Source organism: Curvibacter lanceolatus ATCC 14669 (genome assembly GCF_000381265.1).
Taxonomy (GTDB): domain Bacteria; phylum Pseudomonadota; class Gammaproteobacteria; order Burkholderiales; family Burkholderiaceae_C; genus Curvibacter; species Curvibacter lanceolatus.
This window is the reverse complement of record NZ_KB906264.1, coordinates 56,271-170,152: the sequence shown is the minus strand read 5'-3', so window position 1 is coordinate 170,152 and position 113,882 is coordinate 56,271. Positions and strand designations below refer to the sequence as shown.

The 113,882-nt window shown below is 64.9% G+C and carries 104 protein-coding genes, 2 tRNA genes and 1 pseudogene (2 of these 107 cut by a window edge); 73 read left to right on the top strand and 34 right to left on the bottom strand.

Annotated features, from left to right (window positions below; genetic code table 11):
* Window positions 1-3,356, top strand: partial view of an exodeoxyribonuclease V subunit beta gene (gene recB, locus F624_RS0120310; protein WP_019576186.1) — the 3' portion only. Its footprint begins 277 nt before the window's first position; the window shows 3,356 of its 3,633 coding nt (coding positions 278-3,633); the start codon falls outside the window, past its left edge; it ends in the stop codon at window positions 3,354-3,356.
* On the top strand, window positions 3,353-5,191 hold the full coding sequence (gene recD, locus F624_RS0120305) for an exodeoxyribonuclease V subunit alpha (protein ID WP_019576185.1): 1,839 nt from the start codon (window positions 3,353-3,355) through the stop codon (window positions 5,189-5,191). The genes recB and recD overlap by 4 nt, the downstream gene beginning before the upstream one ends.
* 2 nt (window positions 5,192-5,193) lie before the next feature.
* Here recD and F624_RS0120300 read toward each other — a convergent pair whose 3' ends face one another.
* The gene (locus F624_RS0120300) at window positions 5,194-7,497 is read right to left on the bottom strand and encodes a putative bifunctional diguanylate cyclase/phosphodiesterase (RefSeq protein ID WP_019576184.1); all 2,304 of its coding nucleotides are present in this window, start codon (window positions 7,495-7,497) and stop codon (window positions 5,194-5,196) included.
* 297 nt (window positions 7,498-7,794) lie between these two features.
* Here F624_RS0120300 and lplT point away from each other — a divergent pair, with 297 nt between their 5' ends.
* Window positions 7,795-9,045: a lysophospholipid transporter LplT gene (gene lplT, locus F624_RS0120290; RefSeq protein WP_019576182.1), complete on the top strand. Its 1,251-nt coding sequence runs from the start codon at window positions 7,795-7,797 to the stop codon at window positions 9,043-9,045.
* A gap of 47 nt (window positions 9,046-9,092) precedes the next feature.
* On the opposite strand, the gene F624_RS0120285 is transcribed toward lplT, so the two are convergent.
* Window positions 9,093-10,346, bottom strand: a complete 1,254-nt coding sequence (locus F624_RS0120285) for a glycosyltransferase family 4 protein (RefSeq protein WP_019576181.1) — start codon at window positions 10,344-10,346, stop codon at window positions 9,093-9,095.
* 173 nt (window positions 10,347-10,519) lie between these two features.
* Between F624_RS0120285 and F624_RS0120280 the strand changes: the two genes are divergently transcribed.
* Window positions 10,520-11,131 carry a hypothetical protein gene (locus F624_RS0120280; protein ID WP_027478420.1) on the top strand — a complete coding sequence of 204 codons (612 nt, stop codon included), beginning with the start codon at window positions 10,520-10,522 and terminating at the stop codon, window positions 11,129-11,131.
* 34 nt (window positions 11,132-11,165) lie between these two features.
* Here the strand turns inward: F624_RS0120280 and F624_RS0120275 are convergent, their stop codons facing one another.
* A complete protein-coding gene (locus tag F624_RS0120275; RefSeq protein WP_019576179.1) occupies window positions 11,166-12,818 on the bottom strand; it encodes an aminotransferase class III-fold pyridoxal phosphate-dependent enzyme in 1,653 nt (550 codons plus the stop codon).
* 72 nt (window positions 12,819-12,890) lie between these two features.
* Between F624_RS0120275 and asd the strand changes: the two genes are divergently transcribed.
* The gene (gene asd, locus F624_RS0120270) at window positions 12,891-13,802 is read left to right on the top strand and encodes an archaetidylserine decarboxylase (RefSeq protein WP_019576178.1); all 912 of its coding nucleotides are present in this window, start codon (window positions 12,891-12,893) and stop codon (window positions 13,800-13,802) included.
* Here the strand turns inward: asd and F624_RS0120265 are convergent.
* Entirely contained in the window at window positions 13,778-15,397 is a 1,620-nt protein-coding gene (locus F624_RS0120265; RefSeq protein ID WP_019576177.1) for a glycosyltransferase family 39 protein, read from the bottom strand. The genes asd and F624_RS0120265 overlap by 25 nt on opposite strands.
* Before the next feature lie 758 nt (window positions 15,398-16,155).
* Entirely contained in the window at window positions 16,156-17,337 is a 1,182-nt protein-coding gene (metK, locus tag F624_RS0120260; protein ID WP_019576176.1) for a methionine adenosyltransferase, read from the bottom strand.
* Between the two features lie 138 nt (window positions 17,338-17,475).
* Here metK and F624_RS0120255 point away from each other — a divergent pair, with 138 nt between their 5' ends.
* Together F624_RS0120255 and F624_RS0120250 are read left to right on the top strand one after the other, a co-directional pair.
* Window positions 17,476-18,306 carry a lysophospholipid acyltransferase family protein gene (locus F624_RS0120255; RefSeq protein WP_019576175.1) on the top strand — a complete coding sequence of 277 codons (831 nt, stop codon included), beginning with the start codon at window positions 17,476-17,478 and terminating at the stop codon, window positions 18,304-18,306.
* 2 nt (window positions 18,307-18,308) lie between these two features.
* Window positions 18,309-19,178: an LpxL/LpxP family acyltransferase gene (locus F624_RS0120250; protein ID WP_031255677.1), complete on the top strand. Its 870-nt coding sequence runs from the start codon at window positions 18,309-18,311 to the stop codon at window positions 19,176-19,178.
* On the opposite strand, the gene F624_RS0120245 is transcribed toward F624_RS0120250, so the two are convergent.
* Window positions 19,169-20,086 carry an alpha/beta fold hydrolase gene (locus tag F624_RS0120245; RefSeq protein WP_019576173.1) on the bottom strand — a complete coding sequence of 306 codons (918 nt, stop codon included), beginning with the start codon at window positions 20,084-20,086 and terminating at the stop codon, window positions 19,169-19,171. The two genes, F624_RS0120250 and F624_RS0120245, sit on opposite strands and share 10 nt — an antisense overlap.
* Before the next feature lie 47 nt (window positions 20,087-20,133).
* Window positions 20,134-20,907 (bottom strand): ribosome biogenesis GTP-binding protein YihA/YsxC, encoded by a 774-nt coding sequence (gene yihA / locus F624_RS0120240; RefSeq protein ID WP_019576172.1) that lies wholly within the window; start codon window positions 20,905-20,907, stop codon window positions 20,134-20,136.
* 74 nt (window positions 20,908-20,981) lie between these two features.
* Here yihA and F624_RS0120235 point away from each other — a divergent pair, with 74 nt between their 5' ends.
* From F624_RS0120235 to F624_RS0120215, 5 genes are all read left to right on the top strand, one after another.
* The gene (locus F624_RS0120235; RefSeq protein WP_019576171.1) at window positions 20,982-21,611 is read left to right on the top strand and encodes a c-type cytochrome; all 630 of its coding nucleotides are present in this window, start codon (window positions 20,982-20,984) and stop codon (window positions 21,609-21,611) included.
* 106 nt (window positions 21,612-21,717) lie between these two features.
* The gene (locus F624_RS0120230; RefSeq protein ID WP_019576170.1) at window positions 21,718-23,913 is read left to right on the top strand and encodes a cytochrome c biogenesis protein ResB; all 2,196 of its coding nucleotides are present in this window, start codon (window positions 21,718-21,720) and stop codon (window positions 23,911-23,913) included.
* A 17-nt stretch (window positions 23,914-23,930) separates the two neighbouring features.
* Window positions 23,931-25,277 (top strand): c-type cytochrome biogenesis protein CcsB, encoded by a 1,347-nt coding sequence (ccsB, locus tag F624_RS0120225; protein ID WP_019576169.1) that lies wholly within the window; start codon window positions 23,931-23,933, stop codon window positions 25,275-25,277.
* Between the two features lie 76 nt (window positions 25,278-25,353).
* Entirely contained in the window at window positions 25,354-26,358 is a 1,005-nt protein-coding gene (gene msrP / locus F624_RS0120220; RefSeq protein WP_019576168.1) for a protein-methionine-sulfoxide reductase catalytic subunit MsrP, read from the top strand.
* A gap of 11 nt (window positions 26,359-26,369) precedes the next feature.
* A complete protein-coding gene (locus F624_RS0120215; RefSeq protein WP_019576167.1) occupies window positions 26,370-27,053 on the top strand; it encodes a protein-methionine-sulfoxide reductase heme-binding subunit MsrQ in 684 nt (227 codons plus the stop codon).
* Window positions 27,054-27,066: 13 nt separating this feature from the next.
* Here the strand turns inward: F624_RS0120215 and F624_RS0120210 are convergent, their stop codons facing one another.
* The 3 genes from F624_RS0120210 to lptM form a co-directional block, all read right to left on the bottom strand.
* On the bottom strand, window positions 27,067-27,894 hold the full coding sequence (locus F624_RS0120210; RefSeq protein WP_031255674.1) for an oxygen-binding di-iron domain-containing protein: 828 nt from the start codon (window positions 27,892-27,894) through the stop codon (window positions 27,067-27,069).
* A 98-nt stretch (window positions 27,895-27,992) separates the two neighbouring features.
* The gene (lysA, locus tag F624_RS0120205; protein ID WP_019576165.1) at window positions 27,993-29,279 is read right to left on the bottom strand and encodes a diaminopimelate decarboxylase; all 1,287 of its coding nucleotides are present in this window, start codon (window positions 29,277-29,279) and stop codon (window positions 27,993-27,995) included.
* On the bottom strand, window positions 29,276-29,530 hold the full coding sequence (gene lptM, locus F624_RS0120200) for an LPS translocon maturation chaperone LptM (RefSeq protein WP_031255673.1): 255 nt from the start codon (window positions 29,528-29,530) through the stop codon (window positions 29,276-29,278). The genes lysA and lptM overlap by 4 nt, the downstream gene beginning before the upstream one ends.
* Window positions 29,531-29,542: 12 nt before the next feature.
* Between lptM and cyaY the strand changes: the two genes are divergently transcribed.
* Entirely contained in the window at window positions 29,543-29,875 is a 333-nt protein-coding gene (gene cyaY, locus F624_RS0120195; protein WP_019576163.1) for an iron donor protein CyaY, read from the top strand.
* 659 nt (window positions 29,876-30,534) lie between these two features.
* On the opposite strand, the gene F624_RS0120190 is transcribed toward cyaY, so the two are convergent.
* The gene (locus F624_RS0120190) at window positions 30,535-32,943 is read right to left on the bottom strand and encodes a penicillin-binding protein 1A (protein WP_084679571.1); all 2,409 of its coding nucleotides are present in this window, start codon (window positions 32,941-32,943) and stop codon (window positions 30,535-30,537) included.
* A gap of 241 nt (window positions 32,944-33,184) precedes the next feature.
* On the opposite strand from F624_RS0120190, the gene F624_RS0120185 reads away from it, so the two are divergent.
* The 39 genes and pseudogenes from F624_RS0120185 to tatC all read left to right on the top strand — a co-directional run bounded on the left by F624_RS0120185 (window position 33,185) and on the right by tatC (window position 70,614).
* Complete coding sequence (locus F624_RS0120185) at window positions 33,185-34,264, top strand: pilus assembly protein PilM (protein WP_031255668.1); 1,080 nt, start codon at window positions 33,185-33,187, stop codon at window positions 34,262-34,264.
* Window positions 34,261-34,860, top strand: coding sequence for a PilN domain-containing protein (locus F624_RS0120180; protein WP_019576160.1), 600 nt, complete (start codon window positions 34,261-34,263; stop codon window positions 34,858-34,860). The genes F624_RS0120185 and F624_RS0120180 overlap by 4 nt, the downstream gene beginning before the upstream one ends.
* Window positions 34,861-34,868: 8 nt before the next feature.
* Window positions 34,869-35,531 (top strand): type IV pilus inner membrane component PilO, encoded by a 663-nt coding sequence (locus tag F624_RS0120175; protein WP_019576159.1) that lies wholly within the window; start codon window positions 34,869-34,871, stop codon window positions 35,529-35,531.
* The gene (locus F624_RS0120170; protein WP_031255666.1) at window positions 35,528-36,076 is read left to right on the top strand and encodes a pilus assembly protein PilP; all 549 of its coding nucleotides are present in this window, start codon (window positions 35,528-35,530) and stop codon (window positions 36,074-36,076) included. Before F624_RS0120175 ends, F624_RS0120170 begins: the two co-directional genes overlap by 4 nt.
* Window positions 36,073-38,230 (top strand): annotated as a pseudogene (locus tag F624_RS32690) (type IV pilus secretin PilQ). Before F624_RS0120170 ends, F624_RS32690 begins: the two are co-directional and overlap by 4 nt.
* 15 nt (window positions 38,231-38,245) lie before the next feature.
* Window positions 38,246-40,267 carry an Ig-like domain-containing protein gene (locus tag F624_RS0120160; RefSeq protein WP_019576157.1) on the top strand — a complete coding sequence of 674 codons (2,022 nt, stop codon included), beginning with the start codon at window positions 38,246-38,248 and terminating at the stop codon, window positions 40,265-40,267.
* 114 nt (window positions 40,268-40,381) lie between these two features.
* The gene (locus F624_RS0120155) at window positions 40,382-40,921 is read left to right on the top strand and encodes a shikimate kinase (protein WP_043426333.1); all 540 of its coding nucleotides are present in this window, start codon (window positions 40,382-40,384) and stop codon (window positions 40,919-40,921) included.
* A 121-nt stretch (window positions 40,922-41,042) separates the two neighbouring features.
* Complete coding sequence (aroB, locus tag F624_RS0120150; RefSeq protein ID WP_031255664.1) at window positions 41,043-42,161, top strand: 3-dehydroquinate synthase; 1,119 nt, start codon at window positions 41,043-41,045, stop codon at window positions 42,159-42,161.
* Between the two features lie 3 nt (window positions 42,162-42,164).
* Entirely contained in the window at window positions 42,165-43,364 is a 1,200-nt protein-coding gene (locus tag F624_RS0120145) for a deoxyguanosinetriphosphate triphosphohydrolase (RefSeq protein WP_019576154.1), read from the top strand.
* Window positions 43,361-44,557 carry an MFS transporter gene (locus F624_RS0120140; protein WP_031255659.1) on the top strand — a complete coding sequence of 399 codons (1,197 nt, stop codon included), beginning with the start codon at window positions 43,361-43,363 and terminating at the stop codon, window positions 44,555-44,557. Before F624_RS0120145 ends, F624_RS0120140 begins: the two co-directional genes overlap by 4 nt.
* 70 nt (window positions 44,558-44,627) lie before the next feature.
* Window positions 44,628-45,275, top strand: coding sequence for a hypothetical protein (locus F624_RS0120135; RefSeq protein ID WP_019576152.1), 648 nt, complete (start codon window positions 44,628-44,630; stop codon window positions 45,273-45,275).
* Window positions 45,272-45,844, top strand: a complete 573-nt coding sequence (locus tag F624_RS0120130; RefSeq protein WP_019576151.1) for a DUF1415 domain-containing protein — start codon at window positions 45,272-45,274, stop codon at window positions 45,842-45,844. The genes F624_RS0120135 and F624_RS0120130 overlap by 4 nt, the downstream gene beginning before the upstream one ends.
* Window positions 45,841-46,740, top strand: coding sequence for a class I SAM-dependent methyltransferase (locus F624_RS0120125; protein ID WP_019576150.1), 900 nt, complete (start codon window positions 45,841-45,843; stop codon window positions 46,738-46,740). Before F624_RS0120130 ends, F624_RS0120125 begins: the two co-directional genes overlap by 4 nt.
* Before the next feature lie 18 nt (window positions 46,741-46,758).
* On the top strand, window positions 46,759-47,460 hold the full coding sequence (locus F624_RS0120120) for a transposase (RefSeq protein WP_019576149.1): 702 nt from the start codon (window positions 46,759-46,761) through the stop codon (window positions 47,458-47,460).
* 200 nt (window positions 47,461-47,660) lie between these two features.
* Complete coding sequence (locus F624_RS0120115; RefSeq protein WP_031255657.1) at window positions 47,661-52,436, top strand: glutamate synthase-related protein; 4,776 nt, start codon at window positions 47,661-47,663, stop codon at window positions 52,434-52,436.
* Window positions 52,437-52,471: 35 nt separating this feature from the next.
* Window positions 52,472-53,938, top strand: coding sequence for a glutamate synthase subunit beta (locus F624_RS0120110; protein WP_031255656.1), 1,467 nt, complete (start codon window positions 52,472-52,474; stop codon window positions 53,936-53,938).
* Between the two features lie 158 nt (window positions 53,939-54,096).
* Window positions 54,097-54,921, top strand: coding sequence for an ABC transporter ATP-binding protein (locus F624_RS0120105; protein ID WP_031255654.1), 825 nt, complete (start codon window positions 54,097-54,099; stop codon window positions 54,919-54,921).
* Window positions 54,918-55,700, top strand: a complete 783-nt coding sequence (gene mlaE / locus F624_RS0120100) for a lipid asymmetry maintenance ABC transporter permease subunit MlaE (RefSeq protein WP_019576144.1) — start codon at window positions 54,918-54,920, stop codon at window positions 55,698-55,700. The genes F624_RS0120105 and mlaE overlap by 4 nt, the downstream gene beginning before the upstream one ends.
* A 54-nt stretch (window positions 55,701-55,754) precedes the next feature.
* The gene (gene mlaD / locus F624_RS0120095; protein WP_027478386.1) at window positions 55,755-56,243 is read left to right on the top strand and encodes an outer membrane lipid asymmetry maintenance protein MlaD; all 489 of its coding nucleotides are present in this window, start codon (window positions 55,755-55,757) and stop codon (window positions 56,241-56,243) included.
* Between the two features lie 23 nt (window positions 56,244-56,266).
* Window positions 56,267-57,013: an MlaA family lipoprotein gene (locus tag F624_RS0120090; RefSeq protein ID WP_157443536.1), complete on the top strand. Its 747-nt coding sequence runs from the start codon at window positions 56,267-56,269 to the stop codon at window positions 57,011-57,013.
* 89 nt (window positions 57,014-57,102) lie between these two features.
* Window positions 57,103-57,744, top strand: coding sequence for an MlaC/ttg2D family ABC transporter substrate-binding protein (locus F624_RS0120085; RefSeq protein WP_027478384.1), 642 nt, complete (start codon window positions 57,103-57,105; stop codon window positions 57,742-57,744).
* 2 nt (window positions 57,745-57,746) lie between these two features.
* Window positions 57,747-58,016: an STAS domain-containing protein gene (locus tag F624_RS0120080; protein WP_019576140.1), complete on the top strand. Its 270-nt coding sequence runs from the start codon at window positions 57,747-57,749 to the stop codon at window positions 58,014-58,016.
* A gap of 89 nt (window positions 58,017-58,105) precedes the next feature.
* Entirely contained in the window at window positions 58,106-59,035 is a 930-nt protein-coding gene (locus tag F624_RS0120075; protein ID WP_019576139.1) for an ABC transporter ATP-binding protein, read from the top strand.
* Entirely contained in the window at window positions 59,032-59,787 is a 756-nt protein-coding gene (locus tag F624_RS0120070; protein ID WP_019576138.1) for an ABC transporter permease, read from the top strand. Before F624_RS0120075 ends, F624_RS0120070 begins: the two co-directional genes overlap by 4 nt.
* 68 nt (window positions 59,788-59,855) lie before the next feature.
* Entirely contained in the window at window positions 59,856-60,098 is a 243-nt protein-coding gene (locus F624_RS0120065) for a BolA family protein (protein WP_019576137.1), read from the top strand.
* 64 nt (window positions 60,099-60,162) lie between these two features.
* The gene (murA, locus tag F624_RS0120060) at window positions 60,163-61,440 is read left to right on the top strand and encodes a UDP-N-acetylglucosamine 1-carboxyvinyltransferase (RefSeq protein WP_019576136.1); all 1,278 of its coding nucleotides are present in this window, start codon (window positions 60,163-60,165) and stop codon (window positions 61,438-61,440) included.
* Window positions 61,441-61,460: 20 nt separating this feature from the next.
* Window positions 61,461-62,102 carry an ATP phosphoribosyltransferase gene (gene hisG, locus F624_RS0120055; protein WP_019576135.1) on the top strand — a complete coding sequence of 214 codons (642 nt, stop codon included), beginning with the start codon at window positions 61,461-61,463 and terminating at the stop codon, window positions 62,100-62,102.
* Between the two features lie 39 nt (window positions 62,103-62,141).
* Window positions 62,142-63,470: a histidinol dehydrogenase gene (gene hisD / locus F624_RS0120050; RefSeq protein WP_019576134.1), complete on the top strand. Its 1,329-nt coding sequence runs from the start codon at window positions 62,142-62,144 to the stop codon at window positions 63,468-63,470.
* Between the two features lie 4 nt (window positions 63,471-63,474).
* Window positions 63,475-64,581 (top strand): histidinol-phosphate transaminase, encoded by a 1,107-nt coding sequence (hisC, locus tag F624_RS0120045; RefSeq protein WP_019576133.1) that lies wholly within the window; start codon window positions 63,475-63,477, stop codon window positions 64,579-64,581.
* On the top strand, window positions 64,578-65,201 hold the full coding sequence (gene hisB, locus F624_RS0120040) for an imidazoleglycerol-phosphate dehydratase HisB (protein WP_019576132.1): 624 nt from the start codon (window positions 64,578-64,580) through the stop codon (window positions 65,199-65,201). Before hisC ends, hisB begins: the two co-directional genes overlap by 4 nt.
* A 62-nt stretch (window positions 65,202-65,263) precedes the next feature.
* Entirely contained in the window at window positions 65,264-65,920 is a 657-nt protein-coding gene (gene hisH, locus F624_RS0120035) for an imidazole glycerol phosphate synthase subunit HisH (protein WP_027478377.1), read from the top strand.
* Window positions 65,921-65,954: 34 nt separating this feature from the next.
* Complete coding sequence (hisA, locus tag F624_RS0120030; RefSeq protein WP_019576130.1) at window positions 65,955-66,701, top strand: 1-(5-phosphoribosyl)-5-[(5-phosphoribosylamino)methylideneamino]imidazole-4-carboxamide isomerase; 747 nt, start codon at window positions 65,955-65,957, stop codon at window positions 66,699-66,701.
* Window positions 66,701-67,480: an imidazole glycerol phosphate synthase subunit HisF gene (gene hisF, locus F624_RS0120025; RefSeq protein WP_019576129.1), complete on the top strand. Its 780-nt coding sequence runs from the start codon at window positions 66,701-66,703 to the stop codon at window positions 67,478-67,480. The genes hisA and hisF overlap by 1 nt, the downstream gene beginning before the upstream one ends.
* Before the next feature lie 69 nt (window positions 67,481-67,549).
* Window positions 67,550-67,954 carry a phosphoribosyl-AMP cyclohydrolase gene (gene hisI / locus F624_RS0120020; protein ID WP_019576128.1) on the top strand — a complete coding sequence of 135 codons (405 nt, stop codon included), beginning with the start codon at window positions 67,550-67,552 and terminating at the stop codon, window positions 67,952-67,954.
* An 11-nt stretch (window positions 67,955-67,965) separates the two neighbouring features.
* Complete coding sequence (locus tag F624_RS0120015) at window positions 67,966-68,334, top strand: phosphoribosyl-ATP diphosphatase (protein ID WP_019576127.1); 369 nt, start codon at window positions 67,966-67,968, stop codon at window positions 68,332-68,334.
* A gap of 157 nt (window positions 68,335-68,491) precedes the next feature.
* Entirely contained in the window at window positions 68,492-68,851 is a 360-nt protein-coding gene (locus F624_RS0120010; RefSeq protein ID WP_019576126.1) for a histidine triad nucleotide-binding protein, read from the top strand.
* Window positions 68,852-68,921: 70 nt separating this feature from the next.
* The gene (gene tatA, locus F624_RS0120005; protein ID WP_031255648.1) at window positions 68,922-69,167 is read left to right on the top strand and encodes a Sec-independent protein translocase subunit TatA; all 246 of its coding nucleotides are present in this window, start codon (window positions 68,922-68,924) and stop codon (window positions 69,165-69,167) included.
* A gap of 101 nt (window positions 69,168-69,268) precedes the next feature.
* Window positions 69,269-69,724 (top strand): Sec-independent protein translocase protein TatB, encoded by a 456-nt coding sequence (gene tatB / locus F624_RS0120000; protein WP_019576124.1) that lies wholly within the window; start codon window positions 69,269-69,271, stop codon window positions 69,722-69,724.
* 89 nt (window positions 69,725-69,813) lie between these two features.
* Window positions 69,814-70,614 carry a twin-arginine translocase subunit TatC gene (gene tatC, locus F624_RS0119995; protein ID WP_019576123.1) on the top strand — a complete coding sequence of 267 codons (801 nt, stop codon included), beginning with the start codon at window positions 69,814-69,816 and terminating at the stop codon, window positions 70,612-70,614.
* Window positions 70,615-70,712: 98 nt separating this feature from the next.
* Here the strand turns inward: tatC and F624_RS0119990 are convergent, their stop codons facing one another.
* Complete coding sequence (locus tag F624_RS0119990; RefSeq protein ID WP_031255646.1) at window positions 70,713-71,864, bottom strand: S1C family serine protease; 1,152 nt, start codon at window positions 71,862-71,864, stop codon at window positions 70,713-70,715.
* A 142-nt stretch (window positions 71,865-72,006) separates the two neighbouring features.
* Here F624_RS0119990 and F624_RS0119985 point away from each other — a divergent pair, with 142 nt between their 5' ends.
* Both F624_RS0119985 and pdxA read left to right on the top strand, forming a co-directional pair.
* The gene (locus F624_RS0119985; RefSeq protein ID WP_019576121.1) at window positions 72,007-72,759 is read left to right on the top strand and encodes a Nif3-like dinuclear metal center hexameric protein; all 753 of its coding nucleotides are present in this window, start codon (window positions 72,007-72,009) and stop codon (window positions 72,757-72,759) included.
* A gap of 13 nt (window positions 72,760-72,772) precedes the next feature.
* On the top strand, window positions 72,773-73,846 hold the full coding sequence (pdxA, locus tag F624_RS0119980) for a 4-hydroxythreonine-4-phosphate dehydrogenase PdxA (protein WP_019576120.1): 1,074 nt from the start codon (window positions 72,773-72,775) through the stop codon (window positions 73,844-73,846).
* A gap of 32 nt (window positions 73,847-73,878) precedes the next feature.
* Here pdxA and mscL read toward each other — a convergent pair whose 3' ends face one another.
* Window positions 73,879-74,316, bottom strand: a complete 438-nt coding sequence (gene mscL, locus F624_RS0119975) for a large conductance mechanosensitive channel protein MscL (protein ID WP_019576119.1) — start codon at window positions 74,314-74,316, stop codon at window positions 73,879-73,881.
* 236 nt (window positions 74,317-74,552) lie between these two features.
* Here mscL and petA point away from each other — a divergent pair, with 236 nt between their 5' ends.
* The 6 genes from petA (at window position 74,553) to F624_RS0119945 (ending at window position 78,759) form a co-directional block, all read left to right on the top strand.
* Window positions 74,553-75,167: a ubiquinol-cytochrome c reductase iron-sulfur subunit gene (gene petA, locus F624_RS0119970; RefSeq protein WP_031255642.1), complete on the top strand. Its 615-nt coding sequence runs from the start codon at window positions 74,553-74,555 to the stop codon at window positions 75,165-75,167.
* Between the two features lie 8 nt (window positions 75,168-75,175).
* Entirely contained in the window at window positions 75,176-76,588 is a 1,413-nt protein-coding gene (locus F624_RS0119965) for a cytochrome b (protein ID WP_157443543.1), read from the top strand.
* A 19-nt stretch (window positions 76,589-76,607) separates the two neighbouring features.
* Window positions 76,608-77,390, top strand: coding sequence for a cytochrome c1 (locus F624_RS0119960; protein ID WP_019576116.1), 783 nt, complete (start codon window positions 76,608-76,610; stop codon window positions 77,388-77,390).
* A gap of 94 nt (window positions 77,391-77,484) precedes the next feature.
* The gene (locus F624_RS0119955; protein WP_019576115.1) at window positions 77,485-78,096 is read left to right on the top strand and encodes a glutathione S-transferase N-terminal domain-containing protein; all 612 of its coding nucleotides are present in this window, start codon (window positions 77,485-77,487) and stop codon (window positions 78,094-78,096) included.
* A 24-nt stretch (window positions 78,097-78,120) separates the two neighbouring features.
* A complete protein-coding gene (locus F624_RS0119950; RefSeq protein WP_031255640.1) occupies window positions 78,121-78,621 on the top strand; it encodes a ClpXP protease specificity-enhancing factor in 501 nt (166 codons plus the stop codon).
* Between the two features lie 62 nt (window positions 78,622-78,683).
* Window positions 78,684-78,759: transfer RNA gene (locus tag F624_RS0119945), tRNA-Thr, on the top strand.
* 25 nt (window positions 78,760-78,784) lie between these two features.
* Here the strand turns inward: F624_RS0119945 and F624_RS0119940 are convergent.
* Window positions 78,785-79,093: a hypothetical protein gene (locus F624_RS0119940; RefSeq protein ID WP_019576113.1), complete on the bottom strand. Its 309-nt coding sequence runs from the start codon at window positions 79,091-79,093 to the stop codon at window positions 78,785-78,787.
* A 32-nt stretch (window positions 79,094-79,125) separates the two neighbouring features.
* Here F624_RS0119940 and F624_RS0119935 point away from each other — a divergent pair, with 32 nt between their 5' ends.
* The 5 genes from F624_RS0119935 (at window position 79,126) to F624_RS0119915 (ending at window position 85,655) form a co-directional block, all read left to right on the top strand.
* Complete coding sequence (locus F624_RS0119935; RefSeq protein ID WP_019576112.1) at window positions 79,126-80,076, top strand: M23 family metallopeptidase; 951 nt, start codon at window positions 79,126-79,128, stop codon at window positions 80,074-80,076.
* A 163-nt stretch (window positions 80,077-80,239) separates the two neighbouring features.
* Window positions 80,240-82,993 (top strand): preprotein translocase subunit SecA, encoded by a 2,754-nt coding sequence (gene secA / locus F624_RS0119930; RefSeq protein ID WP_019576111.1) that lies wholly within the window; start codon window positions 80,240-80,242, stop codon window positions 82,991-82,993.
* A 105-nt stretch (window positions 82,994-83,098) separates the two neighbouring features.
* Window positions 83,099-84,328, top strand: coding sequence for a bifunctional glutamate N-acetyltransferase/amino-acid acetyltransferase ArgJ (gene argJ / locus F624_RS0119925; RefSeq protein ID WP_031255639.1), 1,230 nt, complete (start codon window positions 83,099-83,101; stop codon window positions 84,326-84,328).
* 18 nt (window positions 84,329-84,346) lie between these two features.
* A complete protein-coding gene (locus F624_RS0119920) occupies window positions 84,347-85,222 on the top strand; it encodes an ATP-binding protein (RefSeq protein ID WP_031255638.1) in 876 nt (291 codons plus the stop codon).
* The gene (locus F624_RS0119915) at window positions 85,215-85,655 is read left to right on the top strand and encodes an NUDIX domain-containing protein (protein ID WP_019576108.1); all 441 of its coding nucleotides are present in this window, start codon (window positions 85,215-85,217) and stop codon (window positions 85,653-85,655) included. Before F624_RS0119920 ends, F624_RS0119915 begins: the two co-directional genes overlap by 8 nt.
* A 19-nt stretch (window positions 85,656-85,674) precedes the next feature.
* Here F624_RS0119915 and F624_RS0119910 read toward each other — a convergent pair whose 3' ends face one another.
* The 8 genes from F624_RS0119910 to F624_RS0119875 all read right to left on the bottom strand — a co-directional run bounded on the left by F624_RS0119910 (window position 85,675) and on the right by F624_RS0119875 (window position 92,384).
* Window positions 85,675-85,896: a DNA gyrase inhibitor YacG gene (locus F624_RS0119910; protein ID WP_019576107.1), complete on the bottom strand. Its 222-nt coding sequence runs from the start codon at window positions 85,894-85,896 to the stop codon at window positions 85,675-85,677.
* Between the two features lie 59 nt (window positions 85,897-85,955).
* The gene (gene zapD / locus F624_RS0119905) at window positions 85,956-86,711 is read right to left on the bottom strand and encodes a cell division protein ZapD (RefSeq protein ID WP_019576106.1); all 756 of its coding nucleotides are present in this window, start codon (window positions 86,709-86,711) and stop codon (window positions 85,956-85,958) included.
* A gap of 20 nt (window positions 86,712-86,731) precedes the next feature.
* Window positions 86,732-87,352 carry a dephospho-CoA kinase gene (coaE, locus tag F624_RS0119900; RefSeq protein WP_031255637.1) on the bottom strand — a complete coding sequence of 207 codons (621 nt, stop codon included), beginning with the start codon at window positions 87,350-87,352 and terminating at the stop codon, window positions 86,732-86,734.
* Window positions 87,353-87,357: 5 nt separating this feature from the next.
* Entirely contained in the window at window positions 87,358-88,215 is an 858-nt protein-coding gene (locus tag F624_RS0119895; RefSeq protein WP_019576104.1) for a prepilin peptidase, read from the bottom strand.
* Complete coding sequence (locus tag F624_RS0119890; protein WP_019576103.1) at window positions 88,215-89,429, bottom strand: type II secretion system F family protein; 1,215 nt, start codon at window positions 89,427-89,429, stop codon at window positions 88,215-88,217. The genes F624_RS0119895 and F624_RS0119890 overlap by 1 nt, the downstream gene beginning before the upstream one ends.
* A 17-nt stretch (window positions 89,430-89,446) precedes the next feature.
* Entirely contained in the window at window positions 89,447-91,177 is a 1,731-nt protein-coding gene (pilB, locus tag F624_RS0119885; RefSeq protein WP_031255636.1) for a type IV-A pilus assembly ATPase PilB, read from the bottom strand.
* 131 nt (window positions 91,178-91,308) lie between these two features.
* Window positions 91,309-91,385, bottom strand: a tRNA-Pro gene (locus F624_RS0119880).
* 69 nt (window positions 91,386-91,454) lie between these two features.
* Window positions 91,455-92,384, bottom strand: coding sequence for a polyprenyl synthetase family protein (locus tag F624_RS0119875; protein ID WP_084679574.1), 930 nt, complete (start codon window positions 92,382-92,384; stop codon window positions 91,455-91,457).
* 217 nt (window positions 92,385-92,601) lie between these two features.
* Here F624_RS0119875 and rplU point away from each other — a divergent pair, with 217 nt between their 5' ends.
* From rplU to proB, 4 genes are all read left to right on the top strand, one after another.
* Window positions 92,602-92,913: a 50S ribosomal protein L21 gene (gene rplU / locus F624_RS34155; protein WP_084461703.1), complete on the top strand. Its 312-nt coding sequence runs from the start codon at window positions 92,602-92,604 to the stop codon at window positions 92,911-92,913.
* Between the two features lie 12 nt (window positions 92,914-92,925).
* Complete coding sequence (gene rpmA, locus F624_RS0119865) at window positions 92,926-93,186, top strand: 50S ribosomal protein L27 (protein ID WP_019576099.1); 261 nt, start codon at window positions 92,926-92,928, stop codon at window positions 93,184-93,186.
* Between the two features lie 92 nt (window positions 93,187-93,278).
* Complete coding sequence (gene cgtA, locus F624_RS0119860) at window positions 93,279-94,349, top strand: Obg family GTPase CgtA (RefSeq protein WP_019576098.1); 1,071 nt, start codon at window positions 93,279-93,281, stop codon at window positions 94,347-94,349.
* A gap of 43 nt (window positions 94,350-94,392) precedes the next feature.
* Window positions 94,393-95,529 carry a glutamate 5-kinase gene (proB, locus tag F624_RS0119855; RefSeq protein ID WP_031255634.1) on the top strand — a complete coding sequence of 379 codons (1,137 nt, stop codon included), beginning with the start codon at window positions 94,393-94,395 and terminating at the stop codon, window positions 95,527-95,529.
* A gap of 57 nt (window positions 95,530-95,586) precedes the next feature.
* On the opposite strand, the gene F624_RS0119850 is transcribed toward proB, so the two are convergent.
* Complete coding sequence (locus tag F624_RS0119850; protein ID WP_019576096.1) at window positions 95,587-96,252, bottom strand: RNA pyrophosphohydrolase; 666 nt, start codon at window positions 96,250-96,252, stop codon at window positions 95,587-95,589.
* Window positions 96,253-96,344: 92 nt separating this feature from the next.
* Here F624_RS0119850 and F624_RS0119845 point away from each other — a divergent pair, with 92 nt between their 5' ends.
* Complete coding sequence (locus tag F624_RS0119845) at window positions 96,345-98,090, top strand: proline--tRNA ligase (RefSeq protein ID WP_019576095.1); 1,746 nt, start codon at window positions 96,345-96,347, stop codon at window positions 98,088-98,090.
* A gap of 27 nt (window positions 98,091-98,117) precedes the next feature.
* Entirely contained in the window at window positions 98,118-98,762 is a 645-nt protein-coding gene (locus F624_RS0119840) for a lytic transglycosylase domain-containing protein (protein ID WP_019576094.1), read from the top strand.
* A 24-nt stretch (window positions 98,763-98,786) separates the two neighbouring features.
* Here the strand turns inward: F624_RS0119840 and paeA are convergent, their stop codons facing one another.
* The 6 genes from paeA to hemA form a co-directional block, all read right to left on the bottom strand.
* Complete coding sequence (paeA, locus tag F624_RS0119835) at window positions 98,787-100,088, bottom strand: polyamine export protein PaeA (protein WP_019576093.1); 1,302 nt, start codon at window positions 100,086-100,088, stop codon at window positions 98,787-98,789.
* A gap of 73 nt (window positions 100,089-100,161) precedes the next feature.
* On the bottom strand, window positions 100,162-101,157 hold the full coding sequence (locus tag F624_RS0119830; RefSeq protein ID WP_019576092.1) for an AAA family ATPase: 996 nt from the start codon (window positions 101,155-101,157) through the stop codon (window positions 100,162-100,164).
* A 130-nt stretch (window positions 101,158-101,287) separates the two neighbouring features.
* Window positions 101,288-101,614 (bottom strand): Grx4 family monothiol glutaredoxin, encoded by a 327-nt coding sequence (gene grxD, locus F624_RS0119825; protein ID WP_019576091.1) that lies wholly within the window; start codon window positions 101,612-101,614, stop codon window positions 101,288-101,290.
* A 49-nt stretch (window positions 101,615-101,663) separates the two neighbouring features.
* Window positions 101,664-102,509 carry a peptide chain release factor N(5)-glutamine methyltransferase gene (gene prmC / locus F624_RS0119820; protein WP_019576090.1) on the bottom strand — a complete coding sequence of 282 codons (846 nt, stop codon included), beginning with the start codon at window positions 102,507-102,509 and terminating at the stop codon, window positions 101,664-101,666.
* Window positions 102,506-103,591, bottom strand: a complete 1,086-nt coding sequence (gene prfA / locus F624_RS0119815) for a peptide chain release factor 1 (RefSeq protein ID WP_019576089.1) — start codon at window positions 103,589-103,591, stop codon at window positions 102,506-102,508. Before prfA ends, prmC begins: the two co-directional genes overlap by 4 nt.
* 119 nt (window positions 103,592-103,710) lie before the next feature.
* Entirely contained in the window at window positions 103,711-104,985 is a 1,275-nt protein-coding gene (gene hemA, locus F624_RS0119810) for a glutamyl-tRNA reductase (RefSeq protein WP_031255633.1), read from the bottom strand.
* Here hemA and F624_RS0119805 point away from each other — a divergent pair.
* Window positions 104,967-105,374 (top strand): hypothetical protein, encoded by a 408-nt coding sequence (locus tag F624_RS0119805; RefSeq protein WP_157443534.1) that lies wholly within the window; start codon window positions 104,967-104,969, stop codon window positions 105,372-105,374. The two genes, hemA and F624_RS0119805, sit on opposite strands and share 19 nt — an antisense overlap.
* A 69-nt stretch (window positions 105,375-105,443) precedes the next feature.
* On the opposite strand, the gene ugpQ is transcribed toward F624_RS0119805, so the two are convergent.
* The 5 genes from ugpQ to ugpB all read right to left on the bottom strand — a co-directional run bounded on the left by ugpQ (window position 105,444) and on the right by ugpB (window position 110,467).
* Window positions 105,444-106,193: a glycerophosphodiester phosphodiesterase gene (gene ugpQ / locus F624_RS0119800; protein ID WP_019576086.1), complete on the bottom strand. Its 750-nt coding sequence runs from the start codon at window positions 106,191-106,193 to the stop codon at window positions 105,444-105,446.
* A 25-nt stretch (window positions 106,194-106,218) separates the two neighbouring features.
* On the bottom strand, window positions 106,219-107,223 hold the full coding sequence (gene ugpC, locus F624_RS0119795) for a sn-glycerol-3-phosphate ABC transporter ATP-binding protein UgpC (protein WP_019576085.1): 1,005 nt from the start codon (window positions 107,221-107,223) through the stop codon (window positions 106,219-106,221).
* A gap of 12 nt (window positions 107,224-107,235) precedes the next feature.
* Entirely contained in the window at window positions 107,236-108,084 is an 849-nt protein-coding gene (gene ugpE / locus F624_RS0119790) for a sn-glycerol-3-phosphate ABC transporter permease UgpE (protein ID WP_019576084.1), read from the bottom strand.
* 48 nt (window positions 108,085-108,132) lie between these two features.
* Complete coding sequence (gene ugpA, locus F624_RS0119785) at window positions 108,133-109,014, bottom strand: sn-glycerol-3-phosphate ABC transporter permease UgpA (RefSeq protein WP_027478336.1); 882 nt, start codon at window positions 109,012-109,014, stop codon at window positions 108,133-108,135.
* A 145-nt stretch (window positions 109,015-109,159) separates the two neighbouring features.
* The gene (gene ugpB / locus F624_RS0119780) at window positions 109,160-110,467 is read right to left on the bottom strand and encodes a sn-glycerol-3-phosphate ABC transporter substrate-binding protein UgpB (protein ID WP_019576082.1); all 1,308 of its coding nucleotides are present in this window, start codon (window positions 110,465-110,467) and stop codon (window positions 109,160-109,162) included.
* 441 nt (window positions 110,468-110,908) lie between these two features.
* Between ugpB and F624_RS0119775 the strand changes: the two genes are divergently transcribed.
* A protein-coding gene (locus F624_RS0119775; RefSeq protein ID WP_031255629.1) for a DUF3683 domain-containing protein crosses the window boundary here: on the top strand, window positions 110,909-113,882 show its 5' portion. Its footprint extends 911 nt past the window's final position; the window shows 2,974 of its 3,885 coding nt (coding positions 1-2,974); its start codon is at window positions 110,909-110,911; the stop codon falls past the right edge of the window.

The following is a 113,882-nucleotide window of genomic DNA, read 5'->3' as shown; positions in this document are numbered from 1 at the left end:
CGCGCTGCTTTGCCGACACCGAAGCCGGGCGGGCCGAGGCCGACGCCTTTCTGCTCAGCCTGCGCGAGCAGGTGCCCGAGGCCGAGTGGCCGGCCTGCGCGGCCCGGCTGGACATCGCGGCCCAGTGGATGGACGACGCCGCCATCTTCACCATCCACGGCTGGAGCAGCCGCATGCTGCGCCAGCACGCCTTCGACAGCGCCAGCCTGTTCGAGCAACAGCGGGTGGAAGACGGCGATGCCCTGCGCCTGGCCGCCGCGCAAGACTACTGGCGGCGCTGGTGTTACCCGCTGGCGCTGAGCCAGATCGGCGCCATCGCCCCCCTGGGCGGCACGCCTCAGGCCTTGCTGGAGCGCCTGCAGCCGCTGTGGTCGCTGGCCGAACGGGCCCCGGGCCAGGCGCCCTATGCCGGCCCCGAGCCCGATGCCCTGGTGGCCCGCTGGGCCGAGTGGCAGGCCCGGCGCGAACCCCTGGAGGCCCGCGCCCGCGCCGGCTGGACGCCCGAGCTGGTGCAGGCCGTGAGCGATGCCGCCGCAGCCAAGCAGCTCAAGAACTACCGCCCCGATTGGCTGGCCGGCTGGCTGGCCCAGATGGCGGCCTGGGTGCAGGGCGAAAGTATCAAGCTCGAGGTGCTGGAGCGCTTTGCGCTGCCGCGCCTGATGGACAAGGGCTGGGCCCAGGCCGAGGCGCACGCGGCCCTGGCCGACATCGACGCCCTGTGCGGGCACCTGCAGGCCGAGCCCGACATCGGCCCCGACTGGCTGGCCCATGCCGCACGCGAGATCGGTGCCGCCTACCAGGCCGCCAAGGCGCAGCAGGCGCAGTTTGATTTCTCCGACCTGCTGCAGCGCCTGTACCACGCGTTGCAGGCCCCCGACGGCCGCCTGGCCGCCGCCATCCGGCAGCAGTTTCCGGTGGCCCTGGTGGACGAGTTCCAGGACACCGACCCCTGGCAGTACGGCGCGCTGGCGCGCATCTACCAGGGCCCCGAGGCCCGGGCGCTGGGCACCGGCCTGGTCATGATCGGCGACCCCAAGCAGGCCATCTACAGCTTCCGCGGGGCCGACCTGGCCACCTACCTGCAGGCCCGCGCCCAGGCCCAGGCCATCCACACCCTGTCGGGCAACTTCCGCTCCACCCGGGGCGTGGTGGCGGCGGTCAACCACATCTTCTCGCGCCTGCAGGCGCCCTTTGGCGCCGTGCCCTTCGACTGTGTGGAAGCGCGCAACCCCCAGGTGCAGCCCCTGCAATGCGGCGGGCAGGCCCAGCCGGCCCTCACCGTGTGGTGGCAGCAGCGCGCCGAGCCGGCCACCAAGTCGGCCCTGCTGAGCGACATGGCGGCCCTGTTCGCCAGCCAGATGGTGCGCCTGCTGCAGCAGGGCGTGGCCCAGCCGGGCGACATGGCGGTGCTGGTGCGCAGCGGCCACGAGGCGCAGGCCATCCGCGCCGAGCTGGCGCGGCGCGGCGTGCGCAGTGTCTACCTGTCCGACCGCGACAGCGTCTACGCCACCCCCGAGGCGCACGAGCTGTGGCGCATCCTGCGCGCGGTGGCCCAGCCGCGCTCGGTCAGCGCGGTCAAGGCCGCCTTGCTGACGCGGCTCTGGGGCCTGTCTTGGTCGGCCCTGGAGGCCTTGCTGCACGACGAAGACGCCTGGGACGCGCTGATCGACCAGCTGCACGCCTGGCAGAAGGTGTGGCAGCAGCAGGGCGTGCTGCCGCTGCTGCACCGCTGCCTGCACGAGCTGCAGGTGCCGCGCCGCCTCATGGACCCGGCCCTGGCCGAGGCTTCACCGGAAGGCCCGCAGGGCGAGCGCCGCCTGACCAACCTGCTGCACCTGGGCGACCTGCTGCAGCAGGCCAGCCAGGGCCTGCAAGGCGAGGGCGCCCTGATCCGCCACCTGGAGGCCCAGCTGCGCGACCCGCGCGCCAGCGGTGAAGCCGCCCAGACCCGGCTCGAAAGCGATGCCCACCTGGTGCAGGTGGTCACCATGCACAAATCCAAGGGCCTGCAGTACCCGCTGGTGTTCCTGCCCTTTGCGGCGGGTTTCCGCGAAGACAAGCAAGGTGACGACGAGGACGACGCCCTGCGCCTGGCCGAAGACGTGCGCCTGCTCTACGTGGCCCTGACCCGTGCCGAGCAGGCCTTGTGGCTGGGCGTGACCCCGGTGAAGGGCGACCTGGACGGCAAGAGCCCGCGCCTGCGCAGCGCGCTGTCGCGCCTGCTGGGGCGCCAGGGCCCGGACGACCTGGGCCCTGCGCTGCAGGCTTGGGGCCTGTGCCCCGACATCGCGGTGCTGCCGGCCCCGGCGCCCGACGCACAGGCCTACACCCCACCCGCCGCCGAGCCGGCGCGCCAGCCCGCGCTGCAGGCCCGCCGTGCCCTGCGCAGCGGCTGGTGGACGGCCAGCTTCAGCGCCCTGACCCGTGAGCTGGTGCCGCTGAGCGCCGAATCGGCCGTGCCCCCGTCCGAGCGAGAGGCGCGTCTGGAAGACGCCCAGGCCGACAGCCTGCCCCTGCTCAGCCCCGAACTGGCCGCCGCCGACAGTGGCCAGGCGGCCTTGCCCGGGGCCTGGGATGACTTCCCGGCCGGCAGCCGCTACGGCACTTTGCTGCACGACCTGCTGGAGTGGCAGGCCCAGCGCGGCTGGCCCATCGCCCAGGCCGGCGAGGAGGGGGCGCAGGCTGCTGAGGTCGAGCGTGAGTGGGCCGCCCTGCTGGCCCGCCAGGCCCTGGCCCTGAAGCTCGACGACACCCAGGCCGCCGCCCTGGCGCCCTGGGTGCAGCAACTGGCCCGCGCCGAGCTGCACTGGCCGGGCAACGCCAAGCCTCTGGTGCTGGGGGCCCTGGCGCCGGCGCAGTACTGGGCCGAAATGGCCTTCAGCCTGCCGGTGCGCTCGCTGTCGGCGCAGGCGCTCGATGCCTTGATCAGCGCCCAGGTGCTGCCGGGGCAGCCGCGGCCCGCCTTGCAGCCGCGCCAGCTCGAAGGCATGCTCACCGGCTTCATGGACCTGGTGCTCGAGCACCAGGGCCGCTTCCACGTGCTCGACTACAAGTCGAACCGCCTGCCCGACTACGCCCCGGCCACCCTGGCCCAGGCGGTGCTGGCCCACCGCTACGACGTGCAGTACTGCCTGTACCTGTTGGCGCTGCACCGCCTGCTCAAGTGGCGCCTGCCCGGCTACAGCCCGCAGCGCCACCTGGGCGGCGCGCTCTACCTGTTTGCGCGCGGCATCGACCAGCCCGGCCAGGGCGTGTTCTTCGAGCGGCCGCCGCACGAACTCATCGAATCGCTGGACCAGGCCTTTGCGGCGCCCGTGCCCGCGCCTGTGACCCACCCGCCGGAGCAGCCCGCATGACGACCTCTCTCCTGGCCCGCACGGTCGATGCCGCTGAAGCCACGCCGCTGAACCGCCTGGATCGGGCCCTGGCCGCCTTTGTGCAGCAAGCCCAGCCCAGCGATGACCCACGCCATGCCTGGCTGGCTGCCCTGGTCAGCCACCAGTACGGCCGCGGCCACGCCTGCCTGGATCTGGCAGCACTGCAGCGCGAGCCCGGCCCCACCCTGGGCTGGGAGGAGCCCGCCCTGCAAGCCCTGCCGCCCGACCTGGCCGCTGGTGCCGAGCACCTGCCCTGGGTGCACGGCCCCAGCAGCCCCCTGGTGCGCGAGGGTGAGCGCCTGTACCTGCGCCGCAACTGGGAGGCCGAGCAGGCCATCCGCCACAGCATCGAGGCGCGCCTGGCCCTGCCGCCCAAGGCCCCTGAAGGCCTGGCCCAGGCCTTGACCCAGCTGTTTCCGCCCGACCCGGCGGTGCCCGGGCCCGATTGGCAGAAGGTGGCCTGTGCCCTGGCGGCGCGCCAGCGCCTGACCCTGGTCACCGGCGGGCCCGGCACCGGCAAGACCACCACCGTGGTGCGCCTGCTGGCCTTGCTGCAGTCGCATGCGCGGGCCCAGCTGGGCCGGCCCTTGCGCGTGGCGCTGGCCGCGCCCACCGGCAAGGCGGCGGCGCGCCTGGGCGAATCGATCGCCTCGGCCCTGGCCTCGTTGCCCGAGGCCTTGCGCGCCGACATCCCGGCCCATGCCGCCACCCTGCACAAGCTGCTGCAGGTGCGCCCCGGTGGCGGCGCTGCGGCCCCGCTGCCCGCGCTGGCGCTGGACCTGGTGGTGGTGGACGAGGCCTCGATGATCGACCTGGAGATGATGGCCCGCCTGCTGCGCGCCGTGCCCCTGCACGCCAGCGTGATCCTGCTGGGCGACAAAGACCAGCTGGCCTCGGTCGAGGCCGGCGCGGTGATGGGCCAACTGTGCCACGGCGCCCAGGCCGGCCGCTACAGCGCGGCCACCGTGGCCTGGCTGGCCGAGGTGGCCCAGGTGGACCTCCGCCCCTGGCAGGGCGACGGCGGCGTGCTGGCCCAGCAGACGGTGATGCTGCGCCACAGCCGCCGTTTTGCCGGTGACAGCCCCATCGGCCAATGGGCGCGGGCGGTGAATGCGGGCGATGTGGGCTCGGTGCGCCAGCTCTGGCAGCAGGCCCCGGTGGCGGGCCGCAGCACCGCCTCGGTGCAGCGCCTGCAGCCGCGCCCCGGGGGCGACCCGGCCCTGGCCCCGCTGTGGCGCCAGGGCTGGCAACCGGGGCTGGAGGCCCTGGCCCGGATCGGTGCCGGCGGCAGCAGCGACGCCCAGGCCTTGCAGGCCCTGGCCGCGCTGGCGCGCTTTCAGGTGCTGTGTGCGGTGCGCGAGGGGGCCTGGGGGGTGCAGGCGCTGAACCGGCGCATCGCGCTGGCGCTGGGTTTTCCGCCCGAGGGCTGGTACCCGGGGCGGCCGGTGATGGCCACGCGCAATGACTACGCCCTCAAGCTCATGAACGGCGACATCGGCCTGTGCCTGCCGCATGCCAAGGGCTTGCGGGTGGCCTTCCCCGATGGGGCGGGGGGCGTGCACTGGGTGCAGCCCTCGCGCCTGGACGCGGTGGAGAGCGTGTTCGCCATGACCGTGCACAAATCGCAGGGCTCGGAGTTCGAGCATGTCTGCCTGGTGCTGCCCGAGCAGCCCGTGGCCGTGCTCACGCGGGAGTTGCTCTACACCGGCATCACCCGCGCCAAGACCCGGCTGACCCTGGCGGTACCGGCCGTGCCGGTGTTGCTGCGCTCGGTGGAGCGCCAGATCGTGCGCAGCGGTGGCCTGACGATGTAGCGTCAGCTTGGGGGCGCGAAGCGCTGCAGCAGATCGCCCAAGGGCATCGGCCGCGCCAGCAGGTAGCCCTGCACGAACTGGCCGCCACAGGCGCGCACCCGTTGCAGCTGGGCGGCCGTTTCCACGCCCTCCACGATCACGCGCAGGCCCAGGTGCCGGCCCAGGTCGAGAATGGTGCGCACAATGGCCTCGTCGCTAACGTCTTCGCCCAGCCCGCGCACAAAGCAGCGGTCGACTTTCAGGGTGTTCAGCGGCAGTTGCTTGAGCAGCGACAGCGCCGAATGCCCCTGGCCGAAATCGTCCAGGCTGATCTCGAAGCCGGCCGCGCGCAGCCGGCCCATCACGGCAGTGACCTGTGCGGGCTGTTCCATCACCAGGGTTTCGGTCAGCTCCAGCGAGAGCTGGGCCGGTGCCAGGCCGTGCCGGCGCGTGAGGGCCAGCAGCTCTTCGGGCAGGGCATCGCGGTGGAATTCGGGCGAGGCCATGTTCACATGCACCCGCAGCCCTTTGAGCCCGGCGGCCTCCAGGGTGGCCAGGTCGGTACAGGCCTGGGCGGCCACCCATTGGCCGATCTGCACGATCAGGTGCGCCTCTTCGGCCAGCGGGATGAACACATCGGGCGGCACCAGTTGCCCATCCGGCCGGCGCCAGCGCACCAGGGCCTCGGTGCCGTGCAGGCGGCCGCTGGCCTGGTCGAAGATGGGCTGGTGGTGCAGGAACAGCTCCTGGCGCTGCAGGGCCAGGTGCAGGTCCTGCGCCATCTGCAGGCGCTGCATCAGGATGTTCTGTTGTTCGGCCAGGGCGTGCGGGCTGGTCTGCGAGAAGAAGTCGCTGCCGTCGCGCCCGTTTTGCTTGATGCGGTACATGGCCGCATCGGCACTGCGCAGCAGCTCGGGCGGGGTGCGCCCGTTCTCCGGGAACAGGCTGATGCCCACGCTGGCGCTCAGGCTCAGCTCCACGCCTTCGTGCAGCATGGGGCGCCGGGCGGCCTGGCGCACCCGCTCAGCCGTCTCGGCAAAGGCCTGCAGGTCGACCCCGGGCAGCAGCAGGGCAAATTCATCGCCGCCCAGGCGTCCGGCGGTGGCACCGGCGGGTGCCAGGGCCTGCAGGCGTTGTGCGAACTCGCGCAGCACGGTGTTGCCGGCGTCATGGCCGAAGGCGTCGTTGATAGGTTTGAAGCGGTCCAGGTCGATGAACATCAGGCCGAAGTGCTGGCCCAGGGCCTCGGCCTGGCGGCAGGTGGCGCCCAGCACCTCGTAGAAGTGGCGCCGGTTGGCCAGCCCGGTCAGGCCATCGACCTGGGACAGGTGCAGCACCGTGGCCTGTTGCTCCAGCTTCTGCGCGGTCTGGGCCAGCAGGGCGCCGATGGTGCCCGAGAGCAGGGGCAGCTGGGCATCGGGCTGGCGCGCCAGGCTGCTGTAGAACTCCAGCACCCCGGGGCGGTGGTCCGAGCCGTCGCCGCTCTGGAAGGTGACCGGAAAGATGTAGCCCGAGCGCAGGTGGCTGGCGCGGGCGCTGGCGCGGCGCACAAAGCCCGGGTCGGTGGCCATGTCTTCCACCCAGGTGGCTTGGCCGCTTTGCCACACCCGGCCCACCAGGCCCTCGCCGGGGCGCAGGCGCAGTTGCTGGCTGGCCTGGCTGAAGGCGCTCATGTCGTGTTCGCTGGGGTGCCAGAACTGGTGGCAGGCCAGCTGGGGCTGGCCTGCCGGGTCGGTTTCCAGGGCCCAGTAGGCGCCCCAATCCCAGCCCAGGCTGTTGCACACCCCCTGGATCACATTCAGGATGGCGCTGCCCAGCGAGTGCGAGCCGACCAGGAACTCGGTCAGCTCGAAGCCCAGGCGCTCGCGCATCTGGGCGTGCTTGAGTTCGGTCACGTCCTGCACGATGCCTTGCTGCAGGTCGGGCTGGTCGGGGTCGGCCGGCAAGGCCGTCATGCGCAGCCAGCGCAGGCCCTGGGTGCGGCTGATCACGCGCAGGTCCTGTTGCCAGAGCTGGCCGGCGTGGGCCTTGAAGCGCGGCCGCAGGCGCACCAGGTCGTCCATCACCACTTGGGTCAGGGCGTCGTCCAGCGGGCCTTCGAGCTGGCCCTGGGCATCGAAGAATTCGGCCGCCTGGGGCGACAGGCTCAGCCAGCCTTCGGCATGGGCCCACTGGCCAAAGCCCGCAGCGGCTTCCAGGACCTGGGGCGTGCGCGCGAAGGCCCGCGCCGAGGGGCGCGCGGAGGGGTACGCCTGGGTGCGGGAGGGGGCGGGGGGCGGCATCACCGTGCGGGCAAGGTGGCCGCTCTTTTGATTCAGGTCTGACATGGGTCTCAAGCTGCTGCAGCGGCTGTCACAGCAGGATCCGTGCCGCCACGGTCGGCGGCTGCCCCAGGGTTGGGCGTTCTGCTGCCTCAATGTGGTGCATTTTGGTGTTGGCGTGCACCGGAGTGATGCTTTCTTTCCGGGTGGCGCCAAACCGGTGCATCGGGATGCCGCCTCACTGCGGGTTCATGCAGGCGTCATGACCGCGTCATGTTGACGTCATGGCGGCGTCATCGCCTCCGGTCCCAATGGGGGATTCACTCCATCAGGCCGTCTCCACGGCCGCTCAGGCTCACGCGCATGCCCACCGGTTTCTCCTTGTTGATTGCGGCCCAGTTCACCTCTGCCCTGGCCGACAACGCCTTGCTGATCGTCACCATGGCCCTGCTGCAGGAGCAGGGCGTGCCGGGCTGGTGGGCGCCTTTGCTGAAGTTCGCGTTCACGCTGTCGTATGTGGTGCTGGCGCCGGTGGCGGGCCCGCTGGCCGACGCCATGCCCAAGGCCCGCCTGATGGCCTGGATGAACGCCATCAAGGTGCTGGGCGTGTTGGGCCTGCTGGTGGGCGTGCACCCCGTGCTGGCCTATGCGGTGGTGGGCCTCGGCGCAGCGGGCTACGCCCCGGCCAAATACGGGCTGGTGACTGAGATGGTGCCGGCGCGGCAGCTGGTGGTGGCCAACAGCTGGATCGAGATCTCCATCGTCTGCGCCGCCTTGCTGGGGGCGGTCACGGGGGGCTTTTTGGTGAGTGCCCTGGTGTGTGGCTCGGCGCTGGCCAGCCAGGCCCGGCAGGGCTTGCTGGCCTGGGGGCTGCCGCTGGATTCGGCCCTGGCCGGCTCGCTGGGCCTGTTGCTCAGCGTGTATGGCGTGGCCGCGCTGCTGCAACTGGGGGTGCCGGACAGCGGCGCCCGTTACGCCCGACGCGAGATCCACCCCCTGGCCTTGCTGCGCGACTTTGCCGCCAGCAACCGTTTGCTGTGGCGCGATGCCGAGGGCGGCCTGTCGCTGGGGGTGACCACGTTGTTCTGGGGCGTGGGTGCCACGCTGCAGTTTGCGGTGTTGCGCTGGGCCCAGGAGTCGCTGCGCCTGCCGCTGGACCAGGCGGCCTACCTGCAGGCCATGGTGGCGGTGGGCGTGGTGCTGGGCGCCGGCGTGGCCGGCCACCGGGTGGCGCTGCACCAGGCGGTGCGGGTGTTGCCGGCCGGGGTCTTGCTGGGGCTGCTGATCACCGCCGTGTCGCTGACGCAGCGCTTTGCCGTGGCCCTGCCCCTGCTGGCGCTGGTCGGCTTGGTGGGGGGCGTGCTGGTGGTGCCCATGAATGCGCTGTTGCAGCACCGCGGGCACCAGCTGCTGACGGCCGGGCGCTCGATTGCCGTGCAGGGCTACAACGAGAATCTGAGCATCCTGGTGATGCTGGCGGGCTATGCCGGCCTGCTGGCGCTGGAGTTGCCGGTGGTGCCGCTGATGGGGGTGTTCGGCCTGCTGATCGCGGCCAGCATGGCCGTGTTGTGGTGGCGTTGCCGGCACCGCGTGCTGACCCTGCCTGCCGGCTGAAGTTCTTCCGGCCAGAGGGGGCGGCCGCAGGGGGCGGCAAGAGGAGGTCAGACGGCCAGGCGCGGCCTTGCCGGTGCCGATTCCGGCTGGGGCAGGGGGCGCCCTTCGGTCAGGGCGTGGTACAGGCCCTCGATGCGGCTGATGATGCGCTCCCAGCTGGCCTGGCAGGCGGCCTCGCGGGCCTGCCGCCCCATCTCATGCAGGGCGGCCGGGTCGGCGGCCAGCCGGGCGCCCAGTTGCACGAAATCGTTCATGTTGCCAAAGGGGGCCAGGGCGCCGTGGCGCCCGGTCTGCACCAGCTGGCTGGCGGCGGCGTAGTCGTAGGCCAGCACCGGCAGGCCGCTGGCCAGGGCCTCCAGGGTCACGTTGCCAAACGTCTCGGTGACGCTGGGGAACACGAACAGGTCGCCGCTGGCGTAATGGGCGGCCAGGTCTTCGCCATGGCGCATGCCGGCAAAGATCGCATCGGGGCAGCGGGCCTGCAGCTCCTTGCGCGAGGGGCCGTCGCCCACCAGCACCAGGCGTGCGCGGGGTTGCACGCGGCGGATGGCCTCGAAGGCCATGGTCAGGGTGCCCAGGTTCTTCTCGGGTGCGAGGCGCCCCACGTGCAGCACCACCAGGTCGTCGGGGGCCACGCCCCAACTCTGCCGCAGGGCGGCACTGCGCCGCGCCGGGTCGAACAAGCGGGTGTCCACGCCACGCGACACCACCTCGACGTTGTGAAAGCCGTAGTCGGTCAGCTCCTGGCGCAGGCCCTCGTCGGGGGTCATGGTGCAGGCCGTGAGGTTATGGAACTTGCGCAGGTAGGCCATGATGGGCTTGTGCAGCCAGCCCATGCCGTAGTGCTTGCTGTAGGCGTGGAAGTTGGTGCGAAAGTCGGAGCACACCGGCAGCTTGAGCTGCACGGCTGCCTGCAGGGCCGACCAGCCCATGGGGCCTTCGGTGGCGATGTGCACCACATCGGGCCGCCGCCGTGCCCACAGGCTGACCAGCGTCTTTTTGGAGGTCAGGCCCATGCGCAGGTGCGGGTAGCGCGGAATGGGCAGGCCCCGCATCAGCACCTCGTGGAACAGCACGTCGTCGCTGGCCTGCTCGCCCCGGGTCTCGGCTTTCGATTGGTTGGGGCGGATCAGCTGGATCTCGTGGTTGCGCTCGCGCAAGCCCTCGACCACGCAGGCCAGGGTACGGGCCACCCCGTTGACTTCGGGCGGGTAGGTTTCGGTGACGATCGAGACCCGCAGCGAGCGCCGCAGGGCAGGGAATTCGTCCACCACGATGGGGTGTTCAGCCGGGGCGTTCATGCGCTGATGGTGGGGCCCGATTGCAACCGTTGTGTGACAGCCCTGCGTTCAGGAAGTGCGTCACCGGACTTTCATATTCGCTGGTCACCATCCGGTCACGCGCCCGCCTGAGGGCCGTCACAAAAAACCACCCACCGGCCCACCGGGCCTGCTCACACGTCAAAGGATCGAAGGTGAAAGATTTTCTGAGTGCCTTGAAAACGCAGCGCTGGGACGACCACCGCTACTACCACCACAGCCGCATCAACCAGACCCTGCACCTGATCAGCGCTTTGAGTTTTCTGGTGGCCTATGGACTGCTGTTCAGCGACCCGGCGGGCGCCGCCCTGCTGGCCTGGGGCGTGTCCATGGTGTCGCGCCAGTCGGGTCATTTCTTTTTCGAGCCGCGCGGCTATGACGAGGTGAACCAGGCCACGCATGAGCACAAGGAAGAGATCAAGGTGGGCTACAACCTGCGCCGCAAGGTGGTGTTGATGGCCCTGTGGGTGGCTGCCCCCGTGGCGCTGTGGCTGAGCCCCAGCCTGGGCGGCTTGATCGCACCGGCCGAATCGTTCTCGGCCTTCTGGCACCAGGTGGGCTGGGCCTGGCTGGTGGTGGGGGTGGGCGGCCTGCTGTTCCGCACCGTGCACCTGTTCTTCCTGAAGGACGTGCAGACCGGCCTGGTGTGGATGACCAAGATCCTGACCGACCCCTTCCATGACGTGTACCTGTACCACAAGGCACCCCTCTACCTGCTGCGCGGCGAGCTGCTGGACCCGATGGCCCACGCCCGCAAGCAGCACTGAGGCGACTGGCTCAGTACGGCTCTTTGGCCATTGCTCAGCCGCGACGATGCGCCAGCATCTCCTTGAAGATGCTGCGCTTGATCGACTTGTTGGTCTGCGCGGCGTCCTGCCACCACCAGCCACCGGCCTCCATGGCCTGGCAGGCTGCGACAAAGCGGCGGCAGACCTCTTCGAAATCGGCTTCGGTGTAGTTCAGGCTGAAGATCAGCCGGCCGGTGCCGACCCAGCTCAGGGCCAGCCCCTGTTCACGCAGGTAGAACTGCAGCATCCAGTTGTAGCGCGAGGGGCGGGTGTAGCTCACGGTCCACACCGAGGACATGTTGGCCACCTGCACCGGGGCGCCGATGGCCTGCAGCCGCTGGTTGAGCTGCGCGGCGCGGCGGTTCTGGGTGGCGTCCAGCTCCACGTACATGAGTTGGGCCTCGGGGGTTTCCAGGTAATCCAGGAAGGCCGCCATGGCGCCCATCACATAGGGGTGCGAGTTGAAGGTGCCGCGGGCAAAGCACAGGTCGGCCGGCCGATCTTCGCGGTAGCGCTTCATGAGCTCACGCTTGCCGCAGACCACGCCCACCGGCAGGCCGCCGCCCAGGGTCTTGCCGTAGGTGACCATGTCGGCCTTGACGCCGAAGTATTCCTGGGCGCCGCCCGGGGCCAGGCGGAAACCCAGGAACACCTCGTCAAAGATCAGCACGATGCCGCGCTCGGTGCAGACCTCGCGCAGCTGCTGGAGCCACTCGGTGTAGGCGGCGCGGTCGTAGCCGGCGCTGCGCGAGCTGTCCACCAACGACGAGTCGCCCGGCGCCGCCTTGTTGGGGTGCAGGGCCTGCAGCGGGTTGACCAGCACGCAGGCGATGTCGCGGCGTTTGCGCAGCACCTGCAGGCTGTTCTCGTGCATGTCGCGCAGGGTGTAGGTCTCGCGCGGGGGCAGGGGGTTGCCGGGGCCGGGCTGCACGTCTTCCCACCAGCCATGGTAGGCGCCGCAAAAGCGCACCAGGTGGCGCCGGCCGGTGTGGTAGCGGGCCAGGCGCACGGCCTGCATCACGGCTTCGGTGCCCGACATGTGGAAGGACACCTGGTCCAGTCCCGAGATGCGCTGCAGGCGTGCCACGTTGGCGGCCACGCTGGGGTGCAGGCTGCCCAGCACCGGGCCCAGGGCCTGGGCGCGGGCGCTGCCCTCGGCAATGCACTGGCGGTACACGTCGACGCCGAACACATTGACGCCGTAGGAGCCGGTCAGGTCGTAGTAGCTGTTGCCGTCCAGGTCGGTCAGGGTGACGCCTTCGGAGGCTTCCATGAAGGCACCCACCTGCACATGCTGGCGCAGCAGCGGGCTGTACTGGAAAGGCACGCGGTAGGCGCCGGTGAACTGCAGGTCGGGCAGGCCGTCGCGCGCGCTGGCGGTGAGGGCCAGCGTGCGCGGGCAGCGGGCCACCAGCGTGTCGCCCAACTGCTGCAGGGCCAGGCGCCGCTGCGCGGCCACCTCGGCCGGCGCGCCGTCGGAGTTGAAGAAACGCTCCTCGCCGTAGGCGTAGCCGGGCAGCCACGAGGCCACCCGTTTGGCCATGCGCGAATGGCCGGTGAGCGAGGGGTGCTTGGCCCGCGACAGTTCCAGTCGGCGGATCAGCCGGGGCAGGGTGGCGGCAAAGGCCGCGCCGCCCAGGGCCCAGAAAGCCAGTGTTTCGTCCATTTGAAGAGGTCCGGATTTTCCAAATCGCGAAAGCGCGATGCCTCATCTGTAACTTGACTGATTGACATCTTGATGAAACTCCAAAACCTGCGTGATCGCCTGCTGCAGCAGGAAGACCTGAACTTTCTGCTCACCAACCGCGTGCCGCGCATCGCGCTGACGCGCTTCATGGGCTGGTTCAGCCAGATCCGCCAGCCCCTGGTGCGCGACGCCTCGATCGCGGTGTGGCGCCTGTTCACCGAGCTGGACCTGAGCGAGGCGCGCAAGCCGCGCTTTGACAGCCTGCACGACTGCTTCACCCGCGAGCTGAAACCGGGTGCGCGCCCCTTCGACCCTGACCCCGAGGTGCTGGCCAGCCCCTGCGACGGCATCGTGGGCGCCTGTGGCGAGGTGGCCGGGCTGCAGGTGTGGCAGGCCAAGGGCTTTCCGTACCGACTGGAGGATCTGTTCGGCGACCCGGCCCGCGCCGAGGCTTTTCGCGATGGCTGCTATGTGACGCTGCGCCTGACCTCGGCCATGTATCACCGCTTCCATGCGCCGCACGACGCCCGTCTGCAGCACGTGACGCACCTGACGGGGGACACCTGGAACGTGAACCCGATCGCGCTCAAGCGGGTGGAGCGCCTGTTCTGCCGCAACGAGCGCGCGGCCCTGCATCTTCGGCTGGAGCGGGGCGGGCACCCGCTGGCCCTGGTGCCGGTGGCGGCCATCCTGGTGGCCAGCCTGCGCCTGCACGCACTGGACCTGCTGCTGCATGGCCGCTACCCAGGCCCGCACGAACTGCCTTGCGATGCGCCGGTGGAAAAGGGGCAGGAGCTGGGCTGGTTCCAGCACGGCTCGACCATCATCGTGTTCGCCCCGAAGGGCTTCCGCCTGGTCGAGGGCGTGGCCACGGGCCTGCGGGTGCGGGCCGGGCAGCCCTTGATGCACCTGCCGGAAGATCCGTTGCCCGCAGGCGATCAGGGCGTGGGCAGCACGTCGTAGACCACCCAGGCGAACTCCATCGGGTGCGGGAAGCGCCAGCCCGAGCGGGCCGCCGTCACCCACAGCGGCCGGATGGGGCGGCCGGTCTTCTCCAGCCATTCCTGCACTTCGACCTCGCAGTTGCTGGCCTCGTAGACCTGGGCCTTTTTCAAGGGGCCGCGCGGGCAGATCATCAGCCCGCCCTGGTGCTCCCAGCCGGGGTGGGGGGCCAGGGTGGTGGGCCACTCGTCGGGCATGCCGGGCAGGGCGCGCACCTGGTCGGACACAAAGAAGGCCACCATGGCGTTCTCGGCCCATTCGCCGCCGGTCCAGCCCAGGGGCAGGTCGGGGTGGCGTTGCTGCCAGCCCTGCACCATGCGCTCGGCCGCCACTTCATTGGCCTCGTAATAGCTGCGCTTGCCCTGGCTGGCCTGGGACACGGCCAGCACCAAACCGACCAGCAGCACGCCGGCCAGCACGGGCCAGGCCGAGCCCTGCAGGGCCTGCAGGCTGCGTGTGGTGGGGGTGTCCGTGTCCGACCCGGTGGCGGTGGTCGGGGTGGTGGCCTGCTCCAGGTTGCGCAGCCACAGCAGCGGGAAGGCATAGATGATGGGGATGGCCCAGGGGCTGGACAGCTCGGCCATGCCCGCGATGCCGGCCAGCAAGGTCACGGCGCCGGGCAGGGCCGCCAGCCAGAACACGGTGTCCTGCCAGTGCAGGGGCAGCCAGCTGCGCCACGCCAGGCGCGGGATCAGGCGCAGCAGCTTGAGCCAGCGGCCGGGGCCGGCCAGGCTGGCCTGCCAGGCAAACACCAGCACACAGGGCAGCCAGGCCAGCAGCACGAACAGCAGCGGGGTGAGGGCGAAATGCAGCAGGAAGTGCCACTCCACATGGCCGCCGCCCTGGTCGGCGGCATAGCGCAGGGTGGGGTAGTCGTGCTGCCACAACCACCAGGCATGGGGCAGCAGGAACACCGCCAGGCTGAGCAGGGCCACATAGGGGCGCAGGCTGCCGAACCAGCGGCGCATGTCACGCCGCAGCAGGGCCGTGACGAACAGCGAGAACAGGAACACGCCGCTGTAGTATTTGCTGAGCATGCACACCGCGCCCAGAAAGCCCAACCACACCGAGGCGGTCAGGCCGGGGCGCCCGCTCTGGCGCAGGCTGGCCAGCCAGGCCACGGCCGTCCAGGGCCAGACCGACAGCAATATGGCGTTGGCATTGAATTTGGCCGCCAGCGTGGTGTAGGGCAGGGTCCACATCAGCAGCAGCACGGCGCTGGGGGCCATCTTGCGCAAGCCCAGCAGTCGCGCCAGATGCGCCACCCCCCACAGGCCGATGGCCACGTTCACATACGACAGCAGCTTGTACGACAGTGCACTGCGCGGCATGGCGGCAAACCAGAGTTCGACCGCCCAGACAAAGAAGGGCGGGTGCTTGAAAGTGCCCCACTCGAAGGTCTGCCCCCAGGCAAAGTTCTCCAGCATGTCGTTGTAGGGGTCCAGGTTCGGGTAGGCGAACCAGTGCACCAGGGCCCACACCAGGCAATAGGCCACGATGAGCAGGCGCGTGCTGTGCTGGCCGGGGGGCTGGGCTGAAAAGGGGGCGGCAGGCACGGCAGGAAACAGTTTGGAAAGGGCGGGCTGGGGGGGGACACCGTCGGGCGTGGCAGGCGGGGTCAGGCTTGCCTTGGGTTGTCGGGGCGCCCGGCGTGGGCCGGTGGTCCCTGGGCCCGGTCGACTGCAGCCGACCGGCTGCGCCAAAGCGGCGCGAATTGTCTCACGGCTGGCCTGCCGGGGGGTACGTAGGGTTACGAATGTAAAAAGTCGGCCGAGGGCTTTTGGAGCCTTGGCCCAAGAACGGACACCGCGCGTGCGCGCGGCGGGTTGACTGCCTGGCTGCGGCTTGATGGCTCCGGCCCGGCGCGTTGCGCCTTCACATCGGCAGGGCCGATGTGAGCCTGCGCCGCAAGGCTGCAGATTTGCCTGCGGCAAATGCTGGCCTTTACAGGCCAGCCGCTGCACGCAGCGCTGCGGCCTTGTCGGTTCTTTGGTCTGCGTTCACATCGCTGGCGCGATATGAACTTCGCCCAAGAACGGATACCGCGCTTGCGCGCGGCGGGCTTACAGCCCGGCTGCAGCCCGCAGGGCTGCAGCTTTATGGCTCCGGCCCGGCGCGTTGCGCCTTCACATCGGCAGTGCCGATGTGAGCCTGCGCCGCAAGGCTGCAGATTTGCCTGTGGCGAATGCTGGCCTTTACAGGCCAGCCGCTGCACGCAGCGCTGCGGCCTTGTCGGTTCTTTGGTCTGCGTTCACATCGCTGGCGCGATATGAACTTCGCCCAAGAACGGATACCGCGCTTGCGCGCGGCGGGCTTACAGCCCGGCTGCCGCCCGCAGGGCGGCAGCTTTATCCGTTCTTTCCCACGTGAACTCGGGTTCTTCTCGGCCGAAGTGGCCGTAGGCGGCGGTTTTTTCGTAGATGGGGCGCAGCAGGTCGAGCATCTGGATGATGCCCTTGGGGCGCAGGTCGAAGTGCTCTTGCACCAGGCGGGCGATCTGGTCGTCAGGGATGACGCCGGTGCCTTCGGTGTACACGGTCACGTTCATGGGGCGGGCCACGCCGATGGCGTAGGCGACCTGGATCTGGCACTGGCGGGCCAGGCCGGCGGCCACGATGTTCTTGGCCACATAGCGGGCGGCGTAGGCGGCCGAGCGATCGACCTTGGTCGGATCCTTGCCCGAGAAGGCACCACCGCCGTGCGGGCAGGCGCCGCCGTAGGTGTCGACGATGATCTTGCGCCCGGTCAGGCCGCAATCCCCTTGCGGGCCGCCAATCACAAAGCGGCCGGTGGGGTTGATCAGGTACTTGGTGTCCTGCAGCCACTCTTTGGGCAGCACGGGCTTGATGATCTCTTCGATGATGGCCTCGGTGAAACTGGCCTTCATCTTCTTGGCGGTTTCGCTCTGGTCGGGGCTGTGCTGGGTGGACAGCACCACGGTGTCGATGCTGTGCGGCTTGCCGTCCACATAGCGCATCGTGACCTGGCTCTTGGCGTCCGGGCGCAGGAAGGGAAGGCGGCCGTCCTTGCGCAGCTGGGCCTGGCGTTCGACCAGGCGGTGGGCGTAGTAGATGGGGGCGGGCATCAGCTCGGGCGTTTCGTCGCAGGCGTAGCCGAACATCAGGCCCTGGTCGCCGGCACCGGTGTTCAGGTGGTCGTCGCTGGCCTGGTCCACGCCCTGGGCGATGTCGTTGCTCTGCTTGTCGTAGGCCACCAGCACGGCGCAGCCCTTGTAGTCGATGCCGTACTCGGTGTTGTCGTAGCCGATGCGCTTGATGGTGTCGCGGGCGACCTGGATGTAGTCAACGTGCGCGTTGGTGGTGATTTCGCCAGCCAGCACGACCAGACCGGTGTTGGTCAGGGTTTCGGCGGCCACGCGGCTGCGCGGGTCTTGCTTGAAGATGGCATCGAGGATCGCGTCGGAGATCTGGTCGGCCACCTTGTCGGGGTGGCCTTCAGAGACGGATTCTGAGGTGAAAAGAAAATCGTTCGCCATTTGAATAAACTCCACGTTTCAAGTTCTGGGGGCGTTGCCTCGGACTCGGGAGCTTTGGCGAACGCTTTAGCAGTTGTGTTTTACGTCGCCCTGCAAGTTGCTCATTTAACTCAGCGACCCGTTTATTCTACCCACGTCATGCTCTCGTTGTTCCGGGTCTTTGCCCTGTTTCCCCTGGGGTTGCTCCAGGTCATGGGCTGGCTGCTGGGTTGGTTGGCCTTTCTGGCCTCACCATCCTATCGCCGGCGCTTTCTGGCCAATGCCGCCCTGGCAGGGGTGGGCCTGCGCGATCGGATCGCGGCCATCGGGCATGGCGGGCGCATGGTGGCCGAGCTGCCGCGGCTGTGGCTGGGCCGGCCCCTGCCCTCGGTGTGGGCGGACAACGGGTGCATCGAACGGGCCCTGGCCTCCGGGCGCGGGGTGGTTTTTTTGACGCCGCACATGGGCTGCTTCGAGTTGTCGCCGCAGGCCCTGGCGCGCGACTATGCCGAGCGCTTCGGCCCCATGACCATCCTGTACCGGCCGGCCCGCCAGGCCTGGCTGGCGCACACCATGGCCTCGGTGCGTGAGCGACCGGGGCTGCAGGCCGTGCCCACCACCTTGGCCGGCGTGCGGCAACTGATCAAGGCGCTGCGCCAGGGGCGGGCCGTGGGCCTGCTGCCCGACCAGGTGCCGCCGGAGGGCATGGGGGTGTGGTCGCCGTTCTTTGGCCAGCCGGCCTACACCATGACCCTGGCCGTGCGCCTGGTGCAGCAGACCGGGGCCACCGTGCTGCTGGCCTGGAGCGAGCGCCTGTCGTGGGGGCGAGGGGTGCGCATCCATGTGCACGAGATGCAGTCGCCGCTGGCGGCTGACATGACGCAGGCGGTGACCCAGATCAATGCCGAGATGGAGCAGATGATCCGGGCCTGCCCGGCCCAGTACCTTTGGGGTTATGCGCGCTACAAGCAGCCGCGCGGAGAGTTTTGAGCATGTGGAGTCGGTTCGGAATTGCATTCATGCGGCTGATGGCCCACCTGCCCCTGTCCTGGGTGCGGGGCCTGGGCGTGGCTTTGGGCTGGGTGCTCTACGGGCTGGCCGTGCCGCGGCGGCGCGTGGTGGCGGTGAACCTGAAGCTGTGTTTTCCTGACGCGCCGCTGGCCCAGCGCAAGGCCTGGACGCGGCGGGCCTTCATCCACTTTGCCCAGTCGTGGCTGGACCGGGGCTGGCTCTGGCACGCGCCGCGCGAGGTGCTGGCGCGTCGCATCCGCCTGGTGGGGCCGTGGCAGGAGTTCGAGGGCGACACGCCCACGATCATCTTTTCGCCCCATTTCTTCGGCCTGGAAGCCGGCGGCATGGCGCTGTCCATGAATGTGGATCGGGTGTTCACCTCGATCTTCACGCCCCAGCCCAGCCCGGCGGTGGACGCCTGGATGAAGGCCGGGCGCTCACGTTTCGGCGAGGTGACCATGCTGAGTCGCTTCGATGGCGTCAAGCCCATCATCAACACGCTGCGCAAGGGCGGGGCCCTGTACCTGCTGCCCGACATGAATTTCGGCCCCGAAGAGTCGATCTTCGTGCCGTTTTACGGGCACCTGGCGGCCACGGTGCCCAGCCTGTCGCGCTTTGCCCGGCTGGGGCGGGCCAAGGTGGTGCCGGTGGTGTCGCGCATCACGCCCGAGGGCTACGAGGTGGAGGTGATGCCAGCCTGGCAGAACTTCCCGACCGACGATGTGGAGGCCGACACGGCCCTCATGAACCAGCGCCTGCAGGGTTGGATCGACACCATGCCCGACCAGTATTACTGGGTGCACAAGCGCTTCAAGACCCGCCCGCCGGGCGAGCCCCCGGTCTACCGCTGAACCGCCTGGCCCAGAAAATCCTGGATCTGCTGCATGACCCAGATCGGGTCCTCATGCACGATCCAGTGGCTGGCGGTGTCATGCCGGCGCACCTGCAGCTGGGGCACCCAGGCGTCCAGGCCGTCGAGCAGGCCGGGCAGCAGGGCGTGGTCGCCCAGGCCCCACAGCACCTGGGTGGGGCAGCTCACCTGCAGCATGCTCTCAGGCAGCTCCAGGGCGGCGGCCCCGGGGTGGTGGGCATCGCCTGGGCGCAGCGGTGAGGCCCGGTAGTAGTTGCAGCCGCCGCGCAGGCTGGTGCGCCACACCGTGCGGTACTGGTTCTTGACGTCTTCACTGAGCCAGGCCGGTTCGCCCTGGGCGCCAAAGCGCTGGAAGAAACCCCACAGGCGCGCGAAATCATTTTCGGCCAGGCGCTCTTCGGCCCCGGGCTGGATCAGGAAGTTCATGTAGGCGCTGGCCGCCAGCTGGGCCGGGTTGTGGCGCAGTTCGCGCACAAAGGCGCCGGGGTGGGGTGAGTTGATGATCACCAGGCGCTGCATCAGTTCGGGGGCCTGGTTGGCCAGGCTCCAGGCCACGGCGCCGCCCCAGTCGTGGGCCACCAGGGCGCCGAGCGGCGCCTTGGGCGATTCGCGGGCGATCAGCGCCTGCAGATCCTGCACCAGCAGGCGGGCCTTGTAGGCTTCGACTTCGGGCGGTCGGCTGGATTGTTCGTAGCCGCGCAGGTTGGGCGCCACGCAACGCCAGCCGCCGTTCTCGGGGCGGGAGAAGTGCAGCAGCAGCGGGTCCCAGACAAAGGCGGCTTCAGGGAAACCGTGCAGGAACAGCAGCACGGGCGCGCCGACCGGGCCGGCAGCCCGGCAGCTCAGGGTGATGCCATGCGGCAGGGCGTGTTCAAAGGTGTCGATCATGGGCGAAGGCTCCTGGGGCGATGGGGGCCCCTGGCCTGGCCCTGTGCTCAGTCCACTTCGGGCTCGGCGGGCGGGGTGTCGGCTGGGGGCTCGGCGGCAGGTTCGGGCGTGGCATCTGCCAGATCAGTGGCGGCCACCGGGGGGTGGGCCCACTGCCACAGCAGGTGCGCGGTGTCTTCGATGCCGATGCGCTTGAGCGCGGAGAAGAGTTTCACCTCGCCGCCGCCCGCGTTCAGTCGCGCAATCGACAGCGCCTTGGCGCCTTCGGAGCGGGTCAGCTTGTCGGCCTTGGTCAGCAGCACCAGGAATTTCAGGCCCTCTTCGACGCGCGGGCGGATGACTTCGAGCAGGGTTTCGTCCAGCTCGGTCAGGCCCAGGCGTGGGTCGCACATCATCACGATGCCCTTGAGGTTCTCGCGACTGACCAGGTAGTTGGCCATCACGCGTTGCCAGCGGATCTTGTCATCTTTGGGCACGGCGGCGTAGCCGTAGCCGGGCAGGTCGGCCAGCACGGCATCGGTCTCACCCTGGCGCCCGAGGGAGAACAGGTTGATGTGCTGGGTGCGACCCGGTTTCTTGGAGGCGAAGGCCAGTTGCTTTTGCTGCGTCAAGGTGTTGATGCAGGTGGACTTGCCGGCGTTGGAGCGGCCCACGAAAGCGATTTCGGGCACCTCCAGCGGCGGCAGGTGGTGCAATTGGGCAGCGGTGGTCAGAAAGCGGGCCGTGTGCATCCAGCCCAGGGCCGCCTTGGCCTCGGTGGAGGGGGTCGGCGCAGAGGGACGGGCGGCCTTGGCCGGGGCGGATGTGGAGCGGTTTGTCATCAAAATGGAAGTATTCCTGAAGCCTCATTGTAGAATCGAGTGGTTTTGCGCCCCTAACATCATTGAGCCACGATATGAAGTTGATCGCTACCTTGCTCAGCGCCGCCGTGCTGGCCGCCTCCGCTTTTTCGGCCTGTGCTGCTGAAGAAAAACCCGCTGCAGCGGCCAAGCCTGATCTGGTCAAGGGCGAGGCAAGCTTTGCCACCTGCGCCGCCTGCCACGGGGCTGACGGCAACTCGGGCACCCCGGCCTACCCGAAGCTGGCGCAACAGCACCCCGACTACCTGGTCAAGCAACTGCGTGAGTTCAAGTCGGGCCAGCGAGCCAACGCCGTCATGAGCGGCATGGTTGCCGCGCTCAGCGACGACGACATGAAGAACATCTCTGCCTGGGTCTCCAAGAACAAGGCCAAGCCCGGCTTTGCCAAGGAAAAAGACCTGGTCACCCTGGGCGAGCGCATCTACCGCGGTGGCATCGCCGACCGTCAGATCGCTGCCTGCGCAGGCTGCCACAGCCCGAACGGCGCCGGCATCCCGGCCCAGTACCCGCGCCTGGCAGGCCAGCAGTCCGAGTACACCGCAGCCCAGCTGACCGCCTTCCGCGACGGTGTGCGCAAGAACAGCATCCAGATGACGGGTGTGGCTGCCAAGCTCAACGACCGCGAAATCAAGGCCGTGGCCGACTACATCGCCGGCCTGCATTGATACCCGGGCAGAGGTTCACGGAACCTCTGCCCGTTTTCTCTCCCTCAGCAGGGCGGGCCTCATCTGCGGCCCGCCCTTTTTGTTTGCATCAGGCCCTGGCGACACCATGTCTCTTCCCCTTGCTGAAACCGGCCCGCAGGCGCAGCCCCCGCGCAGCAGCCCCGAGCGCCTCAAGGTGCTGGTGGACCTGCTGTCGTCGATGCGCTTTGCCATCTCGCTGCTGACCGTCATCTGCATTGCTTCGGTGATCGGCACCGTGCTGCAGCAGAACCAGCCGGCGGTCAACTATGTGAACCAGTTCGGCCCCTTCTGGGCCCAGTTGTTTGGCGAGCTGCACCTCTACTCGGTGTACAGCGCCTGGTGGTTTCTGCTGATCCTGGGCTTTCTGGTGGTCAGCACCTCGCTGTGCATCGCCCGCAACACCCCCAAGATCCTGGTCGACCTGAAGACCTTCAAGGAAAACATCCGCGAGCAGAGCCTGCGCGCCTTCGGCCAGCATGCCGAGGCCGATTTCTCTGAGGCCCCCGAGGGGCTGGCCCGTCGCCTGGGCGAGGGCTTGGTGCAAGGCGGCTGGAAGGTGCGCCTGCAGCAGCGCGACACCTCGGCCGGCCCCGGCACGGGCTGGATGGTGGCGGCCAAGGCCGGGGCGGCCAACAAGCTGGGCTACATCGCCGCGCACTCGGCCATCGTGCTGATCTGCCTGGGCGGCTTGCTGGACGGCGACCTGATCGTGCGCGCCCAGATGTGGTTCAACGGCAAGGCGCCCTATGCCGGTGCCGGCCTGATAGCCGACGTGCCCGCCCGCCACCGCCTGAGCGAAAACAACCCCACCTTCCGCGGCAACCTGATGGTGGCTGAGGGCACGCAGTCGAGCACTGCCATCCTCAACCAGTCCGATGGCGTGCTGCTGCAGGAGCTGCCGTTTGCGGTGGAGCTCAAGAAATTCATCGTCGAGCACTACTCCACCGGCATGCCCAAGCTGTTTGCCAGCGAGATCGTGATCCATGACAAGGCCACCGGCGCGCTGACCGAGGCGCGGGTGGAGGTGAACCACCCCGTCAACTACCACGGCATCGAGATCTACCAATCAAGCTTTGACGACGGCGGCTCCAAGGTGCGCCTGCAGGCCTTGCCGCTGGACTCGGACGGTGCCCGCTTCGAGGTCGAGGGCGTGATCGGCGGCAGCACCGGCCTGACCCGCAGCCAGACCGGCGAGAAGTTCAACCTCGAGTTCAGCGCGCTGCGCGTGATCAACGTGGAAAATTTTGCCGGCCAGGGCGGGCCCTCCGGTTCGGGCGTGGATGTGCGCAAGGTCGATTTGCGCGACTCGGTGGAGGCTCGCCTGGGTGCGGCCAACAAGGTGATGACCAAGAAGGAGCTGCGCAACGTGGGCCCCAGCATCACCTACAAGCTGCGTGACGCGGCCGGCCAGGCCCGCGAGTTCCACAATTACATGCTGCCGGTCGACATGGGCGACGGTGGTGCGCCGGTGATGCTGCTGGGCATGCGCGAGACGCCAGCCGAACCGTTCCGCTACCTGCGGGTGCCGGTGGATGACCAAGGCGGCATGGACAGCTTTTTGCGCCTGCGCAAGGCCCTGGGCCAGCCCAAGCTGCGCGAGCAGGCCGTGGCCCGCTATGTGGCCCTGGCCATCGACCCCAGCAAGCCGGAGCTGGCGCGCCAGTTGCAGGCCTCGGCCAGCCGGGCCCTCGATCTGTTTGTCGGCAACCCGGCGGCGGCCAAGGGTTCTGATCGACCAGCGGGTGGTTTGCAGGCGGTGGCCGACTTCATCGAGTCCAACGTGCCCGAGGCCGAGCGCCCGCGCGCGGGCGAGGTGCTGATCCGCATCCTCAACGGGGTGCTGTTCCAGCTGGAGCAACTGAGCCGCGAGCAGGCCGGCCTGAAACCCTGGCCCAACGAAGCCAAGACCCAGGCCTTCATGACCCAGGCCGTGCTGTCACTCAGCGACGTGCAGGCCTACCCGGTGCCGCTGACCTTTGTGCTGAAAGATTTCACCCAGGTGCAGGCCAGCGTGTTCCAGGTGGCGCGTGCCCCTGGCAAGACGGTGGTCTATCTGGGCTGCGCCTTGCTGATTCTGGGGGTCTTTGCCATGCTGTACGTGCGCGAACGCCGCGTCTGGATCTGGGTGCGCCCCGAGTCTGACGGCACGCGTGCCACGATGGCCTTGTCCAGCAATCGCAAGACCATGGATGGCGACCGTGAATTCGAACACCTGAAAATCAAGCTGCTGGGCCTGGCACCCGCGTCGCGTGACGCTGCCGAGGGCCCCGCCCCGAACTGACCACCGGAGTCGACCCCATGAACACCGCGACCCGTCCCACGACGAGCATCACCCTGAGCGAAGGGTTTTTTTCACGCCGATCCTGGCTCGACTGGCTGTTTGCTGCCCTGGTGCTGGCCGCCGGGGGCGCCACCCTGTCGATGTACGGGCAGGCCATGGATGTCTATGAAACCGGCATCCTGATCGCCGCCGTGCCGGCCGCGATCTGGCTGGGCTGGTTCTGGCGCCCGTTGGCGGTGCTGATGGTGGGGGTGGCGGGCCTGAGCCTGTTGGCCATCTCGTCCTACCACGCGAGTGGCGAGGCGCCCACGCTGGCGCGGGCGGACACGGTGTTCTGGCTCAAGTATTTCCTGTCGAGCCAGTCGGCCATCCTGTGGATGAGCATGCTGGTCTTCATGAGCACCATCTTCTACTGGCTGGGCCTGGTCGGTGGCCAGCATGGGGCCACCATGGAGCTGACGGGCTCGCGCCTGGCCTGGGCGTCGGTGGTGATGGCCCTGACGGGCACCATGGTGCGCTGGTATGAAAGCTACCTGCTGGGGGCTGACATCGGGCACATCCCGGTCAGCAATCTGTACGAGGTGTTCGTGCTGTTCTGCTGGATCACCACGGTGTTCTACCTCTACTTCGAGGCCCAGTACAAGACCCGGGCCCTGGGCGCTTTTGTGATGCTGGTGGTGAGCGCCGCCGTGGGCTTTTTGCTGTGGTACACGGTGGTGCGCGAGGCGCATGAGATCCAGCCCCTGGTGCCGGCCCTGAAAAGCTGGTGGATGAAACTGCATGTGCCGGCCAATTTCATCGGCTACGGCACCTTTGCCTTGTCGGCGATGGTGGCCTTTGCCTACCTGATCAAGCAGCAGGCGGGCGAGAAGCGCTGGTACAAGCTGACCCCGCTGTGGCTGCTGGGCATTGTGCTGTGCTTCGAGCCCATGGTGTTCCGTCGCAGCACGAATGAGGCCGGCGGCAGCTACTGGGTGGTGTACTTTGCGATCTCGGCGCTGGTGGTGGCGGGCATTCTGTTCGCCCGCGAGCGCATTGCGCGCCGTCTGCCGCCGCTGGAGGTGCTGGACGACGTGATGTACAAGGCGATCGCCGTGGGCTTTGCCTTCTTCACCATCGCCACCGTGCTGGGCGCCTTGTGGGCCGCCGAGGCCTGGGGCGGCTACTGGAGCTGGGACCCGAAGGAAACCTGGGCCCTGATCGTCTGGCTGAACTACGCGGCCTGGCTGCACATGCGGCTCATGAAGGGGCTGCGCGGCACGCTGTCGGCCTGGTGGGCCCTGGGCGGGCTGGTGGTGACCACCTTCGCCTTCCTGGGTGTCAACATGTTCCTCAGTGGCCTTCACAGTTACGGGACATTGTGAACTTTCGGTGAATTTCGCGAATCCTTGAAAGAATGCGGGTCGTACTCCGACCAACGCATAACTTCAAGGAGCTTCCATGCTGATCAAGACGCGCGACGACGGTTTCCAACACCGGGTCGCCAGCGAAATCACCCCCGCTTCCGTCTATGCCGGTCGCCGCCAGTGGCTGCGGCAACTGGCCCTGGCCGGCGCCGGCACCGCGCTGGGCAGTTGGGCCGCACGCGACGCGCTGGCCCAGGCCACGCCCTATGCCCACCCGGGCAAGCTGCCGGCACTGGCGGGCGCCAAGTCGGCCGTGGCCGGTGCCATGACGATGGACAAGGTGACCGATTACAAGGACGCCAGCGGCTACAACAACTACTACGAGTTCGGCACCGACAAGGCCGACCCGGCGCGCAATGCCCACACCCTGGTGACCTCGCCCTGGCGGGTGGAGATCGACGGCCTGGTCAAGAAGCCGGGCCCCATCAACCTGGAAGACCTGATCAAGCTCAGCGCCCAGGAAGAGCGCATCTACCGCCTGCGCTGTGTGGAGGGCTGGTCGATGGTGATCCCCTGGGTGGGTTATTCGCTGGCCGAGCTGATTCGCCGCGTGGAGCCCCTGGGCAGCGCCAAGTACGTGGAGTTCCACACCCTGGCCGACCCCAAGACCATGCCCTTCGTGGGCTCGCGCATCCTGGACTGGCCTTATGTCGAAGGCTTGCGCATGGACGAAGCCATGCACCCGCTGACCCTGCTGTCGTTTGGCATGTATGGCGAGGTGCTGCCCAAGCAGAACGGGGCCCCGGTGCGCCTGGTGGTGCCCTGGAAATACGGTTTCAAGAGCGCCAAGAGCCTGGTGCGCATCCGCTTCACCGACAAAGAGCCGGGCACGGCCTGGAACAAGGCCGCAGCCAACGAGTACGGCTTTTATTCCAATGTGAACCCCGAGGTGGACCACCCGCGCTGGAGCCAGGCCACCGAGCGCCGCATCGGTGAGGACGGCTTGTTTGCCAAGAAGCGCAAAACCCTCAAGTTCAATGGCTACGAGGCCCAGGTGGCGTCTCTGTATGCCGGCATGGACTTGAAGAAGTTCTATTGAGCGCCGCCCCCATGCGTTCTGCCTCCACTGTTTCGACAGGCCGCGCCGCCGGGCCGGGCGGTGTGCGCGCCAGCCTGTCGGCGGCCTTGCTGTCGGCCTGGGCCAAGCCTGTGGCCTGGGTGTTGCTGCTGCTGCCCCTGGCCTGGCTGGTGGCGCTGGCCGCCACCGATGGCCTGGGGGCCAACCCGGCCGAGGCCCTGATCCGCGCCACGGGCGACTGGACCTTGCGCCTGCTGTGTGGGGTGCTGGCGGTGACGCCGCTGCGGGTGATCGGACGTTTGCCGGCGCTGGCCCGCTTTCGTCGCCTGCTGGGTCTGTTCGCCTTTTTCTATGCCCTGGTGCACCTGGCCTGCTACAGCCTGTTCGACATGGGCCTGGAGTGGGGTGATATCGGGCGTGACATCCTCAAACGGCCCTTCATCCTGGTGGGCTTCACGGCCTGTGTGTTGATGCTGCCCCTGGCCCTGAGTTCGTTCAATGCCGCCATCAAAGCCATGGGAGGGCGGCGTTGGCAGGCCTTGCACCGGGGGGTGTACGCCGTGGCCTTGCTGGGCCTGCTGCATTTCTTCTGGATGCGGGCCGGCAAACACAATTTTGCCGAGGTGGCCCTCTATGCGGCGGTGATCGCGGCGCTGCTGGGCTGGCGCCTGCAGCAGGCCTGGCTCAAGCGTCGCCGGGCTGGGCGTGTTGCTTAGCCCGGGCGACTGATCAGTGCCCGCCCACGGCCCGCAGGGCCGGCTGGGCGCCGCGCAGCGGGTCGATCTGCAGCGTCGGCAACTGGTAGGCGCGGTCATCAAACAGGTCGATGCCGCACATCAGGTTCTCCAGCCAGTCAAAGAACTGGTTGATGGCGACCTGGCCCACGATGGGGGCGCCATGCTGGGGCACCAGCATGCTGATGTCGAGCTGGCGCACCATGCGCACCCACAGGCGCAGGATCTTGTTGGAGACCATGTAGCGCCGGTGAAAGCCCTCCATCAAGGGGATGTGGTCCGTCAGGTCGGTGACGAACTTCTGGGCCTGCTGGCCGGTGGTCAGTGACACGCCCAGATCGCCGGTGAACAGGATGCGGCTGACCGGGTCATAGAACTGGAAGTTGCCCTCGGAATGCATGAAGTGCGCGGGCAGCAGCCACATTTCATGGCGCCCGATGCGCAGCTTGCCGCCGCCATCCGGCACGCCGATCACGCGGTCTTCGGTCTTGCCGACCTTGGCAAAGTGGGGTGCAAAACGCTCCCAGATGCGCGAAATCACCAGCTTGGCGCGGGTGGAGGTCATCCAGCGGTCCAGCGAGGCGATGATGTCGGGGTCGGCGTGCGAGGCCAGCAGGTAGCTGAGCTTGCTGGGTGGAAAGTGCTTGGACATGCCCAGGAACAGCTCGTTGAACGCCAGGTTGCCACCTGGGTCGATGATGGCGCCCGTGCCATCGTCCACGATCAGGAACTGGTTGGCCTGCACCGCCTGCCCACCCTCCTCGATGAGGTCGGTGAACATCAGGCAGGCGTGGTCAGCGTCGCGGTAAAGTTCCAAAGGCATGCATATTCCCTGCGGCCATCGACACAGCCGGAACCTGCACTGTACGGAAGTGGCATTTCTGTGACTTGATGCACATCAATGCCTTTGATCCGTATTGATCAGCCGTTAGGCAGCAGGCTTTCCAGCGCAAAGGTGTCGGCAGCGGTCTCGCGGCGGCGGATCAGATGGGCTTGGTCGCCGTCCACCAGCACCTCGGCCAGGCGCCCACGGGTGTTGTAGTTGCTGGACATGCTCATGCAATAGGCCCCGGTGGACAGCACCGCCAGCAGATCGCCCTGGGCCACGGCCAAGGTGCGGTCACGGCCCAACCAATCGCCGCTCTCGCACACCGGGCCCACCACGTCGTAGGAGGTGGCGGTGGCGGTGTCGTCAGCCTGGACGGGCACGATGGCGTGGTAGGCCTCGTACATGGCCGGGCGGGGCAGGTCGTTCATGGCCGCATCGACGATGCAGAAGTTCTTCTGCTCGCCGGGCTTCAGGTAGAGCACTTCGGTCAGGCACAGGCCGGCATTGCCCACCAGGGAGCGGCCGGGCTCGATCATCAGCTGGCGCTGGCCAAAGCCGCGCGCATCGAGCTTGGCCAGCAACTGGGCCCACAAGGCATCGGCCTCGGGCGGCGTGTCGCCGTTGTAGTTGATGCCCAGGCCGCCACCGAAGTCGATGTGGTGGATGGGAATGCCGGCCCGCTCGATCGCTTCGACCAGATCAAGCACACGGTCCATGGCATCGAGGTAGGGGTCGACCTGGGTGATCTGCGAGCCGATGTGGCAGTCGATGCCCACCACCTTCAGGCCGGGCAGGCTGGCGGCGCGCTGGTAGGTGGCGAGAGCCCGGTCGTGTGCCACGCCGAACTTGTTGCCCTTGAGACCCGTAGAGATGTAGGGGTGGGTCTTGGCGTCGACATTGGGGTTGACGCGGATGCTCACCGGCGCGGTGGTGCCCAGTTCAAGGGCCACCGCGTTCAGCACTTCGAGTTCGGCTTCGCTTTCGACGTTGAAGCAGCCGATGCCGGCCTGCAGGGCCAGGCGCATTTCGGCGCGGGTCTTGCCGACGCCCGAGAAGATCACTTTGGACACATCGGCGCCCGCAGCCTGCACCCGGGCCAGCTCGCCGCCCGAGACGATGTCGAAGCCGCAGCCGGCCTGGGCAAAGAGTTGCAGGATGGCCAGCGACGAGTTGGCCTTCATGGCGTAGCAGATCTGCGCCTTGCGACCGGCAAAGCCACGCTGGTAGGCGGCCAGTGCCGCCAGCATGGAGGCCTTGGAGTAGACAAACAGGGGGGTGCCGAAGCGCTGGGCGAGCTCGGGGCTGGCCAGGCCTTCGACGGTCAGGACCTGATCACGGTACGAAATATGGGGCTGGCCGGGCAACTGGGCTTGGGTCATGGTGTGGTTGTGGTGGGCGTGAGGGGGGTGGCCGGGGCGGTTGGCGTGGCATCCGCGGGCTGTTTGCGATCCGTCGTGGCGCGCAGCGAGTCGGGGGTCAGCACCTGGGGCAGGGTGGCCCGTTGGGCTGCGGCCGGGTCTTGCGGCAGGTACAGCGGGCCGCGCTGGCCGCAGCCGCACAAAGCGCTCGACAAGGCACCCGCAGCGACAAGGGCAATCAGCCTGACTAGAATTTGGATTCGACTCAACATCAGCGAATTGTAATGACCGACCTTGAATTCATGGACCGTGCCGAAACCCTGCTCAAGGCGGTGGAACTCCGTTGCGATGCCCTCAACGACAGCACCGATGCCGATATCGACGCCCAGCGCAGCGGCGGCATGATCACGATGGCCTTTCCCAACCGCAGCCAGATCGTGATCAACCTGCAAAAGCCCTTGCATGAGGTCTGGCTGGCCACGCGCAGCGGCGGCTACCACTACCGTTGGGTGGAGGGGGGGTGGCGTGACACCAAGGGCACGGGCTCATTCTTTGAGCAACTGAGCCTCGACGCCACGGCCCAGACCGGCCAGAACTTGGCATTCCCAGCGCCCTGAGGCCTGCGCTGCAGGGTTCCGGCCTCAGATCAGCCCACCGCCGGGTCGCTCCAAGGCGGGCTGGGCCCCTTGGGGGGGCTGAGCCCTGCGGCTCCAGGCCTGCCTGCGCAGAGCTGGACAGGGCAAAGAGCGTCTGCGTCCGCGGCCGCACCAGTCAAAGACACGAAGTGAGGGGGCCATCAGGCCCCCTTCTTGATGCCACAGACCTGCAACGAAGCGGTCAGCCCGGCGCCCGGCCGCCCGAAGGCGGGCTGGCCCCCCCTGGGGGGCAGGGAGTGACACGAAGTGCGCGACCGTGGGGGCCCGAGATCAGCCCGCCGCCCGGCCGCCCGAAGGCGGGCTGGGCCCCCCTGGGGGGCAGGGAGTGACACGAAGTGCGCGACCGTGGGGGCCCGAGATCAGCCCGCCGCCCGGCCGCCCGAAGGCGGGCTGGGCCCCCCCGGGGGGCAGGGAGTGACACGAAGTGCGCGACCGTGGGGGCCCGAGATCAGCCCGCCGCCCGGCCGCCCGAAGGCGGGCTGGGCCCCCCCGGGGGGCAGGGAGTGACACGAAGTGCGCGACCGTGGGGGCCCGAGATCAGCCCGGCGCCCGGCCGCCCGAAGGCGGGCTGGGCCCCCTTGGGGGGCAGCGACCACACGAAGTGAGGGAGCGTGGGGGCCCTAGTTCCTGAAAAGGTCGAGGATGCGTGAGCGCTCGTCTGCCGGTGCAGGCGGGTGGGCGCCCCCGGTGGCTGCCGCAGGCGGGGCCACCCCGGCGCTGCCGCCCTTGTCGTCCAGGCCCAGGCTGCTCACGCTGTTGCCGCGGGCGAACTCTTCAAAATACCATTCACCCCCCACGTTGACCACGCCTTCGGGGGCGCTGGGCTCGCTGACCGGCACGCCCTTGAGCGCGCGTTCCATGAAGGTGATCCACACCGGCAGGCTCAGGCCGCCCCCGGTTTCTCGATCCCCCAGCTTGCGCGGGGTGTCGTAGCCAATCCAGGTCACCGCCGCCAGCGTGGGTTGAAAGCCCGCAAACCAGGCGTCCATGGAGTCGTTGGTGGTGCCGGTCTTGCCGTAGATGTCGGGGCGCTTCAGGGTGGCCTGGGCCTTGGCCGCCGTGCCCGAGCGGGCTACTTCCTGCAGCAGGCTGTCCATCATGAAGGCATTGCGCGGGGAGATGGCGCGCGGGTTTTCGTCCAGCGCGGGCGTCTTGCTCTGCACCAGCAGCTTGCCCTTCTGGTCGGTGATGTGATCGATCACCCAGGGGTTGACCCGGTAGCCCCCGTTGGCGAACACCGAGTACGCCATCACCATCTGCATCGGCGTGACGGAGCCCGCACCCAGCGCCATGGTCAGGTAGGGCGGGTGCTTTTCGGCTTCAAAGCCGAAGTGGGTGATCCAGTCCTGGGCGTAGCGCGCGCCAATCGATTGCAACACCCGGATCGAAATCATGTTCTTGGACTTGGCCAGACCCCGGCGCAGGGTCATCGGGCCTTCGAAGGTGCCGTCGTAGTTCTTCGGTTCCCAAGGCTGCCCGCCGGTGGTGCCGGCATCAAAGAACAGCGGCGCGTCGTTCACCACGGTGGCCGGTCCAAAACCCTTTTCGAGCGCGGCCGAATAGATGAAGGGCTTGAAGCTCGAGCCTGGCTGGCGCCAGGCCTGGGTCACATGGTTGAACTTGTTCTTGTCGAAATCGAAGCCGCCGACCAGGGCCTTGATGGCCCCGCTGCGCGGGTCCACAGCCACAAAAGCGCCTTCCACCTCGGGCAACTGGGTGATCTCCCAGGTGTCCTTGGGCGTCTTCACCACACGGATCACAGCGCCTCGGCGCAGCCGGATGTTGGGAGGGGCTTTGTCAGACAGGCCCGATTGCGCGGGTTTCAAGCCATCACCGGTGATTTCGACGCTGTCGCCGTTGGGGCGTACCGCGGTGATTTTCTTGGGGTTGGCATCCAACACCACGGCGGCCATCACATCGCCGTTGTCAGGGTGGTCGGAGAAGGCGTCGTCGATGGCCTCGTCCAGCTCTTTGGGGTTGCCGGGTAGGTTGATGAAGCGCTCGGGGCCCCGGTACACCTGACGCCGCTCGTAGTCCATGATGCCCTTGCGCAGCGCGCGGTAGGCCGTGTCCTGGTCGGCTGCATTGATCGAGGTGTAGACGTTCAGGCCCCGCGTGTAGGCCTCGGCTCCGTATTGCGTGAGCACCAATTGGCGCACGGTTTCGGCCACGTACTCGGCGTGGATGCGCGAGCTGTCGGGGCCGAACTTGATGCGCAAGGCCTCGTTGCGGGCATCATCGGCCTGCGCTTTGGTGATGAAGCCGTTCTCTTCCATCCGGTCGATGATGTATTGCTGCCGGATGCGAGCCCGTTTGGGGTTGCTGATCGGGTTGTAGGCCGACGGGGCCTTGGGCAGGCCGGCCAGCATGGCGGCCTCGGCCACCGTGATGTCTTTCAGAGGCTTGCCAAAATAGGTGTCGGCCGCGGCCGAGAAGCCGTAGGCGCGGTTGCCCAGAAAAATCTGGTTCATGTAGATCTCGAGGATCTGATCCTTGCTCAGCATGTGCTCAAGCTTGAAGGTGAGCAGGATTTCGTAGATCTTGCGGGTGAAGGTCTTCTCGGAGGAGAGGTAGACGTTGCGCGCCACCTGCATCGTGATGGTCGAGGCCCCCTGGCTCTTGACCCGGCCCAGGTTGGCCAGGCCGGCGCGGAACATGCCGATGTAGTCCACCCCGCCGTGCTGATAGAAGCGTGCATCTTCGACCGCCAGCACGGCGTCCTTCATGATCTTCGGGATGTCCTTGATGGGCGTCAGGTTGCGACGCTCCTCACCGAATTCACCCAGCAGCGCGCCGTCTGCCGAATAGACGCGCAAGGGGAGCTTGGGCTGGTAGTCAGACAGGTCGGTGATGTCGGGCAGGTTGGGGTAGGCCACCGCCAGGGCCACGGCCACCAGCATCAGCACGCTCAGCAAGCCTGCCAGCGCCAACCCGGCCAGCCACAGCAGCACCCGTACCGCCCAGTGAGTTCTCGCTGGCGAGCCGGTGCGAGGGGACTCCTGAGGGTTCTTGGGGGTGGAGCGTGCCATGGTCGATTGCGAAGTGAATTGCGAATTATAGAAATTGAGCACGCGCAGGGTGGCTTGCCCTGACCTGCCACATCAGCGGGTTCCGTAACTTATTGCAAAATAGTCACAAATCGTCTGCTTTTGACAACGAGAGGTGAACGCTGCCGGGTGGAATTCCTTGGTCTGACAACACCCTTGCTGATAGCATTCAAGCAAAGTGTGAAGTAGAAGCGTCCGTCCGGGCGTGTTACGGGGGACCATCTTGATCTCTTTAGGATCATTGTTTGGCCGGCAGGTGGCGCCCCTGCTCGGCATTGATATCAGTTCGTCCAGCGTCAAGCTGGTTGAGCTGGGTCGCGAAAAGTCCGGAGGGTATGTTCTCGAGCGCTGCATGATGGAGCCGCTGGAGAAGGGCTGGATCATCGACGGCAACATCGAGAAGTTCGATGAGGTGGCTGATGCCGTGAAACGCCTGATCAAGCGTTGTGGCAGCCGTACCAAAAACGTGGCCATGGCGCTGCCCGCGTCGGCCGTCATCACCAAGCGCATCGTTCTTCCAGGGGGTCTCTCGGACCAGGAACTGGAAGTTCAGGTCGAATCCGAAGCCAATCAATACATTCCTTTTTCGCTGGATGAAGTCAGCCTGGACTTCTGTGTCATCGGCCCCAGCCTGAGTTCGCAGGGCGATGTGGACGTCCTGATTGCTGCTTCGCGCAAGGAAAAGGTGCAGGATCGCCAGGGCCTGGCCGAGGCCGCCGGCCTCAAGCCGGTGGTGCTCGATGTCGAATCTTTTGCCTCCCGCCTGGCGGCTGGCCGCCTGATCGAGCAGCTGCCAGGGCAGGGCACCGGTCTGATGGTGGCCTTGTTCGAGGTGGGCTCGATGACCACCAGCCTGCAGGTGCTCAAGGACGGTGAGGTTTTGTATGAGCGTGATCAGGCCTTTGGCGGCGCACAACTGACCCAGTTGATCGTGCGCCAATATGGCTTCTCGCCGGAAGAGGCGGAGTCCAAAAAACGCTCTGGCGAGTTGCCTGACGATTACGCCTCGTCGGTGCTGCGGCCCTTTGTGGAAAGCGTGGCGCAGGAAATCGGCCGGGCGCTCCAGTTCTTCTTCACCAGCACGCCGTTCAATCGCGTGGATCACATTCTGCTGGCGGGGGGCTCTGCGGCCCTGCCGGGCCTGGCTGAAGCGGTGACGCAACAGACCTCGTTTGCCTGCAGTGTGGTGAACCCTTTCGAGGGCATGCAGATTCAAGACTCCGTGCGCCTGAAGAAAATGGCCCGTGAGGCGCCCGCCTACCTCACCGCATGTGGACTGGCCATGCGGAGGTTCCTGACATGATCCTGATCAACCTGCTGCCTCATCGCGAAGAGGCCCGCCTCAAGCGCAAGGAAGCCTTCAAAGTGGCTGTGGTGGGGTCGATGATGCTCGGGGCCCTGTTGGTGGCGGTGGTGTACCTGGTGTACCAGTCCAGCCTGACGGACCAGCGTGAGCGCAACGAGACGCTGAAGGCCGAGATCAAGTCGCTTGAAGTGCAGATCAAGGAGATCTCGAACATCGAGGCCGAGATTGCCGCGCTGAAGGCTCGCCAGAAGGCGGTGGAAGACCTGCAGTCCGATCGCAATGCCCAGACCTACCTCATGAATGAGTTGGTCAAACAATTGCCCGATGGGGTTTATGTGACGAGCATGCGGCAGGAGGGCCAGACCATCCTGATTCAGGGAGTGGCCCAGTCCAATCAGCGCGTTTCTGAGGTGCTGAAGAATTTTTCCTCGGGTTCTCCTTGGTTTGCCCGGCCTGAATTGCTTGAAATTCAAGCCGGCACCGTGAATCTGAGCCCCCGGGATCAACGCCGGGTGGCTAATTTCGGTATGAGATTCCAGTTGCTGCGAGCCTCGGATGTTGAGAAGGCCGCCGAAGCGGCGGCGAAGAAGTGAGTCTCACGATGGCGATCAACACCAAGCTTTCAATCGATTTTCCTGCTCTGTTGGAGCAGGCGAGGTCCCAGTTTTCCGACCTCGACCCCAAAGATCCTTCGGCGTGGCCGGCGTTTCCGCGTTATCTGACTTTTGTGTGTGCCGCCGCTGCGGTGGTCATCGTGGCGTGGTTCGCTTGGCTCACCGATTTCCAGGCAGAGCTGGAACAAGAAGTGCTGACTGAAGAAAAACTCAAGACTGATTTCAGTGCCAAGTTGACCAAAGCGGTGAATCTGGATGCGTTGAAAAAGCAGCGCGAGCAGGTTCTGCAGTATGTGAATCAATTGGAAAAGCAATTGCCGGGCAAGGCGGAAATGTCGGCCTTGTTATCTGACATCAATCAGGCCGGTCTGGGGCGCAGTCTGCAGTTCGAGTTGTTCCGCCCCGGGCAGATGGCGGTCAAAGAGTATTACGCTGAGTTGCCGATCTCGATCCGCGTCACGGGCAAATACCATGACATCGGCTTTTTTGCCTCCGATGTGGCTCATCTGTCACGCATCGTGACCCTGAACAACCTGACCTTGGGTCCGGGTAAGGATGGGACATTGGTGATGGATGCCACGGCCCGAACCTTCCGTTATCTGGATCCGGATGAAGTGGCCAGCCAGCGGCAGGCCAAGGGGGGCAAATGAACCGGTCCCTGCAATCTTTATGGCCCATGCTGGTCGTGGCGACAACGGTCTTGGCCGCGTGCGGTTCGGATGAGTCTGAAATCAGCACCTGGATGGCTGAGCAAAGAGCCCAGAGCCGACCCAAGGTGGCGCCGATCTCCGAGCCGAAGAAGTTCATTCCCCAGGAATACCTGGGAGCGGATGCTATGGACCCGTTCAATGCCCAGAAACTCACTCAGGCGCTGAAACGTGATTCAGCGTCGCCGGGCAATATGGCCATCATTGCGCCTGAAATGGCTCGGCGCAAAGAGGCGCTCGAGATGATGCCGCTGGATTCGATGGCCATGGTGGGCAGCATGCAAAAAGGGGGCGTGCCTGTGGCACTGCTGCGCATCGACAACCTCTTGTACCAAGTCAAGGTCGGCAATTATCTGGGGCAGAATTTTGGCCGAATCATGAAAATCACCGAGACCGAAGTCCAACTGCGTGAGGTGGTCCAAGACTCCTCCTCGGGTGACTGGATCGAGCGACCGGCCTCTCTGCAATTGCAGGAGCGGGGAAAATGAAAATGAATCAATTTATAAAGTTGGCGCTACGGCTGATTTTCTCGCTGGGCCTGGTGGCTTCGGTTGGCGGTTTGAGGGCCCAGGAGACTCAGACCCTGAAGGCCATATCGGTTTCCTCCCACTCCGGCGCCGAAGTGGTCCGATTTGATTTTTCCGAAGCTGTGACTTTCCGCCTGAACGGGTTTGGCATCCAGTCGCCGGCCCGCGTCGCACTCGACCTGCCCGTGGTCGGGAGTGCATTGCAGAAGAACGTGGTCGAATTCACCCAGGGCAATATCAAGTCCGTCAATGTGATCCAGGCCTCGGATCGCACCCGGATGGTCCTGAACCTGAAGCGGTATCAGGCCTACAGCACCCAGGTGGTGGGCAAGTCGGTTCTGGTTACCTTTGAACCGGCGGCGTCCAGCACGCCGTCCGGCACCACGGTCTCGTCGGCCTTTGCGGAGTCGCACAACGCCGACGTGCTGCCGCTCAAGGACATCGATTTCCGCCGCGGAAATGACAGTGCGGGTCGCGTGGTGGTCAGTCTGCCCAACAACCAGACCGGGGTGGATCTCAAGGTACAAGGTCAGAGTCTGGTGGTCGAGTTCCAGAAATCCTCGCTGCCGGAAGGCCTGCGTCGGCGCATTGATGTGTCGGACTTTGGCACGCCGGTGCAACTGATCACCTCCACCCAAGTGGGCGACCGCGTACGTGTGCTGATCGAGCCCAAGGGCGACTGGGAGCATTCGGCCTACCAGAGCGATGACCAGTTCGTGGTCGAGGTGCGGCTCAAGAAAGTGGACACCAGCAAGCTGCTGCAGGGGCCTGCCTACTCGGGCGAGAAGCTGTCCCTCAACTTCCAGAGCATCGATGTCCGATCTCTGCTGCAGGTGATCGCAGATTTCACCAATTTCAACATCGTCACCTCCGACACCGTGTCGGGCAACCTCACCCTGCGGCTCAAGGATGTGCCTTGGGACCAGGCGCTGCAGATCATCATGGACTCCAAGGGGCTTGGCATGCGCAAGGCCGGCAATGTGCTCTGGATCGCGCCACGGGATGAGCTGGATGCCCGCACCAAGAAAGACTTGGAGGCGCTGCAGGCCATCGAACGGCTGGAGCCACTTCGCACGCAGTCGTTCCAGCTCAATTACGCCCGAGCGACCGACATGGTGGTGCAGTTGCGTGGCGCCGCTGTCGGCGCTGCTTTGGGGGGGCGCCGTTGGTGGCGTGACCCGTTTCCTGTCTGAACGCGGCAGTGTGATTGCCGAGCCTCGCACCAACCAGTTGTTCGTGACCGACACTGCCAAGAAGCTCAATGAGGTTCAGGAGTTGCTGACCAAGCTCGACATTCCGGTGCGGCAGGTCCTGATTGAAGCCCGCATCGTCGAGGCGTCGGATACCTTTGGCCGTTCTCTGGGGGTCCGCTTGGGCGGCAGTGACTTGCGCGGCGTGCGTGGCGGCGATGCTGGTTACTCGGTTGGCAACGGTAATCGAGTGGCCATTGGGGGATCGTATGACGCGGTGTCCTCCACCACCACGGAGAGCTCCAACGTCATGACCACCACGAACACCAGCTTTGTGAATCTGCCCGCCACGGGTCAGGGTGGCTATACAGCCTCTTCGTTTGCGCTGTCGATCTTCAACTCGGCCGCCAATCGCTTTTTGAACCTGGAAATCTCGGCCCTGGAGGCCGATGGCAAGGGCAAGGTGGTGTCCAGCCCGCGTGTCATCACGGCCGACCAGACCAAGGCGCTGATCGAGCAAGGCACGGAATTCCCCTATCAACAGGCGACCTCGAGCGGCGCCACGTCGGTGGCCTTCCGCAAGGCCAACCTGAAGCTGGAAGTGACCCCCCAGATCACGCCCGAAGGCAACATCATTCTGGAGCTGGACATCAACAAGGACAGCAAGGGTGAAACAACCGCCCAAGGCATCGCCATCAACACCAAGCACATCAAGACCCAGGTGCTGGTCGAGAATGGCGGCACGGTGGTCATCGGCGGCATTTTTGAATTGACCGAGTCGGATAGCGAGGCCAAGGTGCCAGTCCTGGGTGACATCCCTGTGATGGGGAATCTGTTCAAGACCAAAACCAAGTCGGTCAACAAGCAGGAAATGCTGGTGTTCATCACCCCGAAGATGGTGTCCGATCGTGCGACCAACCGTTGATTTGGGGATGGAGGTATGTTTGTGAAGTATTTGAAATTTCTTTTTGTTCTGCTGACGGCGTCCTTGCTGGCCGCCTGTGGCGGTGGCGGTGGCAGTGCCGGCACGGCCAGCAGCGGTTCGTCGGGTTCAACCACCAAGGCCACCTTGGTGGTCACGCTCACGGATTCGTCGGGCGCAGCGCTGGCTACGCCGCACACACTCAAGGCCGGCCTGTTCTACCTGGCACAGGCCAAGGCGCTTGATTCGTCGGGCAACCCGATTGCCAACCAAGTGATCACATTCACCACTGACAGCACTCTGGTGACCCTGGCAGCTCCCACGGCGCTGACGGATTCGACGGGTGTGGCCAGCGTCAAGATGACCCCCTTGTCCGTTGCAGGAGCAGGATCGGTGGGGGCTTCGATGTCCTACATGGCTTCAGGTTCGACCACGGCGACCGCCATCACCGGGACGGCTGCCTCCTACCAGGTCACCCCGTCCGCGGCGACCGGTACGCCGACGCTGTCTTTGGCGCTGACGGATTCATCCGGTGTTGCGTTGTCCACGCCTCGTACTTTCTTGACGGGCTCCAACTACAAGGCCAAGGTGACAGTGCTGGATGCCACCAGCGCGCCAATCTCGAATCTGGTGGTGAACTTCACGACCGACGCTACGCTGGCCACCATTTCGCCGACCAGCGCATTGACGGATGCCAATGGTGTGGCCACGGTACAGATCGTGCCGCTGACTCTCACAGGGGCGGGCAGCGTCCAGGCCTCTGCGTCGGTGAACGGCACCTCCTACTCCTCTTCTGCGGTGTCCTATCAAGTCACTTCCGCCAGCGTGGCTGCCTCGCTGTCGTTCGTCTCTGCGACACCCACCTCGATCGTGGTCAGCAATGCGAGCACCGGCACCAAACTGTCGACCGTCGTCTTCAAACTGGCGAACGGCCAGGGTGTGGGCGTGTCCGGGCAGTCGGTCAATTTGAGCCTGAACGCTCAATCGATCAGCGCTGGCGTTGCCTTTGTCGTCAATGGGACGACCAGCACCGGCGTTCAGACCTTGGTCACGGATCAGAATGGCCTGGTCTCCATCAACGTCGCCTCAGGCACCTTGCCGACCCCCGTGTTGGTCACGGCGACCGCCGCCTCCAACAGCAGTCTCACGGCCACATCCGTGGGGCTGGCTGTGACCAATGGTCGGCCGACCCAGTTGCGCTCCTCCATTGCTTCGGCGCCTCTGAGTGTTGAGGCATCTCCGGGGGGAGCGTCGATCATCCAGGGTGTTCAGGCCACCATCACGGTGCTTTTGTCTGATCGCATGGGCAATCCGATTCCCGCTGGCACGGTGGTGAATCTGATTGCCTCGCATGGTCAAATCTCAGGGGCCTGTACCGTGGCGATCGTCAACAGTGCCTCGCAGTGCACCGCGGTATGGACCTCCGCGGCGGCGCGGCCTTCCAACGGTTGGTTCACGGTGCTGGCCTACCTCGATGGCGAAGAAGACTTCGTGGATGCGAACGGCAACAACCAATACGACCTCGGGGAGTCTTTCTACGACGAAGGCCAAGCCTACCTGCCCAAGGATGCCAAGGCCTCGGCCTACAGCGCTGCGACAGATCAACCCATCGCGGGAGGAACCATTGGTACGGTCGCCTGCGCGGTGACCAATTCCACGGTCATTCCCTACATGATTCCGAACACCTGCGACAACGCCTGGACAAGTTCCATCAGAGTCCGTCTTGGGGTGACCATGAACTGGTCCAGTTCCTATGCGACCCTGACATCTTCCAATTCGTCCACATCAGGTATCACAATTCAGGTTGCGGATGACTTGGGCAACGCCATGCCAAGCAACAGCGTGCTGACCGGTTCGATGTCCTGCCCTTCAACCGTGACCACGACGCCGAAGGTCACCTTGTCCAGAGGCAAGACGCCTGACTCGATCTATCCGGTCACTGTGGCGGTGTCGTTTTCTGATTCCCCCACTTCTTGCACTTTGTCTTTCACGGTGACCACGCCCGCCGGGTCGGTCACAACCGGGACCTACAAGTTCTGAAGACTGCCGCGAGCCACTAAACTCAGGGCATCCAACCGCCTGGCAACCTCGGTTGCCAGGCGTTTTCATTTTTGCGGCTTGCGCTGGTGCGGGCCCGGGCCAACTTCGAAACTCATGCTTTGTGTCCTGATCGGCATGCCGGGCTCCGGCAAATCAACTGTCGGGCGCCAACTGGCGCGGCGGCTGGGGGTGTCCTTTTTCGACACCGATCACTTGCTGGAGTCGCGGCTAGGGTGTTCGATCCGCGAGTATTTCGAAGCCCAGGGCGAGGCCGCCTTTCGTGAGCGCGAGCAGCAGGCCCTGGCTGAATGCCTGTCCAATGAGCACGGCGTGGTTTCCACTGGCGGCGGGATCGTTCTGCGCCCGGCCAACCGTGAGCTGCTGCGTGCCGCGCCTTGTGTGATTTACCTGCGCGCCAGCCCCGAAGACATCTACCGCCGCCTGCGCCACGACACCACCCGCCCCTTGTTGCAGGTGGCCGATCCGCTGCGCAAGCTCAAGGAGCTTTATGCCGAGCGCGACCCGCTTTACCGCGAAGCGGCCGGCTTTGTGGTGGAGACCGGGCGACCCAGCGTGGCCGCCCTGGTCAACATGATTTCGATGCAACTCGACCTCGCGTCCCCTGGGGTTTCCGCCTCAGCGCCTAAACTCTGAGGCTGGCCGGCGGTGGTTCAACCGCCTGCGCGGGCGCTCAACGTGCTTGTTGCGGTCCGACCGCCGCTGTTTCTCGGCCTTTTTGATCGCCTTCTCACCGACTTTTCCTGGATGGATTCCGATGACGTCTCAGCCCGCACCTGCCGCCCGTATTTCGATTGAGTTGGGCGATCGCAGCTACGACATCCTGATCGGCTCCGGCCTGCTGGGCCGGGCCGACGCCTACGAAGGCCTGCCGGCCAGCAGCTCGGCCCTGATCGTCACCAACACCACGGTGGCGCCGCTGTACCTGTCCCAACTGAAGCAGGCCCTGGCTGGGCACCATGCTCAACTGCATGAGGTGGTTCTGCCCGATGGTGAGGCCTTCAAGACCTGGGAAACCCTGAACCTGGTCTTCGACGCCTTGTTGGGCCATGGCTGCGACCGCAAGACGGTGGTCTACGCCCTGGGTGGCGGCGTGGTGGGTGACATGACCGGCTTTGCTGCGGCGGCCTACATGCGCGGTGTGCCCTTTGTGCAGGTGCCGACCACCTTGCTGGCGCAGGTCGATTCTTCAGTGGGCGGCAAGACCGCCATCAACCACCCCCTGGGCAAGAACATGATCGGCGCGTTCTACCAGCCCCAGCGTGTGATCTGCGACCTGGCCACCCTGGCCACATTGCCCGAGCGCGAGCTCAGCGCCGGCCTGGCCGAGATCATCAAGTACGGCCCGATTGCTGACACCGCCTTCCTGGACTGGATCGAAGCCCACATGGCGGGCCTGCGCCGCCGCGAGCTCGACCTGCTGGCCCATGCCGTGCGCCGCAGTTGCGAGATCAAGGCCCATGTGGTGGGCGTGGACGAACGTGAATCGGGCCTGCGTGCCATCCTCAACTTCGGCCATACTTTTGGCCATGCGATCGAGGCGGGCCTGGGCTATGGTGAATGGCTGCACGGCGAGGCCGTGGGTTGCGGGATGGTCATGGCGGCGCGCCTGTCGCAACGCCTGGGCTTGGTGGATGCGGCCTGGGTGGCCCGCCTGACCACCCTGATTGCCGCTGCCGGCCTGCCCGTGGTGGCGCCGGTGCTGGATGCGGCCGACAACGCCGGGCGTTACCTGGCGCTGATGCGGGTCGACAAGAAGTCTGAAGCCGGCGAGATCAAGTTCGTGCTGATCGACGGCCCGGGCCAGGCCACGGTGCGTGGCGCACCCGACGCCCTGGTGCGCGAGGTGATTGACGCCAGCTGCGTGGTGGCCTGAGCCATGTCGGCGCTGCCCCTGAGCCTGCCAGCGCCTGGGGAGCAGGCCCTGGCACCTTATGCCTGTCACCCCAGCCAGAGCCGGGGACGCCTGCATCCCGAGGTGCCGGCTCCGACGCGTTCGGAGTTCCAGCGCGACCGGGACCGCATCGTCCACTCCACCGCCTTTCGCCGCCTGGTCTACAAGACCCAGGTGTTTCTGAATCACGAAGGTGACCTGTTCCGCACCCGCATGACGCACTCACTGGAGGTGGCGCAGCTGGGGCGTTCGGTGGCGCGTTCTCTGGGCCTGAACGAAGACCTGGTGGAGGCGATCGCCCTGGCCCATGACCTGGGCCACACCCCCTTCGGTCACGCCGGGCAGGATGCGCTCGATGAGTGCGTGCGCGCTCAACAGGGGCCAGACGCTGAGGCCGGCTTTGAGCACAACCTGCAGAGCCTGCGCGTGGTCGATGAACTGGAAGAGCGTTACCCGCGCTACAACGGCCTGAACCTCAGCTTCGAAACCCGTGAGGGCATTCTCAAGCACTGCTCGGCCGCCAATGCGCGCAAGCTGGAGCAGCGCGAGCCCGGTGGGGTGGGGCACCGCTTTCTGGAGCGCACCCAGCCCAGCCTGGAAGCCCAGTTGTGCAACCTGGCCGACGAGATCGCCTACAACGCCCACGACATCGACGATGGCGTGCGCTCGGGCCTGATCACCCTCGATCAATTGCAGGCGGTGCCGCTGTTCGAACGCTTCCGCCAGCAGACGCTGGATGAGTTCCCGACCCTGGCCGAGCCTGGGGCGGGGCGGCGTCTGCTGTACGAGGCCATCCGGCGCATGCTGAGCCAGCAGGTGTATGACGTGATTGATGCCACCCGTGCGGCCCTGGCCCACAGCGCACCGGCCAGCGTCGACGCGGTCCGGCACCTGCCACCCTTGCTGTGCTTCACACCGGCCATGCGGGCCGAATCCACCCAGCTCAAGCAGTTTCTGTTCAAGAACCTGTACCGCCACCCCAGTGTGATGGAGACCACGGGCCGGGCCCGACAGGTGGTGCGCGAGCTCTTCGACATCTACCTGGCCCGACCGGCCGAGATGCGCGAACGCTTTGCGCGGCGCCCCGATGTGCCGCGGGCCGTGGCCGACTTCATTGCCGGCATGACGGACCGATTCGCCTTGCGTGAGCACGAACGCCTGACCGGCCAGCGTCTGCTCTCATGAGTGCGCCACGGTCTTGGCTGCCCGCGCCTGCTGGGGTGGTGATTCTGGCCGGCGTGGCGGCGGCGCTGCACGTCGCCAAGCTGGCCCCGGCCTTGCCCACGCTGCGCGAATCGCTGGGCCTGTCCCTGGCCCAGGCGGGCTGGTTGTTGTCTACCGTCCAGGGGGCGGGCATGCTGCTGGGCGCCGTGATGGGGGTGTTTGCCGATGGATGGGGCCTGCGCCGCTGCATGCTGACCGGTCTGCTGGTGCTCACGCTGGCCAGCGCCCTGGGGCCTTTGGGCCCGGGTTTCGAGGCCTTGCTGGCTTTGCGGGCGCTGGAGGGCTTTGGTTTTCTGATGGCCACCATGCCTGCCGCCGCCCTGGTGCGGCGCCTGGTGCAGCCGGCACGCATGCCTTTGATGTTGGGGGTTTGGGGGACGTACATGCCCTGGGCCACAGCCATGGCCTTGCTGCTCGGGCCGGCGCTGATTCCGGCTTTGGGCTGGGCCGCCTGGTGGTGGCTGGCGGCGGCGTGTACCGGCGCCATGGCAGGGTGGGTGCTCGCCGTGGTCCCGCGAGACCCCTTGGCAGGCGCCGGCCTGAAATGGCCCGCACTGGCCGCGCGCCTGCGCCGCACCTGGACCAGTGCCGGGCCCTGGCTGGTGGCGGGGGCTTTTGCGGTGTATTCAGGGCAATGGCTGGCCGTGATCGGCTTTCTGCCCTCCATCGTGCATCAGGCGGGTTGGTCGCCGGCTGCGGTGGCTTGGATCACGGCCGGTCTGGCCGCGGTCAACATGCCGGGCAACCTGGCGTCGGGGCCGCTGCAGGCCCGGGGCGTGGCGCCGGCGCGCCTGCTCAGCGCCGGTTACGCGGTGATGGCCTTGGGGGCCTGGCTGGCGTTCCAGGATGTCTGGCCCCTGGGCCTGCCGGCGCGCATGGGGGCTGTGCTGTGCTTCTCGATGGTCGGCGGCATCATCCCGGGCACTCTGTTTGCGCAGGCCGTGCGCCATGCCCCCGACGACGACACGATCTCCACCACCGTCGGCTGGATGCAGCAGTGCTCCTCGCTGGGCCAGTTTTTGTCGCCCCCGCTGGTCGGGCTGCTGGCGGCCCGGGTGGGCGGCTGGCAGTGGACCTGGGTGATCACCGGCCTGTGCTCGCTGGCCGGTATCGCACTGGCCCAGGGCCTGAGCCGCTTGCGGCCGCGCCGCTGAAGTCGGGATTGCCGCCTGTGCACGGGCCAGCACCCTAAAATGGCCGGCTCTGCCCCATCACGGTGAAACGGTGAGTTTTCTCGACCAACTCAAATCCCAGGCCAACGCCCTGCAAAGCCAGCGCAGCACCCAGCAGCAGGATCTGGCCGGCCGCATCGCGCAAACCGAGCAGGCCTGCGAGACCATCTGGCGCTACTTCAATGAATTGGCGCGGCAGCTCAATGTGATCGTGCCGCCGGGCCCCACGCTGTCGCTGGACAACCGCCAGGCCTGGCCCGAGATGTGCCTGGTGGATTTCCGCTCTGATGCACGCAAGAAGTTCTGGATGAACCGCGAGGTGTACGACCACCTGTCCCTGGGCTGGACCATCAACCCGCGTGAAGGCAAGCCCCTGGCCACCTCGGTCAGCGTCAACTTTCCGCCCGATCTGGAGCGGGTGACCCACCGGCTCTCGCTGGGCCAGATCCGGCATGAGCGCCACGAAGTGCGCCACCCCGAGAAGAGCAGCCTGCTGGCACTGCGTTTCGATTACCAGACCCAGGCCTTTGGCAGCGTGCGTGCCACGGCCGATCATGAGGCGGGCGAGGTTCATTTTCGCGCCGCCAACCTGCGTGGCTTCGAGGTGGCGCAGGTGCGCCACCCGGTGCAACGCATCAACAGCGTCCTGCTGGACGAACTGGCCCGCCTCATCGTCGGCCAGGCCGGAGCCTTTTTATGAATTCCCTTGAAACCCGCCGTGAACAGGCGGTGGCCGATACCCGGCGCTGGCTGGAGCGGGCCGTCATCGGCCTGAACCTGTGCCCTTTTGCCAAATCGGTGCATGTGAAGAACCAGGTCCACTACGTGGTCGACTTCGGCACCGACGCCGAGGCCCTGCTGGCCACGGTGGCCACCGAGCTGCAGGCCTTGGCCGATGCCGACCCCGAGCTGCGCGACACCACCTTGCTGGTCATGCCCGACGCGCTGGCCGACTTTCTCGATTTCAACGATTTCTGTGCCCTGGCCGACGAAGTGCTGGAGTCGCTGGAGCTCGATGGCATCCTGCAGGTGGCCAGTTTTCACCCGCAGTTCCAGTTTGCCGGCACCCAGGCGGACGACATCAGCAACTGCACCAACCGCGGGCCGTACCCCACCTTGCACCTGTTGCGTGAAGCCAGCATTGACCGCGCGGTGGCCGTCTTCCCCGAGGCGGAAATGATTTACGAACGCAACATCGAAACCCTGGAAAAACTCGGCCACGACGGCTGGGCCGCCCTGAATGTGGGCGCCAGCCCGGAAACCCCATGACCCAGAAATCCTCACGCCCCGACGCCTCCCGCCCGAAAAAGGGGGGCAAGTCGGTGGATGCCGATGCCGCACTGGCGGCCGAGCTCAAGCCCGGGCAGTCGATCGAGCTGCTCAAGGAGCTCCACATCCTCACCCGCGAGGGGCGTCTGAACCAGGACTCGCGTCGCAAGCTCAAGCAGGTCTATCACCTGTTCCAGTTCATCGAGAAGCTGCTCCAGGAACTGCCTGCCTCCGAGCAAGGCCCCACGCTGGCGGACCACGGCGCCGGCAAGTCCTACCTGGGCTTCATCATCTACGACCTGTTTTTCAAGGCGTTGGGGCGCGGTCACATCTATGGCGTGGAAACCCGGGCCGAGCTGGTGCAGCGCTCGCACGACCTGGCGCAGCGCCTGGGTTTTGAGCGCATGGCCTTCGTCAACACCACCGTGGCCGAGGCCACCACCGACCAGCGCCTGCCCGAGCAGATCGATGTGGTTACCGCCTTGCATGCCTGCGACACGGCCACCGACGACGCCATCGCCTTTGGCCTGCAGAAGAAAGCCCGCTTCATGGTGCTGGTGCCCTGCTGCCAGGCCGAGGTGGCCAGTTGCCTGCGCGAGAGCAAGGCCTTGTCGCTGTCGCGCACCCCGCTGGCCGAGCTGTGGCGCCACCCGCTGCACACCCGTGAAATGGGCAGCCAGATCACCAATGTGCTGCGCTGCCTGTACCTGGAGGCCTGTGGCTACCAGGTCACCGTCACCGAACTGGTGGGTTGGGAGCACAGTATGAAGAACGAGCTGATCCTGGCCCGCTACACCGGCCAGAAGAAGCGCAGCGCGGCCGAGCGTCTGCAGGCCTTGTTGGCCGAGTTCGGCCTGGAGGCCTTGCAGGCCAGCCGCTACCCCTTGCCCGCCTGAGCGGCGCGAGCCCCCCTCATGGCCCGCCTGCCTCGCCTGTCCATTCCGGGCCTGCCGCACCATGTGCTGCTGCGCGGCAACAATGGCCAGGCGGTGTTTGTCGACGACGTGGACCGGCGTGAATGGCTGGAGGCGCTCGCCACCTATGCCCCCGAGTGCGGGGTGGCGCTGCATGCCTGGGTGTTGTTGCCGCAGGGCGTGCAGTTGCTGCTGACCCCGGCCGCCGCCGACAGCCTGTCGCGCTTCATGCAGGCGGTGGGGCGCAAATACACCCGCCAGTTCAACCTGCGCCATGGGCGAAGCGGCACGCTGTGGGAAGGGCGCTACCGTTCCACCGTGCTGCAGCCCGAGCGCTACCTGATCCCCTGCATGGTGAGCATGGACACCATGCCGGTGCGCGAAGGCCTGGTCACCGAGCCCCAGGCCTACGATTGGTCCAGCCACCAGCACCACATTGGGCGCCAGGCGGATCGCCGCCTGGTGGCCCATCCGGTCTACTGGCAACTGGGCAACACACCATTTGCACGTGAGGCGGCCTATGCCGGCAAGGTGGCCGAAGGGGTTTCGGTGGCCGATCAGCAGGCTTTGGGCCAGGCCACCCAGCATGGTTGGGTGTTGGGTGATGCCGCCTTTGTACAGAAGCTGCAGCCCCAGGCGCAGCGGCGCCTGACCCGGGTGCCGGCCGGGCGCCCGCCAGGACCGCGCAAGACAACACCCTGATGGATTTCATCTGTCCCTAATTAATGACCTAGAAATTGTCTGATTTTTAAATTTGTATCTGACCCCAATTTAATTTTCTTGGCATTTTTATTGCACTGCACTATCCTTCGCTTCCCCGCGAAATATCGTGTAACCCGGGTCGCGCCGGCCCTGCCTTTGCAGGCAGGCCCAGCGACTGGCCCCACAGATCAGGACATGCCATGACGAAGGCTGCAGAGATTCAGCATCTCCAACAACACGGTCTCTATTCGGCGACCAACGAGCATGACGCTTGTGGCGTCGGTTTCGTGGCCCATATCAAAGGCGTCAAGAGCCACGCCATCGTTCAGCAGGGTCTGAAAATCCTCGAGAACCTCGACCACCGGGGTGCCGTGGGGGCCGACAAGCTGATGGGCGACGGCGCCGGCATCCTGATCCAGCTGCCTGACGCCCTGTACCGCGAAGAAATGGCCAAGCAAGGCGTGGCCCTGCCTCCGCCCGGCGAATACGGCGTGGGCATGATCTTCCTGCCCAAGGAACACGCTTCCCGCCTGGCCTGCGAGCAGGAGATGGAGCGCGCCATCAAGGCCGAAGGCCAGGTGCTGCTGGGCTGGCGCGATGTGCCGGTGAACCGCGACATGCCGATGTCGCCCGCCGTGCGCGAAAAAGAACCCGTGCTGCGCCAGGTCTTCATCGGCCGCGGCAACGACGTGATCGTGCAGGACGCCCTGGAGCGCAAGCTGTACGTGATCCGCAAGACCGCCAGCGCCAACATCCAGGCCCTGGGTCTCAAGCACAGCAAGGAATACTACGTTCCCAGCATGTCCAGCCGCACCGTGGTCTACAAGGGCCTGCTGCTGGCCGACCAGGTGGGCACCTACTACATGGACCTGCAGGACGAGCGCTGCGTCTCGGCTCTGGGCCTGGTGCACCAACGCTTCTCCACCAACACCTTCCCCGAGTGGCCGCTGGCCCACCCGTACCGCTATGTGGCGCACAACGGTGAAATCAACACCGTCAAGGGCAACTACAACTGGATGAAGGCCCGCGAAGGTGTGATGTCCTCGCCGGTGCTGGGCGCCGACCTGCAAAAGCTGTACCCCATCAGCTTTGCCAGCCAGTCCGACACCGCCACCTTCGACAACTGCCTGGAACTGCTGACCATGTCGGGCTACCCGATCAGCCAGGCCGTGATGATGATGATCCCCGAGCCCTGGGAACAGCACACCACCATGGACGAGCGCCGCAAGGCCTTCTATGAGTACCACGCTGCCATGCTCGAGCCCTGGGACGGTCCGGCCTCGATCGTGTTCACCGATGGTCGCCAGATCGGCGCCACCCTGGACCGCAACGGCCTGCGCCCCTCGCGCTACTGCATCACCGATGACGACTTCGTGATCATGGGTTCCGAGTCGGGCGTGCTGCCCGTGCCCGAGAACAAGATCGTGCGCAAGTGGCGTCTGCAGCCCGGCAAGATGTTCCTGATCGATCTGGAACAAGGCCGCATGATCGACGACGAAGAGCTCAAGGCCGGTCTGGCCAACAGCAAGCCCTACAAGCAGTGGATCGAGAACCTGCGCATCCGCCTCGACGATGTGGCCGCGCCGGTGGCTGGCGAATCCGCCACCCAGGGCTCTGCCGAATCGACCGAGCCCCAGGCCGCCGGCGTTGAAACCTTCAGCGCCGACCTGCTGGACCGCCAGCAAGCCTTCGGCACCACCCAGGAAGACATCAAGTTCCTGATGAGCCCGATGGCCACCAATGGCGAAGAGGGCATCGGCTCGATGGGCAATGACAGCCCGCTGGCTGTGCTGTCGAGCAAGAACAAGCCGCTGTACAACTACTTCAAGCAGTTGTTCGCTCAGGTGACCAACCCGCCGATCGACCCGATCCGCGAAGCCATCGTGATGTCGCTGGTGTCCTTCATCGGCCCCAAGCCCAACCTGCTGGACATCAACCAGGTCAACCCGCCGATGCGCCTTGAAGTGAGCCAGCCGGTGCTCGACTTTGCCGACATGGCCAAGCTGCGCAGCATCGAGAAGACCACCCAGGGCAAGTTCCGCAGCTACACCCTCGACATCACCTACCCCGTGGTGTGGGGCCATGAAGGCGTGGAAGCCAAGCTGGCCTCGCTGTGCGCCGAAGCGGTGGACGCCATCAAGAGCGGCCACAACATCCTGATCATCAGCGACCGTGCCATCAGCGCCAACCAGGTGGCCATCCCCGCGCTGCTGGCCCTGTCGGCCATCCACCAGCACCTGGTGCGCGAGGGCCTGCGCACCACCGCCGGCCTGGTGGTGGAAACCGGCACTGCCCGTGAAGTGCACCACTTCGCCGTGCTGGCGGGCTACGGCGCCGAAGCCGTGCACCCCTACCTGGCCATGGAAACCCTGCAGGCCATCCACAAGGATCTGCCGGGCGACCTGTCGGCCGACAAGGCGATCTACAACTACGTCAAGGCGATCGGCAAGGGCCTGTCCAAGATCATGTCCAAGATGGGCGTGAGCACGTACATGAGCTACTGCGGTGCCCAGTTGTTCGAGGCCATCGGTCTGAACACCGAGACCATCAACAAGTACTTCACCGGCACGGCCACCCGCGTCGAGGGCATCGGCGTGTTCGAAATCGCCGAAGAAGCCATCCGCATGCACAAGGCCGCCTTCGGTGACGACCCCGTGCTGGCCACCATGCTGGACGCCGGCGGCGAGTACGCCTGGCGCGCCCGCGGTGAAGAGCACATGTGGACGCCTGACGCGATTGCCAAGCTGCAGCACAGCACCCGCGCCAACAACTGGAACACCTACAAGGAATACGCCCAGCTCATCAACGACCAGTCGCGTCGCCACATGACCCTGCGCGGCCTGTTCGAGTTCAAGGTCGATCCGAGCAAGGCCATTCCGCTGGAAGAAGTCGAGTCGGCCAAGGAAATCGTCAAGCGTTTTGCCACCGGCGCGATGTCGCTGGGTTCGATCTCCACCGAAGCCCACGCCACCCTGGCCGTGGCCATGAACCGCATCGGCGGCAAGAGCAACACCGGTGAAGGCGGTGAGGACCCGGCGCGTTATCGCCAGGAACTCAAGGGCATCCCGATTGCCCAAGGCGCCACGCTCAAGAGCGTGATCGGCGAATCGCAGGTTGAAGTCGACCTGCCGCTGCAGCCGGGCGACTCGCTGCGTTCCAAGATCAAGCAGGTGGCCTCGGGCCGCTTCGGTGTCACCGCCGAATACCTGTCGTCGGCCGACCAGATCCAGATCAAGATGGCCCAGGGTGCCAAGCCCGGTGAAGGCGGTCAGCTGCCCGGTGGCAAGGTGTCCGAGTACATCGGCAAGCTGCGTTACTCGGTGCCGGGTGTGGGCCTGATCTCGCCCCCGCCGCATCACGACATCTATTCGATCGAAGATCTGGCCCAACTGATCCACGACCTGAAGAACGTGGCGCCGCACTCCAGCATCAGCGTCAAGCTGGTGTCCGAAGTGGGTGTGGGCACCATCGCCGCAGGCGTGGCCAAGTGCAAGAGCGACCACGTGGTGATCGCCGGCCATGACGGCGGCACCGGTGCCTCGCCCTGGTCGTCGATCAAGCACGCCGGCGGCCCGTGGGAAATCGGCCTGGCCGAAACCCAGCAGACCCTGGTGCTGAACCGTCTGCGCAGCCGCATCCGCGTGCAGGCCGACGGTCAGATGAAGACCGGCCGCGACGTCGCCATCGGCGCACTGCTGGGCGCCGACGAGTTCGGTTTCGCCACCGCACCGCTGGTGGTCGAGGGCTGCATCATGATGCGCAAGTGCCACCTGAACACCTGCCCGGTGGGCGTGGCCACGCAAGACCCGGTGCTGCGTGCCAAGTTCTCGGGCAAGCCCGAGCACGTGGTGAACTACTTCTTCTTCATCGCCGAAGAAGTGCGCCAGATCATGGCCCAACTGGGCATCCGCAAGTTCGACGACATGATCGGCCGCGTCGACCTGCTCGACATGAAGAAGGGCGTGGAGCACTGGAAGGCCCAGGGCCTGGATTTCAGCCGCCTGTTCGCCGTGCCCCAGGTGGGCCCGGAAGTGTCCCGCTTCCACATCGAAAACCAGGACCACGGCCTGGACAAGGCGCTCGACAACGTGCTGATCGCCAAGTCGCGCGCTGCCATCGACAAGGGCGAGAAGGTCCAGTTCATCGAAGTGGCCCGCAACGTGAACCGCTCGGTCGGCGCCATGCTGTCGGGGGCCCTGACCAAGGTGCACCCCGAGGGTCTGCCGGACGACACCATCCGCATCCAGTTGGAGGGCACGGGTGGCCAGTCCTTCGGTGCCTTCCTGGCCCGCGGCATCACCATGTACCTGATCGGTGACGCCAACGACTACACCGGCAAGGGCTTGTCGGGCGGCCGCGTGGTGGTTCGCCCCAGCATCGACTTCCGCGGTGAATCGTCGCGCAACATCATCGTCGGCAACACCGTCATGTACGGTGCCACCAGCGGTGAGGCCTTCTTCAGCGGCGTGGGCGGCGAGCGCTTTGCCGTGCGTTTGTCGGGTGCCACGGCGGTGGTCGAAGGCACGGGTGACCACGGTTGCGAATACATGACCGGCGGCACCGTCGCGGTGCTGGGCAAGACCGGCCGCAACTTCGCAGCCGGCATGAGCGGCGGCATTGCCTACGTCTATGACGACGACGCCAGCTTTGCCAGCCGTTGCAACACCGCCATGGTGACCCTCGAGAAGGTGTTGCCGGCGGCCGAGCAGGAAGCCAGCATCGACCGCGCCATCTGGCACCGTGAGCAGACCGACGAAGCCCAGCTCAAGAAGCTGTTGGAAGACCACCACCGTTGGACCGGCAGCAAGCGCGCCCGCGAACTGCTGGACAACTGGGCTGAAGCACGCGCCAAGTTCGTGAAGGTGTTCCCGACCGAATACAAGCGCGCCCTGGGCGAGATCAACGCCAAGAAACAGGCGGTTGCCGCCACCGGTAAGGCCAAGGCTTCGGCCAAAGAAGCCGCCGCAGCCAAGTAATCCGACCGACCACACGAATCAAGGACTCAGACATCATGGGAAAAGTCACTGGCTTCATGGAATTTGAGCGCATCGAAGAGGGCTACAAGCCCGTTGCCGAGCGCCTGAAGCATTACAAGGAATTCGTCGTCGGCCTGGACGAATCGCAAGCCAAGGTGCAAGGTGCGCGCTGCATGGATTGCGGCACGCCCTTCTGCAACAACGGCTGTCCGGTCAACAACATCATTCCGGACTTCAACGACCTCGTGTACCGCGGCGATTGGCAAAACGCCATCGAAGTGCTGCACAGCACCAACAACTTCCCCGAGTTCACCGGCCGCATCTGCCCCGCACCCTGCGAGGCGGCCTGCACGCTGAACGTGAATGACGACGCCGTGGGCATCAAGTCGATCGAGCACGCGATCATCGACCGCGCCTGGGCCGAGGGTTGGGTGCAGCCGCGTCCGGCCAAGCACAAGACCGGCAAGAAAGTGGCGGTCGTGGGCTCCGGCCCGGCCGGCATGGCCGCGGCCCAGCAACTGGCCCGCGCCGGTCACGACGTGACCCTGTTCGAGAAGAATGACCGTATCGGTGGCCTGCTGCGCTACGGCATTCCTGACTTCAAGATGGAAAAGTCGCACATCGACCGCCGCGCCAAGCAGCTGGAGGCCGAAGGCGTGACCATCCGCACCAGCGTGCTGGTGGGCAAGTTGCCCGAAGGCTCCAAGGTCACCAACTGGGCCAAGGAAACCATCAGCCCCGAGCAGCTCAAGAAAGACTTCGATGCCGTGCTGCTGACGGGCGGCTCTGAGCAGTCGCGCGATCTGCCGGTGCCGGGCCGTGATCTGGACGGCATCCATTTCGCGATGGAATTCCTGCCCCAGCAGAACAAGGTCAATGCCGGCGACAAGCTCAAGGGCCAGCTGCGCGCCGATGGCAAGCACGTCATCGTGATCGGTGGCGGCGACACCGGCAGCGACTGCGTGGGCACCAGCAACCGCCATGGCGCGGCCAGCGTGACCCAGTTCGAGGTCATGCCCCAGCCGCCCGAAGTGGAAAACCGTCCGCTGACCTGGCCTTACTGGCCGCTGAAGCTGCGCACCAGCTCCAGTCACGACGAAGGCTGCACCCGCGAGTTCGCCATCTCCACCAAGGAGTTTGTGGGCGAAAAGGGCAAGGTCACCGGCCTGAAGACCGTGCATGTCGAGTTCAAGGACGGCAAGCTGGTCGAGATCCCGGGTACCGAGAAAGAGTACAAGGCCGATCTGGTGCTGCTCGCCATGGGTTTTGTGAACCCGGTGGCCACCATCCTGGACGGCTTCGGTGTCGACAAGGACGCCCGTGGCAACGCCAAGGCCAGCACCGAGTTCACCGGTGGCTACGCCACCAACGTGACCAAGGTCTTCGCGGCGGGTGACATCCGCCGCGGCCAGTCGCTGGTGGTCTGGGCCATCCGCGAAGGCCGTCAGGCCGCCCGCGCCGTGGACGAGTTCCTGATGGGCTTCAGCGACCTGCCACGCTGAACCCCGGCCTCGCCCGGCCCCGTCGCACCGGGGTAGCACAACAACGCTCCCCTGGTGGGAGCGTTGTTGTATCTGAGGGTCAATCCGGGCTTGACCAAGTGTTCACCCGGATCCTTTATGATTCAGAACAGCCGGGCACCGTCCGGCGTTTTTGCTTCATGTCTTCCACACCTACCCCTTCTTTAGTCGAATTGCGCGATCTGACCTTCGGGTACGGGGAGCGGGTCATTCTGGACGGCGTTTCGCTGACCATTCCGCGCGGCAAGGTCACGGCCTTGATGGGCGCCTCGGGTGGTGGCAAGACCACCGTGCTGCGTCTGATCGGCGGCCAGGTGCGCCCTCAGGCGGGCGAGGTCAGCTTTGATGGGCAGAACGTGGCCCAGCTGGATCTGGCGGGCCTGTACAAGGTGCGTCGTCGCATGGGCATGCTGTTCCAGTTCGGGGCGCTGTTCACCGACTCCAGCGTGTTCGACAACGTGGCCTTTCCGCTGCGTGAGCACACCGACATGCCCGAAGCCCTGATCCGCGACATCGTGCTGATGAAGCTCAATGCCGTGGGCCTGCGCGGTGCGCGCGATCTGATGCCCAGCGAAGTCTCGGGCGGCATGGCCCGGCGCGTGGCGCTGGCCCGTGCCATCGTGCTCGACCCCGAGCTGGTCATGTATGACGAGCCCTTTGCGGGGCTGGACCCGATCTCGCTGGGCACGGCGGCGCGTCTGATCCGCGAGCTCAACGACGCCATGGGCCTGACCAGCATCATCGTCTCGCACGACCTCGACGAAACTTTTCACATCGCCGACAAGGTGATCGTGCTGGCCAATGGCCACATCGTGGCCCAGGGCACGCCCGACGAGGTGCGGCACAGCGAGGATCCGCTGGTGCACCAGTTCGTCAACGCCTTGCCCGAGGGGCCGGTGCGCTTCCATTACCCGGGCCCCAGCGTGGCGGATGACTTTGGCCCCGGCCAGGAGGGCAGGGCATGAGCTGGTTCAATCCTTCCGATGTCGGGCTGGCCACGCGCCGGCAACTGGCCGGGATCGGCCACGGCGCCCGTCTGTTTGCCCGCCTGGTGCTCGATTTCGGCGCTTGTATGCGCCGCTTCAGCCTGGTGCGTGACCAGATCCATTTCCTGGGCAACTATTCGCTGGCCATCATCGCGGTGTCGGGCCTGTTCATCGGCTTTGTGCTGGGGCTGCAGGGCTTCAACATCCTGCAGCGCTATGGCTCGTCCGAAGCCTTGGGCCAACTGGTCACGCTCTCCCTGGTGCGTGAGTTGGGCCCGGTGGTCACCGCCTTGCTATTTGCCGGGCGCGCGGGCACCTCGCTCACGGCGGAGATCGGCCTGATGAAGGCAGGCGAGCAGCTCAGTGCCATGGAGATGATGGCGGTCGATCCGGTGCGCCGCATTCTGGCACCCCGTTTCTGGGCGGGCGTCATCACCTTGCCCCTGCTCACGGCCGTGTTCAGCGCGGTGGGCGTGATCGGTGGGTGGGTGATTGCCGTGCCCTTGATCGGTGTCGACTCGGGTTCGTTCTGGAGTCAGATGCAGGGTGGGGTCGATGTGTGGTCCGATGTGGGCAATGGCGTGATCAAGAGCGTGGTGTTCGGCTTCACCGTGACCTTCACGGCCTTGCTGCAGGGCTTTGAGGCCATGCCCACACCCGAAGGGGTGTCGCGCGCCACCACCCGCACCGTGGTCGTGGCGTCGCTGGCCGTGCTGGGTCTGGACTTCATCCTGACCGCGCTGATGTTCAGTGTTTGAGATTCAACCGGGATGGCCGACAGGCCGTCCCTCGATGTAGCAAAGGAGAGTGTTGTGCAACGCTCCAAAAATGATATCTGGGTCGGTCTGTTTGTGCTTCTGGGCCTGGGCGCAGTGGTGTTTCTCGCCCTGCAGTCGGCCAATCTGCTGAGCCTGAATTTCCAGTCCACCTACAGGGTCACTGCGAAGTTCGACAATATCGGCGGGCTCAAGCCAAAGGCCGCGGTCAAGAGTGCGGGGGTGGTGGTCGGGCGTGTGGAGTCGATCGTTTTCGACGACAAGTCCTTCCAGGCCCAGGTCGCCCTGGCCCTGGAAAACCGCTACGCTTTCCCCAAGGACAGCTCGCTGAAGATCCTGACGGCGGGCCTGCTGGGTGAGCAATACATCGGTATCGAGGCGGGCGCCGACGAGAAGAACCTGGCCCCCGGCGACAAGATCGGAACAACGCAATCGGCCGTGGTCCTGGAGAACCTGATCAGCCAGTTCCTGTACAGCAAGGCTGCAGACGGTCCCACGACCCCGGCCAACGGAGCTAAAAAGTAAAAATGAGTGACGATCGAAATCAAATGAATTTGTGCCGCGCCGGAGGATGGCTGCGCCTGGCCATGGCCGCGGTGGTCTTGGCTGTGCTGTCCGGTTGTGCCTCCGGTCCGGGAAAAAACCCGCGTGACCCGCTGGAGCCCTTCAACCGCGACATGTCACGCTTCAACGAGGCTGTGGATGGTGCGGTGTTCAAGCCCGTGGCCACCGCCTACCGGGAGGTCACGCCCTCGGTGGTGCGCACCGGGGTGAACAACTTCTTCTCCAACCTGGGCGAGGTCTGGTCCTTCGTCAACAACGTGCTGCAGCTCGATCTGAAAGGCTCGGCCGATACAGCCTTGCGTTTCGGCTTCAACACGATTTTCGGCCTGGCTGGCACGCTGGACATCGCCAGCGAGATGCAGATCGAGCAGCACAAGCAGGATTTCGGGCAGACGCTGGCGCGCTACGGCGTGCCGACCGGCCCCTACATCGTGCTGCCCATCCTGGGGCCGTCCACGCTGCGTGACACCGTGGCCCTGCCCATCATCTGGAAGGGCGACGTCGTGACCCACATCGATCACGTGCCGACCCGCAACTCGCTGTACGCCATGCGTGTGGTGTCGATCCGCTCCAACCTGCTCGGGGCCAGCCGCGTGCTCGACGAAGCGGCGCTGGACAAATATTCCTTCACCCGTGACGTCTACCTGCAATTGCGCGACAACGAGCGCCTGCATGGCCGGGGCCGTCCCGACGAGGACGATGGCGCGCTGCCGCCCGAACCGCTTCCGTGAGGTTGACCTGGCGAGCAGGCCGTTTGTCGTCCGCTGCTGGGTCTGAACCGTTATCACCCCGTGGCTGATGCCGCTTTGAAAGGATTTCTATGCAACGACGTACTCTTGGCGCATGGCTGATGGCTGCGGCCAGTGCCCTGTCTCTCGCGCTTCCCCTGACGGCCCTGGCGGCCGACGAGGCGCCCGATGCGCTGATCAAGCAGCTGTCCACCGACGTGCTCGACACCATCAAGACCGACAAGGCCATCCAGGGCGGCGACACGGGCAAGCTGATCGCCCTGGTCGACACCAAGATCATGCCCAACGTGAACTTCCCGCGCATGACGGCCGCTGCGGTGGGGCCGGCCTGGCGCCAGGCCACGGCCGATCAGAAGGCCCGTCTGCAGGAAGAATTCAAGACCCTGTTGGTGCGCACCTACTCGGGCGCGTTGGCCCAGGTGTCGGATCAGACCATCTCCATCAAGCCGCTGCGCGCTGCTGCTGACGACACCGATGTGGTCGTGCGCAGTGAGGTGCGTGGCAAGGGGGATCCGATCCAGCTCGATTACCGCCTCGAGAAGACCCCGGGCGTGGGTGCCGGCTGGAAGATCTACAACCTCAACGTCATGGGCGTGTGGTTGGTCGAGACCTACCGCAGTCAGTTTGCCCAGGAAATCAATGCCAAGGGCATTGATGGCCTGATCGCCACGCTGACCGAGCGCAACAAGGCCAACAACGCCAAGAAGGGCTGATCGTGCTGGTGCTGCCTGCCGAATTGACCCACGCCCAGGCCGGCGCTTGCCTGGGCATGCTGGTGCAGACCCTGCGCCGGCATGCGGAGCCCCAGGTGGTGGCCGATGCCTCGGCCACGACGGTGTTCGATTCATCGGCACTGGCGGTGCTGTTGGGTTGCCGGCGCGAGGCGCTGGCCCTGGGCAAGACCTTTGCGGTGCAGGGATTGCACCCCCGGCTGGCCACCCTGGCCCAGCTTTACGGCGTCAGCGAGCTGCTGCCTGCAGCCTGATTCCGGTCTGGCATGACCCTGCGTCCTGTCGGGGACGCAGGTCTCTCCAAAAGGCATTGTGAGCCCAGGGCTTAAAATCCCGAGTCTCCATGCCTGCAGTCTCATTCCAATCGGTCTCCAAGACCTTCTCCACCCCCCGCGGGCCCTTCCAGGCCTTGAACGATGTCAGCTTCGACATCGAAGAAGGGGAATTCTTCGGCCTGCTCGGCCCCAACGGCGCGGGCAAGACCACCTTGATCAGCATTCTGGCTGGGTTGGCGCGTGCCAGCTCGGGGCGGGTGCTGGTGCAGGGGGCGGACGTGCAGGCCGACTATGCCGAAGCCCGGCGCCGCCTGGGCATCGTGCCCCAGGAGCTGGTGTTCGACCCGTTCTTCTCGGTGCGTGAGTCGCTGAAGATCCAGTCGGGCTATTTCGGTGTGAAGAACAACGACGCCTGGATCGATGAACTGCTGGAGAGCCTCGGCCTGGCCGACAAGGCCAAGTCCAATATGCGCCAGCTGTCGGGCGGCATGAAGCGCCGTGTGCTGGTGGCCCAGGCCCTGGTGCACCGCCCGCCCATCATCGTGCTCGACGAGCCCACGGCCGGTGTCGACGTCGAATTGCGCCAGACCCTGTGGCAGTTCATTGCCCGCCTCAACAAACAGGGCCACACCGTGCTGCTGACCACCCATTACCTCGACGAAGCCGAAGCCCTGTGCGGGCGCCTGGCCATGCTCAAGCAGGGGCAGGTGGTGGCGCTGGAGCGCACCTCGGAGCTGCTGAGCCGGGCCTCGGGCAATGTGCTGCGCTTCAAGGTGGATGGCGAACTGCCGGCCGCCTTGCAGGCGCAGGCCCGGGTCACCGGGCGCATCGTCCAACTGGCGGTGCATGATGCGGCCGACATCGAACGCAGCCTGGCCCTGGTGCGCGAATCGGGCCTGGTGGTCGAAGACATCGAGGTGCGCAAGGCCGACCTGGAGGATGTGTTCATCAGCGTCATGGCGGGCAGCCGCCAGGCAGGCCAAGAGGTGGCAGCATGAACGGCTGGCAAACCCTGCTTTACAAGGAAGTGCTGCGTTTCTGGAAGGTCAGCTTCCAGACGGTGGCCGCTCCGGTGCTCACGGCGGTGCTGTACCTGATGGTGTTTGGCCACGTGCTCGACGAGCGCGTCCAGGTGCATGAAGGGGTGTCGTACACCGCCTTCCTGATCCCGGGGCTGGTGATGATGAGCGTGCTGCAGAATGCCTTTGCCAACAGCTCGTCCTCGCTGATTCAGAGCAAGATCATGGGCAACCTGGTGTTTCTGCTGCTCACGCCGCTGTCGCACCGCGCCTGGTTCGTGGCCTATGTCGGCTCCTCGATGGTGCGCGGCCTGGTGGTGGGGCTGGGCGTGCTCGTGGTGACCTCGCTGTTTGCCGTGCCAGGCTTTGTGGCACCGGCTTGGATCCTCGTGTTTGCGGCGCTGGGCGCCTCGATGCTGGGTGCGCTGGGCCTGATCGCCGGCCTGTGGGCCGAAAAGTTTGATCAAATGGCGGCCTTCCAGAACTTCGTGATCATGCCCATGACCTTTTTGTCGGGCGTGTTCTATTCGATCCATTCGCTGCCTCCGTTCTGGCAGCAGGTCAGCCACCTGAACCCGTTTTTCTACATGATCGACGGCTTCCGTTACGGCTTCTTCGGGGTCAGTGATGTGTCGCCCTGGCTCAGCCTGGCCCTGGTGGGCAGCGCCTGGCTGGTCGTCTGTGGCATCGCGCTGCACCTGTTGCGCACCGGTTACAAGATTCGAAGCTGAACCGCGTTCCGGCGACCCGTGCCTTCGGGCCGTCCGGGTCGTTGTCTCCAACCCATTCGCCCCGCACCATGACTTCTGACGATCTTCAAACCCTCATTGCCGCCGGCCTGAACTGCGAACACCTCGTGGTCGAGGGCGATGGCCGCCATTGGTATGCCACCATCGTGTCGGCAGAATTCGAAGGCAAGCGCGCGATCCAGCGCCATCAGCGGGTGTATGCCACGCTCGGTGAGAAAATACGCACCGACGAGGTCCATGCCTTGTCGATGAAGACTTTCACACCCGCGGAGTGGGCTGCCCAGCCGCGCTGAGCCCCGGCTGCCGCCACCGGCACCCCGGAGCGACCTTCACGCCCTCTGACCCTTTCAATCCCTGATGGACAAACTCCTCATCCGTGGCGGCCGTTCCCTGAATGGTGAAGCCCTTGTTTCCGGCGCCAAGAACGCGGCTCTGCCCGAGCTGTGTGCCGCCCTGCTGACCGAGGAGCCTGTCACCCTGGACAACGTGCCCCGCCTGCAGGACGTGGCCACCATGCTCAAGCTGATCCGCCACATGGGGGTGCAGGCCGAGCAGGGCGAGGAGGGCACCGTTCGCCTGGATGCGTCCGCGCTCACGCAGCTTGAAGCCCCCTACGAACTGGTCAAGACCATGCGCGCCTCGGTGCTGGCGCTGGGGCCTTTGCTGGCCCGTTTCGGTCGGGCCCGGGTGTCCTTGCCCGGGGGCTGTGCGATCGGCTCGCGTCCGGTGGACCAGCACATCAAGGGCCTGCAGGCCATGGGGGCCGACATCCAGGTCGAGCATGGCTACATGGTGGCCAGCCTGCCTGCGGGGCAGACCCGTCTGAAGGGCGCTCGCATCACCACCGACATGGTGACCGTCACCGGCACCGAGAATTTCCTCATGGCCGCCAGCCTGGCCGAGGGCGAGACGGTGCTTGAAAACGCCGCCCAGGAGCCCGAAATCCAGGACCTGGCCGAGATGCTGATCGCCATGGGTGCCCGCATCGAAGGCCACGGCAGCAGCCGCATCAGCATCCAGGGTGTGCCGCGCCTGCACGGCGCACGCCACGCGGTGGTGGCCGATCGCATCGAAGCCGGCACGTTCTTGTGCGCCGTGGCGGCCACGGGCGGCGACGTGTTCCTGCGCCATGGCCGGGCCGAACACCTCGATGCGGTGATCGAAAAGCTGATCCAGGCCGGGGCCACGGTCACGGCGCACGAGGGCGGCATCCGCATCCAGGCCCCCGGGCCGGCCGCCAGCTACTGCAAGGCGCAGAGCTTTCGCACCACCGAATACCCGGGCTTCCCGACCGACATGCAGGCCCAGTTCATGGCGCTCAACTGCGTCTCGGGCGGTGTGTCGACGGTGACCGAGACGATTTTTGAGAACCGCTTCATGCACGTGGACGAACTGGTCCGCCTGGGCGCCCGCATCCAGACCGACGGCAAGCTGGCGATCATCGAGGGCGTGCCGCGCCTGTCCGGCGCCCAGGTCATGGCCACCGACCTGCGCGCCTCGGCCAGCCTGGTGATCGCCGGCCTGGTGGCCGAGGGCGAGACCGTGGTGGACCGCATCTACCACCTGGACCGTGGCTACGATCGCATGGAAGAAAAACTGCGCGGCCTGGGTGCCGACATCGAACGAATCCGCTGACCCCGGGAAAGACCAGACACATGATTACGCTCGCCCTCTCCAAAGGCCGCATCTTTGACGAAACCCTGCCGCTGCTGGCAGCCGCCGGCATCGAGGTCACTGAAGACCCCGAAAAATCGCGCAAGCTCATCCTGCCCACCAACCAGCCCGATGTGCGCGTGGTGTTGGTGCGCGCCACCGACGTGCCCACCTATGTGGAATACGGTGGCGCCGACCTGGGCGTGACCGGCAAGGACACCCTCATCGAGCATGGCGGCCAGGGCCTTTACCAGCCGCTGGACCTGCGCATCGCGCGCTGCCGCATGAGTGTGGCCGTGCGGGCCGATTTCGATTACGCGGGCGTCGTCAAGCAGGGCTCGCGCCTGCGTGTGGCCACCAAGTACACCTCGATCGCCCGTGATTTCTTTGCCACCAAGGGCGTGCACGTCGATCTGATCAAGCTCTACGGCAGCATGGAGCTGGCGCCGCTGACGGGCCTGGCCGACGCCATTGTCGACCTGGTGTCCACCGGCAGCACGCTCAAAGCCAACCACCTGGTGGAGGTGGAACGCATCATGGACATCAGCTCGCGTCTGGTGGTGAACCAGGCCGCGCTCAAGCTCAAGCAAGCCCCCATCCGCCGCATCATCGACGCCTTTGCCGGCGCCGTGAAAGCCGACTGACCCCTTGAAGAAGAACCCCTCGCCCCGGAGCCCCTCGCCATGACCCTGCAAGCCGCCCCCCTTCGCCTGTCGACCGAATCGGCCACCTTCGAGGCCGACTTCAAGGCCCGCTTGCACTGGTCTGCCGACACCGACGCGGCCATCGAGCAGCGCGTGGCCGACATCCTGGCCGACGTGCAGCAGCGCGGGGATGCCGCCGTGATCGAGTACACCCAGCGCTTTGACGGCCTGAGCGTGGCGAGCATGGCGGCCCTGGAGCTGACCCAGGCTGAACTGAAAGCTGCTTTCGACGGCCTGCCCGAAGTCCAGCGCCAGGCGCTGGAGCAGGCGGCCCGCCGGGTGCGCAGCTACCACGAGGCGCAGAAGAAGGCCTCGGGCGAGAGCTGGAGCTACCGCGACGAGGACGGCACCCTGCTGGGCCAGAAGGTCACGCCGCTGGACCGCGTGGGCATCTATGTGCCCGGCGGCAAGGCCGCCTACCCCTCCAGCGTGCTGATGAATGCCATCCCGGCCCACGTGGCCGGGGTGGGCGAGATCATCATGGTGGTGCCCACGCCCAAGGGCGAGAAGAACCCCCTGGTGCTGGCGGCCGCCTATGTGGCCGGCGTGAGCCGGGCCTTCACCATCGGCGGCGCCCAGGCCGTGGCGGCCCTGGCCTATGGCACGGCCACGGTGCCCAAGGTCGACAAGATCACCGGCCCGGGCAATGCCTACGTGGCCAGCGCCAAGAAGCGGGTGTTCGGCACCGTGGGCATCGACATGATTGCCGGCCCCAGCGAGATCCTGGTGCTGGCCGACGGCAGCACGCCGGCCGACTGGGTGGCCATGGACCTGTTCAGCCAGGCCGAGCACGACGAGCTGGCGCAAAGCATCCTGCTGTGCCCTGACGCCGCCTACATCGAGGCGGTGCAGCGCGAGATCGATCGCCTGCTGCCCACCATGCCGCGGGCCGCGATCATTGCCAAGTCCTTGAGCGACCGGGGTGCCCTGATCCAGACCCGCAGCATGGAAGAGGCCTGCGCCATCAGCAACCGCATCGCGCCCGAGCACCTGGAGGTCTCCAGCAACGACCCGCACCGCTGGGAGCCCTTGCTCAAGCACGCTGGTGCCATCTTCCTGGGCGCCTTCACCAGCGAGTCGCTGGGCGACTACTGCGCCGGGCCGAACCACGTGCTGCCCACCAGTGGCACGGCACGCTTCAGCTCGCCGCTGGGTGTGTATGACTTCCAGAAGCGCAGCAGCCTGATCGAGGTGAGCGAAGCCGGTGCCCAGACCCTGGGCCTGATCGCCGCCGAGCTGGCCTATGGCGAAGGGCTGCAGGCCCATGCCCAGGCCGCCGAGATGCGCCTCAAAACTCCTCGAGCCTGACCCCATGACTGCCACCACGCCCACCCTCGTTCGCGCCCTGGCCAACATCCGTCAGGACGTGCAGTCCATGCATGCCTATGCGGTGCAGGACGCGCGCGGCCAGCTCAAGCTGGACGCCATGGAGAACCCCTTCACCCTGCCCGCACCGCTGCAGGCCGCCCTGGGGCAGCGCCTGGGCAGCCTGGCCATCAACCGGTACCCGGGCGAGCGCGTGAACGACCTCAAGGACGCGCTGGCCCGCCACGTGGACCTGCCCGAAGGGCACGCCCTGATGCTGGGCAATGGCTCGGACGAGCTGATCTCGCTGCTCGCCCTGGCCTGCGATGTGCCGGGTGCGACCATTCTGGCGCCCTTGCCGGGCTTCGTCATGTACGCCATGAGTGCTCAGCTGCAAGGGCTGCGTTTTGTCGGCGTGCCGCTGACGGCCGATTTCGAGCTCGATGAAGCCGCCCTGCTGGCCGCCATCGCCGAGCACCGACCGGCCATCACCTACCTGGCCTACCCCAACAACCCCACGGCCAACCTCTGGAGCGCTGAAACCATCCGTCGCCTGATTGCTGCGGTGGGCGAGCAGGGCGGCCTGGTGGTCATGGACGAGGCCTATCAGCCCTTTGCCAGCCACAGCTGGCTCAGCGAGATCACGGCCCACCCCGAGGCCAATGCCCATGTGCTGCTGATGCGCACCCTGAGCAAGTTCGGGCTGGCCGGCATCCGCCTGGGTTACATGCTGGGGCGCTCTGAGCTGATCGCGGAAATCGACAAGGTTCGGCCGCCTTACAACATCAGCGTGCTCAACTGTGAGTGCGCCTTGTTCGCGCTGGAGCATGCCGAGGTCTTTGCCGAGCAGGCGGCCACGCTGCGCCGTGAGCGCGGCCTGTTGCTGGCGGCCTTGCGTGCCTTGCCCGGCGTGCGGGCCTGGGACAGCGATGCCAACATGATCCTGGTGCGGGTACCCGACGCGGGCAAAACCTTCGAAGGCATGCGGTCCCTCGGCGTGCTGATCAAGAACGTTTCTAAAATGCATCCTTTGCTGGCCAACTGCCTGCGCCTGACGGTCGGCTCTGCCGACGACAACGCACGCATGCTGTCGGCTTTCCAGGCCTCTCTATGACCTCCTCCGCACTTGTTCCTGCCGCCTCCTGCGAGCGCACCGCCGAAGTCACCCGCAACACCGCCGAGACGCGCATTCGTGCGCGCGTCAACCTGGACGGTTCGGGGCTGTCCAAGCTCAACACCGGCATCGGCTTTTTTGACCACATGCTCGACCAGATCGCCCGCCATGGGCTGATCGACCTCGACATCGATTGCGGTGGCGATCTGCACATCGACGGCCACCACACCGTCGAAGACGTGGGCATCACCCTGGGGCAGGCCTTTGCCCGCGCCGTGGGCGACAAGAAGGGCATCCGCCGCTATGGCCATGCCTATGTACCCCTGGATGAGGCCTTGTCCCGCGTGGTGGTCGACTTCTCAGGGCGGCCCGGCCTGCACATGGACGTGAAGTTCACCAGTGGCATGATCGGTGCTTTCGATACGCAACTGGCTTTCGAGTTTTTCCAGGGCTTTGTCAACCATGCCGGCGTGACCCTGCACATCGACAACCTCAAGGGTGTCAACGCTCACCACCAATGCGAAACCATCTTCAAGGCGTTTGCCCGGGCGGTGCGCTCGGCACTTGAGCTGGACCCGCGCTCGGCAGGTGTGATCCCGTCCACCAAGGGTTCGCTCTGATGTGATGACCCGGCTGCAGGCACACACTGCCGCGGCCATCTCCTTGTCAAAGAAATTGAGTCATGAATCCAGTCGCTAATACCGTGGCCGTCGTCGACTACGGCATGGGCAATCTCCGCTCGGTGTCGCAGGCCGTTCAGGCTGCGGCCGACCGTGCGGGCGTGAAGGTGATCATCACCTCGCGCCCCGAAGAGGTGCGCGCTGCCACCCGCGTGGTGCTGCCCGGACAGGGCGCCATGCCCGACTGCATGCGTGAGCTGCGCGAATCGGGCCTGCTCGAGTCCGTGCTGGAGGCGGCCGCCACCAAGCCGCTGTTCGGCGTGTGCGTGGGCATGCAGATGCTGCTCGACCACAGCGCCGAGGGCGACACGCCCGGTCTGGGGCTGATCCACGGCGAAGTGGTCAAATTCGACCTCGCTGGCCGTCTGCAACCCGATGGCAGCCGCTTCAAGGTGCCCCAGATGGGCTGGAACCAGGTGGCCCAGACCCAGCCTCACGTGCTGTGGGCCGACGTGCCCGACAACAGTTATTTCTATTTCGTGCACAGTTTCTATGCGCGTCCGTCCGACGGGCGCCACAGTGTGGGCGAAGCAGACTACGGCGGGCGCTTTACCGCAGCCATTGCCCGCGATAATATTTTTGCGACCCAGTTCCACCCCGAAAAGAGCGCGAGCCACGGCCTGACGCTCTACCACAACTTCCTTCACTGGAATCCCTGACCTTTCCGCTGCACCATTCGCTGCTCACAGCACCATGCAACTCATTCCCGCGATCGATCTCAAAGACGGCCACTGCGTGCGCCTCAAGCAAGGTGACATGGACCAGGCCACCACCTTTGGTGAAGACCCTGCCGCCATGGCCCTGAACTGGGTCAACAAGGGCGCCCGCCGCCTCCACCTGGTCGACCTCAATGGCGCCTTTGCCGGCAAGCCCCAGAATTATTCGGCCATCAAGTCCATCCTCAAGGCGGTGGGTGACGACATTCCGGTGCAACTGGGTGGTGGCATCCGCGATCTGGACACCATCGAGAAGTACATCGACGGCGGTCTGCGCTACGTGATCATCGGCACGGCGGCCGTGAAGAACCCCGGCTTCCTGAAAGACGCCTGCACCGCGTTTGGCGGCCACATCATCGTGGGCCTGGACGCCAAGGACGGCAAGGTGGCCACCGATGGCTGGAGCAAGCTCACCGGCCACGAAGTGGTCGACCTGGCCAAGAAGTTCGAAGATTGGGGCGTCGAGTCCATCATCTACACCGACATCGGGCGCGATGGCATGCTCTCCGGCATCAACATCGACGCCACCGTCAAGCTGGCGCAGGCCCTGACCATTCCGGTCATTGCTTCGGGTGGTCTGTCCAACATGGCCGACATCGAGCAGTTGTGCGCGGTCGAGGACGAAGGCATCGAGGGCGTGATCTGTGGTCGTGCCGTCTATTCGGGTGACCTCGACTTTGCCGCCGCCCAGGCGCGTGCCGACGAACTGAACGGGCGCGGCTGATGCTGGCCAAGCGCATCATCCCCTGTCTGGACGTGACCGGTGGCCGGGTCGTCAAAGGCGTCAATTTCGTCGAACTGCGCGATGCGGGCGATCCGGTGGAGATCGCAGCCCGCTACAACGAGCAAGGCGCCGACGAACTGACCTTTCTGGACATCACCGCCACCAGCGATGGTCGCGATCTGATTCTCCACATCATCGAGGCCGTGGCCTCCCAGGTGTTCATTCCCCTCACGGTGGGGGGCGGCGTGCGCACGGTGGAAGATGTGCGCCGCCTGCTCAACGCGGGCGCCGACAAGACCAGCTTCAACTCGGCGGCCATTGCCAACCCACAAGTCATCAGCGACGCCTCGGCCCGCTACGGCGCGCAGTGCATCGTGGTGGCCATTGATGCCAAGCGCCGCCATGGCGACGACCTGTTGGCGCGCGGCGAGGGCTGGGACGTCTACAGCCATGGCGGTCGCAAGAACACCGGCCTCGATGCCGTGGCCTGGGCCAGCGAAATGGCCCGCCGCGGTGCGGGCGAGATCCTGCTCACCAGCATGGACCGTGATGGCACCAAGGCGGGTTTCGACCTGGCTCTCACCCGTGCCGTCGCCGATGCGGTCAGCGTGCCTGTCATCGCCTCGGGTGGCGTGGGCAACCTCGATCACCTGGCCGATGGCGTGCAGCAGGGCGGCGCCGATGCGGTGCTCGCGGCCAGCATCTTCCACTATGGTGAGTACACGGTCGCCCAGGCCAAGGCGCGCATGGCTGAGCGCGGCATTCCCGTGCGCCTCTGAGGCTGTCTGCGGTCTCAACCACCGGCCCACCGCCCGCACCTGGGGGTGGGCATTTCCAAATCACCGACAATGGACCCCATGAACTGGTTAGATGAAGTCAAATGGGATGCCCAGGGCCTGGTGCCCGTGATCGCCCAGGAGCAAGGCAGCAACGATGTGCTGATGTTTGCCTGGATGAACCGCGAAGCCCTGCAGAAGACGGCTGAGCTGGGTCGGGCGGTGTATTACAGCCGCTCGCGCCAGCGCCTGTGGTTCAAGGGCGAAGAGTCGGGCCATGTGCAGACCGTGCATGACATCCGCCTGGATTGCGACAACGATGTGGTGCTGCTGAAGGTCACGCAACAAGGCCATGAGCCCGGCATTGCGTGCCACACCGGGCGGCACAGCTGTTTCTTCCAGCAATACGATGCCGACAAGGCGGGCTGGACGGCGGTTGATCCGGTGCTGAAAGCCCCTGAATCCATTTACAAGTGACGTGCGTACCCATGAGTTCCAATGATTCCCTGGCTCGTCTGGCCGCGGTGATTGAAAGCCGCAAGCCCGCCCATGGCGGCGACCCGGACAAAAGCTATGTGGCGCGCCTGCTGCACAAGGGGCCTGACGCCTTCCTGAAGAAGATCGGCGAAGAGGCGACCGAGACCGTCATGGCTGCCAAGGACGCAGACCACGGTGGTGACCGCAGCAAGATCGTCTACGAAGTGGCCGATCTGTGGTTTCACTCGATGATCGCGCTGGCCCACTATGGCCTGTCGCCACTGGATGTGATTGCCGAGCTGGAGCGCCGTGAAGGCACCAGTGGCATCGAGGAAAAGGCGCTGCGCAAGGTGCAGTCCCGTGAGGCCGGCCAGGTCTGAACCTGGCGGGTGGGACGTGCCCTCGGCCTGGCCCTGGCCATGAATGTGTTCCCGCTCTCGGCCAAGGAGGCTGTGGAGCTGATTTTTGGGGCGGTTGTCGTGTTGCCTGGTCATCCATCAGGTCATGGTGCCTCCCAGCAACCCATGGAGTGCTCGGATGTCGGTGGATGCCAACTGCATTTTCTGCAAGATCGTTGCGGGTCAGATCCCGTCGCGCAAGGTTTTCGAGGATGAAGACCTGTTTGCCTTTCATGACATTGCGCCCTGGGCGCCTGTGCATTTTTTGATCATCCCGAAGTTGCACATTCCGTCGATGGCCCATGTGGGCGCGGAACATGCTTCTTTGCTTGGCAAGATCATGACGCTGGCACCCCAACTGGCCTTGGAGCAGGGCTGCAACCCTTATCCTCAGGGTGGGTTCCGCATCGTGACCAACACAGGTGCCGAGGGTGGGCAGGAGGTGCATCATCTCCATGTCCATGTCATGGGTGGTCCGCGGCCTTGGCTGCGGGGGTGATACTTGAGCCCCTGCGCCCAGTGGGCGGCCATCGGCGTCTAAAATCCAGTCAATTCTTCAGGAGAAATCCATGGGTTCGTTTTCTATTTGGCACTGGTTGATCGTGCTGTTGATCGTGGTGATGGTGTTCGGCACCAAGAAGCTCAAGAACATCGGCTCTGATCTGGGGGGCGCCGTGAAGGGCTTCAAGGATGGCATGAAGGAGGGTGGCACCACCGATGCGGCCCAGCCCGCCTCCGCCGCTCCGGCCGCCCAAGTGGCCCAAGGCGCTGCTGAGAAGACCACGATCGACGTTGAAGCCAAGACCAAGTCCTGAGTTTCAAGTGCTTGCCCGGGGCTGTTCCCGGACCTTCCGGCGGGCTGTGTCAGCCCCTGCCGGCCTTGGGCGCTAGCGCTTTTTAATGGACAGATCCCTTCATGATTGACCTTGGCATTTCCAAAATGGCGCTGATCGGCGCGGTGGCTTTGATCGTCATCGGCCCCGAGAAGCTGCCGCGCGTGGCGCGCACTGTGGGCACACTGCTGGGCAAGGCCCAGCGTTATGTGAACGACGTCAAGGCCGAGGTCAACCGTTCGATGGAGCTCGACGAGCTTCGCAAGATGAAGGACACCGTCGAGAGCGCTGCGCGGGATGTGGAGAGTACGATCCACACCAGCACGCGCGAGTTCGAGGAAAGCTGGCGCGAAACCACCGATGCCGCCCTTGAGAGTTCAGTGGAGCCGGCGGCCCCGGTGTACCGGCATCCTGGCAAGAACTGGCGCCTCAAGCGCGGTGCCACGCCGCAGTGGTACAAGGCGCGCAGCGGCGTGCGTACCAAGGCCTTGTCAGGGGCAGCCCGGGTGGCCCGGTACCGGCCGCGCAAGTTCAATTGATCCCGTGCCGGCAAACCTGACCGGTGCATTCAATCTTCTGCTCGGCCCGCTTCACGGTCCGGGAGTCCTTCTCCCTATCACCACCCACCATGTCCGAATCCCCCCAACAAGATGACGAGCTGGCTGGCACCGAGCAGCCCTTTGTGCAGCACCTGATGGAGTTGCGCGATCGCCTGGTGCGCGCCCTGATCGCTGTCGGCGTGGTTGCGCTGGCGCTGGCGTTCTACCCCGGTGCCGGCGAGCTTTACGACCTGCTGGCGGCGCCGCTGGTGGCCTATCTGCCCAAGGGGGCCACCCTGATCGCCACCAACGTGGTGTCGCCTTTCGTGGTGCCGATCAAGATCCTGTTCATGGCGGCCTTTCTGATCGCGCTGCCCTATGTGCTTTACCAGGTCTGGGCCTTTGTGGCGCCGGGGCTGTACTCGCACGAGAAGAAGCTGGTCTTGCCCCTGGTCATTTCCAGCACGGTGCTGTTTCTGGTCGGGGTGGCTTTTTGCTACTTCTTCGTGTTTGGCAAGGTGTTCGCCTTCATCCAGGGCTTTGCGCCGAAATCGATCACGGCCGCACCTGACATCGAGGAGTACCTGAGCTTTGTGCTGGGCATGTTCCTGGCCTTCGGTCTGGCCTTTGAGGTGCCCGTGGCGGTGATTCTGCTGGTTCGCATGGGTGTGGTCACCACCGCGCAGTTGCGCCAGTACCGCGGCTACTTCTGGGTGGCCGCTGCCGTGGGCACGGCCTTGGTGACGCCACCGGATGCGGGCTCGATGCTGATCCTGCTCGGCGTGGTCGGCGGTCTTTACGAGGTGGGCATTCTGGCGGCTCAGGCTTTTGTGCGGGCCACCAAGGCTCCGGAGTCTGAAGACGAAGCGGCTGCCTCCGGGGGCACATGATCCGAGGCCGGGTTGGCGGTTGGTAGCCAGTCAATGAACAGGGGCCGATAGCGGCCCCTTTCTTTTTGTCGGTTCGTGTCGCCAATCAGCCTGGGGATTCAACGCCGGGCCGTGGGGTGGGCCTTGGGGCGCACACCGGGGGTCACCTCGGCTTGCAGCGTTTTGCCCTGGCGCAGCAGGCTGAAGGGCGCCGCCTGCCCTGGTGTGAGCCCTGAGACGCGGGAGAGCAGTTCAGGCACGCTGTGCACGGCCTGGCCGGCCACCTGAACGATCACATCGCCCGGCCGGATGCCAGCCTGGGCCGCGGGCCCGTTTTGCAGCACGCCGGTGATGATCACGCCTGGCACGGGTTGGATGCCGAAGGTTTCGGCCAACTCGGCCGACAGCTCGTTGGGCTCCACCCCGATCCAGCCCCGCGTGACACGCCCATCCTTGACGATGCTGTCGAGCACCTGGCGGGCGGTGGAGACGGGAATGGCAAAGCCGATGCCCATGCTGCCGCCGGAGCGCGAGTAGATGGCCGTGTTGATGCCCAGCAGATTGCCGTTCACATCGACAAGCGCGCCACCCGAGTTGCCGGGGTTGATGGCGGCATCGGTCTGGATGAAGTTTTCGAAGGTGTTGATGCCCAGCTGATTGCGGCCCAGTGCGCTCACGATGCCGCTGGTCACGGTCTGCCCGACGCCGAAGGGATTGCCGATGGCCAGCACCTGGTCGCCGACCTGCAGCGTGTCGGAGTTGCCCAGTACGATCGCCGGCAGCCTGTCGACGTCGATCTTCAGCACCGCCAGGTCGGTGTCAGGGTCGGTGCCGATCACCCGTGCCTGTGTGGTGCGGCTGTCGTTGAGGGTGACCTCGATTTCGTCGGCCGATTCGACCACATGGTTGTTGGTGAGGATGTAGCCCTCGGCGCTGACGATCACGCCGCTCCCCAGTCCGCTCTGTTGTTGGGGCGCGCCCTGGTTACCGAAAAAGAACTGATGCCAGGGGTCGCTGTTGCGAGGCTGTCGGCTGATCTTGCTGGTGTTGATGCTGACCACCGCCGGCGAGGCCTTGCGGGCGGCGCCACTGAGGCTGCCCGGTGATGTGCTGCCGGCCGGGGTGGGCGGGGCCTCCAGCAAGGCGACGCCCATGCTGCCCATGCGCAGGGCGTTTCGGTTCACCCACTGGGGTTGGAGTGTGGCCACCACAAAATAGGCGGCCAGCACCACGGTGACGGTTTGGGAAAAGAGCTGCCAGATGCGCTTCATGAAAGGGGCTTGGTGGGTGTCGACCGGGGCCCGCCAGATCAAGCTGGCATGGGCGGGTTCCGGCTTGGCCGGTGGTGGTAGATGGCTATTGTCACTCAAGCGGCGGGCGGCAGGAGGGGCTGCAACTGAGACAATCCGGGGTATGAGCACTGACCGACACACCTTGCTGCAGGCCTGCGACGCCTTGCTGCAGCCCGAGCGTTTCAAGGACTACGGCCCCAATGGCCTGCAGGTGGAGGGGCGCCTGCAGGTGCGGCGGCTGGTGTCCGGGGTCACGGCCAGCCTGGCCCTCATCGAGGCCGCCATCGCCGCGGGCGCAGACGCCATCCTGGTGCACCATGGTCTGTTCTGGCGTGGGCAGGACGGTCGGGTCACGGGTTGGATGAAGCAGCGACTGCAGCGGCTGCTGGCGCATGACATCAGCCTGCTCGCCTACCACCTGCCACTGGATGCCCACCCGGAGTGGGGCAACAACGCCCAACTGGGGCGGGTGCTGGGTTTTGAGGGGGGTGCCCCTTGCTTCGGTGAGCAGAATCTGGGGTGGATGGCGCCGCTGGAGGGGCTGGATGTGCCCGCCCTGGCCCAGCGGGTGGAAGCCGCGCTGGGGCGCTCCGTGACCTCGGTGCCGGGCGATGGTCGCGCGTTGAGGCGGGTGGCCTGGTGCACCGGTGGGGCGCAGGGCTATTTCGAGGCCGCCATTGCCGCCGGGGCCGATGCCTTCATCACGGGGGAGATTTCCGAGCCGCAGGCGCATTACGCACGAGAGATGGGGGTCGCCTTCCTGGCGGCCGGTCACCATGCCACCGAGCGCTATGGTGCCCCGGCGCTGGCAGGGGAGGTGGCCCGCCAGCTGGGTGTTCCGCACGAGTTCATCGACATTGACAACCCCGCCTGAAAGACGCCTGCACATGTCTGACTTGCTCCATACCGCAGCCGCCGGTGCTGCCTCTGGTTCCTGGCTGGCCCTGACGCAGGGCGATCCGGCCGGTATCGGCCCCGAGACCATCGTGAAGGCGTTCTGGAGCGAGCCCGAGCTCATGGCTGGCGTGTTGGTGGTGGGGCAGCCCGAGGTGCTGCGCCGTGCCGCCCGCGTGGTGCAGCAGGCGCAGGGTGGCGGGCAGTTGCCGCTGCCGGTGGTGGTGCTCACCGAGCCTGCCGATCTGGCCTCGTGTCCGCCGCGCTGCCTGCCCGTCCTGGATCCAGGCACAGCCATGCCGAACGGCCTGCCGGAATGGGGCCAGGTCAGCGCCCAGGCAGGGCGTCAGGCGGCCGATGCGGTGCTATGGGCTGCGAGGGCGGCATTGCGAGGGCAGGTGGCCGCGTTGGTGACCGCACCGCTGCACAAAGAGGCGCTGCATGCCGCCGGTGTGGCGTTTCCGGGGCATACGGAGCTGTTGCAGGCCGAGGCTGCGGCACACGCAGGGGTGGGGTTGGAGGCCATGCCGGTTCGCATGATGCTGGCCAACCAGGAGTTGCGGACGGTGCTGGTGAGCATTCATGTGTCGCTGCGTCAGGCCATCGAGGCCGTGACCTACGACAACGTGTTGGACACCTTGCGCATCACCCAGGACTCATTGCTGCGCGTGCTGGGGCGGCCTCCCCGCATCGCGGTGGCGGGCTTGAACCCGCATGCGGGGGAGGGTGGCTTGTTCGGCCGTGAGGAGCTGGACATCATCGAGCCGGCCGTGCAGGCGGCTCGGGCCCTGGGGGCGCAGGTGACGGGGCCGGTGGCGCCAGACACGGTGTACATGCGAGCCCGGCGAGGCGAGTTCGATGTGGTGGTGGCGATGTACCACGATCAGGGCTTGATACCGGTCAAGTACCTGGGGGTGGAAGAGGGGGTCAACGTGACGCTGGGCCTGCCCCTGGTGCGCACCAGCCCCGACCATGGCACGGCATTCGACATTGCCGGCACGGGGCAGGCCGACCCGGCCAGCCTGATCGAGGCGCTGCGCATGGCCAGGCGCCTGATCCACGCCTGAGCCGACAGCCTCGCCCTGTGTTGCGTGGCTGCTTACTTGCGCAGGCTGTCGCGAATTTCGCGCAGCAACACAATATCCTCGGCTGGCGCTGCAGGTGCGGCTTCGACGGGCGCTTCGGCCGGTGTTTCTCGCTTGAGGCGGTTGATTTGTTTGACCATCATGAAAATGATGAAAGCCAGGATCACGAAATTCACCGCCACGGTGATGAAATGCCCGTACGCAAACACCGGCACACCGGCTTTCTTGAGGCCTTCCAGTGTGTCGGCAGTGCCTGCCGGAATTTGACCCAGGGCAATATAGAGATTCGAAAAATCCAGTTTGCCAAACACCAGTCCCACCACCGGCATGATCAGATCGGCCACCACGGAGTCGACGATCTTTCCGAAGGCGCCGCCGATGATCACGCCGACAGCCAAATCAATCACATTGCCTTTGATGGCGAATTCTTTGAATTCCTTGACGATGCTCATGGAAAGTTTCCTTTGTTTGCTTTGTATGAATGGTTTTGCCGTGATCGGCCGAGTATCAATTCTGCACAGTCTTTACGATAAGCAAGGGGTAATCCAAGGGTTTGCCCTGATTTCTCGGTATTTATGCACATTCGCAGGGGCCGAGCACTCGGGAAAAGCGCGTTGAATTTACAAGAGGCCCTCCGGTACAATCGGCGGTTGACCCAAATAAGCGATGTTCATCGAGGAACAACCCCATGAGTGACACCCCAGTCGACACCCAGCGGATCGACTCCAGCAAGAGGACGTGGCTGATCGCCTCAACCTGTGCTGGTGCTGTGGGCGGCGTTGCAACCGCCGTTCCCTTCGTGAGTACTTTGTCTCCTTCCGAAAAGGCCAAGGCGGCGGGTGCCGCTGTGGAGGTGGATATTTCCAACCTCAAGCCCGGCGAGAAGATGACGGCCGAGTGGCGGGGCAAGCCCGTGTGGATTGTGAAGCGCACGCCGGAGATGGTGGCCGAGCTTCCCAAGCTCGATGGCCAACTGGCCGACCCCAAGTCGGAACGGCATCCGGAGGAGTTCACGCCCGAGTACGCACGCAACACCAATCGCTCGATCAAGCCCGAAGTGCTGGTGGTGGTGGGCATCTGCACCCACCTTGGCTGCTCGCCGTCTGACAAGTTCACCCCGGGTCCGCAGCCCTCGCTGCCGGACAACTGGGAGGGCGGTTTCCTGTGCCCTTGCCACGGCTCCACCTTTGACCTGGCCGGGCGTGTGTTCAAGAACAAGCCGGCGCCGGACAACCTGCCGGTGCCTCCCCACATGTACCTGTCCGATACGCGCCTGCTGATCGGTGAAGACAAGAAGGCTTGAGGGAACACATCATGGCTGAATTCAAGGAAATCTCCCCCAATGCCCCGGCTGGCGAAAAGCTGCTGAACTGGGTGGACAACCGCTTCCCCGCGTCCAAGCTGTACAAGGAGCACCTCTCCGAGTACTACGCACCCAAGAACTTCAACTTCTGGTACTTCTTTGGCTCGCTGGCCATGCTGGTGCTGGTGATCCAAATCGTGACCGGCATCTTCCTGGTCATGCATTACAAGCCGGATGCCACGCTGGCGTTTGCCTCGGTCGAGTACATCATGCGTGATGTGCCCTGGGGCTGGTTGGTGCGCTACATGCACTCCACCGGTGCTTCGGCATTCTTCATCGTGGTCTACCTCCACATGTTCCGAGGGCTGCTGTATGGGTCTTACCGCAAGCCGCGTGAACTGGTCTGGATCTTTGGTTGCGCCATCTTCCTGTGCCTGATGGCCGAGGCCTTCATGGGCTACCTGCTGCCCTGGGGTCAGATGTCGTACTGGGGTGCTCAGGTGATCGTGAACCTGTTCTCCGCCATTCCATTCGTCGGCCCCGATCTGGCCCTGCTGATCCGCGGTGACTATGTGGTGTCCGATGCCACGCTGAACCGCTTCTTCAGCTTCCACGTGATCGCCGTGCCGCTGGTGCTGCTGGGTTTGGTGGCTGCGCACATCATCGCCTTGCACGAAGTGGGTTCGAACAACCCCGATGGCGTTGAAATCAAGGGCCCCAAGGCGCCGCGCGATGCCAATGGTCACCCCTTGGACGGCATTCCGTTTCATCCGTACTACACCGTTCACGACATCCTGGGCGTGAGTGTGTTCCTGATGGTGTTCACGGCTGTGATCTTCTTCGCCCCTGAAGCAGGTGGGTACTTCCTCGAGTACAACAACTTCATCCCGGCCGATCCGTTCAAGACGCCGAACCACATCGCTCCGGTCTGGTACTTCACGCCTTTCTATTCGATGCTGCGTGCCATCACGGGTGAAATGATGTATGCGCTGATCGCATGTGTGGCCGCCGGTGCCTTCTTTGGTGCCGTCAAGTCCAAGCTGCCAGCTTTCCTGAAGGCGGGTGTCGTGGGCGCCGCTGTGGTGGTCATCGCCCTGATGCTGTCCATCGATGCCAAGTTCTGGGGCGTGGTGGTCATGGGTGGCGCTGTGGTCATTCTGTTCTTCCTGCCTTGGCTGGATCAGAGCCCTGTGAAGTCCATCCGCTACCGTCCGAGCTGGCACAAGTACCTGTACGCCGTCTTTGTGGTGGTGTTCGTGGTGTTGGCCTACCTGGGCGTTCAACCGCCGTCGCCGATTGGTGAGCGCGTGTCCCAAGTGGGTACCCTGTTCTACTTCGGCTTCTTCCTGCTGATGCCCTGGTGGAGTCAGATCGGTGAAACCAAGCCGGTTCCTGATCGCGTGACCTTTGCTGCCCATTGATTTGCTGGAGAGAAAAACAATGAAAAAGCTTGCAAACCTGGGTTTCGCCCGTCACCTGATCGTTGGCTTGGTCATGGCTGTTGGCCTGGTCGCTGGCGCGCAGGCCAACGAGGGTGGTGTGGCTTGGGACAAGGCGCCCAACAAGACCAACGATCTGGCTGCCCTGCAAAATGGCGCCAAGATCTTCGTCAACTACTGCCTGAACTGCCACTCGGCGGCATTCATGCGCTTCAACCGCCTGCAGGACATCGGCCTGACTGAGCAGCAGATCAAGGACAACCTTCTGTTCACGACCGAAAAGGTCGGCGACACCATGAAGGCTGCGATCGATCCGAAGCAGGCGAAGGAATGGTTCGGCGCCAACCCGCCCGACCTGACCGTGATTGCCCGGTCGCGCGCCGGTCACGGCGGCACGGGGGCTGACTACCTCTACACCTACATGCGCACGTTCTACCGTGACGAGACCAAGGCCACGGGCTGGAACAACCTGGTCTTCCCGAGTGTTGGCATGCCGCACGTGCTCTGGGAACTGCAGGGTGCGCGCCGTCCGGTTTACGAAGAAACCGAAGAACATGGCCACAAGGTTGAGGTGTTCAAGGGCTGGGAGCAGCTGACTCCGGGTACCATGACGCCCCTGCAATATGATCAGGCCGTGGGGGATCTCGTGGCCTACCTGCAGTGGATGGGTGAGCCAGCGCAAAATACGCGTGTCCGGGTGGGCGTGGGTGTTTTGATCTTCCTGGCTTTCTTTACCTTGATCGCCTGGCGTCTGAACGCTGCTTACTGGAAAGACGTCAAGTAATTCCGTCACCTGCCTGATCGACTGTGTCGATCAGGCCCGCAGAGTGGGTCCGCCTTGGGCGCCCCACTCTTTTTGATTTTGAGGAGCCGTTACCATGATGGTGTTGTACTCGGGGACCACGTGTCCCTTTTCCCACCGCTGCCGCTTTGTCTTGTTTGAAAAAGGCATGGACTTCGAGATTCGCGACGTGGATCTCTACAACAAGCCAGAAGACATCAACGTGATGAACCCGTACGGTCAGGTGCCTATCCTGGTTGAACGTGATCTGATTCTGTACGAATCGAACATCATCAATGAGTACATCGATGAGCGCTTCCCCCACCCTCAACTGATGCCTGGCGACCCGGTGGACCGTGCACGCGTCCGTCTGTTCCTGCTGAATTTCGAGAAGGAACTGTTCGTGCACGTGAGCGCATTGGAGTCGCGTCTGACCAAGGGCAATGAAAAAGCCTTGGAAAAGGCACGGGCGCACATCCGTGACCGCCTCACCCAACTCGCACCGGTGTTCCTGAAGAACAAGTACATGCTGGGCGAGAACTTCTCCATGCTGGATGTGGCCATTGCGCCGCTGCTGTGGCGCCTGGATTACTACGGCATTGAACTGAGCAAGAACGCCGCGCCGCTGCTCAAGTACGCTGAGCGCATCTTCTCGCGCCCGGCCTACATCGAAGCACTCACGCCGTCCGAAAAGGTCATGCGCAAGTAAGCATCCCGTTTGCGAAAGAACGCCATGAATGCCCAGGAGTCTCCATCCACCCGTCCTTACCTGATCCGAGCGCTTTACGAGTGGTGCACGGACAACGGGTTCACGCCCTACGTGGCTGTCGCCGTGGATGAGTCCGTGCAGGTGCCGCGTGAGTTCGTCAAGGACGGTGAGATCGTGCTCAACGTCAGCTACGACGCCACAAGCGGTCTCAACATCGGCAATGATTTCCTCGCATTCAAGGCGCGTTTCGGTGGCGTGCCGCGTGAAATCCTGGTGCCGATCGAACGCGTGATGGCCATCTATGCCCGTGAAAACGGTCAGGGCATGGCTTTCCCGGTCAGCGATGCGGTGTCTGAGCCCAAGGCCGAGTCCAAGCCTGTGCTGCCCGAAGCCTCGTCTGAGGATCGTGTGGTGCAGCTGGTGTCGGTAGAGGATGCTTCAGCGCCGTCTGCCGATACGCCGCCCGAGCCGCCCAAGCCTGCATCGCCTGCGGGTGCAAGGCCGGCATTGAAGCGAATTAAGTAGGCGTTTTTCATGGGTCCCCGGGTTTCTGGCAGTTAGAATCCTGCCCGTACCCTCCGGGGTCAGCCGGTTTAGCTCAGTTGGTAGAGCACCCGCCTTGTAAGCGGTAGGTCGTCAGTTCGAATCCGACAACCGGCACCATCTTCTCTTTTATCGCTCCGCCCATTCAACGGTTCGTTGTTTGAACCTTCAAGCGGATTGCGGTAACCTCCCACCCCCGACTTCGCAAATGCGCCTGCAAGGCAGGCAGCAGTTGCTTGAGCTTGGCCGCGGCCGCGTTGGACTCAACCAGCAGGCACCAGGTCGGCCCATCAATGGGACCGGCTTTGATGGCCGATCTGAGCAAGGGCGGGATCAGGGGTTCGACGGCCTTCAGGCGCAAAGACGAATCCCGCACCAATTCTGACAGTCGAGCCAGCGTGGGTGACTCCATAGACGCCTGGGCGAGGGTCACTGCTTGATGTCGACGGTTCATGTGGGGACCTGGTTTGCTGGAGAGGTACTGAATTGCAACTGATTATCACGGATGCCTGGTTGGCCAAGAGCAGGGCGCTGCACCTCAGTGGCTGGCATTTGCTGGTGGCAACGCTGCTGGCTTCCTTGGCGTTGATGCTGTTTGCCGCGGGGCTTTACCACTGGGTCTTTCTCAAAGGCGCTCGTGAAGGTTGGCCCGTCATCGGTTCGGTGGTCAAGCTGATTGTGAAGGACGAGAACGAGCAGCGTGACCGCTACCTGCGCGAGAACCTGGACGTCATGGCCCGTCGGGTCGGTGAAATGCAGGCCAGGATGATGCAGTTGGAATCCTTGGGGGAGCGCGTTTCCGGTCTTGCCGGTGTGAATGCAGACCTGAAGACGCCGCCGGGCCGTGGCGGTGCCCTGGTGGCCGCACGCCCCCTGTCCTTTGAAGAGCTGCAGGCTACGCTCGATGATCTTGAGCGCGTTGCCGACCAGCGGGTCGACCTCATGACGGTGATTGAATCCCGGCTGTTCGACCAGAAGATCCGCAAGATGATGGTGCCCACCCAAACCCCTGTGCCGGGGCGCCCATTGGGTTCGGGCTTCGGCTGGCGCATCGATCCGATCACGGGCAGTTCGGCCTTGCACACAGGTCAGGACTACCAGGCCGATGTGGGTACATCGATCCTGGCTGCAGCTGGCGGTGTGGTGGTCACCCAGACCTACCACCCCGAGTATGGCCAGATGATCGAGATCGATCACGGAAACGACCTGATCACCCGCTATGCCCATGCCTCCAAGGTGTTCGTTCACAAGGGCGATCTGATCAAGCGTGGCCAGCGCATCGCCGAGGTGGGCACCACCGGGCGCTCCACCGGCCCACACCTGCATTTCGAGTTACTGGTGCAGGGCGTTCCTCAGGATCCGAACCGCTTTCTGCGTGCTGGATCAGGGGCCGCCACCACGCTGGCAGACCGGCGTGGCCCTGTCACGGCGCAGTAGAGGCCAAAAGGTAGAATCTCGTTCTTGTGCCGGTATTCTGGCTTGGTGCGTTGTTGCACGCACGCTTGCAATCCAGGAAGTCGGCTCCACCTGAATTCAGCACTGTTTTAGGGATTTTGGTCGTTCTGTCATGGCGCACAGCAGGCAGAACGGTCTTGTTTTCATGGCCACTAATTTCCTCACCAAAATTTTCGGCAGCCGCAACGATCGGCTTCTGCGTCAGTACCGCAAGACGGTGGATCGCATCAACGCGATGGAGCCTGAGTACGAAAAGTTGTCGGACGAGGCGCTGCGGGCCAAGACTGATGAATTCCGTGAACGGGTGAGCAAGGGAGAAAGCCTTGATGCGCTCCTGCCCGAGGCGTTTGCCGTGGTCCGCGAAGGTTCCAAACGGGTCATGCGGATGCGCCACTTCGATGTGCAGTTGTTGGGCGGCATGGCCCTGCACAACGGCAAGATCGCTGAAATGCGCACCGGTGAGGGCAAGACGCTGACGGCGACCTTGGCGGTCTACCTCAATGCACTGTCCGGCAAGGGCGTGCACGTGGTCACGGTCAACGACTACCTGGCAGGGCGGGACGCGGCCAACATGGGGCGCCTCTACAACTTCCTGGGCATGACCGTGGGGGTCAACCTGCCGCAGATGCCGCGTCCTGAAAAGCAGGCGGCCTATGGTGCCGACATCACTTACGGCACCAACAACGAATACGGCTTTGACTACCTGCGTGACAACATGGTCTATGAGACCACGGATCGCGTGCAACGTGGCCTCAACTACGCCATCGTGGACGAGGTGGACTCGATCCTGATCGATGAAGCGCGCACGCCACTGATCATCAGTGGCCAGGCCGACGATCACACGGCTCAGTACATCGCGATCAACCGTGTAGTGCCCTTGCTGGTCCGCCAGGAAGGCGAGGCCGATCCTCGCACCGGCGAAGGCGTGACCAAGCCCGGTGACTTCACGGTCGACGAAAAGACCCATCAGGTGGTGTTGACCGAGCAAGGCCATGAAAATGCCGAGCGCATTCTGTACAGCGCCGGTCTGCTGCCCGAAGGGGCATCGCTGTACGACCCGGCCAACATCTCGCTGATGCACCACCTGTACGCAGCGCTGCGGGCCAATCATCTCTACCACCGTGACCAGCACTACGTGGTGCAGGACGGTGAGATCGTGATCGTCGATGAGTTCACCGGTCGCCTGATGTCGGGCCGCCGCTGGAGCGATGGCCTGCACCAGGCTGTCGAAGCCAAGGAAGGTGTGGCCATCCAGGCTGAGAACCAGACCCTGGCGTCGATCACCTTCCAGAACTACTTCCGCCTGTACAACAAGTTGTCGGGCATGACGGGTACGGCCGACACCGAGGCCTATGAGTTCCAGGAGATCTATGGTCTGGAGACCACGGTCATCCCACCGAACAAGCCCAGCCGTCGCGATGATCAGCTTGACCGGGTCTACAAGACCACCAAGGAAAAGTACGACGCCGCCGTCAAGGACATCCGCGATTGCTATGAGCGCGGTCAGCCCGTGCTGGTGGGCACCACCTCGATCGAGAATTCCGAGCTGATCTCCCAGTTGCTGGACCGCGAGAAGCTGCCTCACCAGGTGCTCAACGCCAAGCAGCACGCCCGTGAGGCCGACATCGTGGCCCAGGCTGGTCGCTCCAAGATGATCACCATCGCCACCAACATGGCCGGCCGGGGTACTGACATCGTGCTGGGCGGCAACATCGAAGCTGCACTGGCTGAGGTGGAGACTGATGAATCGCTGGATGCGGTGCAGCGCGAACAGAAGATCGCGCAGGTGCGCGAGGCCTGGCAACGTGACCATGAGGCCGTCAAGCAGCAGGGTGGCTTGCGCATCATCGCCACCGAGCGCCATGAGTCGCGCCGCATTGACAACCAGCTGCGCGGCCGTTCGGGCCGTCAGGGTGACCCGGGCTCTTCGCGCTTCTACCTGAGCCTGGACGATCAACTGATGCGCATCTTCGCGGGCGACCGTGTCAAGGCGATCATGGATCGGTTGAAGATGCCTGAAGGTGAGGCCATTGAAGCCGGCATCGTCACCCGCAGCATCGAGTCGGCCCAGCGCAAGGTGGAGGCCCGCAACTTCGACGTCCGCAAGCAATTGCTGGAATACGACGATGTGTCCAATGACCAGCGCAAGGTGATCTACCAGCAGCGCAACGACATCCTGGATGCCGGCAACCTCGATGCTCAGATCGCCAGCCTGCGCGAAGGCTGTTTCGACGATCTGGTCCGGGCCTATGTGCCGGCCGAGTCGGTGGAAGAGCAGTGGAACCTGCCCGGTCTGCAACGTGTCCTGAAAGACGAATGGCAGATCGACGTCGATCTGCAGGCCCTGGTCGAGAAGTCCAGCGCCATCACCGATGACGACATCCTCGAAGCCGTGCAGAAGTCGGCTGGCGAAGTGTTCCAGGCCAAGGTGGATGTGGTGGGCGGCGAGAGCTTCACCCAGTTCGAGCGTGTGGTGCTGTTGCAGACCATCGACAGCCATTGGCGCGAGCATCTGAGCTCTCTGGACCACCTGCGCCAAGGCATCCACCTGCGTGGCTATGCCCAGAAGCAACCCAAGCAAGAGTACAAGCGCGAGGCCTTCGAACTGTTCGGCCAGATGCTGGACTCGGTCAAGAACGAAGTCACCCGCCTGCTGATGACGGTGCGTCTGCAATCTGACGACCAGGTCGGTGAAGCCGCCCAGGCGCTGGAGGCCCGTGCCGAGCACATCTCCAACGTGACCTACACGGCCCCCACCGAGACCGGTGAGGTTGAGACGGTGGCCGACCAGTCCGGGGCCCCCTTGCCCGCCGATGCGCTGCTGCGGGTGGGGCGCAACGATCCTTGCCCCTGTGGCAGTGGCAAGAAATTCAAGCAGTGTCACGGTAAGTTGGCCTGAGCCCTGCACACTCCTGACACGGGCTGCGGCCCGTGTTGTTCATTCGGGGCCCGCTGGCGCATGGCACGCCGCCGCCGGCAAGGGCCTTTATTTTGAAAGTCGACCATGCCCGTTCATCTTTCTGCTCCGCTTCCTCAAGATATTTTTCCGGTTCCCGGCGTGCGCATCGGCGTGGCCGAGGCTGGTGTGCGCAAGGCCAACCGCAAGGACCTCACGGTCTTTTTGCTGGACGAAGGCACCAGCGTGGCCGGTGTGTTCACCCAGAACCGCTTTTGCGCAGCGCCTGTGCAGGTCAGCCGCGAGCATCTGAGCCGCGGTGCTGGCGTGCGCGCCATGGTGATCAACACGGGCAATGCCAACGCCGGCACGGGGGACGATGGTCTGGTGCGTGCCCGCGCCACCTGCATCGCCCTGGCACGCCAACTCACCTTCTCGCCCGAACAGATCCTGCCGTTTTCGACGGGCGTGATCATGGAGCCCCTGCCGGTGGATCGCATCGAGGCTGGGCTGCCCGCCGCGTTGGCCGATGCCCGTGAAGACCACTGGGCGCGTGCCGCCGAAGGCATCATGACCACGGACACCGTGCCCAAGGCCTTCAGCCGACGCATCACCCTGTCGGGTGTGACGGTGACCATCTCCGGCATCAGCAAGGGGGCTGGCATGATCCGCCCCAACATGGCCACCATGCTGGGCTTTCTGGCCACCGATGCGGCGCTGGATCCGGCCTTGCTGCAAGGCCTGGTGCGCGACCTGGCCGAAGGCTCGTTCAATCGCGTGACCATCGACGGTGACACCTCCACCAACGATTCCTTCGTGTTGATGGCCACCCACAAGGCGGGCAACCCGGTCATCCAGTCGCTGGATTCGGGTGACGGGGCGTTGCTCAAGGCTGCCTTGCTGGAGGTGGCACAAAAGCTGGCCCAGGCCATCGTGCGCGATGGCGAGGGCGCCACCAAGTTCATCACCGTGCGTGTCGAAGGCGGCAAGACTTCCGAGGAGTGTCGCCTGGTGGCCTATGCCATTGCTCACTCGCCGCTCGTCAAGACGGCCTTCTACGCCAGCGACCCGAACCTGGGCCGCATCCTGGCTGCAGTGGGCTATGCAGGCATTGCTGACCTGGACCAGACTGGCATCGACCTGTACCTGGACGATGTTCATGTGGCGGTGCAGGGCGGGCGCAATCCGGCCTACCGTGAAGAGGATGGCCAGCGTGTGATGAAGCAAAGCGAAATCACCGTGCGCGTGGTGCTGGGCCGTGGCACGGCGGCGGACACCGTGTGGACTTGCGATCTGAGCCACGATTACGTGAGCATCAACGCCGATTACCGGTCCTGAACCCCAGGCACGATGCCCATGAACGAGAAATTTGAACACCTGATGCTGCGCGCCGAGCAGCTGATTGCGCGCATCGAATCGGTGCTGCCGCAGCCCCTGTCGGCACCGGCCGACTGGAACGCATCGATCGCCTGGCGCTACCGCCGGCGGGGTTCAGGGCATGGCGTGCTGGAGCCTGTGCGCCACGTGGCCGTGATGAAGCTCGATGACCTGAAGGAGATCGAGCCCCAGAAGGAGAAGATCCAGCGCAACACCCAGCAGTTCGTGCGCGGCCTGCCGGCCAACAATGTGTTGCTGACGGGGGCTCGGGGCACCGGAAAATCCTCGTTGATCAAGGCCTGCCTGAACGAATACGCCCCCGAGGGTTTGCGCCTGATCGAAGTCGACAAGGCCGATTTGATCGATTTGCCCGACATCGTGGATGTGGTCTCTGCGCGCCCCGAGAAGTTCGTCATCTTTTGCGATGACCTCAGCTTTGAAGAGGGTGAGGCGGGATACAAGGCGCTGAAGTCGATTCTGGACGGTTCGGTGGCGGCGGCAACGCCCAATGTGCTGATCTATGCCACCAGCAACCGGCGCCACCTCTTGCCTGAGTACATGACCGAGAACCTTACCTACACCCACACCGAGGATGGCGAAGTGCATCCGGGTGAGGTGGTGGAGGAGAAGATCTCGCTGTCTGAGCGCTTTGGCCTGTGGGTCAGCTTCTACCCCTTCTCGCAGGATGAATACCTGACCATCGTGGGGCAGTGGCTGAGTTCGTTCGGTGTCTCGGAGGCGGCGCGTGAGGCGGCCCGTCCTGAAGCCCTGGTGTGGGCCCTGGAGCGCGGCTCTCGCAGTGGCCGTGTGGCCTATCAGTTTGCACGTGACTTTGCGGGGCGTGCCCATGGCTGAACGCCAACACACCGAAGTGGCCGTCGGCATCCTGATCCGAGCCGATGGTGCCTTGCTGTTGAGTTCCCGCCCTGAAGGCAAGCCCTATGCCGGGTACTGGGAGTTCCCAGGTGGCAAGCTCGAAGCCGGTGAAACGGTGGAGCAGGCCTTGCGCCGCGAACTGGAAGAAGAGCTGGGCGTGGTGATCGGTGTGGCGCAGGCCTGGAAGGTCACCGAGCACGACTACCCGCATGCCTTGGTCCGCCTGCACTGGTGCAAGGTGCGCGACTGGCAGGGCGACTTTGAAATGCGCGAGGGCCAGAGCATGGCGTGGCAGCAGTTTCCGCTGACGGTGACACCGGTTCTGCCTGGCGCTTTCCCGGTGCTGGATTGGCTGGCGGCCGAACGAGGCCATGTCGGGCCCGTCGTGGTCACCGCGGCAGCGCCTGTGTGATGCTGGCGCATCACGCCGTTCACTGCAGGCGCGGATCGCCGTAGGGGGCGTCGTCTGGCGGTGCCTCGGTGGGCATGCGAAAGGTTTCGCTTGCCCAGGCTCCAAAGTCGAGGTTCTTGCAACGTTCACTGCAGAACGGGCGATAGGCATTGTTGGGGTGGTAGAGGCTGGGGCCTCCGCAGGCGGGGCATCGCACCACGCGAGCGCCTTGGGGTGGGGTGTCAGAGTTGTCGGTGCTCATGGGATTCGGCAGGGAGCGCGTTGAGTGCAGGCCTCCCCCGCGCTCAGGCAGGTCAGGCGTCAGGCACAGAGGGCCAGTTCGAAATTGGCGTCCTCGCCGCAGGCGTGCAGACGCCCATCCGCTTCCTGGCGCATCAGCCGCACCGAGACCAGCAGGCGGTTGCCACTGATCTCCGGAATCAAGCCCCAAGCCGGATTCAGGCGCAGGCGCAGCAACTGGAAGGTGCGCCCTTGAGGCAGGGTCTGCTGGAATTGACCGCGCTCCGCCACCACCTTCTGGGGGGTGCCGGAATCGCGCAGCATTTTCAGCAGCAGAAAAATGGACTCGGCCAGTGGCCCGAGGGTGCCGGCCCAGCCCTGGAGGTCATCGCGTCGCTTGGCCGGATCGGCGTGTTGCCAGGCGTAGTAGGCCGGCAGGTCGAAGCCGCAGGTACCCCCCGGGATGCCGATGCGGCTGCGGATGCTCATCAACCATTCGTTTTCGGTCAGTGATTGACCGGCCTTGCCGGGCTGCCCATTGAGGGCCGCAAAGTCGGCATCGATCTGGGCGATCACGCCATCCAGGATCTGCTCCGAGATGGAGGGGTTGCCCCGGTAGCTGTTGAGCGCGGCTTTCTGTTTCTCAAGGTCTTTGAGCACGTCCGATTTGAGGTCGGCGCGGGCGGCAACGTCCATGATTTCGAAGATCGTGGCCAGGGCGAAATGGTGGTCCAGGGCGGCATCGCGCAAGACCAGTTCACCCAGGCGCCGGAAGAGTTGCTCCAGGCGCAGGTAGGTGCGTATGCGTTCGTTGAAGGGGTATTCGTAGAGGATCACTGCTCGTTCCGTTGCGCGCATCATAGCCCGAAGTAATGGGCCAAATCGGCCACCTGCAGGCCCAGGGCCTCCAGGGTGCAACCCTCGTTGAAAATCACCGCGTCGGCGCAGGCCAGGCGTTGCTCGCGGCTGGCCTGCGCCGCCATGATCGCCAGTACTGCTTCACGACTGAGGCCACTGCGTTGCTGGACCCGGCGGATCTGGGTTTCGGGCTGGCAATCGACTACCACCACACCATCGAGTTCGGCGGGCCAGCGCTTGGATTCGACCAGCAGCGGGATGTCGTAGACCACCAAGGGCGCACCCGCCGCTTCATGTGCCGAGGCTTCGGCCTGCAGGCTCTGGCCGACCAGGGGGTGGACAATGGCTTCGAGTCGGGCTCGCGCATCTGGCTGACTGAAGACCAGTGCCCGCATGGCATCGCGGTCCAGAGCGCCATCCGCCGTGATCACGCCGAGGCCAAAGTTGGCCTCGATCGCGGGCATGGCCGCACCGCCGGCTTGGGTCAGTTGACGGGCCACGGCATCGGCATCAATCACGCCCGCGCCATGACCCGACAGCAGTTTGGCCACCGTGCTTTTGCCAGAGCCTATGCCTCCGGTCAATCCGAGGTGCCGGACCTTGCGGCGGGCCAGTGGCATCACGTTCAGCCCCCGATCCAGCCCAGCAGAACGGCTTGCAGACGGTCTGGTCCCCAGATCATGGCCGCAAAGCCGGCGCCTGCCAAAAAGGGGCCGAACGGGATGTAGCCCCCCTCGCGCAGACCGCTGGAGAACTTCAGGGCGATGCCGATCACGGCGCCGATCACGGATGAGATCAGGATGATGGGCAGCAGCGCCGGCCAGCCGAACCAGGCACCCAGGGCGGCATAGAGTTTGAAGTCGCCATACCCCATGCCCTCTTTGCCGGTGAGAAGCTTGAAGCCCCAGTAGATCAGCCACAGCGACAGATAGCCCGCCACAGCGCCCCACAGCGCCGTGCGCAAGTCCACCTGGGTCCAGCCCGCTGCGGCCGCGATCAGGCCTGCCCACAACAAGGGGAGGGTCAGATCATCAGGCAGCAGCGTGGTGTCCCAATCGATCATGGCCAGCGCCAGCAGGGTGGCGGCAAACCCGCACCAGGCCAGCGTGCTGAAGCTGATGCCCCAGCGCTGGGCGCACAAGGCGAACAGGCCTGCCGTGGCGATTTCGATCAGGGGGTAGCGCGGGCTGATGGCGGTCTTACAGGCCTTGCAACGCCCGCGCAAGGCGACATAGCTCAATACGGGGATGTTCTCGTACCAACTCAGGGTGTGTCCGCAGGCCTGACAACGCGAGCGGGGCACCATCAGATTGAAGGTTGGGGCCTGTGTCGCAGGTGTTTGCCCCAGGTGCTCAGCGCAGTCGCGGTCCCATTGGGCCTCCATCATTTTGGGCAGTCGGTAGATGACGACATTCAAAAAGCTGCCGAACAGCAAGCCCACCAGACCCACCCAAACGGGGTCCCAGACACCAAACCAAGTCATCAAACCACCTGCCCCAATTTGAAGATAGGCAGGTACATCGACACAACAATGCCGCCAATGATGGTGCCCAGAACCACAATGATGATGGGTTCCATCAGGCTGGAAAGGCCCGCCACCATGTCGTCGACCTCGGCCTCGTAGAAGTCGGCTGCCTTGCCCAGCATGTGGTCGATGGAGCCGGATTCTTCGCCGATGGCGCACATCTGCAACACCATGGACGGAAACACGTTGGCGTTGGTCATGGCGGCCGTCAGGCTGGTGCCGGTCGAGACTTCCTGCTGGATCCGTTCGGTGGCAATCGCGTAGACCGAGTTGCCTGATGCGCCCCCCACCGAGTCCAGGGCTTCCACCAGAGGCACCCCGGCGGCAAACATGGTGGACAGCGTGCGTGTCCAGCGCGCAATGCAGGATTTGTTGATCAAGTCACCAAAGATGGGGATGCGCAACATCAGGCGGTCCATGGCCATCTGCATTTTTTCATTGCGCTTCCAGGACTGCATGAAGAAGTAGCCGCCACCACCCATCAGCCCGAAAATCAGCCACCACCACTGAACAAAAAACTCGCTCATGGCAATCACGAAAAGGGTGGGGGCGGGCAGGTCGGCTCCAAACGAAGAGAACACCTGCTTGAAGGCCGGAATCACGAAGATCATGATCACCACGACCACGACAAAGGCGACGATGATCACCGAGATCGGGTACATCAAGGCCGACTTGATCTTCGACTTGATCGCCTCGGTCTTTTCCATGTAGATCGCCAGTCGGTCCAACAGGGACTCCAGGATACCGGCGGCCTCGCCGGCTTCGATCAGGTTGCAGTAGAGGTCATCGAAGTACATCGGGTACTTGCGAAATGCCCCACTCAGCGAGGTGCCGGTTTCCACGTCGGAGCGGACATCGTTGAGCAACTTGGTGACGCTCGGGTTGGCATTGCCGCGGCCGACGATGTCGAAAGTCTGCAGCAGAGGCACGCCCGCCTTCATCATGGTGGCCAGTTGGCGGGTGAACAGTGCGATGTCCTTGGGCTTGATCCGCTTGCCCGAACGCATCTTGCGCTTCTTGATCTTGGTCGGGAAGACGCCCTGACGACGCAGCGATGCCTTGACCTGATTTTCGCCGGCCGCACGCAATTCGCCGCGCACGGCTTTGCCGTTGCGGTCCTTGCCCTCCCACTCGAAGACAAACTCTTTGATGTCTTTTTTTGTGCTTGCCATTGGCTTGTCGCTTCGGTTTATTCGTTCGTCACGGCCAGTACTTCCTCCAGCGAGGTCAAGCCCATTTTTACTTTGTACAGCCCGGATTCACGCAGGCTGCGCACCCCTTCACGGCGGGCTTGCTCGGCAATTTCCAGTGCGCTGCCATCGCGCAGGATGATGCGCTGGATTTCCTCCGAAATCGGCATGACCTGGTAGATGCCAACCCGCCCTTTGTAGCCGTTGTTGCAGGCTGAGCAGCCCACGGGCCGGTAGGACACCCAGCTGCCGTCCAGTTCATCTTCCCGAAAGCCGGAGTCGAGAAGCGCTTCGCGCGGAATGTCGGCTGGTGCCTTGCAGTTGGGGCAGAGTCGCCGCGCCAGACGCTGAGCCGTGATGAGAATGACGCTGGATGCGATGTTGAATGGGGCGATGCCCATGTTGCGCATCCGGGTCAGTGTGGTGGGGGCGTCGTTCGTGTGCAGAGTCGACAGCACCAAGTGGCCCGTCTGGGCGGCCTTGATGGAAATGTCAGCCGTCTCCAGATCGCGGATTTCGCCGACCATGATGATGTCCGGATCCTGCCGCAGGAAGGATTTCAAGGCTGCCGCGAACGTCAGGCCGGCTTTCTCGTTCACGTTGACCTGGTTGACGCCTGGAAGGTTGATTTCCGAGGGGTCTTCAGCCGTGGCGATGTTCACCCCCGGCTTGTTGAGCATGTTCAGGCAGGTGTAGAGCGACACCGTCTTGCCCGAGCCGGTTGGCCCCGTGACCAGAATCATGCCGTAGGGGCGCCCGATGGCATGGAGCAAGCGCTCCTTCTCTTCGGGTTCGTAGCCCAGGGCTTCGATGCCCAGCTTGGCGCTGCTGGGGTCAAGAATACGGATCACGATTTTTTCGCCGAACAGAGTGGGCAAGGTGCTGACCCGGAAGTCAATCACCCGATCGGCCCCGATCTTCAGCTTCATGCGACCGTCCTGAGGCACCCGCTTCTCGGAGATGTCCAGCCGAGAGATCACCTTGATTCGAGAGGCCAGCTTGTCTTTGATGGCGATCGGTGGGGTGGAAATTTCCCGCAATTCGCCGTCGATGCGAAATCGAACCCGGTAATAGTGTTCGTATGGCTCGAAGTGCAAATCTGATGCACGCATGTTGAAGGCGTCCAGCAGCATCTTGTGCAGGAACTTGACAATCGGGGCGTCTTCAACTTCGGCGCTGTTGGTTTCGGCCACATCCTCCGTGATGAGTGGCTCGTCTTCGAACTGGAAGTCACCGCCACCGATGATGGTGTCCATGGCCTCAGCCGCAGAAGTGGTCGTGGCCTCGACCATTTTGGACAGTTTGTCGTACTCAGCAATGATCCAGTCGACGCCCATCTGGGTCGAGAACTTGATCTTTTCAACCACCTCCTGATCTGACGGGTCGGCGGTCGCGATGATCAGGCGATTGCTGCGCTTGCTGAGTACCAGAATCCGATAGGCTTGGCAGATCTTGGGGTCCAGCAGGTCTTTGGGCAGGCGCTGAGGATCAATGGCGTCCAGATCCAGCAAGGGTGCGCTGAATGCCTGTGACATCGTGTGGGCCAGATCAGCTGCGGACACGGCACCCGAGCCCATCAACTCGACAATGAAACTGGTGCGTTGTGCCAGCGCCTTCTGGTAGATGTCCTCGGCAGCTTTTTGGGCCAATTTGCCCGCTGTGATCAGTGCCCGCCCCAATCCGGGCAGCGCAACGGATGACGATTTATTGGCTGGTTCAACAGCGGCCATGAGGCGGGTGAGGGATGCTCAGAATGAAAAAATGCATCCTATCATCGCTCAGGAGCAACTGTCTGTAAATGAAACGTACCGAGGGGAAGTCGTGGCAGAAAGCTGCCAGAAATGTGCAATATGTTTGATCATGGTCGGGGTGAGAGGATTCGAACCTCCGGCCTCTACGTCCCGAACGTAGCGCTCTACCAGGCTAAGCTACACCCCGACTGTCAAACAGTGCTTCAATGCATGAAGCGCAGTGATCTCAATGTCTCTTCAGGCTTGTCGCCATCTTTCAATTCCGACGCTGAAGTAATTGAGCCGCTAATTGTAGCAAACCTTCGGTGTAAGAATTTGAAGGAAGGGCACTCAAGGCAGAAATTGCGCGTTGCGCTTCGGTGGCGGCGGCCTGTTGGGTGGCTTCCAGTGCGCCGGTGCTGCGCACGATTTCGATGATCTGGGGCAGCTTTTCGGTTTCGCCTTGTTCGATGGCGTGGCGGATGGTGGCGGCTTGTTCGGGCGTGCCGCGCTGCATGCCGATGATCAAAGGCAGTGTCGCTTTGCCTTCGCGGAGGTCGTCGCCGATGTTCTTGCCCATTTCGGCGGTGTTGCCGGCGTAGTCCAGCACATCGTCGATGACCTGGAAGGCGGTGCCCAGGGCTTGGCCGTAGGTCGCGCACGCCTCTTCAATGTGGCTGGGGGCCTTGATCAGGATGGCGGCCAGGCGTGCGCTGGCTTCGAAAAGCTTGGCGGTCTTGGATCTGATGACGCGCAGATAGGCCCCTTCGTCCAGCGAGGCGTCGTGCATGTTCATCAATTGCAGCACTTCGCCTTCAGCGATCACGTTGGTGGCGTCAGCCAGGACTTCCATCACCCGCATGTCATCGGCGTCCACCATCATCTGGAAGGCACGCGAGTAAAGAAAGTCACCCACAAGGACGCTGGCCGGGTTGCCGAAGGCCTCATTGGCGGTGGCGCGGCCCCGGCGCAGGGTGGATTCGTCCACCACATCGTCGTGCAGCAGGGTGGCTGTGTGGATGAATTCGACGACCGCGGCCAGATTGTGATGCTGTGTGCCTTTGTAGCCCAGGGCGCCCGCCATCAACAGGAGCAGCGCCGGGCGCAAACGTTTGCCGCCGGCTGCAATGATGTACTGAGAAATCTGCCCGACCAGGGGCACGCTCGAGTTGAGTCGGTGGGCGATGACCTTGTCGACTTCACCCATGTCGAGGGCGATCAATTCGAGGGCTTGGGAGGCGGATGCGGTGGGGGCGGTCAAGGTGGCGAGCTCTTTCAAGTTGCGAAATTATAGGAAGGGCGTGCAATGCGCCTTGCCTGCACTTGAGCATGCTGAGGGCCCCGCTTGTCAGTGGCTGACTTTCTTGCTATAGTTTCGGGCTCTGCGGAATTCTCCGGCGGAGCTTCAATTCAAAGAGGTTTACATGTACGCGGTCATAAAAACCGGCGGCAAGCAATATCGCGTTGCTGCTGGCGAAAAAATCAAAGTAGAACAGATTGCTGCGGACGTAGGCCAGGAAATCGTGATTGACCAAGTTCTGGCTGTCGGCAACGGCGCTGAACTGAAGGTTGGCACGCCCCTGGTGTCCGGCGCAACCGTCACGGCAACTGTCGTGGCGCATGGCAAGCACGACAAGGTTCGCATCTTCAAGATGCGTCGTCGTAAGCACTATCAAAAGCGTCAAGGTCACCGTCAGCAGTTCACTGAACTGCAAATCGGCGCGATTGCAGGCTAAGGAGAACGGGTCATGGCACAGAAAAAAGGCGGCGGCTCTACGCGAAACGGGCGCGATTCCAAGCCCAAGATGCTCGGTGTGAAGGCCTTCGGTGGCGAATTGATCAGCGCTGGCTCGATCATCGTTCGTCAACGTGGCACTCGCTTCCATGCTGGCTCCAATGTCGGCATCGGCAAGGATCACACTCTGTTTGCTCTGGTCGAGGGCCATGTGTCCTTCGCTACCAAGGGCGCGCTGAACAAGCACACGGTCAACGTGACGCCCGCAGCCTGAGTCTGACGGCGCGGTCACTCAGCGACCTGTCGAAGCCCCGCTTGGTCGGGGCTTTTTTCGTTGGGTCCCCATTTTTCTAGACTGGACATGACATGAAATTTGTTGATGAAGCCTATATAGACATTGCTGCGGGCGATGGCGGGAACGGTTGCGTCTCGTTTCGTCATGAAAAGTACAAGGAGTTTGGCGGGCCCAATGGCGGCGATGGCGGGCGCGGTGGTCACGTCTATGCCGTGGCAGATCCCAACCTCAATACCCTGGTCGATTTCCGCTACTCCCGCCGGCACGAAGCCCGGCGTGGCGAGCACGGCATGGGATCGGACATGTTCGGTGCAGCGGGTGACGACATCACCTTGAAGATGCCGGTTGGCACCATCATCACCGACGCGGAGACGGGTGAAGTCCTGTACGAACTGTTGGCACCGGGTGAGACCATCACGATCGCCAAAGGTGGGGATGGGGGCTTTGGGAACCTGCGCTTCAAGAGCGCGATCAACCGGGCGCCGCGTCAAAAGACGCCGGGTTGGCCGGGTGAGAAGAAGAGCCTCAAGCTGGAGCTCAAGGTGCTGGCCGATGTGGGTCTGCTCGGCATGCCCAACGCCGGCAAATCGACGCTGATTGCCGCGATCTCGAACGCTCGTCCGAAGATTGCTGACTACCCCTTCACCACACTGCACCCCAATCTGGGTGTGGTGCGCGTCGGCCCCGAACAGAGCTTTGTGGTGGCCGACATCCCGGGTTTGATCGAGGGCGCTTCCGAGGGTGCTGGCTTGGGGCATCTGTTTTTGCGTCACTTGCAGCGCACGCGTCTGCTGCTGCACGTGGTGGATCTGGCGCCCTTTGATGAGGCCGTTGATCCGGTTGCTCAGGCCAAGGCCATTGTGGGTGAACTGAAGAAGTACGATCAGGCGCTTTATGAGAAGCCGCGCTGGCTGGTTCTGAACAAGCTGGACATGGTGCCGGAGGACAAGCGGGCTGCCTTGGTCAAGGATTTCGTCAAGCGTTACAAGTACAAGGGCCCGGTTTTCGAGATCTCTGCGTTGACGCGTGAAGGTTGTGAGGCCTTGATCAAGGCGATCTATCAGCACGTGAAGGCGCAGCAGGTCGCCGAGCAGGCCCCGGTCGAGGTGGATCCGCGTTTCGCCGAACCCTCTGATTCCTGAATGTTCCTGTGCCCTGGGGCCGGTATGGCTGGCCGATGCTGAAATGACTGCTAAAAATGAATCACGGGTGCTGGCGGATGCCCGCCGCATCGTCGTCAAGGTGGGCTCCAGCCTGGTGACCAATGAAGGGCGTGGACTGGACGAGGCTGCCATCAGTGAGTGGTGCCGTCAGTTGGCTCAACTGGTTCTGTCCGGGCGCGAGGTGGTGATGGTGTCCAGTGGTGCCATTGCCGAAGGCATGAAGCGCCTGGGGTGGCCTGTTCGCCCCAAAGAAGTGCATGAGTTGCAGGCCGCCGCTGCGGTGGGGCAAATGGGCCTGGCCCAGATGTATGAGACCAAGTTGCGTGAAAACGGCCTGGGCAGCGCCCAGGTCTTGCTCACACACGCAGATCTGGCTGATCGCGAGCGGTACCTGAATGCCCGCTCCACCTTGCTGACCTTGCTGCGTCACCGCGTGGTCCCCGTGATCAACGAGAACGATACGGTGGTCAACGACGAAATCAAGTTTGGTGACAACGACACCCTGGGAGCATTGGTGGCCAACCTGGTGGAGGCCGATGCGCTGGTCATCCTGACTGATCAAAAAGGCTTGTACACGGCGGACCCGCGGCGGGACCCTGCCGCGCAGTTTGTGCATGAGGCGCGTGCCGGCGATCTGGCCTTGGAGGCCATGGCGGGGGGCGCCGGTTCCAGCATCGGCAAGGGGGGCATGATCACCAAGATCCTGGCTGCCAAACGTGCGGCGGGCTCGGGCGCTTCCACCGTGATCGCCTGGGGGCGCGAGCCTGACGCGCTGGTGCGGCTCACCCAGGGGGAGTCGATCGGAACCCTGTTGGTGGCGCAGACAGCCAAGAATCAGGCCCGCAAGCAGTGGATGGCCGACCACCTGCAGATGCGTGGCGCCGTGGTGGTGGATGATGGTGCGGTGGCCAAGTTGCGCGACGAGGGCAAGAGCCTCTTGCCCATCGGCATGACGGCGGTCGAGGGGGAATTCTCTCGGGGCGATGTGATTGCCATCAAGGACTCATCAGGGATCGAAGTGGCCCGCGGCTTGTCGAACTACGCGAGTGCCGAGGCTCGCCTGATGTGCCGCAAGGCCTCTGCCGAGATCGAGCGCCTGCTGGGCTATGTGGCCGAGGCTGAAATGGTGCACCGGGACAACCTGGTGCTTCACCGTTGATCTGCATCGGCTGGCCCCAGAAAAAATCCGACCGGGTCAGGGTCGGATGGTCTGGAATCAGTGCTTGTTGATCGGGTCAAGTTGCAGGCCCGAATGACTGGGGTGCATCGGCCTGGGTTCCGGTTCAAAGCTGGCCCCAGGGGGCAGTTCATAGCTGCCCGAAGGTGGCAGTCTCGACATGTGGTTGTCCGATCCGCCCTCGTTGTCCCGGGTGCGCATGCCGCCTCTCAGAAAGCGGTTGCGCGGTTCCGGTCGCGGCAGGTAGCGTGCCAGTTCAGTCAGAGCCATCTCGTAGACGCCGCGCTTGAACTCCACCACCACATCGAGCGGTACCCAGTAATCGTTCCAGCGCCAAGCATCAAATTCTGGGTGGTTGGTGGCCCTGAGGTTCAGGTCCCAATCGTGTCCCAGCAGTTGCAGCAGGTACCAGATCTGCTTTTGGCCCTTGTAGTGGCCTCGAGCGTCTCGCCGAATGTACCGGTCTGGCACCTCATAGCGCAACCATTCCCGCGTTCGGGCCACAATTCGCACATGCTCCGGATGGAGCCCCACTTCTTCGTGCAATTCCCGGAACATGGCCTGCTCAGGGCTTTCGCCACGATCAATGCCACCTTGAGGGAACTGCCAGCTGTGGGTCCGGATGCGCTTGCCCCAGAACACCTGGTTTTTATGGTTGAGCAGGATGATGCCGACGTTCGGCCTAAAGCCGTCCCGGTCAAGCATAATCAAACCCCAAATTTTTAAACTGAGTCCATTATGCACGGCACCGCACGTGTCACAAGAGGACTTCTCTTGAACTTTCCGCATTCCCCCAGATGAAAGCCTCCCAATTCTTCATTTCCACCCTCAAGGAAGCGCCTGCCGATGCGGAGGTCGTCAGCCACAAACTGATGACCCGAGCTGGCATGATCAAGAAGCTGGGGGCCGGTGTGTACAACTACATGCCCATCGGCTTGCGTGTCATCCGAAAGGTCGAGGCCATCGTGCGCGAAGAGATGAACCGGGCCGGCGCCGTCGAGGTGACCATGCCGGTGGTTCAGCCTGCCGAGCTCTGGCAGGAGACCGGTCGCTTCGAGAAGATGGGCCCTGAGCTGTTGCGCATCAAGGACCGCCATGACCGCGACTTCGTGATTCAGCCCACCTCCGAAGAAGTGGTCACTGACATTGCTCGCCAGGAATTGCGCAGCTACAAGCAGTTGCCCAAGAACTTCTACCAGATCCAGACCAAGTTCCGTGATGAGCGCCGTCCGCGCTTCGGCCTGATGCGCGGTCGCGAGTTCATCATGAAGGATGCCTACAGCTTCGACCGCGACCAGGCGGCGGCCAAGGCCAGCTACCAGGTCATGGCCGCGGCCTACCGGCGGATCTTCGATCGTTTCGGCCTCACCTACCGTGCCGTGGCCGCCGACAGCGGTGCCATCGGTGGCGACCTGAGCGAAGAGTTCCAGGTGATCGCCGCCACGGGCGAAGACGCCATCGTCTATTGCCCTGACAGCGACTACGCCGCCAACATCGAAAAGGCCGAGGCCCTGGCACCGGCGGGCCCTCGGCCCGCAGCCGCAGGCGCGCTCACCAAGACCGCCACCCCGGGCAAGAGCACCTGTGCCGATGTGGCCGAGTTGCTGAATGTTCCCTTGGCGACCACCGTCAAATCCCTGGTGCTCGCCACCGACACGCTGAACGAACACGGCGAGATCACACGCAGCCAGATCTGGCTGCTGCTGTTGCGCGGCGACCATGACATGAACGAAGTCAAGGTCGGCAAGCTGCCGGGCATGGAAGGCGGCTTCCGCTTTGCCACCGTGCCTGAGATCGAAGACCACTTTGGCTGCAAGCCCGGCTACCTGGGCCCGCTGAACCTGAAGAAGCCCGTCAAGGTGGTGGCCGACCGCGAAGTGGCCGTGCTGGCCGACTGGATTTGCGGTGCCAACGAAGTCGACTTCCATATCACTGGCGTGAACTGGGGCCGCGACCTGCCTGAGCCCGAGCTGGTGGCAGACCTGCGCAACGTGGTGGCGGGCGATGCCTCGCCCGACGGCAAGGGGGTGCTGGCCATCGAGCGTGGCATCGAGGTGGGGCATGTCTTCTACCTGGGCACCAAGTACTCGAAGGCCATGAATGCCACCTTCCTGGGTGAAGACGGCAAGCCGGCGTTCTTCGAAATGGGCTGTTATGGCATTGGCGTCACCCGCCTGCCTGCCGCGGCCATCGAGCAGAACCACGACGAGCGCGGCATCATCTGGCCCGATGCGATTGCCCCGTTCACGGTGGTGATCTGCCCCATCGGCATGGACCGCAGTGCCGAGGTCAAGGCGGCCGCCGAGCAGTTGCATGCCGACCTGCTGGCGCTGGGGGTGGATGTGCTGCTGGACGATCGGGGTGAGCGCCCTGGCGCCATGTTCGCCGACTGGGAGCTCATCGGTGTGCCGCACCGCGTGGTGCTGTCGGACCGGGGCCTGAAGGAAGGCCAGGTCGAATACCAGCACCGCCGTGACACGGCCGCCACCAAGATCGGGGCGGCGGATGTGCTGGCGCACCTGAAGGAACGACTGGCTCTGTGAGCGTTGCGCAGGGTTGAGGATGATGGCATGTTGATTTCAAGGCGAAAAAGCCTGGCCGCCCTGGCCGCCGGGCCTTCTCTGTTCTTGTGGTCTGAATCGGCGCGTGCCGGAGCCCAGGCGGAAGAGCCCCTGATTGACTCCGTGCGCACGGCCTTGAGTTCGGCGGTGGCCCAGCAGGCACCGCCCGTGCCTGAGTTCGTCGATACCGATGGTCGCCTGGTCTACCTGCGCTGGCTGGCGGCCATGAGCGACCGCCTCTGGCGCCGCAAACCGGAGTGGCTGGTGCGCAAGGAGTTCCTGCAGACGGTCTGGTACGAAAGCCGTCGGGCCGGCCTGGACACCTCCCTGGTGCTGGGCCTGATCGAGGTGGAGAGCAACTTCCGCAAATTTGCCGTGTCGCCTGTGGGGGCCCGTGGCTACATGCAGGTGATGCCTTTCTGGACCCGTGTGATCGGCGATGGTGACCCGGGCAAGCTGTTCCATCTGCAGACCAACCTGCGCTTTGGCTGCGTGATCCTGCGCCATTACCTGGACCGTGAGCGGGGCGATCTCTACATGGCCCTGGGCCGCTACAACGGCAGCCGCGGCAAGCCGCAGTACCCCGATGCCGTGTTCGGGGCCCAGCGCCACTGGGTGTTCGCCGACCCCGTCAAGTCGCCCGCCCAGGCCTGAGGGGCGCGTAGCGCCGGCACTGACTCATGCCGGCCCCACGGGGGGCAGGCGCGTGACCATCACCTGATCAATGCGGTAGCTGTCCACATCCATCACCTCAAAGCGAAAGCCCTCCCAAATCACGGCATCGGTGCGCTTGGGAATGCGCCGCAGCATCTCCATCAGAAAGCCCGCCAGAGTGTCGTACTGGTCGGCGTGGGGCAGGCTGTCCAGCTCAAGTGCCCTCTGTACGTCGGCGATCGGCGTCATGCCGTCGATCAGCCAGGAGTTCTCATCGCGCTGCACGATCAGGTCTTCATCCTGCTGGTCCACCAGATCGCCCATCACCGTGCTCATCATGTCGTTGAGGGTCACCAGCCCCATCACCACGCTGTACTCGTTCACGATCACCGCAAAGTCTTCGTGGGCCTCCCGGAACAAGGCCAGGACTTCGCCCAGGCTGAGCCGGTCGGGCACCACCAGGATCTTGCGCAACAGCCCCTCGCTGGACAGGTCAAGTGGCAGGCCGTTGAGCACACGCTGGAACAGGTCCTTGGCGTCGACGTAGCCCAGCACCTGCTCCAGCCCCCCCTGACAGACCGGGTAGCTTGAAAACGGCTGGGCCAGGATGCGAGCCCGGATCACCGGCTCCGGGTCGTCCACCCTGAACCAGGCCATGCGCTCCCGCGGCGTCATGGTGCTGGTGACGCTGCGGCTGTCGAGTTCGAACACATTGGTGATCATCTGGTGTTCACGCTCGGCCAACAGGCCTGAGCGTGCGCTGGCCTCGGTCATGGCCAGGATGTCCGCCGGCGTGACGCGCTCGTCCCGGGCCGCCGGCAGGCCCAGCAACGAGAACAGGCGATCGGTGATGCGGCTGAGCAGCCAGACCAGCGGCTTGAGCAGGGTCATCAGGCCCTGCATGGGCGCGACCAGTCGAACCGCCACTTGCTCGGGCTCGTTCATGCCCAGGCGCTTGGGCAGCAGGTCGGCGAAGACGATGAACAGGGCGATGACCACGACGAAGGACAGCACGGCGCCGAGACTGGAGGCCGTTTCCCCCGGCAGCCAAAGGGTCAGCGCCTCACTGAAGAAGGGACTCAAGGCCCCTTCACCGACCACGCCCCCCAAGATGGCGATCGCGTTCAGACCGATCTGGACGAGTGTGAAATAGGGGCCGGGATGGTCCTGCAGGCGCAGCACCTGTTCGGCGCGCAGGTCACCCGCATCGGCCATCTGACGCAGGCGCAGACGGCGGGAGGCCGCCAGCGAGATTTCGGCGATCGAGAAAAAGGCACTGGCAGCGATCAAGGCCAGGATGAGCAGCAGACTTTGGCTCTGGGTCATGGAAAAGGCTTTGCAGCGGTCGGTGACCGCCGTGCCTCCAGTTTAGCGGCCGTGCGCAGCGCGGCCGCCTGCCTCACTGGACAAAGCCCATGCGAAGCCGCTGAGAGCCGCCGCGTGGCAAGTCATCCACCTGCAACTCGTCGCGCCCATCCAGGCGGGCGTTGCCAAAGCCCGTCATCAGGGCGCGTCGCATCTCCCGCGGGGCCAGTTCGGCCAACACATCGAGCACCGAGGCCGGGGCCTCGTCGGCGAAGCGCCGGCCCCAGTCGTGGCTGCCGCGGATCGACAGGTACAGCCGGCGGGCGATCTCTCGCGCCTGCTCCAGCGTCGGCGGCTCGATCTCGAACACATTCATGCGGTTGAGAATGGGCTCGGGAATGCCGCGCTCATCGTTGGCGGTGGTGATCCAGACCACGCGGCTGGCATCGATCGACACCTCGGCAAATTCGTCCACAAAACTACCGGCCGTGTCGTGTTCGAGCAGGCTGTAGAGCGCCCCCAGGGGGTCGTATTGCGCATCAGCGCTGGCCTTGTCGATCTCGTCGACGACGATGACCGGGTTGGCGTACTGACCCTCCACCAGGGCTTCAAACACCTTGCCAGGCCGGGCCCCCTTCCATTGGGACGAGGCGCCCGAGAGCAGCCAACCGGCGGTCATCGAACTCATCGGCACCAGCGACATGCCCGTGCCCAGCAGTTCGGCCAGTTGGCGGGCGAAATGGGTTTTGCCGATGCCCGGGGCCCCCAGCAGCAGCATGGGGGTCACCTCCAGGCCGTCGCGGCTGTCTTGAGACAGGGCCAGGTGGCGTTTGACGTCATCCAGCACCTCGGTGAAGTTGGGCAAGGCCTCATAAAGAGGCGCCATCTCGGGCACACCGCAGGGCCGCACCTCGAAGCGATCGGGGCCGCGCTCCAGCATGCGCTGGTAGGTGCTGCGCAAGGATTCATGTTCGCGCTCGCTGAGTTTGGCCAGCTTGCGTTCCACTTCAGCGGGCTCGAACACGCTGCGCATCTGGGCAATGGGCAGTTGGAACGTGGTCGAATGGGGGACAAGGCTGCGGGATTCCATGACGCTCTCCAGATCAGGACACACGCTTTGATTCAAGCACAAGCCATGCCCGGCCTCAAGCGCACACGCCCGGCCCAGATGCAGAAAAGCCACTGCAGGCAGTGGCTTTTTCGGGGAGTGCGTCGCGGGCTCAGCCGGGCTGGCCGCCCAGCACCTGTTGCAGCTCGCCCGATTCGTACATCTCCATCATGATGTCCGAGCCCCCGATGAACTCACCCTTCACGTACAGCTGCGGGATGGTGGGCCACTGGCTGTATTCCTTGATGCCCTGACGGATCTCCGGGTCTTCCAGCACGTTCACGGTCTTCAGGCTCTTGGGGTCGACGCCACAGGCCTTGAGGATCTGGACGGCACGGCCGGAGAAGCCGCATTGGGGAAAGCTGGCAGTGCCTTTCATGAACAGCAGCACGGGGCTGTTCTTGACCAGGTCATCGATGCGTTGTTGGGTGTTGCTCATGAAGTTTCCTCTTGGGGCTGGGCCCGGCGCGCAGCCGGCGATGGGGCGATTATCTCAGCCCTGGCCAGAGTCCGCCGGAGCAACGCTCAATGCCGGCGAGGTCTTTGCGGCTTTGCACCTGCTCGAAGCCCTGGGCTTGCAGCAGTTCGCGCACCGGGGCCGCCTGGTCCCAGCCATGCTCCAGCAGCAACCAGCCGCCGGCCAGCAAATGCGCCGGGGCCTGGGCGATGATGCGGCGCAGGTCATCCAGGCCGTCGGGCCCGCTCACCAGGGCCTGCAAGGGCTCGTGACGCAGGGCCGGCAGGTGGGGGTCGTGGTCGGCGATGTAGGGCGGGTTGGACAGCAGCAAGGCAAAGGGCGCCTCGCCCGCCAGCGGGGCGCACCAGTCGCCCTGCAGAAAGCGCACGGCCAGCCCCAGGCGCTCGGCATTGCCCTGGGCCACGGCCAGGGCGTCGGCGCTGGCGTCCACGGCGCTCACCTCGGCATCGCGGCGCTGACTGGCCACGGCCAGCGCGATGGCGCCGCTGCCGGTGCCCAGGTCGGCCACCCGGGGGCGGGGCAGGGGGGTGATCACTTCCAGGCCCCAGTCGACCAGGGTCTCGGTGTCGTTGCGCGGGTCCAGCACCCGGGCGTCCACGGCCAGGTCCAGGCCATAGAACTCGTGCCGGCCGGTCAGGTAGGCCATGGGCTCGCCCGCCAGCCGGCGGGCCACCAGGCTGGCCAGATGGGCTTGCTGGGGCGCCGTCAGCGCATCGGTGTCGTGGGCCATCAGCCAGGCGCGGTCATGCGGGGCCCGGGCCACGGCCAGCAGCACCAGCATCTGGGCTTCCAGCCGGGGCAGGCCCTGGGCCTGGGCCTCGCGCAAGGCGGTGGCCAGGGTGGTCGGCGCGCTCACGACAAGCCCACTTCCAGTTCGGCCAGCTGTTCGGCCTCATGGGCGGCGCGCAGCGCCTCCAGCACGTCGGCCAGGTCACCTTCCATGATGGCGCCCAGCTTGTACAGCGTGAGGTTGATGCGGTGGTCGGTCAGGCGGCCCTGCGGAAAGTTGTAGGTGCGGATGCGGTCGCTGCGGTCGCCGCTGCCGATCAGGCCCTTGCGCAGGGCGGCGTCCTTGGCGGCGCGCGCGCTGCGCTCCTTTTCCTGGATGCGGGCCGACAGCACCTGCAGCGCCTTGGCCTTGTTGCGGTGCTGGCTGCGGTCGTCCTGGCACTCGGCGACGATGCCGGTGGGCAGGTGGGTGATGCGCACGGCCGAGTCGGTCTTGTTGATGTGCTGGCCGCCGGCCCCGCTGGCGCGGTAGGTGTCGATGCGCAGGTCAGCGGGGTTGATCTGCACCGCCTGGGCTTCGTCGGGCTCCGGCAGCACGGCTACGGTGCAGGCGCTGGTGTGGATGCGACCCTGGGTCTCGGTGGCGGGCACCCGCTGCACGCGGTGGCCGCCCGATTCGAACTTCAGCGCGCCATAGACCTGCTCACCCTCCAGGCGCAACACCACTTCCTTGTAGCCTCCCAGTTCGCTTTCGCTGGCGCTGACGATCTCGGTGCGCCAGCCGGCGCGCTCGGCGTAGCGGGTGTACATGCGGGCCAGATCGCCGGCGAACAGGGCCGATTCATCCCCGCCCGTGCCGGCGCGCACTTCCAGAAAGGCGTGGCGGGCGTCATCGGGGTCTTTGGGCAGCAACAGGCGTTGCAGCTCGCTCTCCAGCTTGAGCAGTTCCTCGCTGGCGCTGGCGATCTCTTCGCGGGCCATGTCGGCCATGTCCGGGTCGGCCAGCATCTCGCGGGCGGTTTCCAGGTCGGATTCGCATTGCCGATAGCGCTGGTAGCGCCCGGCCACCTGGGTCACTTCGGCGTGCTCGCGCGACAGCGTGCGGTACTGCGCCATGTCGCCCATGATGTCTTCGCGCGACAGCAGAAAGTCGAGCTCCTCAAGGCGCGCGACATAGCGTTCAAGTTGCTGGCGTAGGAAGTCTTTCATGGGGCACTTTGCAAGGCCGCAGGCTGATGCATCAGAGGCGGCAGGCTGGAGAAGGGCTGCACCCGGTCAGGTGCAGGGGCAAGCAGGCTGGGCGCAGTGGCCCGGCCACACCCGCGTCGCTAACGGTCTTTGCGCAGAAAGAAGTGCTGGATGGCCTGGCTGGCGCGTTCGCGCGACGGGGCATCGCCCGTGTGCAGCTCGGCCATGGCGCCGTGCAGCATCTTCTGCGTCAGACCCTTGGCCATGGCCTGCAACACGGCCTCGACATCTTCGCCGCGCGCCAGCAGCTTGCGGGCACGCGCCAGTTCGGCTTCGCGCCAGGCCTCGGCCTGGCTGTTGAGCTGTCGGATCAGGGGCACGGTGCCGCGCTGGTCCATCCAGTGCAGAAAGCTCTGCACGCCGGCGTCGATGATGGCTTCGGCCTGGGCCACGGCAGCCTGCCGGTTGGCCTGGCCGGTCTGCACCACGGTGGCCAGATCGTCCACGGTGTAGAGGTAGACGTCCTCCAGGGCCTTGACCTCAGGCTCGATGTCGCGGGGCACCGCCAGATCGACCATGAACATGGGGCGGTGGCGGCGTTGCTTGAGGGCGCGCTCCACCGCACCCAGGCCGATCAGGGGCAGGGTGCTGGCCGTGCAGCTGATCACGGCGTCGAATTCGTGCAGGCGGCTGGGCAGGTCGGCCAGGCGCATCACCTCGCCGCCAAACCGACCGGCCAGCTTTTCGCCACGCTCCAGGGTGCGGTTGGCAATGGCAATGGCCTTGGGGTTGCGGGCTGCGAAGTGGGTGGCCGCCAGTTCGATCATCTCGCCGGCGCCCACAAACAGGATGCGGATCTTGCTGAGGTCTTCAAACAGCTGGCCGGCCAGGCGCACGGCGGCGGCGGCCATGCTGATGGAGTGGGCGCCGATCTCGGTCGAACTGCGCACCTCTTTGGCCACGGCAAAACTGCGCTGGAACAGCTGGTTCAGGGTGGTGCCCAGGGCGCCGGCGCTTTCGGCGGCGCGCACGGCGTCTTTCATCTGGCCCAGGATCTGGGCCTCGCCCAGCACCATCGAGTCCAGGCCGCTGGCCACGCGGAAGGCATGGCGGGCCACTTCGTCGTGTTGCAACAGGTAGGCGTGGGAGCGCAGCACGGACGGGTTCACGCCGCCGGTCTGGGCCAGCCAGCCCAGGGTGTGGTCCAGCGCCTGCTGGTCGCCGGCGCAGTAGATCTCGGTGCGGTTGCAGGTGGAGATGATGGCGGCCTCGACATCAGGGTGACGCTGGGTGCCAAAGGATTCACGCAGGCCGTGCAGCGTGGGGGCCATCTGATCGACGGCAAAGGCAAAGCGACCGCGCAGATCGAGCGGTGCCGTCGTGTGGTTGATACCCAATGCCCAGACTGCTGCCATGGCGTGATTATAAAATTGATCGAGGTCCAGGCGGGCACGCTATCTTTGCCCTTTCCTATGGCCGCCATTGCACTGGGTACCCCGCTGCCTGGCCTCAAACGCTATCCAACATGGGCCCTATCGAGTTGTTTCTTCACCTTGCCAACTTTGTTGCACCGGCACTTTGTGTCTCGGTGCTGCTCACTCTGGCGGGGCCGATTCTGGGCGGTGCAAGCCCCTTGCGCCTTGCCTGGCATTGGAAGCTTGCTATCAATTTTGCTGTTGGTGTGCTGGCTCTGATGCTGGCCGTGCTGATTTTGGGGCGAGATGGCAAGGTGGCGGGCTATGGCCTGCTGGTGCTGGCGGTGGCCACCAGCCAGTGGTTTTTGCAGGGCGCCTGGCGCCGCTGAGGAAAACGGGTTTTCTTGATGTCGGTCAATTGAAGCCCAGAGGCCCTGGTCGGGCCTTCCGGCTTGGCCTCAGCCCTGCGGGCTGAACAGGTCCACCCGGTCGGTGATGATGCCGTCGGTGCCCAGTTCGATCAGCCGTTGTGCGGCCCATTCGTCATTCACGGTGTAGCTCAGCGTGCGCAGGCCGGCGGCCTGGGCCTTGGCCACGGTGTCGGCATCCCACAGGGCGTGGTTCAGCACCACGGCCACACAGCCCAGTTCCACGGCTTTTTCCAGCCAGCCGCGGAACAGCGTGTCGGCCAGCAGCCCGCGGGGCAGGTGCGGGGCGGCCTCGGCGGCCCCTTCCAGGGCCTCGATCTTGAACGAGGTGAGCAGCGGTGGCACCGAGGCCGAGGCCCACAGGTGCGAGGCATAGGCGGCCACGATCTCGCCCGTGGCCCGTTCGGTGTCGGGGGTGGGCTTGATCTCAATGTTCAGAAAGAAGCCGTTGTGCAGGCAGTAGCGCGCCACATTCTCGAAGCTCGGGATGACTTCGCCCGCATAGGTGCGCGAATGCCAGCTGCCGGCATCCAGCTGGGCCAGTTCGCCATAGCTCAGGTCGCCGGCGATGCCACGGCTGTTGGTGGTGCGCTGCAGCGAGGCGTCGTGCAGCAGAAACGGCACGCCGTCGGCGCTCAGCTTCACATCGCACTCGAACATGGTGTAGCCGAAGCTCGCACCATGCCGGAAGGCGGCCAGGGTGTTTTCAGGGGCCAGCTTGCCGGCGCCACGGTGGGCAATCCAGCGCGGGTAGGGCCAGTGGGGAAGGCTGGGGTTCATGGTGGAGCGAAGTCGGAAGTGGGGCTCAGACGCGTTTGCCGGTGGCCGCGTCGAAATGGTGGATGCGGTCTGCGCGTGGGCTCACGTGGATCACGCTGCCCGGCGCGGGCACCGCCGCGTTTTCCTCGACGCGCACGATCAGCCCCTCGGCACCCAGACGCCCGTAGATCAGCCGTTCGGCGCCCAGCAGCTCGGTGGTCTCGACCGTCACGGCCCAGCCCTCGGCGCGCACGTCCAGGTGCTCGGGGCGGATGCCGGTGATCACGCCTTCGCGGGTGCCGGGCGCGTGCTTGAGCAGGTTCATGGAGGGCGAGCCGATGAAGCTGGCCACAAAGGTGGAGGCCGGGCGGTGGTACATCTCCTCGGGCGTGCCGAACTGTTCCATCACGCCGGCGTTCATCACGATCATGCGCTGGGCCAGCGTCATGGCCTCGACCTGATCGTGGGTCACGAACAGCGAGGTGATGCCCAGTTCGCGGTGCAGCTTCTGGATTTCGAGGCGGGTCTGGCTGCGCAGCTTGGCGTCCAGGTTGGACAGCGGCTCGTCGAACAGAAAGACCTGCGGCTGGCGCACGATGGCCCGGCCCATGGCCACGCGCTGGCGCTGGCCGCCCGACAGCTCTCGCGGCTTGCGCTGCAGCAGGTGGCCCAGCTCCAGAATGCCGGCGGCCTTGTCCACGCGCTGCTTGATCTCGGCCACGGGCACCTTGGCGATCTTCAGGCCGTAGGCCATGTTGTCGAACACGCTCATGTGCGGGTACAGCGCGTAGTTCTGGAACACCATGGCGATGTCGCGCTCGGCCGGTTCCAGCTGGTTGACCACCCGGGCGCCGATGGCGATCTCGCCACCGCTGATTTCCTCCAGCCCGGCCACCATGCGCAGCAGGGTGGATTTGCCGCAGCCCGAAGGCCCGACGATGACGATGAACTCGCCGTCGGCGATCTCGGCGTTCACGCCATGGATCACGGGGTTGGCCTTGGGGCCGTGGCCGTAGCGTTTGACGACGTTGCGGAGTGAAATGGAAGCCATCGTGTTGCTCTCTTATTTCTCGGTATCAACCAGGCCCTTGACGAACCATTTCTGCATCAGAACCACCACCACAGCGGGCGGCAGCATGGCCAGCACGGCCGTGGCCATGACCACGTTCCAGTCCACGGGGGATTCACCCGCGCCGATCATCTGCTTGATGCCGACCACCACGGGGTACATGTCTTCGCTGGTGGCCGCGATCAGGGGCCACAGGTACTGGTTCCAGCCGTAGATGAACTGGATCACGAACAGCGCGGCAATGCTGGTGGCCGACAGGGGCACCAGGATGTCCTTGAAGAAGCGCATCGGGCCGGCGCCATCGATGCGGGCGGCCTCGACCAGCTCGTCCGGCACGGTCAGGAAGAACTGCCGGAACAAAAACGTGGCCGTGGCCGAGGCAATCAGCGGCACCGACATGCCGGCATAGGTGTTGATCATGCCCAGATCCGCCACCACCTGGTAGGTGGGGCCGATGCGTACTTCCACCGGCAGCATCAGGGTGATGAAGATCAGCCAGAAGCACAGGTTGCGCAGCGGAAAGCGGAAATACACCACGGCAAAAGCCGACAGCAGCGAGATGCTGATCTTGCCCACGGTGATGATCATGGTGACCACCAGGCTCACCCACATCATGCGGGCCACCGGGGGCGTGGCGCTGATGCGGCCCGAGCCGCGCAGCGCGGCCTCGTAACTGGCCCAGAAGTTATGCCCCGGCCACAGCGGCATGGGGGCCTGCATGATCTCGGGCGCGGTGTGGGTGGAGGCCACAAAGGCCAGGTAGATCGGAAAGGCGACGATCAGCACGCCGACGATCATCACCAGGTGGGCCAGCACATTCAGGGCCGGATTGCGTTCAACCATGATGGCGGCCTCCAGGCTGGGCGAAAAGGGCAGGGCGGGTGGGTTTCATCAGTACTGCACCTTCTTTTCGACATAGCGGAACTGCACCACGGTCAGGGCCACCACGATCACCATCAGCACCACCGACTGGGCGGCCGAGCCGCCGAAGTCCATGCCGCGGAAGCCGTCGAAGTACACCCGGTACACCAGGGTCGAGGTGGCTTTGCCCGGCCCGCCCTGGGTGGTGGCGTCGATGATGGCAAAGGTGTCAAAGAAGGCGTAGACCATGTTGATCACGCCCAGGAAGAAGGTGGTGGGCGACAGCAGCGGAAACTGGATGCTCCAGAAGCGCCGCCACGGCCCTGCGCCATCGATGGCCGCAGCCTCGATCAGCGACTTGGGGATGGCGCTGAGCCCGGCCAGGAAGAACAGAAAGTTGTAAGAGATCTGTTTCCAGACCGAGGCCATCACCACCAGGGCCATGGCGTGCTGGCTGTTGAGCAGGTGGTTCCATTCAAAACCGATCTGGTGCAGGCCGTAGCTCACCACCCCGATCGAGGTCGAGAACATGAACGACCACAGCAGGCCCGACACCACGGGCGCCACGGCGTAGGGCAGGATCAGCACGGTCTTGTAGAACGTGGCGCCGCGCGTGATGCGGTCGGCGAACACCGCCAGCAGCAGGGCCAGGCTCAGGCCCAGCACGGTCACCAGCACCGAGAAGATGAGCGTGGTCTCGAACGACTCCACATAGGTGGCATCGGCCCACAGCGTGCGGAAGTTGTCCAGCCCGACCCAGGTCACGGTGGTGCCGAAGGCGTCCTGCTGCTGCAACGACTGGATCAGGGCCTGGCCTGCGGGCCAGAAGAAGAACACGCCGACGATGATCAACTGGGGGGCCAGCAGCGCCCAAGGCAGCCAGCCTGACCTGAATAAAACTCTTTTTTCCATGGAGGGTGCCCTGGTGAGTCAAACAGCCCGCCTGCGGGTGGCGGGCGGGCTGTCGAGTGGCGTGCAGCCCCCGTGGGGGCGGGCACGTTTTGCGAGGGCAGGCAGCATAACGCAGCCTGACGGGCCTTCTTGTCGCCTGAGCAGCTTATTTGTTGGCGGCCTGGAACTTGGCCAGCAGTTCGTTGCCACGGGTCACAGCGGTGTCCAGGGCTTCCTTGGCCGTCTTCTTGCCGGTCCAGATCTGTTCGGTTTCCTCGTCCAGGATGGCGCGGATCTGCACGAAGTTGCCCAGGCGCACGCCACGCGACTTGTCGGTGGTCTTGCGGATCATCTGGTTCACGGCCACGTCGGTGCCGGGGTTCTTCTTGTAGAAGCCCGACTTCTCGGTCAGCTCGAAAGCCGCGGTGGTGATGGGCAGGTAGCCGGTGCGCTGGTGGCTGGCGGCCTGCACTTCAGGCTTGGACAGGAAGTTGAAGAACGAGGCCACGCCCTTGTAATGGGCCGCCGGCTTGCCGGACAACACCCACAGGCTGGCGCCGCCCACAATGGTGTTCTGCGGTGCGCCCGGCACATCGGGGTAGTAGGGCAGGGTGGACTCGGCGAACTTGAACTTGGAGTCGCGCTGGATGCTGGCGTAGCTGCCCGACGAACCCACGAACATTGCGCATTCGCCCGAGGTGAACGAGGTGATGGCCTTGCTGGCACGGCCCTTGTAGACGAACAGGCCCTGTTTGGCCATGTTGCCCAGGTTCTCGAAGTGGCGCACATGCAGGGGCGAGTTGAATTCCAAGCGCGCATCCAGGCCGCCAAAGCCGTTGCCCTTGCTGGCGTAGCTGGTGTTGTGCCAGGTCGAGAAGCTTTCCAACTGGGCCCAGGTCATCCACGAGGTGGTGAAGGGGCACTTGCTGCCGCTGGCCTTGAGCTTGGCGGCAACCGAGACCACATCGGGCCAGGTCACCGGGGCTTTTTCAGGGTCCAGGCCGGCCGTCTTGAAAGCGTCCTTGTTGTAATAGAACACGGTGGTCGAGCTGTTGAAGGGCAGCGACATCATCTGGCCGTTGGGGGCCGTGTAATAGCCTGCCACGGCCGGGATGTAGGCCTTGGGGTCGAACTTGACGCCGCCCTCCTTCATCACCTCGGCCACCGGCTTGACGGCGCCCTTGGCGTACATCATGGTGGCCGTGCCCACTTCGAACACCTGCAGGATGTCGGGGGCATTGCCGGCGCGGAAGGCCGCGATACCGGCGGCCATCGATTGGTCGTACTCGCCCTTGTAGGTGGGCACCACCTTGTACTCGCTCTGGCTTTCGTTGTACTGCTTGGCCAAGTCGTTCACCCAGTCGTTGAGGGCGCCATCCATCGAGTGCCACCACTGAATCTCGGTCTGGGCCTGGGCGGGTGCACCGATCACGGTGGCCAGCGCGGCCACGAGGGCCAGGTTGCGGAATTTCATGCAATCTCCTGCGGGGGTACGAAAAGCGCGGATGCTAATCGCGTGGTGTGACAAAAGGAAGTCGGTTGTGTCATACGTGTAGCAATCGCTCCATCGGGGGATTCCCTGTCCCCCCGCATTTCCGGATAACCCTGAGGCTCGTCAAGGAATGGGTGGATGCGTTAAATTGTGCATTGCAACAGTTCTGAATCAGGCCCCGCCTGACCCTGATGCCCGCCATGATCCACATGCCCCTGCTTTTCTCCGACCTGCTTCAACCGCCCTCCCGGGCCATGGCGTCGGTGCGGGTGCCGTCCTGGCGATCCCGGCGCTGGCTTTGACGCCCCGGCCGTGTTGGAGGCGGGCTTTCCGGCCTTCCATCCGAGCCATTCTTCCCGGTACCGTAAAATCCGGGCCCCAAGGTCCATGGGCATGTCCATGCCCACCCCCCAGGTTTACTCCATGAATGCACCCACCGCGTTGGCCGCCATCTTGTCGCAGGCCGCAGAGCCTGCCCGACTGCGCGAAATTCCGTACAACTACACCTCGTTTTCCGACCGGGAAATCGTCATCCGACTGCTGGGCTCGCGGGCCTGGGATCTGCTGAGCCAGCTGCGCGGCGAGCGCCAGACCGGCCGTTCTGCCCGCATGCTGTATGAAGTGTTGGGCGACATCTGGGTGGTGCAGCGCAACCCCTATCTGCAGGACGACCTGCTGGACAACCCCAAGCGCCGCGGCCTGCTGGTGGAGGCTCTGCGCCACCGCCTGGGCGAGATCGAGCGCCGCCGCACCCCCGGTGACGACGCCGCCCGCGACGCCCTGGTGGGCGAGGTGCTGGGCATGGCCGAAAAGGCCGTGAAGGCCTTTGACGCGGCTTTCCAGGAGGCCGCCACCCTGCGCGCCCAGGTCAGCAAGCGCCTGCGCAAGGTCACGGCCAAGGACAACATCAAATTTGATGGTCTGTCGCGCGTGGCCCACGTCACCGACGCCACCGACTGGCGTGTCGAGTACCCCTTTGTGGTGCTGACCCCCGATTCGGAGGCTGAAATGGCCGCCCTGGTGCGCGCCTGCATCGAGCTGGGCCTGACCATCATCCCGCGTGGGGGCGGCACCGGCTACACGGGCGGCGCCATCCCGCTGACCTGGAAGAGCGTGGTCATCAACACCGAAAAGCTCGAAGCCATGACCGAGGTCGAGAAGGTGCAACTGCCCGGCATCGCCGAGCCGGTGGCCACCATCTGGACCGAAGCCGGTGTGGTGACACAGCGCGTGGCCGACGCCGCCGAGCGGGGCGGTTTCGTCTTCGCGGTCGACCCCACCTCGGCCGAGGCCTCGTGCATCGGCGGCAACATCGCCATGAACGCGGGCGGCAAGAAGGCCGTGCTGTGGGGCACGGCCCTGGACAACCTGGCCAGCTGGCGCATGGTCACCCCCGACGCCCAATGGCTGGAGGTGACGCGCCTGGACCACAACCTGGGCAAGATCCACGATGCCGAGGTCGCCACCTTCGAGCTGAAGTACTTCGAAGCCGATGGCAAGACCCCGGTGCGCACCGAGCGCCTGGCCATTCCGGGCAAGACCTTCCGCAAGGAAGGCCTGGGCAAGGACGTGACCGACAAGTTCCTGGCGGGCCTGCCAGGCATCCAGAAAGAGGGCTGCGACGGCCTGATCACCAGCGCACGCTGGGTGGTGCACCGCATGCCCGAGCACACCCGCACGGTGTGCCTGGAGTTCTTCGGCAATGCCAAGGATGCCGTACCCAGCATCGTCGAGATCAAGGACTTCATGTTCGCCGAGCAAAAGCGCAGCGGCGTCTTGCTGGCCGGCCTGGAGCACCTGGACGACCGCTACCTGAAGGCGGTGGGTTACGCCACCAAGAGCAAGAAGGGCAACGGCGGCCTGCCCAAGATGGTGCTGATCGGTGACATCGCGGGCGACAACGCCGACGACGTGGCCCGCATCACCTCCGAAGTGGTGCGCATCGCCAACTCACGCAACGGCGAGGGCTTCATTGCCATCAGCGCCGACGCCCGCAAGAAGTTCTGGGCCGACCGCAAAAAGACGGCCGCCATCAGCCGCCACACCAACGCCTTCAAGATCAATGAAGACGTGGTGATCCCGCTGCCGCGCATGGCCGAATACACCGACGGCATCGAACGCATCAACATCGAGCTGTCGCTGCGCAACAAGCTCAAGCTGTGCCACGAGCTGGAGACCTTCTTCAAACAGGGCAAGCTGCCCCTGGGCAAGGCCGATGACGCCAGCGAAATGCCCTCGCCCGAACTGCTCGAACAGCGCGTGGGCCAGGCCATTGCCGTGCTGCAGGAAACCCGCGACCTGTGGGCGGGCTGGCTCAACAACGTCGACACGCTGTTCCCGCAACTGCAGGACCACAGCCTGCGCGCCAGCTGGAAGACGCAGATCCGCAGCCCGCTGCAGGGCATTTTCACGGGGGCGGCCTTCAAGCCCATCCTGGACGAAGTCAACACCCTCCACCAAAGCGTGCTCAAGGGCCGTGTCTGGGTGGCGCTGCACATGCACGCCGGCGACGGCAATGTGCACACCAACATCCCGGTCAACAGCGACAACTACGAGATGCTGCAGACCGCCCACGAGGCCGTGGCCCGCATCATGGTGCTGGCACGCAGCCTGGACGGCGTGATCTCGGGTGAGCACGGCATCGGCATCACCAAGCTCGAATTCCTGAGCGACGCCGAACTGCGTCCGTTCACCGAATACAAGCAAAAGGTGGACCCCGAGGGCCGCTTCAACAAGGGCAAGCTGCTGCGCGCCCCGGCCGGCACCCCTGAGACCCTGCACGCCGACCTGACCAATGCCTACACGCCGAGCTTCGGCCTGATGGGCCATGAGTCGCTGATCATGCAGCAAAGCGACATCGGCGCCATCGCCGATTCGGTCAAGGACTGCCTGCGTTGCGGCAAGTGCAAGCCCGTGTGCGCCACCCATGTGCCGCGCGCCAACCTGCTGTACAGCCCGCGCAACAAGATCCTGGCCACCTCGCTGCTGGTCGAGGCCTTCCTGTACGAGGAACAGACCCGCCGCGGTGTGTCGATCAAGCACTGGCAGGAGTTTGAAGACGTGGCCGACCACTGCACGGTGTGCCACAAGTGCCTCAGCCCATGCCCGGTGAAGATCGACTTCGGCGACGTCACCATGAACATGCGCAACCTGTTGCGCAAGATGGGGCAGAAGAGCTTCCGCCCCGGTAATGCCGCGGCCATGTTCATGCTCAACGCCACCAACCCCGAGACCATCAAGCTGGCCCGCTCGGCCATGGTGGGCGTGGGCATGAAGGCGCAGCGCCTGGCCAATGATTTGCTCAAGGGCATGGCGCGCAAGCAGACCGGTGCGCCGCCGGCCACGGTGGGTGCGGCTCCGATCAAGGAGCAGATCATCCACTTCATCAACAAGAAGA

Coding starts and splice junctions, on each gene's coding strand:
- recD (WP_019576185.1), top strand. CDS start 3,353: ATGACGACCTCTCTCCTGGCCCGCACGGTCGATGCCGCTGAAGCCACG.
- F624_RS0120300 (WP_019576184.1), bottom strand. CDS start 7,497: ATGTCAGACCTGAATCAAAAGAGCGGCCACCTTGCCCGCACGGTGATG.
- lplT (WP_019576182.1), top strand. CDS start 7,795: ATGCCCACCGGTTTCTCCTTGTTGATTGCGGCCCAGTTCACCTCTGCC.
- F624_RS0120285 (WP_019576181.1), bottom strand. CDS start 10,346: ATGAACGCCCCGGCTGAACACCCCATCGTGGTGGACGAATTCCCTGCC.
- F624_RS0120275 (WP_019576179.1), bottom strand. CDS start 12,818: ATGGACGAAACACTGGCTTTCTGGGCCCTGGGCGGCGCGGCCTTTGCC.
- asd (WP_019576178.1), top strand. CDS start 12,891: ATGAAACTCCAAAACCTGCGTGATCGCCTGCTGCAGCAGGAAGACCTG.
- metK (WP_019576176.1), bottom strand. CDS start 17,337: ATGGCGAACGATTTTCTTTTCACCTCAGAATCCGTCTCTGAAGGCCAC.
- F624_RS0120255 (WP_019576175.1), top strand. CDS start 17,476: ATGCTCTCGTTGTTCCGGGTCTTTGCCCTGTTTCCCCTGGGGTTGCTC.
- F624_RS0120250 (WP_031255677.1), top strand. CDS start 18,309: ATGTGGAGTCGGTTCGGAATTGCATTCATGCGGCTGATGGCCCACCTG.
- F624_RS0120245 (WP_019576173.1), bottom strand. CDS start 20,086: ATGATCGACACCTTTGAACACGCCCTGCCGCATGGCATCACCCTGAGC.
- yihA (WP_019576172.1), bottom strand. CDS start 20,907: ATGACAAACCGCTCCACATCCGCCCCGGCCAAGGCCGCCCGTCCCTCT.
- F624_RS0120235 (WP_019576171.1), top strand. CDS start 20,982: ATGAAGTTGATCGCTACCTTGCTCAGCGCCGCCGTGCTGGCCGCCTCC.
- F624_RS0120230 (WP_019576170.1), top strand. CDS start 21,718: ATGTCTCTTCCCCTTGCTGAAACCGGCCCGCAGGCGCAGCCCCCGCGC.
- ccsB (WP_019576169.1), top strand. CDS start 23,931: ATGAACACCGCGACCCGTCCCACGACGAGCATCACCCTGAGCGAAGGG.
- msrP (WP_019576168.1), top strand. CDS start 25,354: ATGCTGATCAAGACGCGCGACGACGGTTTCCAACACCGGGTCGCCAGC.
- F624_RS0120215 (WP_019576167.1), top strand. CDS start 26,370: ATGCGTTCTGCCTCCACTGTTTCGACAGGCCGCGCCGCCGGGCCGGGC.
- F624_RS0120210 (WP_031255674.1), bottom strand. CDS start 27,894: ATGCCTTTGGAACTTTACCGCGACGCTGACCACGCCTGCCTGATGTTC.
- lysA (WP_019576165.1), bottom strand. CDS start 29,279: ATGACCCAAGCCCAGTTGCCCGGCCAGCCCCATATTTCGTACCGTGAT.
- lptM (WP_031255673.1), bottom strand. CDS start 29,530: ATGTTGAGTCGAATCCAAATTCTAGTCAGGCTGATTGCCCTTGTCGCT.
- cyaY (WP_019576163.1), top strand. CDS start 29,543: ATGACCGACCTTGAATTCATGGACCGTGCCGAAACCCTGCTCAAGGCG.
- F624_RS0120190 (WP_084679571.1), bottom strand. CDS start 32,943: ATGGCACGCTCCACCCCCAAGAACCCTCAGGAGTCCCCTCGCACCGGC.
- F624_RS0120180 (WP_019576160.1), top strand. CDS start 34,261: ATGATCCTGATCAACCTGCTGCCTCATCGCGAAGAGGCCCGCCTCAAG.
- F624_RS0120175 (WP_019576159.1), top strand. CDS start 34,869: ATGGCGATCAACACCAAGCTTTCAATCGATTTTCCTGCTCTGTTGGAG.
- F624_RS0120170 (WP_031255666.1), top strand. CDS start 35,528: ATGAACCGGTCCCTGCAATCTTTATGGCCCATGCTGGTCGTGGCGACA.
- F624_RS0120160 (WP_019576157.1), top strand. CDS start 38,246: ATGTTTGTGAAGTATTTGAAATTTCTTTTTGTTCTGCTGACGGCGTCC.
- F624_RS0120155 (WP_043426333.1), top strand. CDS start 40,382: ATGCTTTGTGTCCTGATCGGCATGCCGGGCTCCGGCAAATCAACTGTC.
- aroB (WP_031255664.1), top strand. CDS start 41,043: ATGACGTCTCAGCCCGCACCTGCCGCCCGTATTTCGATTGAGTTGGGC.
- F624_RS0120145 (WP_019576154.1), top strand. CDS start 42,165: ATGTCGGCGCTGCCCCTGAGCCTGCCAGCGCCTGGGGAGCAGGCCCTG.
- F624_RS0120140 (WP_031255659.1), top strand. CDS start 43,361: ATGAGTGCGCCACGGTCTTGGCTGCCCGCGCCTGCTGGGGTGGTGATT.
- F624_RS0120130 (WP_019576151.1), top strand. CDS start 45,272: ATGAATTCCCTTGAAACCCGCCGTGAACAGGCGGTGGCCGATACCCGG.
- F624_RS0120125 (WP_019576150.1), top strand. CDS start 45,841: ATGACCCAGAAATCCTCACGCCCCGACGCCTCCCGCCCGAAAAAGGGG.
- F624_RS0120120 (WP_019576149.1), top strand. CDS start 46,759: ATGGCCCGCCTGCCTCGCCTGTCCATTCCGGGCCTGCCGCACCATGTG.
- F624_RS0120115 (WP_031255657.1), top strand. CDS start 47,661: ATGACGAAGGCTGCAGAGATTCAGCATCTCCAACAACACGGTCTCTAT.
- F624_RS0120110 (WP_031255656.1), top strand. CDS start 52,472: ATGGGAAAAGTCACTGGCTTCATGGAATTTGAGCGCATCGAAGAGGGC.
- F624_RS0120105 (WP_031255654.1), top strand. CDS start 54,097: ATGTCTTCCACACCTACCCCTTCTTTAGTCGAATTGCGCGATCTGACC.
- mlaE (WP_019576144.1), top strand. CDS start 54,918: ATGAGCTGGTTCAATCCTTCCGATGTCGGGCTGGCCACGCGCCGGCAA.
- F624_RS0120090 (WP_157443536.1), top strand. CDS start 56,267: ATGAATTTGTGCCGCGCCGGAGGATGGCTGCGCCTGGCCATGGCCGCG.
- F624_RS0120085 (WP_027478384.1), top strand. CDS start 57,103: ATGCAACGACGTACTCTTGGCGCATGGCTGATGGCTGCGGCCAGTGCC.
- F624_RS0120075 (WP_019576139.1), top strand. CDS start 58,106: ATGCCTGCAGTCTCATTCCAATCGGTCTCCAAGACCTTCTCCACCCCC.
- F624_RS0120070 (WP_019576138.1), top strand. CDS start 59,032: ATGAACGGCTGGCAAACCCTGCTTTACAAGGAAGTGCTGCGTTTCTGG.
- F624_RS0120065 (WP_019576137.1), top strand. CDS start 59,856: ATGACTTCTGACGATCTTCAAACCCTCATTGCCGCCGGCCTGAACTGC.
- murA (WP_019576136.1), top strand. CDS start 60,163: ATGGACAAACTCCTCATCCGTGGCGGCCGTTCCCTGAATGGTGAAGCC.
- hisG (WP_019576135.1), top strand. CDS start 61,461: ATGATTACGCTCGCCCTCTCCAAAGGCCGCATCTTTGACGAAACCCTG.
- hisD (WP_019576134.1), top strand. CDS start 62,142: ATGACCCTGCAAGCCGCCCCCCTTCGCCTGTCGACCGAATCGGCCACC.
- hisC (WP_019576133.1), top strand. CDS start 63,475: ATGACTGCCACCACGCCCACCCTCGTTCGCGCCCTGGCCAACATCCGT.
- hisB (WP_019576132.1), top strand. CDS start 64,578: ATGACCTCCTCCGCACTTGTTCCTGCCGCCTCCTGCGAGCGCACCGCC.
- hisH (WP_027478377.1), top strand. CDS start 65,264: ATGAATCCAGTCGCTAATACCGTGGCCGTCGTCGACTACGGCATGGGC.
- hisA (WP_019576130.1), top strand. CDS start 65,955: ATGCAACTCATTCCCGCGATCGATCTCAAAGACGGCCACTGCGTGCGC.
- hisF (WP_019576129.1), top strand. CDS start 66,701: ATGCTGGCCAAGCGCATCATCCCCTGTCTGGACGTGACCGGTGGCCGG.
- hisI (WP_019576128.1), top strand. CDS start 67,550: ATGGACCCCATGAACTGGTTAGATGAAGTCAAATGGGATGCCCAGGGC.
- F624_RS0120015 (WP_019576127.1), top strand. CDS start 67,966: ATGAGTTCCAATGATTCCCTGGCTCGTCTGGCCGCGGTGATTGAAAGC.
- F624_RS0120010 (WP_019576126.1), top strand. CDS start 68,492: ATGTCGGTGGATGCCAACTGCATTTTCTGCAAGATCGTTGCGGGTCAG.
- tatA (WP_031255648.1), top strand. CDS start 68,922: ATGGGTTCGTTTTCTATTTGGCACTGGTTGATCGTGCTGTTGATCGTG.
- tatB (WP_019576124.1), top strand. CDS start 69,269: ATGATTGACCTTGGCATTTCCAAAATGGCGCTGATCGGCGCGGTGGCT.
- tatC (WP_019576123.1), top strand. CDS start 69,814: ATGTCCGAATCCCCCCAACAAGATGACGAGCTGGCTGGCACCGAGCAG.
- F624_RS0119990 (WP_031255646.1), bottom strand. CDS start 71,864: ATGAAGCGCATCTGGCAGCTCTTTTCCCAAACCGTCACCGTGGTGCTG.
- F624_RS0119985 (WP_019576121.1), top strand. CDS start 72,007: ATGAGCACTGACCGACACACCTTGCTGCAGGCCTGCGACGCCTTGCTG.
- pdxA (WP_019576120.1), top strand. CDS start 72,773: ATGTCTGACTTGCTCCATACCGCAGCCGCCGGTGCTGCCTCTGGTTCC.
- mscL (WP_019576119.1), bottom strand. CDS start 74,316: ATGAGCATCGTCAAGGAATTCAAAGAATTCGCCATCAAAGGCAATGTG.
- petA (WP_031255642.1), top strand. CDS start 74,553: ATGAGTGACACCCCAGTCGACACCCAGCGGATCGACTCCAGCAAGAGG.
- F624_RS0119960 (WP_019576116.1), top strand. CDS start 76,608: ATGAAAAAGCTTGCAAACCTGGGTTTCGCCCGTCACCTGATCGTTGGC.
- F624_RS0119955 (WP_019576115.1), top strand. CDS start 77,485: ATGATGGTGTTGTACTCGGGGACCACGTGTCCCTTTTCCCACCGCTGC.
- F624_RS0119950 (WP_031255640.1), top strand. CDS start 78,121: ATGAATGCCCAGGAGTCTCCATCCACCCGTCCTTACCTGATCCGAGCG.
- F624_RS0119940 (WP_019576113.1), bottom strand. CDS start 79,093: ATGAACCGTCGACATCAAGCAGTGACCCTCGCCCAGGCGTCTATGGAG.
- secA (WP_019576111.1), top strand. CDS start 80,240: ATGGCCACTAATTTCCTCACCAAAATTTTCGGCAGCCGCAACGATCGG.
- argJ (WP_031255639.1), top strand. CDS start 83,099: ATGCCCGTTCATCTTTCTGCTCCGCTTCCTCAAGATATTTTTCCGGTT.
- F624_RS0119920 (WP_031255638.1), top strand. CDS start 84,347: ATGAACGAGAAATTTGAACACCTGATGCTGCGCGCCGAGCAGCTGATT.
- F624_RS0119915 (WP_019576108.1), top strand. CDS start 85,215: ATGGCTGAACGCCAACACACCGAAGTGGCCGTCGGCATCCTGATCCGA.
- F624_RS0119910 (WP_019576107.1), bottom strand. CDS start 85,896: ATGAGCACCGACAACTCTGACACCCCACCCCAAGGCGCTCGCGTGGTG.
- coaE (WP_031255637.1), bottom strand. CDS start 87,352: ATGCCACTGGCCCGCCGCAAGGTCCGGCACCTCGGATTGACCGGAGGC.
- F624_RS0119895 (WP_019576104.1), bottom strand. CDS start 88,215: ATGACTTGGTTTGGTGTCTGGGACCCCGTTTGGGTGGGTCTGGTGGGC.
- F624_RS0119890 (WP_019576103.1), bottom strand. CDS start 89,429: ATGGCAAGCACAAAAAAAGACATCAAAGAGTTTGTCTTCGAGTGGGAG.
- pilB (WP_031255636.1), bottom strand. CDS start 91,177: ATGGCCGCTGTTGAACCAGCCAATAAATCGTCATCCGTTGCGCTGCCC.
- F624_RS0119875 (WP_084679574.1), bottom strand. CDS start 92,384: ATGGGTGAAGTCGACAAGGTCATCGCCCACCGACTCAACTCGAGCGTG.
- rplU (WP_084461703.1), top strand. CDS start 92,602: ATGTACGCGGTCATAAAAACCGGCGGCAAGCAATATCGCGTTGCTGCT.
- rpmA (WP_019576099.1), top strand. CDS start 92,926: ATGGCACAGAAAAAAGGCGGCGGCTCTACGCGAAACGGGCGCGATTCC.
- cgtA (WP_019576098.1), top strand. CDS start 93,279: ATGAAATTTGTTGATGAAGCCTATATAGACATTGCTGCGGGCGATGGC.
- proB (WP_031255634.1), top strand. CDS start 94,393: ATGACTGCTAAAAATGAATCACGGGTGCTGGCGGATGCCCGCCGCATC.
- F624_RS0119850 (WP_019576096.1), bottom strand. CDS start 96,252: ATGCTTGACCGGGACGGCTTTAGGCCGAACGTCGGCATCATCCTGCTC.
- F624_RS0119845 (WP_019576095.1), top strand. CDS start 96,345: ATGAAAGCCTCCCAATTCTTCATTTCCACCCTCAAGGAAGCGCCTGCC.
- F624_RS0119840 (WP_019576094.1), top strand. CDS start 98,118: ATGTTGATTTCAAGGCGAAAAAGCCTGGCCGCCCTGGCCGCCGGGCCT.
- paeA (WP_019576093.1), bottom strand. CDS start 100,088: ATGACCCAGAGCCAAAGTCTGCTGCTCATCCTGGCCTTGATCGCTGCC.
- F624_RS0119830 (WP_019576092.1), bottom strand. CDS start 101,157: ATGGAATCCCGCAGCCTTGTCCCCCATTCGACCACGTTCCAACTGCCC.
- grxD (WP_019576091.1), bottom strand. CDS start 101,614: ATGAGCAACACCCAACAACGCATCGATGACCTGGTCAAGAACAGCCCC.
- prfA (WP_019576089.1), bottom strand. CDS start 103,591: ATGAAAGACTTCCTACGCCAGCAACTTGAACGCTATGTCGCGCGCCTT.
- F624_RS0119805 (WP_157443534.1), top strand. CDS start 104,967: ATGCCCAGACTGCTGCCATGGCGTGATTATAAAATTGATCGAGGTCCA.
- hemA (WP_031255633.1), bottom strand. CDS start 104,985: ATGGCAGCAGTCTGGGCATTGGGTATCAACCACACGACGGCACCGCTC.
- ugpQ (WP_019576086.1), bottom strand. CDS start 106,193: ATGAACCCCAGCCTTCCCCACTGGCCCTACCCGCGCTGGATTGCCCAC.
- ugpC (WP_019576085.1), bottom strand. CDS start 107,223: ATGGCTTCCATTTCACTCCGCAACGTCGTCAAACGCTACGGCCACGGC.
- ugpE (WP_019576084.1), bottom strand. CDS start 108,084: ATGGTTGAACGCAATCCGGCCCTGAATGTGCTGGCCCACCTGGTGATG.
- ugpA (WP_027478336.1), bottom strand. CDS start 109,014: ATGGAAAAAAGAGTTTTATTCAGGTCAGGCTGGCTGCCTTGGGCGCTG.
- ugpB (WP_019576082.1), bottom strand. CDS start 110,467: ATGAAATTCCGCAACCTGGCCCTCGTGGCCGCGCTGGCCACCGTGATC.